The organism is Chryseobacterium lactis (genome assembly GCF_003815875.1).
GTDB lineage: Bacteria > Bacteroidota > Bacteroidia > Flavobacteriales > Weeksellaceae > Chryseobacterium > Chryseobacterium lactis.
This window is the reverse complement of record NZ_CP033924.1, coordinates 5132529-5247871: the sequence shown is the minus strand read 5'-3', so window position 1 is coordinate 5247871 and position 115343 is coordinate 5132529. Positions and strand designations below refer to the sequence as shown.

The 115343-nt window shown below is 36.2% G+C and carries 94 protein-coding genes (1 of these 94 only partly in view); 46 read left to right on the top strand and 48 right to left on the bottom strand.

Going from position 1 to position 115343, the window contains the following annotated elements; all coding sequences use genetic code 11:
* Nucleotides 1–27: 27 nt before the first annotated feature.
* Nucleotides 28–1593: a BspA family leucine-rich repeat surface protein gene (locus tag EG342_RS23360; RefSeq protein ID WP_103290424.1), complete on the bottom strand. Its 1566-nt coding sequence runs from the start codon at nucleotides 1591–1593 to the stop codon at nucleotides 28–30.
* A 34-nt stretch (nucleotides 1594–1627) separates the two neighbouring features.
* Here EG342_RS23360 and EG342_RS25295 point away from each other — a divergent pair, with 34 nt between their 5' ends.
* Nucleotides 1628–1774, top strand: coding sequence for a hypothetical protein (locus EG342_RS25295; RefSeq protein ID WP_164465223.1), 147 nt, complete (start codon nucleotides 1628–1630; stop codon nucleotides 1772–1774).
* A gap of 144 nt (nucleotides 1775–1918) precedes the next feature.
* Here EG342_RS25295 and yiaA read toward each other — a convergent pair whose 3' ends face one another.
* From yiaA to ahcY, 3 genes are all read right to left on the bottom strand, one after another.
* Complete coding sequence (yiaA, locus tag EG342_RS23355) at nucleotides 1919–2311, bottom strand: inner membrane protein YiaA (protein WP_103290421.1); 393 nt, start codon at nucleotides 2309–2311, stop codon at nucleotides 1919–1921.
* 351 nt (nucleotides 2312–2662) lie between these two features.
* The gene (locus EG342_RS23350) at nucleotides 2663–3457 is read right to left on the bottom strand and encodes a hypothetical protein (RefSeq protein WP_123868165.1); all 795 of its coding nucleotides are present in this window, start codon (nucleotides 3455–3457) and stop codon (nucleotides 2663–2665) included.
* Nucleotides 3458–3560: 103 nt separating this feature from the next.
* Nucleotides 3561–4874, bottom strand: coding sequence for an adenosylhomocysteinase (gene ahcY / locus EG342_RS23345; protein WP_103290416.1), 1314 nt, complete (start codon nucleotides 4872–4874; stop codon nucleotides 3561–3563).
* 168 nt (nucleotides 4875–5042) lie between these two features.
* Here ahcY and EG342_RS23340 point away from each other — a divergent pair, with 168 nt between their 5' ends.
* Together EG342_RS23340 and EG342_RS23335 are read left to right on the top strand one after the other, a co-directional pair.
* Complete coding sequence (locus tag EG342_RS23340) at nucleotides 5043–5573, top strand: pyridoxamine 5'-phosphate oxidase family protein (protein ID WP_103290414.1); 531 nt, start codon at nucleotides 5043–5045, stop codon at nucleotides 5571–5573.
* A gap of 187 nt (nucleotides 5574–5760) precedes the next feature.
* The gene (locus tag EG342_RS23335) at nucleotides 5761–6375 is read left to right on the top strand and encodes a 4'-phosphopantetheinyl transferase family protein (protein ID WP_103290411.1); all 615 of its coding nucleotides are present in this window, start codon (nucleotides 5761–5763) and stop codon (nucleotides 6373–6375) included.
* A gap of 11 nt (nucleotides 6376–6386) precedes the next feature.
* On the opposite strand, the gene EG342_RS23330 is transcribed toward EG342_RS23335, so the two are convergent.
* The 3 genes from EG342_RS23330 to porU all read right to left on the bottom strand — a co-directional run bounded on the left by EG342_RS23330 (nucleotide 6387) and on the right by porU (nucleotide 13981).
* Nucleotides 6387–8645, bottom strand: a complete 2259-nt coding sequence (locus EG342_RS23330; protein ID WP_103290409.1) for an FUSC family protein — start codon at nucleotides 8643–8645, stop codon at nucleotides 6387–6389.
* A 212-nt stretch (nucleotides 8646–8857) separates the two neighbouring features.
* On the bottom strand, nucleotides 8858–10021 hold the full coding sequence (porV, locus tag EG342_RS23325; RefSeq protein WP_103290504.1) for a type IX secretion system outer membrane channel protein PorV: 1164 nt from the start codon (nucleotides 10019–10021) through the stop codon (nucleotides 8858–8860).
* Nucleotides 10022–10081: 60 nt separating this feature from the next.
* Nucleotides 10082–13981 carry a type IX secretion system sortase PorU gene (gene porU, locus EG342_RS23320; RefSeq protein ID WP_103290406.1) on the bottom strand — a complete coding sequence of 1300 codons (3900 nt, stop codon included), beginning with the start codon at nucleotides 13979–13981 and terminating at the stop codon, nucleotides 10082–10084.
* A 165-nt stretch (nucleotides 13982–14146) separates the two neighbouring features.
* On the opposite strand from porU, the gene gldJ reads away from it, so the two are divergent.
* Together gldJ and EG342_RS23310 are read left to right on the top strand one after the other, a co-directional pair.
* A complete protein-coding gene (gldJ, locus tag EG342_RS23315; RefSeq protein WP_103290404.1) occupies nucleotides 14147–15748 on the top strand; it encodes a gliding motility lipoprotein GldJ in 1602 nt (533 codons plus the stop codon).
* Nucleotides 15749–15899: 151 nt separating this feature from the next.
* Complete coding sequence (locus EG342_RS23310; protein ID WP_103290401.1) at nucleotides 15900–17171, top strand: UDP-N-acetylmuramoyl-tripeptide--D-alanyl-D-alanine ligase; 1272 nt, start codon at nucleotides 15900–15902, stop codon at nucleotides 17169–17171.
* A 165-nt stretch (nucleotides 17172–17336) separates the two neighbouring features.
* Here the strand turns inward: EG342_RS23310 and EG342_RS23305 are convergent, their stop codons facing one another.
* A complete protein-coding gene (locus tag EG342_RS23305) occupies nucleotides 17337–17945 on the bottom strand; it encodes an NUDIX hydrolase (protein ID WP_103290399.1) in 609 nt (202 codons plus the stop codon).
* A 37-nt stretch (nucleotides 17946–17982) separates the two neighbouring features.
* Here EG342_RS23305 and EG342_RS23300 point away from each other — a divergent pair, with 37 nt between their 5' ends.
* Nucleotides 17983–18372, top strand: a complete 390-nt coding sequence (locus EG342_RS23300; protein ID WP_045499550.1) for a hypothetical protein — start codon at nucleotides 17983–17985, stop codon at nucleotides 18370–18372.
* A gap of 271 nt (nucleotides 18373–18643) precedes the next feature.
* On the opposite strand, the gene EG342_RS23295 is transcribed toward EG342_RS23300, so the two are convergent.
* From EG342_RS23295 to mdlD, 15 genes are all read right to left on the bottom strand, one after another.
* Complete coding sequence (locus tag EG342_RS23295) at nucleotides 18644–19357, bottom strand: barstar family protein (protein WP_103290396.1); 714 nt, start codon at nucleotides 19355–19357, stop codon at nucleotides 18644–18646.
* 477 nt (nucleotides 19358–19834) lie between these two features.
* Nucleotides 19835–20239, bottom strand: coding sequence for a hypothetical protein (locus EG342_RS23290; RefSeq protein WP_103290394.1), 405 nt, complete (start codon nucleotides 20237–20239; stop codon nucleotides 19835–19837).
* Between the two features lie 14 nt (nucleotides 20240–20253).
* The gene (locus tag EG342_RS23285; protein ID WP_103290392.1) at nucleotides 20254–20634 is read right to left on the bottom strand and encodes a hypothetical protein; all 381 of its coding nucleotides are present in this window, start codon (nucleotides 20632–20634) and stop codon (nucleotides 20254–20256) included.
* A complete protein-coding gene (locus tag EG342_RS23280) occupies nucleotides 20600–21100 on the bottom strand; it encodes an RHS repeat-associated core domain-containing protein (RefSeq protein WP_262696924.1) in 501 nt (166 codons plus the stop codon). Before EG342_RS23280 ends, EG342_RS23285 begins: the two co-directional genes overlap by 35 nt.
* Before the next feature lie 63 nt (nucleotides 21101–21163).
* Complete coding sequence (locus EG342_RS23275) at nucleotides 21164–21550, bottom strand: hypothetical protein (protein WP_103290389.1); 387 nt, start codon at nucleotides 21548–21550, stop codon at nucleotides 21164–21166.
* A gap of 12 nt (nucleotides 21551–21562) precedes the next feature.
* Entirely contained in the window at nucleotides 21563–22081 is a 519-nt protein-coding gene (locus tag EG342_RS23270) for a hypothetical protein (RefSeq protein ID WP_103290387.1), read from the bottom strand.
* 51 nt (nucleotides 22082–22132) lie between these two features.
* Complete coding sequence (locus tag EG342_RS23265; protein ID WP_103290385.1) at nucleotides 22133–22636, bottom strand: RHS repeat-associated core domain-containing protein; 504 nt, start codon at nucleotides 22634–22636, stop codon at nucleotides 22133–22135.
* Between the two features lie 568 nt (nucleotides 22637–23204).
* Nucleotides 23205–23828 carry an immunity protein Imm33 domain-containing protein gene (locus EG342_RS23260; RefSeq protein WP_103290382.1) on the bottom strand — a complete coding sequence of 208 codons (624 nt, stop codon included), beginning with the start codon at nucleotides 23826–23828 and terminating at the stop codon, nucleotides 23205–23207.
* A 13-nt stretch (nucleotides 23829–23841) separates the two neighbouring features.
* Nucleotides 23842–27615 (bottom strand): DUF6443 domain-containing protein, encoded by a 3774-nt coding sequence (locus EG342_RS23255; RefSeq protein ID WP_103290380.1) that lies wholly within the window; start codon nucleotides 27613–27615, stop codon nucleotides 23842–23844.
* A 4-nt stretch (nucleotides 27616–27619) separates the two neighbouring features.
* Nucleotides 27620–30463 carry a hypothetical protein gene (locus tag EG342_RS23250; RefSeq protein WP_103290376.1) on the bottom strand — a complete coding sequence of 948 codons (2844 nt, stop codon included), beginning with the start codon at nucleotides 30461–30463 and terminating at the stop codon, nucleotides 27620–27622.
* 6 nt (nucleotides 30464–30469) lie between these two features.
* Entirely contained in the window at nucleotides 30470–32122 is a 1653-nt protein-coding gene (locus tag EG342_RS23245) for a T9SS type A sorting domain-containing protein (protein WP_103290372.1), read from the bottom strand.
* 278 nt (nucleotides 32123–32400) lie between these two features.
* On the bottom strand, nucleotides 32401–33444 hold the full coding sequence (locus EG342_RS23240) for an anhydro-N-acetylmuramic acid kinase (RefSeq protein WP_103290369.1): 1044 nt from the start codon (nucleotides 33442–33444) through the stop codon (nucleotides 32401–32403).
* 11 nt (nucleotides 33445–33455) lie between these two features.
* On the bottom strand, nucleotides 33456–34046 hold the full coding sequence (lptC, locus tag EG342_RS23235) for an LPS export ABC transporter periplasmic protein LptC (RefSeq protein ID WP_103290366.1): 591 nt from the start codon (nucleotides 34044–34046) through the stop codon (nucleotides 33456–33458).
* A gap of 1 nt (nucleotide 34047) precedes the next feature.
* Entirely contained in the window at nucleotides 34048–35352 is a 1305-nt protein-coding gene (locus EG342_RS23230; RefSeq protein ID WP_103290363.1) for a hypothetical protein, read from the bottom strand.
* A gap of 199 nt (nucleotides 35353–35551) precedes the next feature.
* On the bottom strand, nucleotides 35552–36871 hold the full coding sequence (mdlD, locus tag EG342_RS23225) for an NAD(P)-dependent benzaldehyde dehydrogenase MdlD (RefSeq protein ID WP_103290360.1): 1320 nt from the start codon (nucleotides 36869–36871) through the stop codon (nucleotides 35552–35554).
* 248 nt (nucleotides 36872–37119) lie between these two features.
* On the opposite strand from mdlD, the gene EG342_RS23220 reads away from it, so the two are divergent.
* The 6 genes from EG342_RS23220 (at nucleotide 37120) to EG342_RS23195 (ending at nucleotide 44456) form a co-directional block, all read left to right on the top strand.
* The gene (locus EG342_RS23220; RefSeq protein ID WP_103290357.1) at nucleotides 37120–38238 is read left to right on the top strand and encodes a DNA polymerase III subunit; all 1119 of its coding nucleotides are present in this window, start codon (nucleotides 37120–37122) and stop codon (nucleotides 38236–38238) included.
* A 291-nt stretch (nucleotides 38239–38529) separates the two neighbouring features.
* The gene (locus EG342_RS23215) at nucleotides 38530–39156 is read left to right on the top strand and encodes a TetR/AcrR family transcriptional regulator (RefSeq protein WP_103290354.1); all 627 of its coding nucleotides are present in this window, start codon (nucleotides 38530–38532) and stop codon (nucleotides 39154–39156) included.
* The gene (locus tag EG342_RS23210; RefSeq protein WP_103290351.1) at nucleotides 39140–40456 is read left to right on the top strand and encodes a TolC family protein; all 1317 of its coding nucleotides are present in this window, start codon (nucleotides 39140–39142) and stop codon (nucleotides 40454–40456) included. Before EG342_RS23215 ends, EG342_RS23210 begins: the two co-directional genes overlap by 17 nt.
* 16 nt (nucleotides 40457–40472) lie before the next feature.
* Nucleotides 40473–41576, top strand: coding sequence for an HlyD family secretion protein (locus EG342_RS23205; RefSeq protein ID WP_103290348.1), 1104 nt, complete (start codon nucleotides 40473–40475; stop codon nucleotides 41574–41576).
* Between the two features lie 143 nt (nucleotides 41577–41719).
* Nucleotides 41720–43297: a DHA2 family efflux MFS transporter permease subunit gene (locus EG342_RS23200; RefSeq protein ID WP_103290345.1), complete on the top strand. Its 1578-nt coding sequence runs from the start codon at nucleotides 41720–41722 to the stop codon at nucleotides 43295–43297.
* Between the two features lie 562 nt (nucleotides 43298–43859).
* Nucleotides 43860–44456 carry a hypothetical protein gene (locus EG342_RS23195; RefSeq protein WP_103290342.1) on the top strand — a complete coding sequence of 199 codons (597 nt, stop codon included), beginning with the start codon at nucleotides 43860–43862 and terminating at the stop codon, nucleotides 44454–44456.
* 188 nt (nucleotides 44457–44644) lie between these two features.
* On the opposite strand, the gene EG342_RS23190 is transcribed toward EG342_RS23195, so the two are convergent.
* A complete protein-coding gene (locus EG342_RS23190) occupies nucleotides 44645–45658 on the bottom strand; it encodes a TQO small subunit DoxD (protein WP_103290339.1) in 1014 nt (337 codons plus the stop codon).
* A 55-nt stretch (nucleotides 45659–45713) separates the two neighbouring features.
* Nucleotides 45714–46088 (bottom strand): hypothetical protein, encoded by a 375-nt coding sequence (locus EG342_RS23185; RefSeq protein WP_103290335.1) that lies wholly within the window; start codon nucleotides 46086–46088, stop codon nucleotides 45714–45716.
* Nucleotides 46089–46267: 179 nt separating this feature from the next.
* Between EG342_RS23185 and EG342_RS23180 the strand changes: the two genes are divergently transcribed.
* Nucleotides 46268–46828, top strand: a complete 561-nt coding sequence (locus EG342_RS23180; protein WP_103290334.1) for a DNA-3-methyladenine glycosylase I — start codon at nucleotides 46268–46270, stop codon at nucleotides 46826–46828.
* A 57-nt stretch (nucleotides 46829–46885) separates the two neighbouring features.
* Here the strand turns inward: EG342_RS23180 and EG342_RS23175 are convergent, their stop codons facing one another.
* Nucleotides 46886–47266 carry a winged helix-turn-helix transcriptional regulator gene (locus EG342_RS23175; protein WP_103290332.1) on the bottom strand — a complete coding sequence of 127 codons (381 nt, stop codon included), beginning with the start codon at nucleotides 47264–47266 and terminating at the stop codon, nucleotides 46886–46888.
* Nucleotides 47267–47358: 92 nt separating this feature from the next.
* Here EG342_RS23175 and EG342_RS23170 point away from each other — a divergent pair, with 92 nt between their 5' ends.
* Nucleotides 47359–47889 carry an NAD(P)H-dependent oxidoreductase gene (locus EG342_RS23170; RefSeq protein ID WP_103290329.1) on the top strand — a complete coding sequence of 177 codons (531 nt, stop codon included), beginning with the start codon at nucleotides 47359–47361 and terminating at the stop codon, nucleotides 47887–47889.
* A 50-nt stretch (nucleotides 47890–47939) separates the two neighbouring features.
* On the opposite strand, the gene EG342_RS23165 is transcribed toward EG342_RS23170, so the two are convergent.
* Together EG342_RS23165 and EG342_RS23160 are read right to left on the bottom strand one after the other, a co-directional pair.
* On the bottom strand, nucleotides 47940–49526 hold the full coding sequence (locus tag EG342_RS23165) for a patatin-like phospholipase family protein (protein ID WP_103290326.1): 1587 nt from the start codon (nucleotides 49524–49526) through the stop codon (nucleotides 47940–47942).
* A 104-nt stretch (nucleotides 49527–49630) separates the two neighbouring features.
* Nucleotides 49631–50530: a magnesium transporter CorA family protein gene (locus tag EG342_RS23160; RefSeq protein ID WP_103290324.1), complete on the bottom strand. Its 900-nt coding sequence runs from the start codon at nucleotides 50528–50530 to the stop codon at nucleotides 49631–49633.
* A 72-nt stretch (nucleotides 50531–50602) separates the two neighbouring features.
* On the opposite strand from EG342_RS23160, the gene EG342_RS23155 reads away from it, so the two are divergent.
* Nucleotides 50603–51625, top strand: a complete 1023-nt coding sequence (locus EG342_RS23155) for a 3-oxoacyl-ACP synthase III family protein (protein WP_103290322.1) — start codon at nucleotides 50603–50605, stop codon at nucleotides 51623–51625.
* A gap of 169 nt (nucleotides 51626–51794) precedes the next feature.
* Here the strand turns inward: EG342_RS23155 and EG342_RS23150 are convergent, their stop codons facing one another.
* A complete protein-coding gene (locus EG342_RS23150; RefSeq protein ID WP_103290319.1) occupies nucleotides 51795–52955 on the bottom strand; it encodes a thioredoxin family protein in 1161 nt (386 codons plus the stop codon).
* A 297-nt stretch (nucleotides 52956–53252) separates the two neighbouring features.
* Here EG342_RS23150 and EG342_RS23145 point away from each other — a divergent pair, with 297 nt between their 5' ends.
* The gene (locus EG342_RS23145; RefSeq protein ID WP_103290316.1) at nucleotides 53253–54872 is read left to right on the top strand and encodes an AraC family transcriptional regulator; all 1620 of its coding nucleotides are present in this window, start codon (nucleotides 53253–53255) and stop codon (nucleotides 54870–54872) included.
* A 383-nt stretch (nucleotides 54873–55255) separates the two neighbouring features.
* On the opposite strand, the gene EG342_RS23140 is transcribed toward EG342_RS23145, so the two are convergent.
* On the bottom strand, nucleotides 55256–55471 hold the full coding sequence (locus EG342_RS23140; protein ID WP_103290314.1) for a hypothetical protein: 216 nt from the start codon (nucleotides 55469–55471) through the stop codon (nucleotides 55256–55258).
* 208 nt (nucleotides 55472–55679) lie between these two features.
* On the opposite strand from EG342_RS23140, the gene EG342_RS23135 reads away from it, so the two are divergent.
* Nucleotides 55680–57173, top strand: a complete 1494-nt coding sequence (locus tag EG342_RS23135; protein ID WP_103290311.1) for a serine hydrolase — start codon at nucleotides 55680–55682, stop codon at nucleotides 57171–57173.
* Nucleotides 57174–57241: 68 nt separating this feature from the next.
* Here the strand turns inward: EG342_RS23135 and EG342_RS23130 are convergent, their stop codons facing one another.
* Together EG342_RS23130 and pruA are read right to left on the bottom strand one after the other, a co-directional pair.
* Nucleotides 57242–57391, bottom strand: coding sequence for a hypothetical protein (locus EG342_RS23130; protein ID WP_246008690.1), 150 nt, complete (start codon nucleotides 57389–57391; stop codon nucleotides 57242–57244).
* 456 nt (nucleotides 57392–57847) lie between these two features.
* Nucleotides 57848–59473 carry an L-glutamate gamma-semialdehyde dehydrogenase gene (gene pruA, locus EG342_RS23125; RefSeq protein WP_103290305.1) on the bottom strand — a complete coding sequence of 542 codons (1626 nt, stop codon included), beginning with the start codon at nucleotides 59471–59473 and terminating at the stop codon, nucleotides 57848–57850.
* A 406-nt stretch (nucleotides 59474–59879) separates the two neighbouring features.
* On the opposite strand from pruA, the gene EG342_RS23120 reads away from it, so the two are divergent.
* The 13 genes from EG342_RS23120 (at nucleotide 59880) to EG342_RS23060 (ending at nucleotide 71962) form a co-directional block, all read left to right on the top strand.
* Complete coding sequence (locus EG342_RS23120) at nucleotides 59880–60245, top strand: hypothetical protein (RefSeq protein ID WP_103290302.1); 366 nt, start codon at nucleotides 59880–59882, stop codon at nucleotides 60243–60245.
* A 157-nt stretch (nucleotides 60246–60402) separates the two neighbouring features.
* Complete coding sequence (gene ureA, locus EG342_RS25575) at nucleotides 60403–60705, top strand: urease subunit gamma (RefSeq protein WP_103290300.1); 303 nt, start codon at nucleotides 60403–60405, stop codon at nucleotides 60703–60705.
* Nucleotides 60706–60717: 12 nt separating this feature from the next.
* Nucleotides 60718–61086, top strand: coding sequence for an urease subunit beta (gene ureB, locus EG342_RS25570; protein ID WP_027374325.1), 369 nt, complete (start codon nucleotides 60718–60720; stop codon nucleotides 61084–61086).
* Between the two features lies 1 nt (nucleotide 61087).
* Nucleotides 61088–62809 carry an urease subunit alpha gene (gene ureC / locus EG342_RS23105; RefSeq protein ID WP_103290297.1) on the top strand — a complete coding sequence of 574 codons (1722 nt, stop codon included), beginning with the start codon at nucleotides 61088–61090 and terminating at the stop codon, nucleotides 62807–62809.
* Between the two features lie 106 nt (nucleotides 62810–62915).
* On the top strand, nucleotides 62916–63566 hold the full coding sequence (locus EG342_RS23100; protein WP_103290294.1) for a hypothetical protein: 651 nt from the start codon (nucleotides 62916–62918) through the stop codon (nucleotides 63564–63566).
* Entirely contained in the window at nucleotides 63556–64065 is a 510-nt protein-coding gene (gene ureE / locus EG342_RS23095) for an urease accessory protein UreE (RefSeq protein ID WP_103290292.1), read from the top strand. Before EG342_RS23100 ends, ureE begins: the two co-directional genes overlap by 11 nt.
* A 1-nt stretch (nucleotide 64066) precedes the next feature.
* Complete coding sequence (locus EG342_RS23090; protein ID WP_103290501.1) at nucleotides 64067–64756, top strand: urease accessory protein UreF; 690 nt, start codon at nucleotides 64067–64069, stop codon at nucleotides 64754–64756.
* Between the two features lie 137 nt (nucleotides 64757–64893).
* Nucleotides 64894–65532 carry an urease accessory protein UreG gene (ureG, locus tag EG342_RS23085; RefSeq protein WP_103290289.1) on the top strand — a complete coding sequence of 213 codons (639 nt, stop codon included), beginning with the start codon at nucleotides 64894–64896 and terminating at the stop codon, nucleotides 65530–65532.
* Nucleotides 65533–66321 (top strand): urease accessory protein UreD, encoded by a 789-nt coding sequence (locus tag EG342_RS23080; RefSeq protein ID WP_103290288.1) that lies wholly within the window; start codon nucleotides 65533–65535, stop codon nucleotides 66319–66321. It begins immediately after the preceding gene.
* A gap of 282 nt (nucleotides 66322–66603) precedes the next feature.
* Nucleotides 66604–67305, top strand: coding sequence for a hypothetical protein (locus EG342_RS23075; RefSeq protein WP_103290285.1), 702 nt, complete (start codon nucleotides 66604–66606; stop codon nucleotides 67303–67305).
* 249 nt (nucleotides 67306–67554) lie between these two features.
* Nucleotides 67555–68442, top strand: a complete 888-nt coding sequence (locus tag EG342_RS23070; RefSeq protein ID WP_103290282.1) for an urea transporter — start codon at nucleotides 67555–67557, stop codon at nucleotides 68440–68442.
* Nucleotides 68443–68677: 235 nt separating this feature from the next.
* Entirely contained in the window at nucleotides 68678–70924 is a 2247-nt protein-coding gene (locus tag EG342_RS23065) for a TonB-dependent receptor (protein ID WP_103290279.1), read from the top strand.
* A 150-nt stretch (nucleotides 70925–71074) separates the two neighbouring features.
* Nucleotides 71075–71962, top strand: a complete 888-nt coding sequence (locus tag EG342_RS23060; RefSeq protein ID WP_103290276.1) for a helix-turn-helix domain-containing protein — start codon at nucleotides 71075–71077, stop codon at nucleotides 71960–71962.
* Between the two features lie 112 nt (nucleotides 71963–72074).
* Here EG342_RS23060 and EG342_RS23055 read toward each other — a convergent pair whose 3' ends face one another.
* Genes EG342_RS23055 through EG342_RS23045 form a run of 3 tightly spaced genes read right to left on the bottom strand, consistent with a single transcriptional unit; the run spans nucleotide 72075 to nucleotide 73818 of the window.
* The gene (locus EG342_RS23055; protein ID WP_103290273.1) at nucleotides 72075–73181 is read right to left on the bottom strand and encodes a DNA topoisomerase IB; all 1107 of its coding nucleotides are present in this window, start codon (nucleotides 73179–73181) and stop codon (nucleotides 72075–72077) included.
* 9 nt (nucleotides 73182–73190) lie between these two features.
* Entirely contained in the window at nucleotides 73191–73358 is a 168-nt protein-coding gene (locus tag EG342_RS23050; RefSeq protein WP_103290270.1) for a phosphatidate cytidylyltransferase, read from the bottom strand.
* Between the two features lie 22 nt (nucleotides 73359–73380).
* Nucleotides 73381–73818 (bottom strand): DUF6526 family protein, encoded by a 438-nt coding sequence (locus EG342_RS23045; RefSeq protein ID WP_103290267.1) that lies wholly within the window; start codon nucleotides 73816–73818, stop codon nucleotides 73381–73383.
* A 305-nt stretch (nucleotides 73819–74123) separates the two neighbouring features.
* Between EG342_RS23045 and EG342_RS23040 the strand changes: the two genes are divergently transcribed.
* From EG342_RS23040 to EG342_RS23025, 4 genes are all read left to right on the top strand, one after another.
* Entirely contained in the window at nucleotides 74124–75893 is a 1770-nt protein-coding gene (locus tag EG342_RS23040; protein ID WP_103290264.1) for an aminopeptidase P family protein, read from the top strand.
* Between the two features lie 568 nt (nucleotides 75894–76461).
* Nucleotides 76462–77031: a Crp/Fnr family transcriptional regulator gene (locus tag EG342_RS23035; protein WP_103290261.1), complete on the top strand. Its 570-nt coding sequence runs from the start codon at nucleotides 76462–76464 to the stop codon at nucleotides 77029–77031.
* 54 nt (nucleotides 77032–77085) lie between these two features.
* A complete protein-coding gene (locus EG342_RS23030; protein WP_103290258.1) occupies nucleotides 77086–78111 on the top strand; it encodes a saccharopine dehydrogenase family protein in 1026 nt (341 codons plus the stop codon).
* Nucleotides 78108–78686: an NAD(P)H-dependent oxidoreductase gene (locus tag EG342_RS23025; protein ID WP_103290256.1), complete on the top strand. Its 579-nt coding sequence runs from the start codon at nucleotides 78108–78110 to the stop codon at nucleotides 78684–78686. The genes EG342_RS23030 and EG342_RS23025 overlap by 4 nt, the downstream gene beginning before the upstream one ends.
* A gap of 130 nt (nucleotides 78687–78816) precedes the next feature.
* On the opposite strand, the gene EG342_RS23020 is transcribed toward EG342_RS23025, so the two are convergent.
* The 3 genes from EG342_RS23020 to EG342_RS23010 form a co-directional block, all read right to left on the bottom strand.
* Nucleotides 78817–79539 carry a siderophore-interacting protein gene (locus tag EG342_RS23020; protein WP_103290253.1) on the bottom strand — a complete coding sequence of 241 codons (723 nt, stop codon included), beginning with the start codon at nucleotides 79537–79539 and terminating at the stop codon, nucleotides 78817–78819.
* Between the two features lie 210 nt (nucleotides 79540–79749).
* A complete protein-coding gene (locus EG342_RS23015) occupies nucleotides 79750–80625 on the bottom strand; it encodes a helix-turn-helix domain-containing protein (protein ID WP_103290250.1) in 876 nt (291 codons plus the stop codon).
* Nucleotides 80626–80675: 50 nt separating this feature from the next.
* Nucleotides 80676–81311 carry a LysE family translocator gene (locus EG342_RS23010; protein WP_103290247.1) on the bottom strand — a complete coding sequence of 212 codons (636 nt, stop codon included), beginning with the start codon at nucleotides 81309–81311 and terminating at the stop codon, nucleotides 80676–80678.
* Nucleotides 81312–81965: 654 nt separating this feature from the next.
* On the opposite strand from EG342_RS23010, the gene EG342_RS23005 reads away from it, so the two are divergent.
* A complete protein-coding gene (locus tag EG342_RS23005) occupies nucleotides 81966–82394 on the top strand; it encodes a DUF3592 domain-containing protein (RefSeq protein ID WP_103290244.1) in 429 nt (142 codons plus the stop codon).
* Nucleotides 82395–82470: 76 nt separating this feature from the next.
* Here the strand turns inward: EG342_RS23005 and EG342_RS23000 are convergent, their stop codons facing one another.
* The 5 genes from EG342_RS23000 to glsA form a co-directional block, all read right to left on the bottom strand.
* Nucleotides 82471–83016 carry a hypothetical protein gene (locus tag EG342_RS23000; protein ID WP_103290242.1) on the bottom strand — a complete coding sequence of 182 codons (546 nt, stop codon included), beginning with the start codon at nucleotides 83014–83016 and terminating at the stop codon, nucleotides 82471–82473.
* 101 nt (nucleotides 83017–83117) lie between these two features.
* Entirely contained in the window at nucleotides 83118–84305 is a 1188-nt protein-coding gene (locus EG342_RS22995; protein WP_103290239.1) for an FAD-dependent oxidoreductase, read from the bottom strand.
* 85 nt (nucleotides 84306–84390) lie between these two features.
* Nucleotides 84391–85239 (bottom strand): helix-turn-helix domain-containing protein, encoded by an 849-nt coding sequence (locus tag EG342_RS22990; protein ID WP_103290236.1) that lies wholly within the window; start codon nucleotides 85237–85239, stop codon nucleotides 84391–84393.
* 66 nt (nucleotides 85240–85305) lie between these two features.
* The gene (locus EG342_RS22985; protein WP_103290233.1) at nucleotides 85306–86448 is read right to left on the bottom strand and encodes a 1-acyl-sn-glycerol-3-phosphate acyltransferase; all 1143 of its coding nucleotides are present in this window, start codon (nucleotides 86446–86448) and stop codon (nucleotides 85306–85308) included.
* A gap of 212 nt (nucleotides 86449–86660) precedes the next feature.
* A complete protein-coding gene (glsA, locus tag EG342_RS22980; RefSeq protein WP_103290230.1) occupies nucleotides 86661–87674 on the bottom strand; it encodes a glutaminase A in 1014 nt (337 codons plus the stop codon).
* Between the two features lie 474 nt (nucleotides 87675–88148).
* Here glsA and EG342_RS22975 point away from each other — a divergent pair, with 474 nt between their 5' ends.
* Nucleotides 88149–88937 (top strand): T9SS-dependent choice-of-anchor J family protein, encoded by a 789-nt coding sequence (locus tag EG342_RS22975; protein ID WP_103290227.1) that lies wholly within the window; start codon nucleotides 88149–88151, stop codon nucleotides 88935–88937.
* Between the two features lie 119 nt (nucleotides 88938–89056).
* On the opposite strand, the gene EG342_RS22970 is transcribed toward EG342_RS22975, so the two are convergent.
* On the bottom strand, nucleotides 89057–90289 hold the full coding sequence (locus tag EG342_RS22970; protein ID WP_103290225.1) for a BamA/TamA family outer membrane protein: 1233 nt from the start codon (nucleotides 90287–90289) through the stop codon (nucleotides 89057–89059).
* Between the two features lie 327 nt (nucleotides 90290–90616).
* On the opposite strand from EG342_RS22970, the gene EG342_RS22965 reads away from it, so the two are divergent.
* The 7 genes from EG342_RS22965 to EG342_RS22935 all read left to right on the top strand — a co-directional run bounded on the left by EG342_RS22965 (nucleotide 90617) and on the right by EG342_RS22935 (nucleotide 97657).
* Nucleotides 90617–91039, top strand: coding sequence for a VOC family protein (locus tag EG342_RS22965; protein ID WP_103290222.1), 423 nt, complete (start codon nucleotides 90617–90619; stop codon nucleotides 91037–91039).
* Entirely contained in the window at nucleotides 91036–91617 is a 582-nt protein-coding gene (locus EG342_RS22960; RefSeq protein WP_213083874.1) for a YdeI/OmpD-associated family protein, read from the top strand. The genes EG342_RS22965 and EG342_RS22960 overlap by 4 nt, the downstream gene beginning before the upstream one ends.
* Nucleotides 91618–92631: 1014 nt before the next feature.
* A complete protein-coding gene (locus tag EG342_RS22955; protein ID WP_123868163.1) occupies nucleotides 92632–93954 on the top strand; it encodes a hypothetical protein in 1323 nt (440 codons plus the stop codon).
* Nucleotides 93955–94023: 69 nt separating this feature from the next.
* A complete protein-coding gene (locus EG342_RS22950; protein WP_103290217.1) occupies nucleotides 94024–94548 on the top strand; it encodes a hypothetical protein in 525 nt (174 codons plus the stop codon).
* A gap of 292 nt (nucleotides 94549–94840) precedes the next feature.
* Nucleotides 94841–95539, top strand: coding sequence for a DUF1826 domain-containing protein (locus tag EG342_RS22945; protein WP_103290214.1), 699 nt, complete (start codon nucleotides 94841–94843; stop codon nucleotides 95537–95539).
* A gap of 1023 nt (nucleotides 95540–96562) precedes the next feature.
* Nucleotides 96563–97087: a hypothetical protein gene (locus EG342_RS22940; RefSeq protein ID WP_123895823.1), complete on the top strand. Its 525-nt coding sequence runs from the start codon at nucleotides 96563–96565 to the stop codon at nucleotides 97085–97087.
* A gap of 33 nt (nucleotides 97088–97120) precedes the next feature.
* Nucleotides 97121–97657 carry a hypothetical protein gene (locus EG342_RS22935; RefSeq protein WP_206541003.1) on the top strand — a complete coding sequence of 179 codons (537 nt, stop codon included), beginning with the start codon at nucleotides 97121–97123 and terminating at the stop codon, nucleotides 97655–97657.
* Here EG342_RS22935 and EG342_RS22930 read toward each other — a convergent pair.
* Genes EG342_RS22930 through EG342_RS22915 form a run of 4 tightly spaced genes read right to left on the bottom strand, consistent with a single transcriptional unit; the run spans nucleotide 97654 to nucleotide 104975 of the window.
* Nucleotides 97654–98184: a hypothetical protein gene (locus EG342_RS22930; protein WP_048506387.1), complete on the bottom strand. Its 531-nt coding sequence runs from the start codon at nucleotides 98182–98184 to the stop codon at nucleotides 97654–97656. The genes EG342_RS22935 and EG342_RS22930 overlap by 4 nt on opposite strands.
* A gap of 4 nt (nucleotides 98185–98188) precedes the next feature.
* Nucleotides 98189–103072, bottom strand: coding sequence for a P-loop domain-containing protein (locus EG342_RS22925; protein WP_048506386.1), 4884 nt, complete (start codon nucleotides 103070–103072; stop codon nucleotides 98189–98191).
* A complete protein-coding gene (locus EG342_RS22920) occupies nucleotides 103069–104142 on the bottom strand; it encodes a ComEC/Rec2 family competence protein (protein ID WP_048506385.1) in 1074 nt (357 codons plus the stop codon). Before EG342_RS22920 ends, EG342_RS22925 begins: the two co-directional genes overlap by 4 nt.
* 14 nt (nucleotides 104143–104156) lie before the next feature.
* Entirely contained in the window at nucleotides 104157–104975 is an 819-nt protein-coding gene (locus EG342_RS22915; protein WP_073060376.1) for a hypothetical protein, read from the bottom strand.
* Between the two features lie 116 nt (nucleotides 104976–105091).
* On the opposite strand from EG342_RS22915, the gene EG342_RS22910 reads away from it, so the two are divergent.
* From EG342_RS22910 to EG342_RS22900, 3 genes are all read left to right on the top strand, one after another.
* Nucleotides 105092–105349 carry a hypothetical protein gene (locus tag EG342_RS22910; RefSeq protein WP_048506383.1) on the top strand — a complete coding sequence of 86 codons (258 nt, stop codon included), beginning with the start codon at nucleotides 105092–105094 and terminating at the stop codon, nucleotides 105347–105349.
* Between the two features lie 356 nt (nucleotides 105350–105705).
* Nucleotides 105706–107082, top strand: a complete 1377-nt coding sequence (locus tag EG342_RS22905; RefSeq protein ID WP_048506382.1) for a T9SS type A sorting domain-containing protein — start codon at nucleotides 105706–105708, stop codon at nucleotides 107080–107082.
* Nucleotides 107083–107221: 139 nt separating this feature from the next.
* Nucleotides 107222–115343 carry the 5' portion of a SpvB/TcaC N-terminal domain-containing protein gene (locus tag EG342_RS22900; RefSeq protein WP_164466666.1) on the top strand. The gene runs 1952 nt beyond the window's last position, so 8122 of the gene's 10074 nt are visible here — the first part of the coding sequence; its start codon is at nucleotides 107222–107224; its stop codon lies off the right edge, out of view.

Genomic DNA, 115343 nt, shown 5'->3' with positions numbered 1-115343 from the left:
CATTTAACTTCTGAGACAGCCTCTTCACTATTTTTTAATAAACTTAAATGTATAATTTTTATCTTTTGTCATAACCTGAAGAATATAATTCCCTTTTGCTAAAGATTGTACATTAATAAACGTTTTAGATACATCATCTTTAGTAACTAGTTTCCCGGTTGTATCAAAAATCAGGTATCGTGTTGGGTTATAAAAGTTTTTCAACTGAATAACTTCATCCACCGGATTTGGAAAAATAGCGGGTTGATTACGCAAAGAGCTTTCCATAGTTCCCAATCCCTTGCATTCAGTGGGGGTATCACCAATGAAAATCCAGCCTTTGGTATTGAGAAGGATATTTCTTGCATCAATAACGGAAGGATCAATAGAGTAAGGGGAGGGAAATACCGAACCCAGGACAACATTATTAGGAGTATCCTGATGATTTGCCCATCCATATAGGGTGGTGCTGTAGCTACCGCAATCCATTCCTGTTTTTGTTATCATAGAACTTGCTGAATACAGCGATTTTATATTCCAGTCTTTTAAGGTTTGATTAAAGGCTGATGCACCTGAAAACATGGTATTCATTTCCGTCACATTGCTCACATCCCAAAGGTTAAGTGGGTAGTTGAAGCTTGATACATCATGGAACATATGACCCATGTTCGTTACATTGGAAGTATTCCAGGTATTCAAAGGCTGGTTAAAATTCGGAATGAAATGAAACATATAAGCCATATTCTTTACCTTGGAGGTGTTCCACTGATCAAGAGGTTGATTAAAAGCTGTACATTCAGCAAAAGTATAAGCCATGTTGGCGATGGTTGAGGTATTCCAATTATTTAAATTTTCATTAAAAGATTTTCTTTTCATAAACATATAACTGATATCTTCTGCTGCTGACATGTCCCATGTGCCTATTGGCGGGCTAAAGTTATCCGCACCCAAAAAAGAGCTGGTGCCACGTCCGAACATATATTTGAAATTCTTAATCCGGGAAGTATCCCAATTGGCCATAGAAGAATTCCCCTCTAAAGAAGTTGTATTATAGAACATCATCGAAGCATCCGTAATATGTGACAAGTCAGGTGAGTCTGTGGCGGTTATGTTGAGCAGACCGCATTGTGAAAAAGCACTTTTCATATCCGTCCACTGGATATTTCCCCATTGTGTTATTTCTACAATCTTATTGGCGCTTCCTATTGCTTTCGAGTTGGGGATTTCAAAAATAGGATCTGGAAGAATGATATCATCAGAAAATTTTATTTGTTTAAAAATCCCATTACCATTGCTTACAATGAGCATGTAGGTTGCTTCTGCGAGGTTTGGATTCAACGAAGGGCCGAAATCTATGAGGATGGGTGAAGAGGAAGTTACATCCAGCATACTTCCGTTGTGTTGCGGATAGCCAACTTCTTCCCACTTGATTGTATAATTTTCACCAATTCCGGGAAACAAGATCTGGTTATTGGCAGGAGCTGAAAATTGGGGATTGAGTAAAGGGCATTGTAGCGTGTTATTAGGTTTCCAGATGGTTATAAATTCAGTTTGTGCTTTTATCAGCTGGAAAAATGATAAAAGAATAATAATGACAGGTAGCTTTTTTTGCATGTCTGATTTTTGTTTTTGAGGTTATTAGTTTGTGATGATTAGTTTTTTAATTAATACTCCAAAAATCAATGAGGAAGTGTTGTTGAAGGTAAAGACGTCCGGATTGATTGATGGTACTGCCGTGGAAGAAAGTTTTCCAGATGGTGATAAACTCCTGCTGAGTTTTTGTGATTTTAAATAATGGTTGAAAATTTTCTTATCATATCAATAATTTGTGAAATAAATATACTTAAAATGTGATAAATAGCAAATTTTTAACTCATTTATTGAAATAATAGAATTTTATGCAATAAAAAACTCTCCAATCTGGAGAGTTTTTGTTTTTTTATTCCTGAATCATATTGTCCCGGGTGTTTTTTTGGACTGAGATGGCACCAAAAAGGGCTAGCAGAAAGGCAAATGCATAAAATCCTTTTTCACTGGGAAGTATAGTAGCATTCCATAGGCCAATGGCCAGTAATACAATGGAAGATAAGGTAGCAAACCAGCAGATACCATAGTAAATATCTGTAACCTGGATGTTTTCTAATCTGTCACGAACCGCTTTCTGTAATGAAACTACGGCAAATAAACCGTATAAAAGGATGGTAAAATAATATCCTTTTTCATTCAGTAGCATTTCAGCTCTTGCGAGACCTACGATATAACCGATCATTCCGGCTCCCAATGCAACCCACGATGCTGCGACAAATGCATTCGATACTCTTTGTTTTTTCATGTATTAATGTTTTATTTAAGGGGTAAATATATTCAATTTTTAGAAACATCAGTATACAGAAGGCTAAATATGGGCAAAATACGGAGAGTAGAAAGGTGAAAGTAAGCCTTCATTTCATTCAGAGGTGCAATTTTGAGACAATCAATTCTATTGAATATTAATAATTGACCAACAAAATATAAAATTTATAATACATCATTTTGTCATTAGCCCTGATAGCAGCGGGTACCCCGCAGCACACGCCGGAGGGTTTGAGGCCTTGAGCGTGGGAGACGCTGGCGTGAGGAGTATGAGCGGATAGCAGGAAAAAGCTCCTTATCAAAAAACTCCCCAAAATTGGAGAGTTTAGTATTATTGAGTGATATATTCGTAACTGTACTGGGCAGAAAGACTTCCGTTGGCTTCTTTTGAGGTAACCTGAGCGGGTAATCCTGAACTATTATATTGTATCGTGGAACTTCTGGTCTGATTTTGTATCCAGGTCCCCTTGTCTTTGTAGCTTATCTTTTCTGTCAGATAATTATTTTTATTTACAGCATATGCTTTGCTCATCATGATTCTAAGATATTTGTTGGTATTGGTGTATGGGTTCAGTTTATCATCATGTGAAAAGACAATTTTAGTCCCGAAGCTGGATCCTCCACTTTCTGAAGTTTCTGATGAAATATTGTCTCCATTATAAGTATAAGTTTCGATTATCGGGTTGGAGCAATCTGGTGACTGACAAAGCGAAGAAGAGATAACTTTCCCGGTAGAATTATAGCTGTAGGTAATGGTTCTGTTGCTATTGGGGTTTGGATAGATGGCTTTAATGTTGATCAGCTGATCTCCATTGTAAGTAAAAACTGAATAATATTCCAGTTCCTGACTATTATTGTAATAATTGATCTTGACTGGTTTTCCGTTGCTGTATTCAAATGTAGAAGATCCGGATGCTGACAAGGTTTTTGTAAGTTCTCCCTGGCTATTGTATTCAAGAGTTTCTATAGTTGTTTCAGGTTTTGAAGGATCGTCATAATAAGTTGTAGTGACCTTGCTTAGCAGTATTTTTTTGTCTGCAGGTTCATCTGCGGTATCATCATTACTGCTGCAGCTGTTGAAGAAAATGACAGAGCTCATTAGCCCCAGAAATAAGTAATTTTTCATGGTATTTTTTTGATGTTCAAAAATAGGAAATACTTGAGAGGCTGGCATAAAAAAATCCCACTATCTTATAAATAGTGGGATAATATCATATTTTATTTAAATCTTAGTATCTGTAGTATTCAGGCTTGAATGGTCCTTTTACATCTACTCCGATATATTCAGCTTGTTCAGGAGAAAGAGTTTCCAGTTCAACGCTTAATTTCTTAAGGTGTAAAGCAGCTACTTTTTCATCTAAGTGCTTAGGAAGCATATATACTTCGTTACCATAAGCTGCAGAATTGTTCCATAATTCAATCTGAGCCAAAGTCTGGTTCGAGAAAGAGTTAGACATTACAAAGCTTGGGTGTCCTGTTGCACATCCTAAGTTTACCAATCTACCTTCTGCAAGGATGATTACTTCTTTTCCTTCGATAGTGTAGATGTCAACCTGAGGCTTCACTTCAGATTTTGTCTGACCGTAGTTTTTGTTCAACCAAGCCATATCGATTTCGTTATCGAAGTGACCAATGTTACAAACGATCGCTTTATCTTTCATTTTAAGGAAATGCTCTCCTCTTACGATATTGAAGTTACCTGTTGTGGTGATCACGATATCAGCGTTATCTACTACAGTATCCAGTCTTTTTACTTCATATCCGTCCATAGCAGCCTGAAGCGCACAGATCGGGTCGATTTCAGTAACTGTAACGATAGAACCTGCTCCTCTGAAAGAAGCTGCAGTACCTTTACCTACATCTCCGTATCCGCAAACAACTACTCTTTTTCCGGCAAGCATTACGTCTGTAGCTCTTCTTACAGCATCTACTGCAGATTCTTTACATCCGTATTTGTTATCGAATTTAGATTTTGTTACTGAATCATTTACGTTGATTGCAGGCATTACTAAAGTTCCGTTCTTCATTCTTTCGTAAAGTCTGTGTACTCCTGTCGTCGTTTCTTCAGAAAGTCCTTTGATATCTTTTGTGAATTCAGGGTATTTATCAAAAACCATGTTGGTTAAATCTCCACCATCATCCAAAATCATGTTTAAGGGTTTTCTGTCTTCACCAAAGAATAAAGTCTGCTCAATACACCAGTCAAATTCTTCTTCATTAAGACCTTTCCAAGCATATACCGGAATTCCCGCAGCAGCAATAGCAGCAGCAGCGTGATCCTGAGTAGAGAAAATGTTACAAGAAGACCAGGTAACATCAGCTCCTAAAGCTACCAATGTCTCAATAAGCACAGCAGTCTGGATCGTCATGTGAAGACATCCTGCGATTCTGGCTCCTTTAAGAGGCTGAGATGGTCCGTATTCTTCACGGATAGCCATCAAACCTGGCATTTCTGCTTCTGCAAGGGTGATTTCTTTTCTTCCCCATTCTGCTAGGGAGATATCCTTAACTTTATAAGGAACGTATTGTGTTGTAGTACTCATATGTAATGAATATTTTTTAAATTCAATTGATTACGAAATGCAAAATTACAATTAAAAATTAAGATATAAAAACGCTGCATTAAGTTCAGTTTTATGAGATTAAACATGAGTTAATATTATTTAGTCTTAATATAAATAGTTATTTTTATCAGATAAAATTATACAATTATGAATCATACGAATTCTCAGGAAGAATCTCAAAGAAAAGCAAAACCTGTTGCTCCGAAAGTGAAGGAATTGATCGCTAATACGCAAAGTGTGATCTTGGCGACTGTGGATGCAGAAGGAAATCCAACTTCCAGCTATGCCCCTTTTGTACAGGTCGATAATATTTTCTATATTCTGGTTTCTTTTATGGCACGCCACACCAAAAATCTTGCATCGGGAAGAAATACTTCAGTGATGTTTATTGAAGATGAATCGGCCACAAAACAAATCTATGCCCGCGAACGTCTGACGCTTGAAGCAGCAACTTCCCAGGTAGAAAGAGATTCCGAAATATGGAATAATGTTGTTGCAAAACTAAAGGAAACTCACGGGAAAGTAGTGGATATCATTTCTGAAATGGGAGATTTTATCCTGATTGCCCTGCAGCCGGTAAAAGGTTCTTATGTAAATGGCTTCGGAAGTGCTTATTTTGTAGATGAGAATCTTGAAATTATAGAACATAGAAATGATGTGAATCATCAATCTAAATAAGAAAAGAAAGCTGGAAGAGGGAAGTTTGAGGTTATAGTTGCTAAGCTACATAAGAATCTATTTTCTAATAGATACTCTAAACAAGTAAGTTTGTTTTTGGGGCAAATATTTACTTCCATCTTCCAGCTCCCATCTTCGGGCATTTTCGAATGGTTTCTTTTTAGTATTTTTGTACAATAAAAAAAGAATGCCCCTTTACCGAGATTTTTCAGATGATAATGCCACCATCCTTGTTTGGAAGTATGATGAGAGTGAAGAACTTGATATCAATGAACTTCTGGAACCGGAAAATGCTGAAAAGGTAAAAGATTATCATCCTAAAAAACTTCTGGAGGTATTGATGGTTCGCAAGCTTTTAAAAGGTTTAAAACCCAACTCTAAAATTCTGTATCAGGAAAGAGAACCTTTTCTTTCGCCAAAAGATGCAGAAATTTCCATTACTCATTCTTTTCCTTTTGGGGCCATTGCGATTTCTAAAAATAAGATCGGTATTGATGTTGAAAAGTTCAATCCCAAGATTTTAAGGGTGATCGATAAGTTTACTTATGAAAATGAAAGAGGATTTATTCCTGAAGATAAAGCAGATACTTTTTATACCATTATCTGGAGTGTAAAGGAAAGTATGTACAAAATTCATCATTCCAAATACTGGTCTTTAAAGAAAAACTATGAAGTAAAGCCTTTCGAACTGAAACACCTTCATAAAATAAGCTGCAGGGTTTATGATGAGCAGTTTTCAGATGAATTCAAAGCCAGAGTAGAATTTTTCGACGACTATTGCTTTACGATTGTTGAAGAATAGAAAATCCGGGATTATTTGGATTCCTCTACTTTTTCAGCCTTATATTTCTCAATAACTTTTCTTTGTTCTTTGGCCACGTCATAGATCAGTTCCAGGATATCATGAATATTTTTAAGCTCTGTTAAATGAGATATTTTGTCAGGATCTCTTCTGTCAACAATATCATTTTCCTCGATTTCCGTTTTTCTTTTCAGGAGCATGTCTTCAATGGATGAATCTTCCGGTTCCAGACGGCTTTCCATTCTCAATGTTTCGGTGATATCATCACCGTTAAGAAGGGTTGAGGTTTGCTGCATTTCTGCTTCAATTTTCCGGCTCCAGCTTTCAGCATCTATTTCAGGATATTGCTCATTGCTTTTAGAATACTGAGATAGGGAAGCGGTATAAGCCGTGATCAGATGTGATGTGGCTACAAACTGATGAACTACCTCTAGTTTTTTCTGCTGATTTTTAGGTTCCGAGATCATCCTCTGGAAGTTATCGGAAAGGTTGGCCAATGAAATAATGGCATTTTTTCGCTTTACTTTATAGTCTTCGATATCAAAATTTCCCTCAAGAAATTTGGAAATCACACTCTGGAAATAAATCAGATTGTCTGCCGCTGATTTTTTCATCAGATCAAGATTCTGCGTATGCTCCCAAACCGGAAGTACAATATAAGAGACGACAAAAGCAATAATCCCGGCAATGGCAGTATCTACAATTCTGTCTTTAAAAATAACATCTACCTTTCCCGGATTTAAGAAATTGAAACTCAGAAAAATATAAATGGTCATGAATAAAACAGCCCAGTAATAACGGCCTTTCAAAAAGCTAAAACACATGATCATACTGATCAGAAGAATACCAAGCAACACTCCGTTGATATGGATAAAATGGAGAATGATATAGGCGACGACTGCTCCGGTGAAAGTTCCGTAAAGACGAAGAAGATTCCTCTTTTTGGTAATAGAGTAGGCGGGTTTTAAGATAGCGGTAATGGTAATTAAGATCCAATACGTATGTCCCAGTCCCAGAAAATCAAACATAGAAAAAAGATATCCCAATAGCAGGGCTACGGTGATTCTTATCGCATGGCGAAAATGAGAAGAGGATAATGAAATGTTATTTCTTAGTACTTTAGCATTAAGCTTAGGCTCGTTGGGCATAAACTTTTTTAAGTCTAATCCTGTAGATAAACTCTTTGCTAATTTTACATTTTGTGAAAATACTTTATAAATCTCATTGATTTCTTTGGTGATTTCATTGATACGCATCAGAATTTGACGCAGGATCATGAAATTTTCAAGACTGTCAGGAGATAACTGCTTATTTCTAAGCTCGAAATAATGGAAATTGAGGTTTTTTAATTCCAGCTCCAGATCGAATATGGGTCTTGCTCTCGTTCCACTTTGAAGAGAAATGCCAATGTTGGTGATTTCCTCTGCCAGAAGATTAAGATAATCGTGAATGTTGACCAGGATCATGCTGTCTTCAAAACTTTGCTGCAGTTTCTGGTAATCACTTTCAGAGGTCATTAATTTCTCATGAAGGTCCATTGAATTCAGGAACATCAGCATGAGTAATCGACTGGTGGTTGTCGATTCGTTAACGATAGTTCTTGTTTTAAAAACTGTTTCCCGGGTATCTTCCTGAAGGTTTTTTATTTCAATCTGCTTAGCAATAACCTGGGTTGTCAGTTTGTCAAAATCAGGATTTTTCTGATAATAATTAGCTTTAATCTTTAAAAATTCGGCCAGTTGAAGATAGTTTTCTCCAATCATTTGACCTGCCAGTTTATAGGGGCGAATGGTGGTAACGACAAGGAATATAAGCAGAAACCATATACATCCGCAAGCAAAAATCAATAAGCTTTTAAAGATATTGCTTCCTGTAAGGTGGCCATCAATAAAGATCGCAAGAACAACCAAAGACAAGGAACCTACTGCTGCAAGTCGTTGGCCGTAGACTCCGATCAGAGAGAAAAATAATCCGAATACTATAATTTCAAGGAGAACCAATACTTTTATACTCATGACCAGACTTGCAATCAATGCAACGAAGACAAAACAGCAAATAGCAAAGGCAAGAGAGTTTCTTCTTCTGATAAAGGGGCCGGGCTGATCGGTAAGAGCTACGAAGCTGGTTCCGAGAGGGAAAAGGAAATATTCTTTTAAAATCCCAAAGTGGGCGAGGACTAAACAGGGCAGAACGGTGGCCAATGTTATTCTGATTGCAGAATATACATATTGACTCGTTACAAATTTTTTTAGTTCCGCCGAATAGTTCATACTACAAAAATAGCTATTGGAAAGATAAAAAACGCCATAAAGAAGAGACTTTTGTAAACTTAAATATTATATTTCTTTAATAATTGACGGAAGATAGGAAAAGAGAAGAACTTAGGCTGAATATTGGCTTATCAATGAGGAAGCTTTATAATATAAAAAGGTCTCATCCGTAATGGTGAGACCTTTGTTTTTATAGATGCTGATCTATTATTTTAACGATCATTATTAGATGTTTCATCTCCGATGTTCCAGGTAAGACCGAAACGAAGAGTGTTATCCAAAGCACTGTTAACTTTAGACATGTTGATCAGGTAAGAAAGATCAAGTCCGAAAGAACGGTAATTTAATCCGATACCTGCAGTAGCAAATTGTCTTGCTCCCTGTTCTGCACTTTCATGGAAATAACCTCCTCTTACAGAAAAAGCATTGTCGTATGAGTACTCCAAAGCACCACTATACATGATACTGTTTTTATTTTTGAACGATTTTCCGATACCTGCCATTGGACCTACGTTAGGAATAGCATACATCGGTTCTCTGTTATTTGGGTTGATTCCCACATATTCAGATCCTGGTACTAAAAGCTTTGAACCTTCTATACTAAGTCCGACTCTGTTCATGTCATCAAGATACATATCGTATCCAATCCCTAGTCTTGCCATCGTAGGAAGGTAAGATCTTGATTCCTCATTTCCTGTATAATCTAGTTTAGGACCTAAATTCTGAACTGCAAAACCAGCATTTAATTTACCATCATATCCTCCGAAACTTGAGAATCTTGGAGAAGTATAGTATCCTGAAATATCAACAGCAAAAGAGTTCGCTGCCTTAAGTGTAGTATCTGTGTTGAATCCACCGGCTAAATCTGAACGAATAAATCTACCTGTTACAGCCATTGAGTAAGAATCAGAAAGCTTCAGACCGTATGCTACGTCAATAGAGAATTCGTTTGGTTTTGATGTACCCATAGAAGCAATTTCGGTACCTACCAGCTGAGTCAGGTCTACCTGTCCCATATTAAAATAATAGATACTTGCTGAAATCGTAGATCTTTCATCCTGTCCCAGGAATTTATGGAATGCCCCATATAATAAGAATACATCATTGGTAAGTTTTCCCATATACGGTGTATAGTTGAGACCTATGGAAGAACTTGTTCTGCTAAAAGGATATTTAGCTGCATTCCAGAATTGTGAAAATGCATCGGGAGAGGTTACCACCCCTTGATCTCCCATACCACCTGATCTTGCGTCCGGTGCAATTCTTAGGAAAGGAGCTCCGGTAAGAACTGGATTTATTCTGCCTAAATCTTGCGAATAGCCTAGAAAACCAGCACTTAAACCAAATCCTAAAAGCAGTTTAGTAGTTAAATTCATATGTTGTCTTTTATATATTATCAGTTTTTTATTAATTTTATTATCTATTGTATTGCTCAATTATTTCAAAAGTACCATTTTTTCTACAGCGGTAGCACTTCCTTTGCATTTTTCCTGATTTTGACTTTTTGCAAATATCTTAAAAATATATGTACCTTTTGCTACTGTCGCACCAAAATCATCTCTTCCGTCCCATTCTATTGCCTGACGAGGGGTTCTGAAGCCCTGCAGGAAAGGTTCTGCAACCACCGGTTGGGATAACGTTTTAACCAATCTTCCTGTTATAGTATAGATCTGTACATTTACATCTAAAATATCATCGCAGTTATGTTCAAACTGGATGTAGGTTTTATTGGTGAAAGGATTTGGCCAGTTCAGCGGACGATTAATCGTCAAACGTTGATCGGCTTCATCCTTAACTTCAAAATTTAACGTAGCAGTTGTCGAATTATTGTTTATGTCCCAAACTTTAAATGCCAACTGGTGTTGTCCGATGGCTAAATTTCGGAATGGATAGGACACATTTCCTTTTTGATAGTCGGCAAGACTTGGATTTAAACATCCGTTTCCTTCTCCCGGTGCATAGAAATCATTTAAGACAACCGTGTTGATAATCTGACCATCTAAGTAGGTTGTGATATCATGACCAACTCCAGATCCTGTGGCATTGATTCCCGTATCATCGGTAAGACAAGCCAGAAGCATTGGGTTTTGATTGGTAATTCCACCATCTGCAAAATTGGTGTTATTCATATACAATTTTACCTTTGGCGGCTGGTTATCATTAACCCCGTTAGGATTGATATCACCCACCTGCACAGCCTGGTTGTTGAAAACATCTGTTGATTTGTTATCTGCATATCCTAATATTCTTCCTTCTCCAACAGCATAGTTAATATCTTTAGGAACATAGAATTCTGCAGTGAATACTCCGTTTACGGCTGTTCCTGCTGCTTTTACAATAGCACTTCCTTCTTCAGTGTAATCTAATACAGGAGTGAGAACTCCGTCATTATTCAATGTTTTTTTATTTAATCTCTTATCAAAAATATTGATTGAAACCTTTCCGTTGAATGTATTGTTCAGCGTTCCGTTAGGATTGTTGATGTGTCCTTTAATTTTCACAAAATCCAATCCTCTGATTAATCCGGGTACAGGGGTTTCAATATTATCAATGATTAAAAGTCTTTGAGGTCTGCTTAATTTCATGGCAGGATCTCCAAGTAAATTTACCTTTAAGTGGTTACCGTTTGGTCCTTTTTGTTTTTTAGCTAATAAATGAGCGTATCCTAATGTATTAAAGTCATCATTAGTTAGCTTAAAAATATTCTGGGTATAGGTGTTGGTGAAATCACGTCCGTAATCTACTCCAATCGCTCTGCTGGAAGTAATCATTGCTGCGGCACCTCCTTGCTTTAATTTAATAAACTGTTCTCCGGCAGAATTGGTATCCGGCTCGTCCCATAAGGTGAATTCACAAGTGATAGTAGATACAAACGGGAATCTGCTGTATACATTAGAGAAGTTATTGGAGTTCTGAATTTCTGTACTGGTTAAAACTCTTTCCTGTGCCCAGCCATTGATTCCTCCATGTCCGAAATAAAACAGGTATAAACTGTTTCCGATTGCATTGGAAATAGCCTGATTAACCTGAGGATATCTTTGACCTCCTGAAGTACTTTGGGCAGGGAAGGAGTCCAGATATAATTTTTTGACATTATATTCTTTCAAATCCAGTTGGCCTGGTTTCTCAAATACATTAACCAACGTTTTATTCATCACGGTATGGAAAGGGCCTCCACCTTCCTGGTCATCATCTACTACAAAGTCAAGTCTCATACGCCATTCCCCAAATGGGCTGGATTGTCCTGATAATGAATTATAATAAGCCAGTGTTTTATCAATCATGTTTCCGGCTTCAGTTACATTGGCTGCAGGGATTCTTCCTACCGGTAAATCCGGTAGATTATTTTCAATGATCCCTGCAGTTTGTGGCAGAGTCATCACAATATAATCATCGGTAACAAACGATGCTACATAATCTGATGAATGTTCACCCTGATAACTTGCAACAATATTCGTGTTGTTTGGTATTCTGTTCTTATAATCATATGAACCGTCTCCGAGAATAAATACATATTTAAGTCTGCCGGCCGGAGTATTAAGTTTGGTTACAAAATCTCTTACCGCGGTAAGATCTTTACTTCCGCTTCCAAATTCTTCATAGATTTTATTAACGTCTATGATCTCTACTTTATAATTGTTTTTTGTCTGATGATAATTAGCCAGTCTTTGCGCTTGTCCCATCATTTCGGGCACTGTTAGGATCAGATAATCTATATTCTGTAGAGCAGAAAGGTTCTGATTACCTATTCTTCCTACGAACTGAGGACTGAATGCTGCGTCTGAACGAAACGCTACGAATTCGTTATTGAAATTCTGATCAGCGGCTGTATACGCAAAATTGAAAGAGCCTGCGCCTGCCTTATTTACTTTTCTTTTGGCATTAGTGATATCGGTAACATCCCATACCTGCTCTATATTACCGGCATTAGATATACTGAATCCATAATCATCATTACTTCCACTGACAATAGAATAATCTCTGAAATTCATCTGAGAACCATTGAATGCCAGGTTTTCTTTGTATTGCACTTCGGCATAATCAAAATAGAAGGTTCCGTTTGGATTTTTAGAAATATCAGGATTATAAGTGAATGTAATTTGGTTTCCGGTTATATTCGTAAGTGTTCCATTATAATTTACGGGAACAAAATTATATTCATAGGTTCCACTATTAGATAATATGGTCTGATTGAAAGAAGGAACCTGATTGTTGGCTTTGATTTCAATCGAGTTTTGTTGAGATCTATACGCGACAACCTGTGTCCTGAATCTTACGACATCATTAGCCTGTATTGGTGAGCTGGTCGTAAAAGTCACCTTTTTTTCATTGTTGAAAGGGGTGTCTTCAACCCAGGTTCTTCCGACCTTCAATAGGTTTTTTTGATCGTTATTGACCACCTGGTAGCTATCATATCTTGTAATCATTTGGGCAGGCAGTGTTCCGTCAACCGTTGGAACTCTTTTTCCGGCCCCTTTGTCAAAGTTGATATAATAATATGAAAAGTCTTCATAGATGTTTTTCACACCATTACTTCTGTCCGTTCGCGTATCTCTTCTTTTGAAGCCGTTTCCGTTGCTGCTGTCATAAAGATTATATCCATTGGGACCTTGAGCATAGAACAGGGCATAGTCATTATCATTCCATACGCCATCATCTTCACCAACTACCTGAATAGAATTTTCCTGTAAGGCATCAAATCTCGGATCCTGATTGAATTCGGGAAGCATCACTCCGCCGTTTCCATAAATTCTGAAGTTTTTAGGATTTACAGAAGAAGGGTTGATCCCGTTATCTCTTAAAAATTGTGCTGTGATTTTAAATACTCCTGATTTATCAACTTTTATTTTGTAAAAGTTTCCGCTCGAAAGAGGATTGCCGGTAGTTCCAATTTTGTTGACCCCACCACCGGTATTAATTGATGCGGAAGATTCAGAAACATTGAAAGAAGACAATCTCAGTGTACGTCCTTTTACTGTTTTAAATAAAGCAACGCTGATACTGGCATATCTTTCTCCATCCAGCATATAATAGGAGACATCTGCAATATCATAATCAGGGAGAACACTTTTGTCAAGTTCAAACAAATCCTGGTTAGAAATATTTTCCCATACCAGGTCAGAAATTTTAAGCTGCTTTTCTCCAGTTTTTTGCTGAGTTGCTATAAAAACATTATTTTGGCTGAAAGAAAAACCTTCATTTTTGAAGTTGGGAAGATTTATTTTTGTGTCACCAAAATCTTGAATTTTAGAACCGTTCCATTCAATGGTGTTTCTTTGAGCGTAAAGTGTTGATGCAAAAGCGATTAAGTATAAAAGCGTTATTTTTCGTCTCATGTTTATTATTGAAATTGCTAAATTACAAAATAAATGAAAATTTTAGAATTAAATTGTCATACAATAAAATTAATTTGTTATCGTTTTTCAAAAAAATCAAATCTTTATTTGATTTATTGAATAATTTATTTTTTCTTTGTACTCTTGAAAATATTTATATCGACTATGAAAAAACTAAAGTTGTTTTCATTAATAGCATTAAGTTCTACACTTGCATTAACCAGTTGTGGCGGATCAGGAACCAGCAAAGGTGGCGGTACCAAAAAATTTGTCAGTAAAACGGGTTGGAAACCAAACGAAAAACAGGGTTGGTTTTTTGCAGGGAAGCAACAGAAGCAGAAGGGTTGGCCGGGAATGGTATATGTAGAAGGTGGAACTTTTACAATGGGATTAGTGAAAGATGATGTTATGCACGATTGGAATAACACACCGCGAAGAATGCAGGTGAGTTCATTCTTTGTCGGAGAAACTGAGATTACTAACTACGAATACCGCGAATACCTTACATGGTTGAAGTATGTATTCCCACCAAGTGACCCAAGTTTTAAGGAAATCTATAATGGTGCCTTACCGGATACCTTATTATGGGACAACAAATTAGCTAGAAACGATTATAATGAAACGTACTTACGTTCTCCGGAATTCGATTACTATCCGGTAGTAGGGGTTTCATGGACTCAAGCAAACAGATATTGCGAATGGCTGACAGACAGAGCGAATGAAAAAGCTTTGATGCAGGCTGGTGTAATTGCTAAAGACCTATATATCAACGAATCCAATAACCAGGGAGGAACTGCTTTCAACATGGATAAATTCAAATCGAATGATCCGGAAATGCAAGGATATATTAATGAAAAAAGAATGCAGCAGAAATCTGGTATGAAAACTACAAACCAGAGATTATTATCTGCAAACAGAGCTCCAAATTCTGCAATGGTACAGAAGTTCAGACTTCCTACTGAAGTGGAATGGGAATACGCAGCTCTTGGTATGGCTAAAAACAGAGAATATAATCAATACTTAGGTAAAAAACCTGAAATTGAAAAATTAAGAGGTACGAAAGGAAAAACCAGAGGGATGTTCCTTGAAAACTTCAAAATGGGTAAAGGTGATTATTCTGGTATTGCAGGATGGAAGAATGACGGATCTGCACAAACTTCTGATGTAAGACAATATCCATCTAACGATTTAGGAATCTATGGTATGTATGGTAACGTTGCTGAATGGACAGCGGATGTATACAGACCAATTATTGATGAGGACTTCAACGACTTCAACTATTACAGAGGAAATATGCCTCAGGCAGTAGTGAAAAACGGTGACGGAACTTATAAAATGATCGACGAAGGTACCATTAAGTATGATACTTTAGCTGATGGAAGATTAGTATACAAAGGACTTCCTGGACAATTCGAAAGAGAAACTATCGCTGACTACAGAAATTACAGAGACGGTGACAGACAATCTTCTTTAGAATATTACAGAGCTTCAGATTCTGCTTCATCTTTCGACATGTACAACTCTCCAAGAAAAAGATTTGTTGTAGATGGTACAGGTAGAGTAAAAATGCAAAAAGATTCTAAAGACAGAACTTCAGCAATGTCCAACGACATCAGAGTTGTAAAAGGAGGATCTTGGCAGGATACAGCATATTGGTTGGATCCGGGACAAAGAAGATATAAGAATCAAGGTAAGGCATATGGCTGGATCGGTTTCCGTGTAGCTCAGGATGCAAGAACTAATGATAAGAACAGAACAAGAAGATAATATTTATCAAAAAATACTTATAAAAAAACCTTTCGGATTTCCGGAAGGTTTTTTATTTTTGAACCATGAAATCGCTTGGGTTAAAAAGTCTAAAATACTCATGTAGATTTGGCGATTGCATATGACCTCTTAAAAATATATATATTTCCACATGAATATAGAACAATTTTATCCTTTGTTTTTACAGGCTGACAGAGTTACCATTGATAGCAGAAAAATAGCCCGAAATGATTTGTTTTTTGCTTTTTCGGGTGAAAACTTTAATGCTGCCACTTTAGCAGAAAAAGCCATAGATGATGGCGTTCTGGCAGTAATTGTTGAGCAGTCTGAATTTGAAAATAAAGATAAAAATATTTTCTATGTTCCATCCACGCTTGAGTTTTTGCAGCAACTGGCAATGTATCACAGAGACCAGCTGAGCATTCCGATTATCGGGCTTACGGGAAGCAATGGGAAGACGACGACAAAAGAGTTGATTCATGCGGTGCTTTCAGAAAAATTTAATGTTCAGTATACTTCAGGAAATTTGAATAATCATATCGGTGTTCCGCTGACGATTCTTTCCATTAAACCTGAACATGAAATGGCTGTGATAGAAATGGGAGCCAATCACCAGAAAGAAATCGAATTTCTGTGCACGATCTCAAGACCAGACTTCGGATATATTACCAATTTTGGAAAGGCACATCTGGAAGGGTTTGGCGGTTTTGAAGGAGTGATTAAAGGAAAATCTGAATTGTATGATTATCTTAAAATCAACCACCGAACCATTATTGTTAATGAAAATGATCCTATCCAGGCTGAAAAGACCGAAAACTATTCACCGAAAATTAGTTTTGGAAAAGAAGGAGCAGATTATAATTTTGAACCTTTTTCAGAGGAGCATTTTGTTGGTTTAATGTATAACGGTGTAAAAGCCGTTTCAAAACTGACTGGAGAATACAACTTTACTAACCTTTGTGCAGCCGCAAGCCTGGGACTTCATTTCGGGATCGGTTTTGAAAAGATAAAACATGCGATAGAGCAGTATACACCGACAAACATGCGTTCACAAGTCGTGAAAAAAGGCGACAGAACGTTGGTGCTGGATACTTATAATGCCAATCCGAGTTCGATGATCGCTTCATTGAATAACTTTGTCACTTTTGAAGGCAGTAAAACGATTATTATCGGCGATATGCTGGAATTGGGTGTTGAAAGTGAGAAAGAGCACCAGAGCATCTTAAAATTGGCTCAGGAGCTAAGTTTTGACCAGATTATTACAGTAGGGAAACATTTTAAAGCAGTGAATCTTTCAAACCTTGCTTTTGAAAATACAGCAGCATTGACAGAATACCTGAAACAACATGCAATTTCGTCTGAAAATATATTGTTAAAAGGATCGAGAGGGGTCGCTCTGGAAAAAATAATAGACTTTATCTAGTTTTTAATAAAGTAAGGAAACTGGGAGCCGGAAGAGGGGAGTTCTTGAAGGTGAATGAAGAGTTGTTCTCTTTTTTCAACTTCAAGAATTTTCATTTTTAAATGACTGATGTAGACAGCCGGGTATAGCCTCCAGCTTTATTCTTCCAGTTTCCCACTTCAATAATTATTTCTTAGAATTCCAGAATTCTTTGACAATAAGTTTTATATTTTTGAATGTGCTTGGAAAAACTTCATTCTCTATTTGTGAAATATCTTTCCAGGCTACTTCGGTAATTCCTTCTTCTATCTGAGGTTTAGATGTGTCTTCTCCATCGAAGAACATTTCAAACCAATGGGTGCACTTTAAAATCTTTTCACCATTCCTCTCTACATAAATATGGTAGGTAGTATTGATGAATTCTACCAGCTCAACCTCTTTCAGTCCGGTTTCTTCTTCAATTTCACGAACTGCAGATTCTTCTCTGGATTCTCCTTTTTCCATCTTACCCTTAGGAAGATCCCATTTTCCCAATCGTTTAATGAAAAGTGTTTTTCCTTCAGGATTATTGACAATGCCACCGGCAGCTTCTATGATTCTGAAGAGCTTTTGAAACTCCTGCCAGATCTCATCAATATTCTCACCAAAAACATTAAGTTCCTGCACAGAAGTATTCTCTAAAAGATCCAATGCCATCTCTAAAGTGGTATAATTTTCATACCCAATTTTTTTTTCGAGTTCTTCTGGATGCTTAGATATTAATAATTTTTTTTCGTTGACAAAAACTTTATACATTTGTAAATAGTTAAGAATTTAAATACAAAAATAAAAAATGAATTTAGAAGGACGAAAAATTATTGTCAATAAATCATCTAAAGAGTTATCTGAGTTGTTGAAGACCCCTGAAAATTATAAAGATTTTATGCCGGACGGTCTTCAGAAATTTGAAACCAGAGATAATGGTTTTAAGTTCGGATTACAGGGAATGCCTGAAATTGCTTTGAAAATAGATGAGGTAGACGATCAGAAAGCTGTTTTGAAATCTGCAAGTTCAAGTTTAGATTTCTCCTTAACGGCGACTTTAAACCCTATCAATGAAAACCAGACAGAGGTTCAGATGTTGTTTGAAGGAAAATTCAACCCATTCATCAAAATGATGGTAGAAAAGCCTCTACAGAACTTTATCAATACGCTTACCGATAAGATCGAAGCTTATAAATAATAAAAGCCATTGCAATCGCAATGGCTTTTGCTTTATGTTTGTTTCAGGTTTACCTATGATATGTGATTGGCTTCAATCATAGCAATCTTATGTAAACTATTTTCAGAATATTTTGTTTTGAAATTTTCACAAATTGTGGATTAAGAAATTTAACGTCATCTCTTTTGAGTACTATTTTATCAAAATCTTTCTTGCCAATGAGTTTTATATATTTTGTTGACAATAATGTCTTTTTCTTGTGATAAAAATTTTATTTTCGTGTAAAGAAAAATTATTTTGAGTTTATAATTTCAAAACTGCTCTTGGCAAATTCTTGGTAAAAGTCATCAAACAAAATATTCTTTGAAAAGTATTTTTCAAAACTCTTATATCCTTTTATCTTTAAAATCGGCATTTTTTCTCTTCTCCCCATCGATTCATTAATACTATATAAACAATCTATAAAGGAATTTATTTCAGTTCCAAAATATCCATATGAATTGAAAAAAGCTTTTCCAATTTCATAATAGACATCCAAATCGGTTCTGACTTTTGACAAGTCAATTTCTATAACCGGATTCATATTATCCATTGTTTCTCTAACTCCATTCAATAGGCAACATCCTCTTAGGTAATAATACTTTTGCTTATCATTTAATTCATACCATCTTATTTTTTCCCTTTTGTCAGTAAGAAGTTTAAAATTATCTATATATCCCTGATTATATATCCATAAAGGATCGTCAAGAACTCCTATAAAAACAATTTCTCTGTTTTTAATTAAAATATCCGAGACATTAAAATAATAATCGTTTTTAAAAGTTTCAAGACCTGTAAATGAAACTCTAATAATTATATCCTGCTTAGAGATTTTTCCGAATTGAAGATTAATAGACTTAATATCATCTCTTTTAATAATTATTTTGTCAAAATCTTTTTTACGAATGAGTTTTATATACTTCGTTGTCAATGACGCTTTTTCTTCTGATAAAAATTTTATTTCCATTTTACTGCTGAACTTGTTGGTATTTGTATAATTTTAGTATAATCATGACTAAAAACTAATCCCCAACTTCCATTTGGATGTTGAATAATTCTGCTTCCATTTAATGTAGTCCTGGGTCTGTCTTTTATTTTCCATTCTAAAGCTCCGGCCCACTTAGTATTATTTCTTACCGTTCCTTGTATTCCATTTCTTATTAGAATTGTTAATTCCGTTTCCTCCGGTATGATTTAATCCAAACGGATAATAGTTATTGGTATCGGTAATTTCAAGAGCGCCTGCGCTGTTTCTGGCGAAACTTACCCGTACTGAGCTGCGTTCGCAGCCTTCGTAAAAGCTTCTCTCTTACTTATCTGTCCAAATGGTCTTTGTACTAATAAATATAGATTTTTTTTAGTAAAAGCTACTGCACTGCAGTGGCTTTTACTTTTATTCAAGGACACGAGCGAGACACTCGTGTGAGTGGGGAGACAATTCTTTCTAATTACTTTGAAATATTATTTCATCATGATTTAAATTTAAATTATAGTCAAAAATCCTGTCTTGATTTATCCATGAATTTTTACCTATTAAAAGTCCTCCGGCAATAACGTAATATTTCCTGCCTACTGATTCTAATTCAAAAATTTTCATATTATATTTTAATAAATCTTTATCAATTTCCATAGATAAATGATCTTCTGGTATTTCTTTAATAATAATATTATCAATAGAAGTGGGTATATTCATATAATTTACGGCCCAAAACTCAAGATCAATATTATAACAATTATCTTTTGTATAGTCATCTTGATCAGGATATTTCCTTTCACTACGTATCAATAAAGACGAATGACTTACAATATAACCCCATATTTTAAATTTTCTATTTGAACAAAATATCATAAACTTTATTTTTTTTAATAAAATGGTGAATAACTGTGTAATATCTGATAACTACCATCAGTAGCTTTTCTATAAAAAATTGTTTTTTCTAATAAGGCAGGATTATTCATAATAGTATGCATCTCCCAATTCGTATAGTTTCTATATGTAAGAGGAGCTGTTGGATCAAATCTTGAAAAATTTATTTTTCCAAACCCCGTTGTATTAAAATGTATTTTATTGTAACTATTCATAGCGTCTAATATCTTACTTTGATTAAATCCTACAGAAAAATCTCTGTACGTATGAAATGAATTTTTTTCTGCGAAATTGAACAAATCATCACCTAAGCCTAATGCCAGATTCTTTTCTGTTTGGATTTCAGCATTTACAAGCCCTGGTTTCTTCACTACCATTGCTTGTCCGCCAGCTTAGAGATCCATTTTGAATTGTTGCGTCTCCTGTTTTCCCATTTCCAAATGCAGTCATTATATCTGCATATGCCTGAGTCTGTCCAAATGGAGTATAATTACTGCCACCACCTTCGCCCAGTCCTGTACCTAAATAGTTGGTAGCTTGTTTGGGTTTAGTAGATGATCCCAGAAAACCATAAGTCTGTCCAGAAGTATCAACAATATGCCCTGAATCATCTATCCACCTCCCATCAGGATCAGTTAGGGAAACAGGATTATTTGCTACATAGGCATAAGGGCTTATAGAAGAATAACTTTCCGCCAGTTGATCTAAGCCATTCCATCTTCCAAGATCGGACATATACTGCCGCCAGCCGTAGTCATGCATCCACGTTTCCTGAATTTCTTTGCCATTGTACTTATAGCTGTAGAAACTTCCGAAACCTGAATTGCTGAACGAATTTGAAATATGGTTTAGGCCAAGGGGATTTTACTGATATTTTATTACCAACATTATTAGAATTGTCAAAAATTAATAGTAATCATATTTTATTGCAAATATCCAGAACATAATGCATAGGAATACAAAGATTAACACAATGTTTCTTGATTCTTTAACAGTTTTTTTATTTGCATAAAAAGCATTAATCTTTTCTGTCAAATCATCATCACCTATTAACCAAGAATCAAAATATAAGTGACCATAGGCAACACCTATTAATATTAAATACATCCATTTCCCAATTTCAAATTTATTTCCCAAGAAAATAACTAAGGGGAAAACCAGTAATAAAAAAAGTACAAAACCTAAAGTGGCAGAAGAATAAAAATTTTTATTTTTATGTGTTTTATAATAAATATGTGTTTGCAAATAACACTCATAGTAAGCGTACAAATACGCATTTTTAATTTTATTCATAAAGTTTTTACATTAATTCTCAAGGTTTAAATAATCATAATGATTGCTACCTCTATTCATAGCTCCCCATGTCCATATATTCCAATAATTTACGTCAGTATTATCAATGCCCAAAGATATAGCAGGACCTACATATGGTATATATCCAGAAGCAAAACTTGCAATACCTCTTGATATATATCCTGGATGGTGAGATTCTCTGAATTGTTCAAATGAAATCAACAATCCCAATCTTGCAACTCCTTTTACAACTTTAGTATTATTCAAAGCATTGATAGTTTTTACATTTTTCAAAAACTTTGCACCTGAAATATATTTGTTCCCATTCAAATAGCCATTACTCCTATATAAGTTGTAAGTTCTGAAAATATTAGATGTTTTTATCATTTTGCCTGCATCTACGAGGTCATTTGATACTTGAGCAGTAGTTCCTAAAGTTAATCCAATTCCATTTGTGGTATAAGATTGAACTGTACTTGCATTATTTAATAAACCCCAATAATCATTGTTATTATTAGATAACATCATCATATTAAATTGGCCAACACCTTTAATCCCTGTATTAGGATCATTATAATCTGTCTACCATTTTAAAGTACCATTTTGGTTCACCAATTCTGCTGTTCCTCCATTTTTAAAAGCAGTCATTATATCAGAATATGCCTGAGTCTGTCCAAATGGAGTATAATTACTGCCACCACCTTCTCCCAGTCCTGTACCTAAATAGTTGGTAGCTTGTTGGGGTTTAGTAGATGATCCCAGAAAACCATAAGTCTGTCCGGAAGTATCAACAATATGCCCTGAATCATCTATCCACCTCTCATCAGGATCAGTTAGGGAAACAGGATTATTTGCTACATAGGCATAAGGGCTTAAAGAAGAATAACTTTCCGCCAGTTGATCTAAGCCATTCCATCTTCCAAGATCAGGCATATATTGCCTCCATCCATAATCAAAGAGTCCGGTTTCCTGAAGCTCCTTCCCATTGTACTTATAGGAATAAAGTCCACCAAACTTAGAATTGTTAATTCCGTTTCCTCCGGTATGATTTAATCCAAATGGGTAATAGTTATTGGTATCGGTAATTTCAGGAGTTCCTGCGCTGTTTCTGGCGAAACTTACCCGTACTGAACTGCGTTCGCAGCCTTCGTAAAAGCTTTTCTTTTACTTGTGTGTCCAAATGGTCTTTATAATGGTAAATATAACGGTTTATTATAGTAAAACCACCGCAATGCAGTGGTCTTTACTTTTCTTTAAAGAGCACGAATTAAACGCTCGTTCCAGCAGGATGACATTCAATTCTAAACGTTCTCTCTCATTATTTCACTTTATTAGCATCATTAATTATATAGTTATAAGGGAGTTTGGTTAAATCTTCATCATTCATTGATTGCTTTTTACTTCGTTTGACTCTTCAATAACATCCAAAAAATAATAGAAATCGAACAAATTTGTGTATTTAATTACATTGTTAGAGTATTCATAATTTCCTTCTGTATTTTCAATTTCAAAAAAAACTAATTCACTATCAATTTTTAAAGGTTGTTTCAGATAGATTTCAACTACTTCAGATTCATTATCGAAGGATCGAATTTGGCAAGATTCGTCATAAACTCCAATATAGTTGATTTTTATAACATTTTAATATCATAGTTTAATCCTTTGAAACACTAATTTTTTCATTTTTCATTAAGAATCTATATCCAAAAGGTAGTGCTAAATATCCCAAAATATCAGGACGTGCAAATGCAACATGATGATAATGAACCGTTGTTAAAGATTCGATATTATCATCGTAATCATCAGTAATTAACCACCATCCTGACATATTTTCAGGTGATTCATACCTAATCGCCTCTATATCTTTTCCTTCGTAAACTCCTTTAGAAATAACAACCATTTGATTGAAATTGGGAAATTGAGTAGGCAATCCAAAATGTGCACATATTTCCGACTGATTTCTAATAATTAAAATTGCAGTATCACAACCTTTATTGAATTCACTTCCATCAGAATTTATTTCATATATATCATAGAAATTTTCATCTAATCGAAACTGCAATAGCCACGAGTAATATGCAATATTCTCTTTATCAGAAATTACTGGTCTATTCTCAATAATATAATCAACAATAAATTTTATAACACTTAAATAATCATCTTGATCATTGATACCCTTAATTATTCTTATTTCCTTACCTATGTAAGACGTTAACCCTTTGGTTTTAATATAAACATTGTCATTTATGTTTATTTCAATTTCTTTATATATTATCATAATTGTAATTATATTAATTACTTATCTTTGGTAAAATACCTTGTTTTTTCATTCCTCCAATAATCCCACCTTGACTTGAGCTGCAAAACCTACAATGAGGGTAAAAGGTTTGAGGCCATCCACTTGGGATTAAAGCATTTGCAGGTTGATGATCTAAAATAAAATTACCTGATTTAGTCCCTGGACTTGTTTGTCCACATGTGTGGCAACCCAAACTATATCCCTGTTCATTAATAATTTTTCTTTCATCAACAGTAAAATTTCTACTTTTTCCATTTTTTGCTACAAGCCCTTCACCTGCGAAAGGTCCGGCATTTAATGTTCCATTTTTAGCTACTGCATTTTTTGAAATTGCTTTTGCTTCCTCTTTAAGAATACTTTTTTCTACAGCTAATAGTTTTAAAGCATCATCACCATTCTTTGTCAAAACTAACAGTGGTAATGCCGCAAGTTTCATCCCGGAATTATCCGAACCTGAAATCGCCATTCCTATTCCCTCAAAAAAACCAAAAGGATCACCAGGTCCTCCCATATATTTTATAGGACCATCAAAACAATGTCCACAAGTCCTTCTTTTCCAATCAAGATTACTTTGGGCATTCCATTCCTTCATGTAGGCATTTACATGATTACGCAGTTGCAATCCAAAAAGAAGACTACTGGTTCCAGACAATACAACCTCAGGAAGCTCAATTACTCCATCACTACCATTGCTTGTCCGCCAGCTTAGAGATCCATTTTGAATTGTTGCGTCTCCTGTTTTCCCATTTCCAAATGCAGTCATTATATCTGCATATGCCTGAGTCTGTCCAAATGGAGTATAATTACTGCCACCACCTTCTCCCAGTCCTGTACCTAAATAGTTGGTAGCTTGTTTGGGTTTAGTAGATGATCCCAGAAAACCATAAGTCTGTCCGGAAGTATCGACAATATGCCCTGAATCATCTATCCACCTCCCATCAGGATCAGTTAGGGAAACAGGATTATTTGCTACATAAGCATAGGGCGATGTAGAATGATAACTTTCCGCCAGTTGATCTAAGCCATTCCATCTTCCAAGATCAGGCATATATTGCCTCCATCCATAATCAAAGAGCCCGGTTTCCTGAAGCTCCTTCCCATTGTACTTATAGGAATAAAGTCCACCAAACTTAGAATTGTTAATTCCGTTTCCTCCGGTATGATTTAATCCAAACGGATAATAGTTATTGGTATCGGTAATTTCAGGAGCTCCTGCGCTGTTTTTTGCAAAACTTACCCTGGTATTTCCAAGGTGGTCGTTGTACTGGTAAATATAACGGTTTTCTGTGAAACTGTAAAAGCCTTGCGCTGTAGATACAAAATCTAATTTCCAGGTAGGAATACCGGGTATTACAGGTCCCAGACCAGCCTTATAGGCCTGTTCTTCATAAGCAGATTCTGTTCTACAGGTTAGACAAACACTTCCTTTATCCACATAATTATATTGGAAGCCATCCAGGTAATCCGTCATTCGGGTTGTCCCCGAACCTCTTGGAGGAGAACTAAAATAAGTCTTTCGAAGCTTTTCTCCATCGGCACTATACAGGTAGCTGATAGAGGTTGTTGTAAACTGACCGGTTGAATTGGTCTGTTTTATCCAGAATTCATTGGATAAATTCAGGTAATTATAGGCAATAGACTGAATATTCTTATCCAGCATATTGGTCATATTGCCATTCAGATCATAGGAAACAGGATTGTTTCCTCCTTCATAGCCTGTATCATTTAATGCATTTTCCAAAACCTTATCCAATCGGTTACCTGTATATTGGTATACCAGATCATCTACCAGTGTAGCGGTATTACCGGTTACCGGAAAAGCATTTCTTTTAAGGGTTTTGATATTTCCATTCAGATCATAGGTAAGGTTTTCGTTATAGTAATTATTAAATGGATTTGCTGAATTAGGTTCTGAATAAATGGCATTCTGTAACCTTCCTGTAGTATCATAGGAGTAATCATATCGTTTTAACACATCTTCTGATGCATTTTTCCAATCCACTTCTGTAATAGTCCCATTGAATTTACCAGGAGCGACATTAGGATTAACAGGACTGGCATACTTTATTGCATAGCCGAACAATTTTCCATTCAGATCAGAAGGATCATTGATTTTTGTCAGCCAGCCTCTGATATTATAGGTATAATCAATGCTCTGCAATGGCTGAGTGATATTGGTACCACCTACTTTTTTATTTTTTAGCTGAGAAAGCTCATTGTACTCATTCTGAGACAGAATTTCCTCAGGATTGTTATCCACCTGATGCTTGTGAAGCAGTAATCTGTTTTGGGCATCGTAGGTAAAAGTCTGGGTGATTACTTTTTCAACATCAGATTCCAGTCTTTTATGGTAGGTTTTGCTTTGCTTTGCCATGCCGGCAAAATCCAGGGCTGTTTCCGTCCTGGTATAGCCACCCAGATGGTTAGTGGAATGTCCACCTATAACCCGGCCTTTAAAATCATAGTAAATATAACTTTTTGTCCAGTTATCATCCTCAATGTTTTTGGTCAGGCTGATCACAGGAAGGCCCTTGGTACTCATCCCATTCTTTGGAGTGTCCTTGAGAACTTCTTCGCCTTGTATAGATTGAGGAACCACAGGCGAAAAGCTATATCCGGGATAGGTATCATAATAGTTTAAGGATAACAGCGTAACCCAGGTGGGAGACTTAGGATAGGTAAGGTCAGAACTACCATAATAGACATCCATACCCTGTCTGTTAAAAAATACAGAGTTTCCCCGGTCTACATTATTACTACCAAAAGTATTAGCTTCAGTTTGCTCTTGTGATCTTGTTCCTCCGGTATTTATCCCTGTATAAGCAATTCTTCCAAATTTATCATATTTGGTATACAGCCATTGTCCTTTTTCTTTCAGATTAGCATCCTGAGTTGCCACCAATCGGTTCTGTTTATCATACACCATATACTCCCAGTCTTTACCGGGTAGCTTTTTTTCTACCAACCTTCCCCAGTTATCATAGCGGTATTGATAGCACAGATTGTCCAGCGTTGAGGTGTTTATAGCTGCCTGAACAGCTAATGGAGGGAGTGTATATACGAGTTGCCCATATTCATTGTATATATAGTAAGTATCAATACTTTCTGTTCCTGTATTTTTCCTTACCAATATGGTCTGGCCTTTTTTATCCTTAAATACTTCAGATTTATTTCCATCTTCATCAACTATAGAGCTTTTATACAGGGTTCCCGGAGAATAGTTTCCGGATTGAGATAAGCTGCTTTCCGTTCGGCCTTCTGTCCAACTCGTTGAAATATTATATTTTTTAACCTCCCCGGCTGTATTGACATCATATCCAAAAGCAGTTGATTTTGCACTCCAATCATTTCCGGGAAGTAGTTGCTGTTGAATTCTCTTTAAAGGTGAGTTTTCAACTACATTTTCAGAGTAGATTTTTTCGGAACCGTATACATCTGTTTTGTTGTTCAAATGGGTGGGATAAATATTTCCGGACTGCGTTCCTTTTTGTGGTATCGGAAAGTAATCCTTAGTACGTCTTCCTAAATCATCATATTCAAAAAAGGAGACTATATCCTTCCCTGTGGGTGAGGCTTTTACAGCCACCTCCTGCATGGAGCGTCCAAGACCATCAAAATATGTAACGGTCTGAACCTGTTTTATTGAAGTATTCGTTGTCGCGGTAGGCTCAAGATAAACCCGGTTCTGTATATAATTTTCGGTGTTAGTCTGTGCCTGAAAAATACTGGTTACAAATAACAGTGACGATATTATTATTTTCTTCATCTGCTTAATTTTTATAGTTGTATTTGTATTCTTTTAAAATCATTCCTTTCATATCTAGGATCTGTATAAGCCTATTTTGGGAATCATATTTATAAATTTCCCGTATCCCGGTTGTTGGAGTGACTGTAGTTGCCCCAATTAGAGGATCATAAGTATATGTAGTGATCTGAAAGTCTTTTAATTGGCTATTGTTTCTAAAATCATCCAACGCAGCCAGAAGCTCTGATTCCTTAGAAGGATCCGCAGCATCTGAATCAGAAGCATTTACAATAGTTGCCATTAAACTTGATACCTGGGCATACGTTGCTCCTTCTATCTTCGCAATAGGAAGTTTTTTATTATAGCCAAATACTGTTGCTGTCACCATACCATCAGCGCCTGTATACTGAAGGATGTTTCCTTTTTCATCATACAGGTCTATCGTAGCTGTTTTTACTGCTGTATTTCCAATATTAGAAGAGATAATGGAAGTCGGCCTGGTAGAAGAAGAATTATTATATTGAGTCTCACTACGGGAGACCAGATTTCCATTTAATTTTCCCTCAACAACAACCGGAATATTCAGGATATGCGCATTGGAAAGGTTTGTATATCCCGTTTCAGGATAGGTAAATATTTTTTCCTCAATATTTCCCTCAATATTTTTTCTCGTTATTTTAGGTTGAAAATTAAAGCTTGTATATTCTGTTTCAGAGTTATCCGTTAAGGTTTTTCCATTTTCAAAATAAGATGTCGAAGTATTTACTGCTTTTTTTAACCATCCCAATTTTGAATAGACCCCACTACGAATTAAATAATCTGCAGCACCAGGAATTACATCAAAGGTATAATCAATCTTTTCAGATACTAGAAGTTTATTCTGATCGTTATAAACTTCTTTTTTATCCAATAACCCGCCATTGGTAATAGCATAATAGGGCCAGAATTTATCATTAACCCCGCCTCCTGTATATGGAATCTGAGGAAAATCATCCGGAGTCTGATAATAATATTTTATATATCCGTTGTTATCCTGGGAACTGCTCACCTTAACATTTTTATAAAGTGTGTAATATTCGGCGCGTTCATCTACTTCGGGATAGTACATATATCCGGATGATGAATTACTATCAGTGAAATTACTGTATTCATATTTTATAGTACTTACCGGTACAGACTCTAATCTACTTTTGTAGTGCTTGATGTTACCAATTCTTACACCTGCTCCGTAAGCGATATCTTTAAAAGGCAGGGGAAGATGTTCCAATTTCATAATATTAGCCATTCCTCTGCCTCCGGAACCTGTTATCTGGAGGGTGTAGGTTCCGGGCGAAAGGTCAAACTCTCTTGTGAACGTATTAGGTCCGCATGTAGCTCCATAAATTTGCCCACCTGCACCTTGTATAAAATAGTCTACATAAGTTGGCGTATTGGTATCCCAATATAAGGGCGGAGGAAATAATACATCTGTTCCAAAGGCTATAAATATTTTTCTTGTTTTAGGACCTGTAACGGTAAAATTATAGCTGGTAGATTGTTTGGTATTGTATACAATATCAAGAACTGAATCCAGGTATTGAACTTCAGGATCACTATAGCGATCCCCATACAGAATTGTATCCAGATAAGTACTGCTGGAGTGATCAAAATAAACTTGATGAGGCTCAAAATTATATTCAACAACTCCACCTGAAGGATTAATGATTCTTTTGAGGATTCCTATATTTTGAGGTCTGACATAAGTGGAATAATTGTAACATAAACTGTTTAAATCTATACCCGAAAGAGGTGGCGTCGGAACAGGAACATCTGCATATTCAAATTCCGTGGTTTCTGTAACAATGGAATTTTTATCAAGCTTTTTAACTTTTTTAAGGGACCTTTTAGATGTTCCATTCATAAACGGATCGCCATGAGAATAAGCATAACTTAATAATGAATACTCAAAGCTGTAACCTGAAATCAGATGGCTGTAATTATCCTTTAGCGTTATCTTATCCACCTGATAGGGATCATTCATCGTTCTCTCCATACTAGGATCATACACATAACTAATTTCGAGTTTCCCTACTCCTGGAGAGGAGATGGTCTTTAGCTTACAGATTTCGTAGGAGATTGTTGAGCTTCCTGTTTTATACCTGGTATCTTTTTGGTAGGAAAAATTAGCAACTTCACCATTATTGGAATCCTTTATTTGCGTTAAATAAAATGCGGATTTGTATACTTTACCACCAAGGGTAAAGTCATCCTGATTCTTATTACTTCTGCTAAAATCATTAAAAATATATTGTATCCCTTTTTCATCAATAATGGTAAATGATTGTACAATAAGAGTTGCAGTATTGTTTTCAGCGATATATGTTATCTTAACTTTATTTGAAGTAAGATTGATTAATTCAAAAGTATTATTGTCAATATTTCTTTTAAACCGGAACTTTCCTGATATTCCGGGAAGATTATAATAATAAATATCATCAAATGTATTCTTTATATACTTAGAATAATTTACGTCATCATATGCTTCATCAATCCCCGCAACAATACTTCTGGAAATAACACTCCCTGCAAATAAAGACCATCCAGTTCCTGTTTGGCTGGCTGGTTCATATTCGGAAACATTCATTGGATTATAGGAAAGTCCTATGCTCAGGTTGACATCTCCATTGTATGTTGGTAACTGTAATAACGGAATAGAAATACCGGGAATTCCTGATGCATTAGACATTGGAGAATTGACATAGGTGGATAAGGATGAAACGGAAGGCACCGGTTTAGGGAAATCCCCAAAACTAATTTCGCTTGCTTGCCCATATAATAAAGTGGTGGCAATGGTAATTCCCACCCATACTATTTTATTTAATATTCTCATTGTTATTTATTTTTTAATCAGCTTAGCATTCGCCGTTTTATCACTATCCGTTTTTATCACCACCAGATAAGCTCCCTGCACCAAAGCCTGCGTATTAATCTTAGTCACCTTATTCTTTGTTTTCAAGCTCTGAAGCTGTCTCCCACTCATGTCATACAATAAAATATCCGCTTCTTTAAAATCAAAACTGATTTCTACATACGCATAATCCGAAACAGGATTTGGATAAATCTTGATGTCATATTTCGGGATCAGCTGGTCAACTTGTTTGTCGCCCAGTTTTATAATCTTCCAGTTTTCTTTTCCTAATTCTTTGGCACTCGTTCCGGCTAATATAATCGAACCATCTTTGTTTAATTTCAGGTCCGAAAGTCTTTCTTCTTTTTGTCTCGATTCTCCGCTCACATGCTTTCTCCACTGCTCATTGCCGTTTCCATCCAGGTAAAGCATCCAAAACGTTTCATCATCTTTTTCTATCTTAAGCGTAGACGAAGGGCTTCCTTCCGCCTGAGTGTAACCACCCAACAAAATTCCTTTTGAAGATTGATCATCAGACGAATGAATAACGTTCATTCCCATTAGAATATCTCTTTTTCCAAAATTGTAAGATTTCTGCCATTGCTCATCACCTCTTTCATTCAAAGAGATTAACCACAGATCGGTTCCATCTTCAATACCTACTGATTTATTTCCCGATCTTTCCGATCTGGATTCTCCACCGATAATGAAACCGTTTGATGTTAAGGCTAAAGTTCTGATGTGATCATCACCTTTGCCACCAAAGTTCTTTTCCCATTCAACTTTACCGTTTTTATCCAGTTTTACGATCCAATAGTCACCTTCACCAAAATTGCCGCTGGCTTTTGGCATATGGCTGGTAGCTATTGAGGTCGATTTTGTACCAGACTGCTCTTTATTACTCATTACTGATTGCTGATTGCTAATAGCAGTGCTTCGGGAATAAATTCCCAGTAAAGCTCCTCCGTCTTTAGTAGGAATCATTTTTTCCACTTCGTCTAAACCTCTTCCTCCTAAAATAAGCTGAGAAAGTTCTTTCCCGTCTTTGTCAAGCCTGGTAACCAAAACATCTTTTGAACCATACCCTTTCAATTTAGAATCCTGAGCGGAGACGAAGGATCCGGCAATAAAAAATCCCAAATCCGTGGTTTGAATAACTGCCCGGGCCTCTTCATCCGAAGAGCTTCCCAACGTTTTTTGCCACAGTTCATCACCAAACTCATTGATTCTGATCAGCCAGATATCAGATCCTCCTTTCGAATCCTCTTTTTTATCGAGTCCCTTTCCTGAATAAGAAGTTCCGGCAAGCAGGAACCCACCATCCTGAGTGGTCACTGTAGCTGATAAATAGTCATGGTTTGATCCTGAGAAATACTTTTCCCAAACCTGTTCTCCTTGTTGGTTGAGCTTTACCAGATGAAAATCATAACCGTTATTGAGCCGCTGGCTGCTGGCATTTGACGATTGGCTTTTTGACTGGATACTACTTCCTGTAATAAGGTATTGTTGATCAATAGTTGTAGTCACCTGGCTTAAGAAATCCTGGGTAGAGGATTTGATGTCTTTTTGCCAAATTACGTCCTGAGAATATAGCACTGAAGTAGCACATAAGAATAATGCACCCGTATAGAGCTTTTTCATGGCTGTGTTGTTTGTTTATTAATTTTTTATTTCTTTTTCTGAGATCGCTAAGATATTACTTTTTATACCTCCCTTTGTTGAGAATTTTATACGTAGTTTAAAGTAGTATTGCAAAATTAATATGACAAAGCGACAGAAGGTGTCGCATTATATATGACAGACCGTTTTTCCGAAATAAAAACGTGTTGTTTATGAAAATGAAAGGGTAGAGGTCCATGATTATCCTTACTATTTCATTGACAGAAGTAGCAGGTTATTGGTAGAATTTAATGGTTTAATTAAGCGATCACTCCGGAGCAATGATCAGAAGTACTTCCTGTAGCGGATGAAAGAACATTTATTTCATTATTCATCTTTAAAACACCCATAAAAGCGAAGATCAATGCTTCTTTGTATTCGATGGTCTCTTTTTTGGGGATGATAATTTCAGATGTTGTCTTTGCTCTTATGGATTCAACTAAAAAAGAGTTGTAAGCACCACCACCGGTAAAAAGTATATCTTTGATCTCATTCTCATTGATAACTTTCGAAATCTGTTGAGCAATATGCTCCGTAAAAGTGGCTAGTGAATCTAAAGGATCTGTATTTTCAAGGATTGGAAATACAAGTTGATTACACCATTCAATACCCAACGATTTAGGGTGAGGATGGTGATAGAAATCCAGAGCATTGAGTTGTTTTAATACTATTTCATTGAGTTGACCTTTTCTAGCCATCTCACCGTTTTCGTCAAAGGTTTTATTCAGCTGCTGAGACAATCTATTCAATACAATATTAACAGGAGAAATGTCAAAAGCAATTCTTTGATTGCCGGATTGTAAAGAAATATTAGAAAATCCGCCCAGATTAAGGCAGGCATGATATTCAGAAAAAAGAAGCTGATCACCTATAGGTACAAGAGGAGCGCCATTTCCCTCCATCAGCACATCCTGGCTCCTGAAATCATAAATAACAGGTAAACCGGTTTCTAATTTAATAGCCCTTCCATCACCTATTTGTAGCGTAAATTTTCTTTTCGGTTGATGGAAAACAGTATGGCCATGAGAGGCAATCAGATCAATATTCTTAAGCTGATGCTTTTCGATAAATTGTTGAACTTGCTGTCCAAGATAAAAACCATATTCAGAATGAAGTTCCAGCAGTTCATCTGCTGACAGATAAATAGAATTTTTAAGCTTATTTTCCCAATCAACAGAATAGGGCAGGGTTTCTGCTTTCAGGATCTGAAATGTCCATTTATCCTGCTTTTCAAACTCAGCAAGGCAAATATCCAAACCGTCTAAGCTTGTACCGGACATCAATCCTATAGCCAGAGTTTTCATGATGATGGAATTTATTTTTTGTTTTCAGAAATTCTTTTCGAACTGAAGTCTCCTGAATTGTTGTAAAAAGTATATTCGGAAAAGTCGTCTTTGGCAGTCATCCCATTGGCTCCTACCAGAGTAGAACCGTCTTCCATCGTTACATAAACCGTATCTTTTGTATAGATCCTGTTTTTTCTTTGATCCCAATAGACGCTTTGCATGGCAAACTTCTGCCCTTCGTTGGTAGTAATCCTTACATCGCCTTTTGCCTCATAAAACTTTTTGTAATCGTAAAATTTAGCATATTTAGCTTTAATGGTTCCGGGTACCTTAGGTTTTTTCTTGTCAAAAAACTCAATGTTGATTCCTTTTCTTGCTATCGTATATGCACTGTCTATAAGTTCATATTTTTCTATAATAGGAGCTTTGGCTTTCAGGGTTACAAAGCCGGAATCACGCTGCACGATATAGGCATTATTAATAATCTGTGAAGGAAAGTTTTTACTTTGGCTTCCATTTCTTTTCGTAAGATCTTCTTCACAGGATGTCAATATAAAAAATATAGCACAACTAAAAAGGCATGCTATATTTTTATATGATATTTTTTTTGAAAATTTCATTCTAGTTATAAAGAGCTTTTCTGAACCACTTATCAGCAAAGTTGAAACCAATTTTAAAGTTAATGAAATTTTGGTTGATTAGATTGTTTTGAAGCGTTCCTCTCTTACCAAGCTCTATTCCAAGTTCAAGACCACTCATTCTTGTAATACTGCTGTTTTTGAAAGGAAGCATTACCCCTGCGGTAATACCAAATTTATTGATGCTTTTACCATTTGGATCAAGTTGTCCGTCTCCGTTGATGGAAAGATTTCCTCTTTCATAGAAAGCCCCATATCGGTAGATTACTCTTGAAAAATAGCTTCTGAAGTTATTATAGTTTGGCAAGTACCATCCTCCGGCAGAAACTCTGTAGCTGTCCTGGAATTGTCTTGTCTGGCCAAAATAAGTAATCGTTTCTCCTTTTTTATAATCAACCTGACCGGAAACAAACCAGTGGTTTTCACTTCCATATCCAACCCCTAAGGATGCCTGTAATGGAAGAAGGTTTTTAGAGCTTGTGCTCTTTTCCTCAAGGATACTTTGGTCTACTTTATTTCCTGCTGTATCAGTATATCTGTAAGTACTATTGGTATAATCAGTAGTCATATTACTGCTGTTCCCAAAAGTAGCAGTTGCTCCTATTGTTAATTTCTTATCCGTACGGGTATTCAATTTCTGATAACTGGTACCTAAGGTGAAATTAAAGTTTCTTACCCTGTTTTTCATCTCATAACCATTGATGTACTCTGAATTTGAAGTACGGAATTCATTAAGGTCATACAAATCTCCAAAATAAAGATTAGCTCTCGCTCCTACAGCGAATTCCTGATTGATCTTATAGGATACAGCAACCTGTGCAGTATTTAAAGTACCACTTCCGTTGAATCTATTCTCATAAAGAGTCCCGTCATCTAATTTTTTTTCAGTGACAATATCATAAGCTTTAGAACTGTAAGGCTGATATGATAGTCCCATTTTCACTTTTGAAGAAATAGGGAATGCCAAAGCAATATTAGAAAGATACGTAGAATGCTTTGTAGATTTCATATCGTTATAATTCGATTTGAAATAATTGTTTTCGTTGGTAGCTTCCAGCTTAATGCTTGTCAGTTCGAAGTTGGTGTTATTTGCGGGGTTCGCAAAATTAAAACTGCTGGTAAAGTCACTTATAAAAGCCGTTGATATCCCTCCCATGGAAGCAGTTTCGATCGTATTATCATATTTTACATCTCCAATTCCGTATGTTGCATATGGTGAGTTGCTTAAACTCTGTGCATTTAGAAAATATCCAACTGATATGAATGATACTACAAAGATTTTTTTCATTCTTTATTTTTAAAACAATGCGCAAATATCTTAAATATTAATGAATTGTAAAAATTATATGTGGTTAAAGTTTGTTAAGGCCTTATTTTTGGAGGAAAAATGCAATTATTCCTGATAAAAAATGTAATTAAATGAAGATAAAAAAGGACCGTTCTATTGCTAAAAAACGGCCTTATATCTTTTTATATAGAAGAAAAAATTAAATTACCTGCAGTACAGATCTGCTATGGCTGAAATTCTCAAAACTGAATTTCCCATGATATTTTCCCATTCCCGAAGTTCCAACACCTCCAAAAGGTAAATAATGAGAACCTACATGGATGATGGCACTGTTGATTTCCGCATCACCACTGGTTGTCCGGTTAAGAACATCCTGTGCAAATTCCTGGTTTTCTGTGAAAACATACAAAGCAAGAGGTTTCGGACGGTTATTGATCTCCTCCAAAGCTTCATTGATGTCACTGTATGCCATAACCGGAAGGATAGGTCCGAAAATTTCCTGTTGCATCACCTTGTCATCCCAATTTACCTGATCCATTAATGTCGCTTCAAAATGTCTCGTTTCAGGATCATAGCGCCCGCCATAAACTATTTTTTCCGGGGCAGCTTCCAGGTAGCCGGCAAGATTTTTAATCTGTTGTTTGTTAACAATTTTACCTATTTTTCCTAAGGACCCGTCCGGGTAACTTTCCTTTAAATAGGCTTTAAATTTTTTAATAAAATCCTCCTTTACCGATTCATGGACATAAATATAATCAGGAGCTACGCAGGTTTGCCCGCAGTTGATCCATTTTCCGTAGGATATTCTTGCCACCGCCTTATCTAAGTCTGCATCCGAATGAACAATGGTAGGTGATTTTCCGCCGAGCTCAAGCGTTAAAGGAATCAATTGTTCTGCTGCGGCTTTCATTACTATTTTTCCGACATTCGGACTTCCCGTAAAGAATATATAATCAAAAGGAAGGCTCAAAAGCAATGTGTTTTCCTCAATGGCCCCTTGAACAACAGCTACATAAGATTCATCGAAAGACTCTTTTACAATATTTTCAAGAACCTGTGCAACATGAGGTGTATTTTCTGAAGGTTTAATAATTGCAGTATTTCCGGCAATTAAAGCACCGATAAGAGGACTGAAGGTCAGTTGTACAGGATAATTAAAAGGTCCGATGATATAATTGACGCCATACGGTTCATACATTATCTTACTTACTACTTTTGCTCCGGAAGGATGAGGTTTTGATTCTACCGGTGTCGGAACAGCCCAGGCATCGATATTTTCTAATAAATAATCCAGCTCACTGAGCACAATCTGGATTTCCACATATTCAGCTTCTTTTCTGCTTTTCCCCAAATCAATATCCAATGCCTCACAAAGAGCATCTGTATAATTGACAAATACTGTACGGAAATGTCTCAGTTGCGCCTTACGGAATTCAATATCTTTTGTTTGATTGGTTTTGAAGAAAGCCTTTTGTTTCTGGAAAATATATCTTATTTTTTGTTCGGATTCTTTATTCATTATTGCTTGTTATTTTGTGATTAAATATTTTAGAGACTAATACAACAATTTCCCTAAAAAGTATTTGCAAATCTATCGTGAAAAATTAAATTGCCTGCAGTTTAGTTTTTAATTTTACTCTAATGATATTATAGATATAGCCTATAAAGCGTCCTGTTACTCAGAAAAAGATAAGTAAACAAACTTTCCGGATATTAAATACCGTTTAATTTGAAAAAAATAAAATAAGATTTTTTTATCTTTGAAACATGAATTGGGAGAACATCGCCGGACAGGACAATCTGAAAAAACTTCTTCGGGAAAGCATTGCTGAAAACAGGGTAAGCCATGCCCAGCTTTTTGTAGGAAAAGAAGGATATGGAACATTGCCTATGGTATTAGCCTATGCAAAGGAGATTTTAAGCAAGGAAAATGAACATGCTGCTTCCAGGGTAGAGCATCTGAATCATTTGGATCTGCACTTCAGCTTTCCTGTTTTTACAGATAATAAAAATTCATTAAGCAAAAACAAGTTTGATGAATTCAGAGAAATGATCCTGGAATCTCCTTATGCCAGTTATGATGACTGGACCGCATTTCTGGAATCTGAAAATAAGCAACTTTTTATTTCTGCGGATGAAATCGATGACCAGAATCAAAAATTCGCCTTAAAAAGTTATGAAGGCGGAACCAAAATCCTCATTGTCTGGAGAGCAGATAAGATGAACATTGCAGCTTCAAATAAATTTTTGAAATTTTTGGAAGAACCACCGGCAAAAACGGTTATTCTTCTCACCGCAGAAAGTACCAACGATATACTTCCTACTATTCTTTCCAGAGCACAAATCGTAGAAGTTTCCAGAATTGATGATGAGGATATCAAAACTTATCTTAAAAAGAATTTCTCCGTATCAGATGAAAAAGCAAGAGAAGTTATTCATGAAGCCCAGGGAAATCTTAACGAAGCCATTAAACTGCTGAATTCAGGAGATAAAAGTAACGAATTTGAAAAACTTTTTGTACAATGGGTTCGCGATGCATTTATGGTTAAAAAGAAACCTGAATACCTTAGAAGTATTATTATCTGGGCAAGAGAAATTGCAGGATGGAACAGGGAAAAGCAGAAAAATTTTCTCAACTATTGCTCAGAGATTTTCAGATTGGCGCTTCTTCAGAATTATCAGTCTGAAAATTTAGTGTATAAAAAGATCGATGCCAATGGATTTAATTGGGCAGGATTTTCAAAATTTATCAGTGGTGCCAATATTGAAAGCATCTTAGAAGAAATCAGTACTGCCGATCTGCATCTGACCCGAAACGGAAATCCTAAAATAGTATGGACAGATCTTGGAATTAAGCTCTCAAGATATATTCATAAAAGCTCATAAATATAAACTCCAGTCGTATGACCGGAGTTTTTTTGTGATTAAAATTTTAAAAGCCATTAAATATAAGCCTTTTCAATAATTGTTTATTATGTTTTTAAATATTTTGAGTTTTTTTTAATTTATTTTTATTAAATGGTGTTTTATTTGTTGCTTTTATATTTTATGATGTACTTTTTTCAATAGAACCTGTCTTTTATAAATAATAAATTAAATCTATATTAAAAAATCAATCAATCGTTTGATCTTATTAAAAACTTATGTAAATTTGCGCCCTGAAAAAAGAATAGTGACATGATTTCAAAAGAAGAAAATATATTATTCGCAGCCGAAAAGCTTTTTGCTGAAAAGGGGTTTGAAGGAACTTCTACCAGAGAAATAGCAAAAGCGGCGAATGTAAATATCTCTATGATCTCGTATTATTTTGGTTCAAAAGAAAAATTGTATGAGAAATTAGTTGAGTACAGAATGAATGAAGGTCAGTTTTTTTCAAAAGATCTTTTGGGAAGAACGGATATCAACGAATGGCAGAAAATTGAAAAAGTAATTGATCAGTTTTCCGGCAAAATAAGAACTCAAAAATGCTTTTACAGGATTATGCAGAGGGAACAATTGCACACCAAAAACCCTCAGATTGTAGAATTTTTGAAGCAAACCAAAATGGGATTTCTCTCTATGTATTCCCAGATCTTGGAAAGCGGACTTAAAAATGGCGTTTTTACGAAAAACCCACCCATCTATCTGATTCATTCTACAGTAAGCGGAACTTTATTTTATGCATTTAATGCAAAAGAAATGTACAAAGAGTTCCTTAATGATACAGAAGAGGAAGACGTTTTTGACGAAAAATACTATACAGAACTTAATAAACATATAAAATATTTACTAAAAGACCTTTTAGGTTATGAAGAGAATAAATAACTCAGTGATTGCATTATCACTATTCGTAGGAATAGCAAATGCAAATGCTCAGGAGAAAAAGACCCTTTCTCTTGACGAAGCTGTGCAGCTGGGAATCCAGAACAGCAAGAATCTCAAGATCGATGCAGCCAAGATCGAGGAGGCTACCGCTGATCTTTTGGAAGCTAAAAACAGACAGCTTCCGGAATTGAAAGTTTCAGGAAGCTATATGTATCTTCCGATAAAACCCAATGTTGATATCAAATTACCTGGGATGTCAGGTGGAGCAGGAGGCCCTGAGGTTCATCAGGTTCTTTATGGTTCTGCCAACCTGAGTGTTCCTATTTACAGCGGGGGAAGAATCAAGTATGGTATTCAATCTGCAAAATATCTGGTAGAAGCTTCTAAGCTAAGTACAGAAAATGATAAAATTGCGATTGCTTACAATGTAGCTCAGGCTTATAATAATTTGTTCAAAGCCAATCAATCCATCAAAGTTTTTGAAGAAAACCTTTCTGCTTCCCAAAAGAGAGACGAAACTTTCCTTAAAATGGAAAATAACGGCTTAATCGCAAGAAACGACAGATTAAAAGCTAACCTGCAAACTTCAAATATTGAACTTCAGTTACTGGAAGCTAAAAACAATTACAATATTGCCAATATCAATATGGATTTGTTGCTAGGTCTTCCTGAAACCACAGAACTTGAAGTGGATCAGAATTATATTGAAGAAGGTTCAGAAGTGAAACCTGTAGACTTTTATGTTAATGAAGCCAGAGAAAACCGTAAGGACTTACAGGCTTTAGCTCAACAAAGAAAGGCTGCAGAATTGGGAAGTAAAGCTGCAAAAGCAGAAAACCTTCCTTCAATAGCGTTTACTGGAGGATATGTGGCGGCAGACATTCCCAAATTCCTTACCGTATACAATGCACTCAATGTGGGAGTTGGGATTTCTTACAACTTATCCAATATCTGGAAAGAAAATTCATCACTGAGACAATCACAGGCCAGAGAAAAGCAATTAGCGGCTAATGATGAATTACTGAATGATAACATTAAGCTGGATGTCAACAGAGAATATCAAAACACAGATTATTCGAAGAAAAGAATTTCTGTGTATGAGAAATCAGCTGAACAGGCTAATGAAAACTACAGAATCACAAAAAACAAATATGACAACGGTCTTGCAACCATGACAGAACTATTGGATGCAGACGCAGCTCAGATTTCAGCTAATGTAGGCGTGATCAATGCAAAAGCAGATGCCGTATTAGCATATAGAAAACTATTACAAACAACAGGAACTTTAACAATTAAATAATCAGATCGAAACCAAAATGGAAAATAATAATACACAGGCAGTTGAACCTAAAAAGAAAAAAAGTTTAGTTTTTCCAATTATTTTAGCAGCTGTTGTAATCGGAGGAGGAATCTATGGTTACAGAGCTTACACATACGGACAGTACCATGAGGAAACGGATGATGCTCAGATTACTTCCAATATGTCACCGGTAATTTCTAAAATCTCCGGATATGTAGCTGAAGTAAAAGTAAAAGACAACCAATTCGTGAAGAAAGGGGATACTTTGGTTATTTTAGATAACAGAGATCAGAAAATGACGCTTGAGCAAGCTCAGGCAGCTTTATCTACCGCTAAAAGTAATATTTCAAATGCACAGGCAACGACCACTGCCACTTCAAAAAATATCAGTTCTTCTGAAGCAGCAGTAGTAACTGCAAATGCTCAAATAGAAGCGGCAAAAGTAAATGTTTGGAAAACCTCTCAGGATTTGAAGAGATATGCCAATCTTGTAAAAGATCACTCTATTACAGAACAGCAATATGAGCAGGCGTTAGCAGCGAAACAGTCTGCAGATAAGCAATTACAGGTTTTGGTTGATCAGAGAAATCAGATCGCTCAGCAAACTACCATCGCATCTTCTCAAACGGCAGCGAGTTCACAACAAATCAGCGTTGCAGGATCTGTTGCCAAGCAGAGAGAAGTAGATGTAGAAAATGCGAAGTTAAACTTATCCTATACTGTAATCCTGGCTCCTGAAGACGGATATGTAGGAAAAGTATCTACGCAGGCAGGTCAATATCTGCAAGCCGGATCACAATTGTTTGCTTTGGTTAAAAATGATCAGAAATGGGTAGTGGCAAACTTCAAAGAAACGCAGGTTGATAAAATGGTAGAAGGGCAGAAAGTAAAAATTGAAATTGATGCTTTCCCTGACAAAGATTTTGAAGGAGTAGTAAGCTCATTCTCTCCTGCTACCGGTGCTACCTTCTCTATCCTTCCTCCGGACAATGCAAGTGGTAACTTCGTAAAAGTTGTACAAAGACTTCCGGTAAAAATCGATTTTGTAAATCTTGATAAAAATATTGCAAAAAGATTGAGAACAGGAATGAACGTGAAGGCAGAAGTTTCCCTGAAATAATATTTAAAATTGTTAAAAGTCAATTAACGCGTTATCAATAGTAAATCAGCTTTGCTTTCAGTTTAAAACCTGACTGCTTTAAAGTTCACTATCTATTGACATCGTAAAATTCACAATTGACTTTTTTACATCGTAAAAAAACTATGCAAGATTCATTAGTAGAATATGGAGCCCGAAGAGTAATTATTACGATTACTGCGATCCTTTGTGCCCTTCTTGAGATTGTGGATTCCACGATTGTGAACGTTGCCCTGAACGAGATGAAGGGTAACCTTGGAGCCACACTTTCTGAAGTGGGTTGGGTGATTACGGCATATGCCATCGGGAACGTAATTATCGTACCGATGACAAGCTGGCTTTCACAGCAGTTTGGGCGTAGAAATTATTTCGCGGCATCCATCATTATATTCACAATATTTTCATTTTTATGTGGAAATGCAACGAATATCTGGGAATTAGTATTCTTCAGATTGATGCAGGGAATCGGTGGAGGAGCCTTATTGGTAACTTCACAGACCATCATTACGGAGTCTTATCCGATTGAAAAAAGAAGTATGGCTCAGGCGATCTATGGTTTGGGGGTAATTATTGGTCCAACCTTAGGCCCGCCATTAGGAGGGTATATCGTTGACAATTTCAGCTGGCCATATATTTTCTATATTAATATTCCAATCGGGATTGCAGCAACTTTAATGACCTTACAGTTTGTGAAAAGTCCGAAATATGCCGAGAAACGTAAGGTTTCCGATGTAGACTGGATAGGAATTGCTTTATTGGCCATAACAGTTGGCTCATTACAGTTTATCCTGGAAAGAGGGCATGAAGAAGACTGGTTTGCCAGCGGAATGATTGTAGCATTTACTATAGCAGCTATTTTAGGATTTATATTATTCCTCTGGCGTGAGCTTACCTTTAAGTATCCGATTGTTGAACTCAGGGTGCTTAAAAACAGTAATCTAAGAATCGGAACAATGATGTCATTTGTGTTAGGATTTGGGCTGTATGGTTCGACATTCATTGTTCCTCTTTATACACAAAGTATTTTAGGATGGACGGCACTTCAGTCAGGTGCGTTGATGATTCCTGCAGCATTGACGACGGCTTTCATGATGCCTATCATTGGTAGATTGCTGGCAAAAGGTGCAAAACAACAGATCCTGGTATCCTTAGGATTGTTTATCTTCTTTGTCTACAGTTTCTGGGGATATAAAATCCTGACTCCTGATACCAGTAAAGATGCCTTTTTCTGGATGCTGATTGTAAGAGGAGCCGGACTGGGATTATTATTCATTCCTATTACGTCCTTATCATTGAGTACTTTAAAAGGTCAGGAAATCGGGCAGGGTGCTGCCTTTACCGGAATGATGAGACAGTTGGGAGGATCATTTGGTATTGCCGCCATTACAACATTTATTGCCAATGCAGGACAAAAGTACAGGCTGAATCTGATTTCTCACCTGGATGAAAACAGCTTTGAAGTTCAGCAGAGACTCGCCGCATTAAAAGCAAGCTTTATTGCAAAGGGAATGACACCTGATGCAGCAATGAATGCCGCTTATAAAATGCTGGATATGTCAGTAACTAAACAGGCAACTGTTTTATCTTATATGGATGTGTTTCTTTACCTTGGAATAATATTCTTAATATGTATTCCGTTTATCTTATTTATTAAAGAAAGAAAAAGTAAAGAAAAAATAGATTTGAGTGAAGCCATGCACTAAATTTAAACTTAACCTCCGAAGTATTTCGGAGGTTTTTTATGACTTTAAAATATAGAACTTTATCAGATTCTCAAGAGTTATTTTTGATACATACTGGAAGTTAACGAATTAACAATAAGTTCGGATCTACTGTATTTTTTCATTCTCTGTAGAAATAAATTGTTTTTTTTGAATAAAAACTAATATCACCTGTTGGAGAATTTATTTATTTTCTTTAGCTTTACAGTACCAAATGCAAAAAAAATATGAACCCATTCCCTCACTCTCAGAATGCCTTTTCAAAAGGCAAAAGCCGGAGCAGAATACCTCATTTTTACCATAATACCGACTGGTAGATCAGGTTGACTTTTACATCGTGTTTATTCGATGGTATTTTATCCTTACAATATGGTAAGGTTTTGTTCAGACAAATAAATCATAACAAATTGCATAGATGTGCCTTAAGATTTAAAATCTGTGAAGGGTAAAACAACAGATGATGATTGAATAATTCTTTATTCGTCACTATGGAATACCATTTTTATCAGTTAAGATTCTACAAAAACACTTACAAAACTTAACCATGAATAATATACAGTTACCGGAAACCTTTTTAGCATTATCCGATTTCAGAAAAAACGATATTTATCTTCCTGAAATGGATCAGGATCAGATTATTTCAGATTTTTTCCCGGGAACTTTTACAGAATTAACCCAGCGGCTTTCAGATATTACAGGAGCATTTTATGGAGGTTTACTCTCGCAGGCAGGAAGGCTTTTTGGCCCCGACTCCATCGAGCAGCTTTCCCGTGCATTTATGTACGACCTCGGATCCAAAATGGCCACAAGAAATCTGGAAACAAAACCAGGCTTACAAGTTGGGATTCCGGCAGCAGCAAAAGTCCTTATTGGAGCAATTTTTACATCCAGTCCCGAATATAGTTTTGAGTTTAAAGAATTAAATGATCATAAAGTTGATATGTTGATAAAAGGAACAGACCGGTACCATAGAATTACACAGGCTCTTCAGATTGCAGACCTGTTGAAATGGCCTGTTATAAAACCTTTTGTCCAGGGAGTATGCGATACTATGGGGCTGGATGTTTTACTTGATATCCGGGTTCTGAAACTTGATCCGGATAGCTCATGTATCTACGAAGTTAAAGTAACAGAAAAATAAAGATTTAAAGATTATTACATTAAACATCAGTAGGAGCGGACTTTAGTCCGCTTTTTATATTAAAAAATGCCACCGGCTTTAGCCAAACGATGCAATAAAACCTTGTATTACACATCTCGGAACCCTCATTGAAATTGGTACAATAAAGGACATCGAAGAGTTCAGCGCCCTTTATTCACCAATACATTTTATCTGATTTGTTTTGTCCATTCAATACCACTAATGTCAATCAGTTTCAGCATATGGATTTCATTTTTTTGAATAATATCATCGATATTGATACTTACATCAGCTTTTGCACCAAGAGGAATGATAAGACTATGTTTACCCGGTTTTACTTTGGCTACGTAATGGTTCCTAATCTTCTCCTTAGAAAACCCTGAGAGTTCCTGAGGGTTGAGTTCCTTTAAGATATTCCCGTTTTTGTCCAGAATATGGATTCCGATCAGGAAAGACCCGTAAACATCAGCTCCTTCAGTTCTGTACACTTCAAAGGTTAAATCCGAATTATTATGTGAAATATTGGAAATCTCGACTTTTGGCTTTACAGATTTATTATGCAGTGTTCCCCAAACTCCACCGTGAAAATACTGATTCGTGTACAGCGTCAGTCCAAAAATAAGAACAGACCCGGTCAGTACAAAGGTTTTCATATTAGAAACAGGCAGCATTCCTGATCCCACCCACGGGAACCATTTTGTCCGGGTGAAAGGCTTGTTTTTCTGTAGAAAATAATGATCAATGGAGTAGTTGCTACTTCCCGTAAGAAACAACACAAAACCTCCTGCAATTCCCAGTACACCAATCTGCCATTCATCCACACAGGTTGTTCCCAACCAACCCGATCCCAGAAGGATTCCCAGAGCAAGACTGAAAATTCCGATACTCATGAGTCTGGTGAATAATCCCAGAATAATAAATAATCCTACAATAGCTTCAATAATGGTAAAAATCATCATGGACCTTTGTAATGCATCCGGATGGGTAACAAGATATTCGATGATCGGTTTTATTCCTAAAGCATTAGGCAGGAAATGATTGAATTTTTCCCCGATATATCCTTTCTCATCGGGAATTAATTTGTTTTCAAGGACAAGTCTGCGCCAGAACGCTGAAAAATAAGTCCATCCGATTACCATGCGGAGGGATAAAGTATATAAACCGGCCAAATCAGAAGACTGGCTATTAAGAGTATGTTTCATTGAATTTGAAATATTTTTACTGTAAAAAATTGATTTTGCTTAGCTTAAAATAGGTTTAAGCCAGGCTCACTTTCAATCTTTTAAATAAAATATATTTCGGAGGACTGTTTCCCGTAGTATATCCTGAATACTCATTGAAAAATGCCTTTCCTTTCGTATTTTTTGCAATAGAATTCGAATAGAAGAACTCTTTATGCTTTAATTTAATTTCGGATTTTGAAACGGAAACTTTGGATGAGGTGGTAGAATTGACATCACATTGTATAGAAAATCCTGATGTCGTTTTTACCTTATTTAAACCACTGATGTATTGAATGTCAAAAATATCAAGAACATCTCTTTTTACAGAACATGGTGACAAGGAGAACACCAATATAGACATCAAAATGATGGCTTTATAGAACTTTATATGGATTCTGGTGTCTGACATTGCTGCAAAACTACACTTTATTTTAGTTTGGAAATCAATAATTTGAAAAAAAACAATCTTTATTGGTCTGAAATAGGATGAAAAACAATAAAAACTGTTATTAAAATAGCCTACTGACTAACAGTTGTCATCATCCTGTCTTATCTTTACATTATTAAACTTAAAAATAGGATATTGCAATGAGTTATTGTTTAGCCATAGATCGGATGCAGCCGGAAAGCAGAAAAGAACTGCATAAAAATTACCACGATAATTACTATGGATTTCCGATTCATGATGATAATGAATTATTTGGAAGACTGATCCTGGAAATTAACCAGGCTGGTTTGAGCTGGGAAACTGTCCTGAAAAAGGAAGAGAGCTTCAGAAAGGCATATGATAATTTTGATATTCAAAAAATTGCAGCGTATACCGAAGAAGACCGTGAACGACTGCTGAGTGACAGCGGAATCATCAGAAATAAACTGAAGGTAAACGCAGCGATTGAAAATGCCAAAACCATTCTTGAGTTGCAAAAGGAATTCGGATCATTTGAAAAATGGCTGGAACATCATCATCCTAAAACACTTACGGAATGGATGAAACTCTTCAAGAAAACATTCAAATTTACAGGAGGAGAAATTGTCAACGAGTTTTTAATGAGCACAGGATACCTGAAAGGAGCTCATGCAGAAACCTGTCAGATTCATTCAAAGGTTCTGGCTCAAAAACCTTTGTGGAAAGAAGCGGAAGGTCAATAATCAAAGATAAACCACAATCATCATACCCTCAGTTTTGATGGTTGTGGACTAAATATTTCAGTGTTTGTTGTGGCTTTCTTTTTCTACCAGAGCTCTATGTTCTAATCCCCATTTTTCAAATTCAAGAATGATTGGTTTCAATTTATAGCCAATTTCTGTCAGCTCATATTCTACCCGTGGAGGCACTTCGGCGAAAACTGTTCTGGTGATAATTTTATCTTCTTCCAGACGGCGAAGTTGAAGCGTAAGCATACGTTCAGTAATATTATGAAGCCTTTTTTTAAGCTCTCCGAATCTCATTTTCCCATTAACCAGATAACAGCAGATAGCCAAAGCCCATTGTCCACCGATGATGTTGGAAGTATATACTTCAGGGCACTCGTCTGAAAGTGCTTTTTTATTGGCAAAATTGGTGGATGATTCCTTTATTTTAGTCATTACTTACATTTTTTATAGTACCATACAATGGGTAGCTAATGTACGGAATGTAAGTTACGTATCGTAATTTTGTAGTAGAAAATTTAAACTTAATGAAGACGTTAATTATTGTAACCCATCCGGATATTGAAAAATCCGTGATTAATAAAAAATGGATCGAAGAACTGAAAAAGTTTCCGGAAAATTATACTGTTCATCAATTATATAAAGCTTATCCCGACGGAAAAATTAATGTGGCAAAGGAACAGGAGCTTATGGAATCTTATGATAAAATTGTATTTCAGTTTCCTTTTTACTGGTTCAGCAGTCCTCCACTTTTGAAACAATGGCTGGATGAGGTTGTTTTGTATGGCTGGGCATATGGAAGTAACAGCGGGTTCAAACTTGCAGGGAAGAAAATGTCCTTAGCAGTTACCGCAGGAATTGATGAAGACGGTTATGCTGCATCAGGAGAATATAAATATACCATGAATGAGCTTTTCCGACCTTATGAGTTGACTTTTGACTACATCAAGGCAGATTACATAGAACCTTTTGTATATTATGGAATAGAGCGCAATTCTTCCGATGAATGGGTTGAAAAGAGTGTTCCGATGTATTTGGAATTCATTGATAATTTATAAAACAATTAATAAAAAAATACCTGATCATACTACTGCATGATTGGGTGTTTTTACCCCACCGTTGGCGTGTCCTCTTCTTTCAGTACTTTTTTTTCTTTCATGGAGAGCATTACTCTTTCATATTTATATTTTTCCCAATCGAATTGATGAAGGAAATCCAAAGCAGCCTGAAAACCTCTGTTGAAAAGATCTTCTTTTTCTTCCTTTTTCATAAAGAAATTCAGCCAGCTGCTGGTTCCGCAATTAACGGTTTGGATACTGTAAAGCCTGTAAAAACTATGTTTGGTCAGGAATGTTTTATCATTAAATCCTTTTAAAGTATCGATGATATTTCCGGCATAGCTGAACGGGGTAGCCATAATTTCTTCCCTTGTTTTACCTCTTTCCGAAAGAATGCCGGAATCACTGGTAAGCTGTACGGCAAAAAGGGGGAGCCTTGGATGAAAAACTTCATCTGCATGGAAAAGATCAATCGGAAAATTAGAGATGCTGCCTCCGTCAATGAAAACACCAACAGAATTAATATCTTGTTGCTTGGTATTCATCCAGAATCTCCAGGCATATTTTACAGAATCATCATTTTTATTAATATCCTTCTGAAAAGGTTTAAAGAAGAAAGGAACCGACATCGATGCTCTTACAAATTCTGCCGGGCTACTGTGCTTTAACTCTTCCTCAGACCAATAGAGATTGGCCATAGTAGGAAGTTCAACCTTTATTTTAGCATTAATATCCGTAGTGATAATTACATAATCTGATTTTAACTGGTAAAACGGATTGTCTTTATAATAGTAATTGTTGGCTGCACTGTCATAAAAGATCTTATACCTTGTCAGGTCGATATGCTCAAGGTTTTTAGTTTTAATCTTTTCAATATTTTGTAGGGCGAGGTTGTAATATTCCTGTCTGTTTCCATAGCGGTAATTCAGATTGAGGTCATATTCTTTTTGAATAAATTTTTCGTTAAGGTTAGCCACGGTTTTTACACCAAAGCCATCCAGAGCATTCTTCATGGCACCCAAAAATTTGTCACCGGGATTAAGTCCACTGTCTGCTTTTCTGAAATTATTGTAAAGCTTTTTAATACAAAAAAAGAGAATGACAGCCGGAACTACCGGGACAAGAAACATTAATTTGGCGTTCAGGATCGTTCCTGCAGGAACAGCAAAAGGAATGCTAACCAGAATAACAATAAAAATGACGGCAAGAATCGCATTGATTTTAAAGAAATTCTTATTATTCAACATGGCATGGAGCGTCGTTTTTACATACGTTTTTCCATCCATAAAATCTGAAAAATCCCACTTGAATAAGATATCCTTGATCACATCACTTTTGGCCTCTTCCTTCGTTCTGCAGGCAGCAATCAACATGGTATTAATTGCTCCTGCACTGGTTCCTGCCACTTTAAGAAAACGAACTCCAAAGATTTCCAGTCCATAAAGATAGCCTACCAGCGCACTTCCCCAAACACCTCCGCCTTCCTGTACAAATTCTACGTATTGATGACCATACTCATCTAAAAGATCTGAAAATTCCCTTTTGGAAATATGGGTATGCAGATCCTGAAGCTTTTCTTTGGATTCCCTGGAAAGGGAAGGGTCTTCAAGGATTTTATTAAGATCTTCAGTTTTCATAGTATTTTGTTTGGTGTTTTGTCATTGCAAACCGTAAGGCCGGGCAATCTCTAAATTAGTAAGAACTTGTCAGTAATAAAAGCTTCTTTTCAAAAGCCGTAAAATTACCACTGCTTCCGTCTCACATAAATAAACGTACTGATCACAACCGTTGCCATCACTCCCAATGTGATAATGTAGCCATGCTTATGATGCAATTCAGGCATATTTTCGAAGTTCATTCCGTAAACTCCGGCGATAAAGGTAATTGGTAAAAAGTAAACCGAATAAATGGCCAGTACTTTCATGACCTGGTTGGCTTTTTGATCGGAAAGTGCCAGAAACATTGAAATAAGGTTGGTGATCTGTATATTTAAATGATCAAAATCAGCCACTACATCCTTATGTTTGTCTTTTAAATCCACAATTTCAGAATCCTGAAGGTCTAATAATTTAAATTTATCAATAGCATCCGACGAAATAATCAGAACCCTTGAATTCAACCCTGATTTTCTTTTCAGCTTATATAATCTTCGGATCTGGCTGGTATGATTGGTATTTTTAAGGAAAATTTCATTTTCAATATTATCCATTGTTTCCAGCAGGCTTATCGATTCATCATCAAAACTTTTCATGATCAGAATGGCAATCATCAACGCTATTTTTTGAGGAGTTGTTTCCTGCTGTAGGTTCGAAAGCTTTTTTTGAGTCTCAGAAATACTTCTTGTTTTCATTCTGTGAATGGTAATAATTGTATTTCCCAGAATAAAAACAGCAATTTTTGTACTGATATCACTGATGGTGTTGAGATTTTTTCTTTCCAGCTCTGTGCTCTCACGAAGAAGAAAAAACTTTACGTTTCCGTCTTCTTCATATTTTGGAAGGTGATTGGGATCTATGGTATCTTCCAGAAGAAGGTTGTTGATCTCATATCTTTCATGAAGGAATTTAAGGTCTTCCGCAGTAGGAGCCTCTACATCTACCCATTCACAGTGGGTGCTTCTGTATATCGTATCGATTGGCATAAAGTAAAAATACTAATATTTTGAAATACTATGTTTTAAATAATTTTATCTTTGCCAAAATTAAAAAACTATATGATTAAAAGTACAATAAAGGGAGTAGGATTTTATGTCCCAGATAACGTTGTTACAAATGATGATCTAGCGAAACTAATGACTACGAATGATGAATGGATCACAGAAAGAACGGGCATCAAAGAAAGAAGACATAGAAAAAACAGGAATGACTCTCAGGAAACCGCTGCCTATTTAGGTTTTAAAGCCGCTGAAAAAGCAATTCAGAATGCAGGTCTTACTTCAAAAGATATCGATTATATTGTTTTCGCAACACTTTCTCCTGATTATTATTTTCCGGGATGTGGAGTATTACTTCAGGATATGTTAGGTTGTGATACCATTGGAGCTTTGGATGTCAGAAACCAGTGCTCCGGATTTGTGTACTCCATGAGTGTGGCGAATGCATTTATCAAGTCGGGACTTTATAAAAATATTCTTGTCGTAGGAGCAGAAGTTCATTCTTTCGGATTGGATTTTTCTGATGAAGGAAGAGGAGTGTCTGTCATTTTCGGAGATGGGGCAGGAGCTGTTGTACTTTGTGCTACGGAAGATGAAAATGCAGGAGATATACTGGCCGTTAATATGCATTCTGAAGGTAAATACGCCGATGAACTCTGTACTCAGTTCCCGGGTTCTAAATTCGGCTGGAGTGATAGAATGAGAAAAGAACCGGAAAATGTTACCAACAAAGAAGTATATCCGATTATGAACGGAAACTTTGTATTCAAACATGCCGTAACAAGATTTCCTGAAACGATGAATGAAGCTTTAAGTAAAGCAGGAAAAACAGTGGAAGATCTGGATATGTTTATCCCACACCAGGCCAATTTAAGAATTGCCCAGTTTGTTCAGCAGAAATTCGGATTGCCGGATGAAAAAGTTTTTAATAACATTCAGAAATACGGAAATACAACTGCTGCCTCTATTCCTATTGCTTTAAGTGAAGCGATTGAGCTGGGGAAAATCAAAAGAGGAGATTTAGTACTTCTTTCTGCTTTTGGAAGCGGATTCACCTGGGGAAGCGTTTTGTTTGAATATTAATAAAGAAATAGAACCCCTTTGATCTCACTGATATTCCAGTTGGAGACGTGAAAATTCCCCTCCTTTGGAGGGGTGGCGAAAATTCAAAGAATTTTTGACGGGGTGGTTTACACAATAAAAAAACCGCAGAAGACTACTTCTGCGGTTTTTACTTTTTATGCCGTATCTCTTAAAGACTTTTTAATAATTTTTCTGTATCCGTAGAATCCTGGCCTGTAGTTTTTGCCAGTTCAATTGACTTTTCAGCCCATAATTTTGCGTTTTTCTTATCGCCCATCTTATTGTAAAGATTAGCTAACGTATCTGTGTTTGCAAAATTCTGATCCTTCTTTACTGATTCCTGAGCCCAGGTAACAGCTTTTGCTAAAGAGGTTTTATTATCAACATTTTCAAAGAAATTCCATGCCAGTGAATTCAATTCTTCTGAGCTTGCTGTAGAAGTGTCCTGATAAAGTTCAAGAATTAATTTCTCATAAGTTGGAATATCTTTATTTTTCAAAGCTCTGTTGGCTTTCATTCTTTTTAAAACTTTATCCGCTTCATCTTTCGTTAAAAATTTCTGCGTTTCAGTCATAAAATAGCTGTCATTCCAGGTTTTGGTATCTGCGTTATATGCTTTTTTGGCAACCGTATTCAGTTTTATATTTTTATCAAACTTTTCATATTTATCTTCAGGAAGAATTTTTACAATATCCGCCTTCTTATCCTGAAATATTTTATACAAAGGGCTTTCCGTACTTTGTGTTCCTGCAAGAAGCATCTGAATATCTTCCTGATCCAAAGTAGGTTTTTGCTGGAAATAACGATTCATTACCTTACCTGCAAAATCAGAGTCATTATACATGGTAAGCATTGCCAGGTTTTTTAGAAACTCCGGATCTTTTTCACCACCTTCGAATTTTTGCTTTAAAGCGACTAATCTTTTATTAGGATTTTCTGCATCTTTTGCAAACTCGATGAAATCTTTTTCTTCAACATATCCTAATGTTCTGTGTATAGCTTCCCCGTTTCCATCAATAAACAGATAGGTTGGGAATGCTTTTACATTGTATTTCTTAGCCAATTCAATTCCTTCCCCTTTTTCCATATCAATTTTGGCATTGATAAAATGGGCATTATAATAATCACCTACTGCCTGCAATGGGAAAATATTTTTCGCCATCAGTTTGCAAGGTCCGCACCATGATGCATACGCGTCAATGAAAACCAGTTTGTTTTCTTTTTTTGCCTTAGCAAGGATAGACGCGAAGTTGCTGTCTTCAAATTTTATTCCCTGTGCCCACGCCAGAACTCCTATAAACAGAGAAGAAAGTATTGCTATTTTTTTCATAAAAACTTTTTATTCATTCACTACAAATGTAATAAATATGATGACAATTAAGTTCGTCATTTGAAAATAATTGTTGAGGAAGATTGTTTTTAATGTAGGTTTAGTTTAATATACAAGATGATCATTTATTATTTCAAGCCTATTATTAAAATTAATGTAAATCTAATTTTTGGTTAAATAATTAAATTACAGAAGAATATTTTAATTAAAACTAAAATATTAGTAGTTTTGTAAAAAACAAAAAGACACCCAGTGAAAAAATGATGAGTTATTATAAAAATAATAATTTGTTTTTTTATGCCTAAAAAATTACTGAAACTTTTGTTTTTACTTGCTACAGCAGTTCCTATATTGGCGCAGAAGAAAGACCGTTTCGATGAGATCTGCGAAAGAACTTCTGTTGTTACTTCCCATAAAGACCTACCAAAAGCTATAAAAATAGCCGATTCTCTATATATGTCGGCACAAAAACCGTCTGAGAAAGTGAAAAGCCTGATCCTTTCTTCAGAGCTTTATCACTACGCCGGAGAATTTAAGAAAGCAATTTGTTACAGCGAAAATGCCCATTCATTAATCAACCAATTGAATGATCAGGAAAAAACTGCCTATATCTGCAGACTTCTGGCAAAACAATACCGACAGATCGGACTTCATGAAAGATCAAAAAAATATGTTATAAAAGGATTGGATGCTTCTCAGAAAATCAGTGATCCATATAAAAGTAATGAAATGGCAGGGCTGCTGAATCAGGAGATGGCTTATTATGAAATGGAGCGGGGAAATGATTCTCAGGCGATCAAATGTATTGAGGTTTCACTGAAATATTTTGGAAAAATAAACAGTCAGAATGAAGACCGAACAGTGGCTGCTTCTTATCAGCTGCTGGGAGATGTTTATTTTAAACTTAATAATTATCCCGTTGCTGAAAATTATTATCGAAAAGCCGAAAAACTGCTTAATGAAGGGAGTTGTATTTTAGGATTGGTTTACAACGGGCTCGGAGGTATTCGTCTGAAACAGGAAAATTGGAAAGATGCAGAATTGTATCTTAAAAAAGCAGAAAAAATTGCAGATACTTCCCGTAGCATTAAACTTAAGAAAGCAGTATACTCTAATATTAATGATTATTATGAAGGAACCGGTGATAATTTTAAAGCTGCTTTGTATGCCGTGAAATATGTAAGAGCGTATGATAGTATCGCTGCCCATAACCAGGGATTTGGCTTAAAAATTACAGATGCCCCAATCGGTAAAAACAATAAAAAGAGTGGGTCAATGAATGTTGCAAAGAATACAGCAATCGTTCTTTTGGTTGTTTCTTTAGTAGGATTAATTATTTTTTTCAAAATAAAGCAAAGAAGACAACGCTCAAAGTTGAGAAATATGATCAGAACCCGGCTAAGACCGATAACAATTACCGGATCTTTGAAGCGACCTAATGACTTTGAATTTTCTAATATTTCCGTGGAAGAAATTGATGAAAAAGACAGTGAAGCAGACAGAAGAAGAAATGACTCCCTGATGACTTCCGAAACAGAGTCAAAATTACTGGAACTTCTGGAAGCATTTGAAAAAGGAAACCTCTATAACAATAAAGGAATGTCTCTCTCTTTTCTGGCGGGTGAACTGAATACCAATACGAAATATCTTTCCTACGTAATCAATCAGCATAAAAGTGCTGACTTCAAAACGTATATTAATCGTCTAAGGATTAATTATATTGTCGATAAACTGATTAATAATGAAAAGTACAGACAATATAAAATCAGTATCCTTGCGGATGAGTGTGGCTTTTCTTCACATAGTAAATTCGCCGCTGTATTTAAGGCTGTTACTGATTTTTCTCCGTCAGCATATATTAAATATCTTGATGCTGAAGGGAAATCTGATAATGTTCATTTTCGTGAAAATGATTAAAAAAGGATAATTATTCTTATTCTATCTTGCTATTTTCGTGAAAATGGCTAACCTAATATTTTACGTAAAGAGGCTGCTGGTATATCTTTGCAGCAGCTTTACAGGGAATGAGTACCATCTTACTACAAGTAAATTCTTTTATTTTCCTTAAGGATTTTTCTGAGCTAAAACAGAATTAAAATACAGCCAAACCATGAAACCTATATAGGGAACACGTGTATATTTCGCTGCCATGAAATAGCCACGGTTCCTCTTTTTATCTTCAAAAAAGATATCGGATCAAGAATGTATCCACAACAATATAATCGGGGTTGATTGCCCGGTTTTTTTTCAGTCAAGTTTTTTTAAGTGCAAATCCGCGGAAGTTCTGCGGATTTGTGATTTTATTTAGTCTTTGTTGTCGTGCTGTCTGTCTTTGATTTGGAAGTGTTTGGGGTTGCCGGTGCCGGTTCAGAATTGGCTACCGCAGAATCTCCCATCCTGTTTCTTAAAGAATCTTTGTCATGAGCATCTTTATACTCTTCTCTTTTTTCCTTGTTTTGAGCACAACTTCCCAGAAAAAGTATTCCCAGAACGGCTCCTATCCATAGTTTTTTCATAATATTTTTTTGATGTTTATTAGTGTCAAATATAGGAAAATATTGATATTTTTATTAAAAATCAATTACATATTCAAATAAAATTGTTTTTAATGTAATAAATAAGGGAATAACACTACTAATTATAAAATCACCGATATCACCTAGAAACAAAAATTACTGAAAATCCTTTATTCTACGAGTCTCTATCTAATACCAAATTGAAAATATGAAAAAAGTATTGTACATTTTGAACTTGTTGTTTTTCAGCTTACTGTCAAGTCAGAGACCAAAAGAAAATCTGAAAGGTCTTGATGAAGAAATCAATACAATTGTAAAAGATTATAAAGCCGTAGGATTATCTGTAGCCATTGTAAAGGATGATAAAGTAATGTATTCTAAAGGCTTCGGCTACAGAGACTATGAAAATAAACTTCCTGTAACGCCCAATACTCTTTTTGGTATTGGAAGCAATACAAAATCATTTACATCTGCATTGATTGGGATGTTGGAAGATGAGAAAAAGCTTTCAGTTCAGGACAAACCTTCCAAATATATTCCCTATCTCACATTTCCTACGGATAGAATGAATAATTTGATCACCATTGAGGATCTTCTGGAGCACAGAAGCGGGTTGGGAAGTATAGATGGAACGTATATCTTTTTCCCTGCGACTAAGCGTATCGATTTAATGCAAAAGCTTCCTTTTTTAAAAGAAAATGCAGAGCCCAAAAATAGTTGGCGATATAGCAATTTCGGATACCTTATGTTGGGAACAATTGCAGAACAGCTTAATCATAAAAGTTGGGAGGAACTGATTAAAGAAAAGATATTCATTCCTCTAAAAATGAATAACAGCAATACATCAGTCGATGAAATGATTAAACAAAAAGATTTCTCCTATCCTTACGGGATATACCAAAAAAATATTGAGAAAGTACTATTTCAGAAGCCTTACAATGACAAGCCCGGAGCTGGTATCAATAGTTCTGCAGCAGATATGGCGAACTGGATCAGGCTTTGGCTCAATTACGGGACTTTTGAAAATCAGGTTGTTCTCTCAAAAAAATATGCTACGGATGCCATGAGTACTAAAACCATGATAGATGGTGTTCCTCCTGTAACTTCTGATCAGAAGACCTTTTTATCGGGTCATGGATATGGCTGGTTTACACAGATTTTAAAAGGACATTATAAAGTATGGCATTCAGGCGGTGTATCAGGTTTTAGCTCGGCAGTTTTCTTATTCCCGGCAGAAAAGTTCGGGCTGGTTGTATTAAGTAATCAACATAATTCAGATATTGCAAGTACGATCGGTAATATGATAACGATCCGGATGTTGGGACTGGATAACAATAAACCTTACTCATACGGAATGGAAGTGAATGATATTATAAAACCTGAAAAGAATATAAGCACTTCTGTTAATGAAAATAAAAAGCCAACTCATGATTTAGAGGCGTATTGCGGAGAATATTCAAATAAAGGATATGGAACCTTTATCATTTCAAAAGAGAAAAATAATCTGTATATCACCTTTCCGGCGTTCAAATTTATACTGGTACATCAGCAATATGATTTATTTTCATCAAAACTGACTGAAGAAGTACCACAACAAATGAATCCCGATTTTGATTTTAGCTTTACCCTTGATGATAAAGGAAATGTAAATGGAGCCAATATGGGTATACAAGGCGGTACATTATTCAAAAAAATAAAATAATAGTAACCAAAAAATCTGCAGAGCTTTCATCGGCAGATTTTCCATTTTAAATTGAATGTATATAAATACTATTTGACAGGGGACATCACCGCTGAATCCTTTTTCATCTTGATACTATCAGGATTCGTCATCTTAGTGGTCATCGTATCGGTTGTAGCAGGTGTTACGCTTTTTTGCATATTATCTGCCTTTACCGAATCACGTGCACTTGTTGACATCGTCGATTCTTTGGTTCCACAGCTCACCGCAAATATTCCTATTCCAATGACTGTTAACAATAACTTTTTCATAACTATTTTATTTCGGGGTGTACTTATGAAAAATCAACTATTATTCCTAACAGGGGTTCAGAAGTCGTAAAATATAGGTAAAGTTTGTTAAAAGATGTTAGGCAATCAGGAGTGTGAGAGTTTGAGAGTACTAGAATATTAGAGTATTGCAGGGAAATCGGAAGATTTTCTGACTATAACCTTGACGCTTTTAATATGAGACCTATTAAAGAAGCGGGATATAAATCATACAAACTGTATTTATTTTACCTTCTATCAATCATCAATCATCAATCATCAATTATCAATTATCAATCATAAAAAAAGCCCCGAAACCGAAATTCCGAGGCTGTATGGATAGAACAGGCAATAATTACTCATTACCCATCACTAATTACTTATAAATTATCCTAGGTATGGATATTTGTAGTTCTTTGGAGAAACAAAAGTTTCTTTCACACTTCTTACAGACGTCCATCTTAGAAGATTCATTTTAGAACCTGCTTTATCGTTTGTTCCTGAAGCTCTACCACCACCGAAAGGCTGTTGTCCTACAACGGCACCGGTTGGTTTGTCGTTGATGTAGAAGTTTCCTGATGCATTTTCCAAAGCTTTATACGCTTCAGCGATTGCATAACGATCCTGAGAGAACACGGAACCTGTCAATGAATAAGGAGAAGAAGAATCAACTACTTTTAGAGTTTCTTTCCAGTCCTGATCTTCGTAAACAAATACAGATAAGATTGGGCCGAAGATCTCTTCTACCATACTTTCGTATTGAGGGTTTGTTGTTTCGATTACTGTAGGGTGTACGAACCATCCTTTAGCATCATCATATTTTCCACCGATTGCAACGGTAGCTTCACCTGAAGCATTAGCTCTGTCGATGTATCCTTTACATTTTTCGAAAGAGTTTTTATCGATTACTGCATTTACAAAGTTAGATGTATCTTCTGGAGAACCGATTTTAATGGTGCTCATCTGAGCTTCCATTACTTTTTTCACATCAGCCCAAAGAGACTTAGGAACATAAGCTCTTGAAGCTGCAGAACATTTCTGTCCCTGATATTCGAAAGCACCTCTTACTAAAGCAGTTGCTACAGCTTCTACGTTAGCAGAAGGGTGAGCGATTACAAAATCTTTACCACCTGTTTCTCCAACGATTCTTGGGTAAGTTCTGTAGTTGTGGATATTATCACCGATCATTTTCCACATTCCCTGGAATACTTTCGTAGAACCTGTGAAGTGAAGACCAGCAAAATCTCTGTGTGCCAATACTTTTTCAGCTGTTTCTTTTCCATCTGTAAAGATCATGTTGATAACCCCAGCCGGAAGACCAGCTTCGATTAATACATCCATGATTACTTTTGCAGAATAAACCTGCTTGTCGGAAGGCTTCCAAACTACTACGTTTCCTAGCATAGCCATACAAGTAGGAAGGTTTCCTGAGATCGCTGTAAAGTTGAATGGAGTTACTGCAAAACAGAATCCTTCTAATGGTCTGTATTCAACACGGTTCCAGATTCCATTGTCAGAAACCGGCTGTTCAGCATACATTTCTGTCATGAATTCTACGTTGAATCTTAAGAAATCAATGAACTCACAAGCAGCATCAATTTCAGCCTGGTGTACATTTTTAGACTGTCCGATCATCGTAGCTGCATTAATCACATCTCTGTAAGGACCAGCCAAAAGATCAGCCGCCTTTAAGAAAATTGCTGCACGTTGTTCCCAACCTAGCTCGTTCCATTCTTTTTTAGCTGCTAATGCCGCGTTGATAGCGTCATCCACATGTTGCATACCACCTTGATAGTAAAATCCGAAGTCATGAGCATGATCCTGTGGAGACTGAAGTTGTACTTTAAGATCAGTTTTTACTTCCTTTCCGTTAATGACCATTGGAATTTCAACTTTTTCAGCCCACATTTTTTTATATGTGCTGATAAGGCTTTTAACTTCCGGAGATCCCGGTTCATATGAATTTACAGGTTCATTTACCGCTAATGGTACTTGCGAAATTGCTTTTGACATATTACGTGTATTATTTTTTTAAAATTAAAGTAAGTTGTATACAAATTTACGATAATTATAAGGAAAGAAAAAATGTCGCCTGTTTTTATGAAATAAACTTTATTGTGAGATAATGCTTACTATATCGTGTTTTTTTAAGATAAAATTTTAAAAATGTGTAATTGATTTATTTAATTCATTATATAGAATAAAAAGATAGGTGTGGTTGCTGTGATTATTGGAATAAGGACAATAAAATAGTTGTCATAGTTCGAAAAGGGTGATGAGGTACTGTAAATAAAGGATTTATGATGAAATGTTAAATTTATATAAATTTACGTTTGTTGCGATTTTGAACATTTTAAATAAATTTTTTGATAGCCTACCTTTTAAGATTATTCTAATTTTACACCATTATTAATCGGATATGAAAAAAAGAGTCATATTTTTCTCTTTTGTATTGTTTTTCTCAGCTTTATGTGCAAGTCTTTTTGCACATAAGTGGAAAGCTCAACCATATTCTGATGTCCTATCAAAGATACATCTCCTTCAGCAAAAATCGGATGAACAAAGCCAGCCTGAAATGTATAGCTTTTCAGATGCTCAGGATCTTCAGGATTCCGATGATTGGGAAAAAGTAAAATTTGATTATTCAATACTTGCACAGCAATGGTTCCACTATTTCTTTGCTGCAAACTCTTATAGTACACCGGTTGCGGCCGTTCAAAACCGTATTTATATTACAGCACCAAGATACATCCTGTATCATTCCCTGCAGATTGCGGGCTGCTAATCTCATTTTTTTAAATTTTAATGATCCCTCGTGGTTTGTATTGTACAGATACAGATCCATCGGCGTCATTCCTCATTTTACATTTTTAAACATTTCTATTTGCCTTTACAGAAAGGTGAACAGGATACTGTTTGTCCAATTTTAAATAAAAAATACTATGCACTTAACACCAAGAGAAACGGAGAAGCTAATGCTATTTCTGGCAGGCGAACTCGCTCTAAAAAGAAAGGCCAGAGGCCTGAAATTAAACTATCCGGAATCCATCGCACTGATCAGTCACTTTCTGCTTGAAGGAGCAAGAGATGGAAAAAGAGTCGCTGAACTGATGCAGGAAGGCGCTAATCTTTTAACTAAAGAAGATGTGATGCCTGGCGTGGCAGAAATGATCCACGATGTTCAGATCGAAGCAACATTCCCTGATGGGACTAAGTTAGTAACCGTACATAACCCAATCCGTTAATATCTATTCATTATGATACCAGGAGAAATTTTTGTAAAAGAAGGCACTATCATCTGCAATGAAGGCAGAGAAACTGTCAAAATAAAAGTAACCAACACAGGAGATCGTCCTATTCAGGTAGGTTCACATTTCCATTTTTTTGAAGTAAACAAGGCGATGAGCTTTGACCGCGAGAAAGCTTTCGGAAAGAGACTGAATATTGTAGCAAGCACTGCAGTACGTTTTGAACCGGGAGAAGAAAAAGAAGTGGAACTGGTAGAAATAGGAGGAACCAAAAAAGCAATGGGCTTCAATAACCTTGTTGACGGACAGGTAGATTCTGAAGATCAGAAAAAAGCAAGCCTTGCAAAAGTTCAGGAGTTAAACTTTAAAAATCAGTAAAATGAGCTTAAACGTAGACAGAAAACAATACGCAAATATATTAGGTCCAACAGCCGGAGACAAAATCAGACTGGGAGACACTGAAATTATTATTGAAATCGAAAAAGATTTCACCCATTATGGAGACGAAGCCGTTTTCGGAGGAGGAAAAACCGTACGTGACGGGATGGGACAGAATGTTACTGCAAAAAGAGACGAAGGTGTTTTGGATCTTTGTATCACAGGAGCAGTAATCATTGATCACTGGGGAATTGTAAAAGGAGATATCGGAATCAAAGACGGTAAGATCGTGGGAATCGGAAAAGCCGGTAACCCTGATACCATGGACGGTGTATCTCCTAATATGATCATCGGCGCTTCTACTGAAGTTCATGGAGGAAAAGGATATATTGTAACGGCCGGAGGGATAGATACCCACATCCACTACATTTGTCCACAACAGATCGAAACTTCTTTATACAGCGGAATCACCACAATGATTGGAGGTGGTACAGGTCCCAATGACGGAACAAACGCTACAACAGTTACCCCGGGTAAATTCAACATGCAGAAAATGCTTGAAGCAGCTGAAGAATATCCAATGAACCTTGGATTCTTCGGAAAAGGGAACTGTTCCGCAGAAGAACCTATTGAAGAGCAGGTAGAAGCTGGAGCTTTAGGAGTAAAAATCCACGAAGACTGGGGAGCAACACCTGCAACCATTGATGCCGCTTTAAAAGTAGCAGATAAATATGACGTTCAGGTAGCCATCCACACCGATACCTTAAATGAAGGAGGGTTTCTGGAAGATACTATGAGAGCGATTAACGGAAGAGTAATCCACACCTTCCACACAGAAGGAGCAGGTGGAGGTCACGCGCCGGACATCATCAAAGCAGCCATGTATCCAAATGTATTGCCTGCTTCTACAAACCCTACACGTCCTTACACCATCAATACAATCGATGAGCACCTGGATATGCTGATGGTATGTCACCATTTAAGCAAAAATATCCCTGAAGATGTGGCGTTTGCTGATTCACGTATCCGTCCTGAAACAATTGCAGCAGAAGATATTCTTCACGATATGGGAGTTTTCAGTATCATGAGCTCTGACTCTCAGGCAATGGGAAGACCGGGTGAAGTGATCACAAGAACATGGCAGACCGCAAGTAAAATGAAGGAGCAGAGAGGTGATTTGGCTGAAGATAAAGACAGCGGAAATGATAACTATCGTGCCAAAAGATACGTGGCAAAATACACCATCAACCCAGCTATTGCACACGGTATTTCTGAATATGTTGGATCTCTTGAAGAAGGGAAATTAGCAGATTTAGTAATCTGGAAGCCTGCATTATTTGGAGTAAAACCTGAAATGATTGTAAAAGGTGGATTTGTAATTGCTGCTAAAATGGGAGATCCGAATGCATCTATTCCAACGCCTCAGCCAATTATTTACAGAAATATGTTTGGAGCTCACGGAAAAGCAAAATATGGTATTTGTGCCAACTTTGTTTCTCAAATCTCCATCGATAACGGAACGATTGCCTCTTACAAGTTAGAGAAAATGATCCTTCCGGTTAAAAACTGTAGAAATATTTCCAAAAAAGACCTTATCCATAACGATAAGACACCTTTAATTGAAGTGAATCCTGAAAACTATAAAGTAACGGTAGACGGTGAATACATCACTTGTGAACCGGCAGAAAAGCTTCCTTTAACACAGTTGTATTACTTGTTCTAAGATAAATACTATCAATAAAACCTAACAGGTTTCAAAAACCTGTTAGGTTTATTTAACAATAAAAAAATCGGGTAATATTTAAAACAATTATAGAACTAAGTTTAAAATGAAATATTTAAATAAAACAGTTTTTTCTCTTGCCGTAGCCGGGTTGTCTTTACTTTCCGGTACTGTAAGTGCTCAGTTTCTGGGCGGACACAGAATTAAAAGTGATGAGGACGGGCCCAAAGGACAGTTTATGGTATATGGTTCATTAGATTACTCTAAAGTGACTACCCCTACCAACAGCAGCAGTACCGTTTCCAGTGCACCACTTGGGTTAGGATATTTTATCAATAATAATGATCTTATAGGGGTTAATTATGCTTACTCTCAAAATTCTGTTAATCATGATGTTATGTATAAACAGAATGAGGCGGGAGTTTGGTATAGCCCTTCATTAATGCTCGGAAAATACTTTGTATTAATCGGTCAGGTGGATGCCCATTATGTTTGGGGACAGCAACAGGCAACAACAGCTGATGCGACAATGCAAAACTTTAACGGATTCCGTCTTCGTGCTTATCCTTTGATCGGAATATTGCTAGGCGGAGGCTGGGCTTTGAAATTCAAATTTGCTGAACTTTCAATGCTTCAGACCAAAACGAAAGAAGAAGGCTGGACGAAAAGCTATGTAGCAGGAATCAGTGGTTCAACATTCGGAGTAGGAATTTCTAAAAACCTTGACTTCAGAAAAAAATCCAAAAATGATAATTAATCAAATCATAGGCAATCTGACCGAAAATCCTACGGAAAAAACCATAGATTACCTCGATCTGGAATGGTTTGAAACCACCAAAAGAATCCAACGTAAGAAATCCAGAAAGGGAATTGATGTAGCGATTAAATTTCTTAGAGAAGGACAAAGGTTGCGTGAAGGAGATATTCTTTTTGAGGACGCAGAAAAAGTAATAGCAATCAATGTTCTGGAAACAGAGGCGATCGTTATGGTACCGGGTTCTCTGTTGGAAATGGGAACCGTATGTTATGAAATCGGAAACAAGCATATCCCACTCTTTATTCAGGAGGATAAAGTATTGCTACCGTTTGAAATGCCCATGTTCAGATGGCTGGAGGCAAGCGGTTTTAAACCGGAAAAACAATCCGTAAAACTGCTGAACCTTCTTAAATCTAACGTAGAACCTCATGGACATGGAAGTTTAGGTTCAACAATTTTTACTAAAATTCTAAAAATGGCCGCCCCAAAAGATGAATAATATGAACATCAACTTTTTATCAGGACTGCTTCATCTTGCAGATCCTACACTTCCGATCGGTGGTTACACCCATTCTAACGGACTTGAAACCTATGTGCAGGAAAGAATTGTGGACAATGTGGAAACCGCAAAGGAATTTGTACAGAACATGCTGCAGTACAATCTTAAGTTCAATGACGGAGCTTTTGCAAAGCTGGCTTATAAAGCAGCTGAAAAAGAAGATTTACAGGCTTTAATCAGTCTGGATAATGAATGTAATGCGGTAAAATGTCCGAAAGAAATCCGCCAGGCCAGCCAAAAATTAGGGTTGAGGTTGATCAAAATATTCAAAAGAAGAGAAAGCTTTCCATTTATGGAGGCCTTTGAAAAGGCAATTCAGAATAAAGAGGCCAATTCTCATTACTGTATCGTGTTTGGAGTCTATGCTTATTTAATGAAAATTCCTTTGTACGAGGCACTTCTGGGATTCTATTATACTTCAGTGGCAGGGATGATTACTAATGCTGTAAAATTGGTTCCACTGGGACAACTTGATGGGCAGGACATCTTATTTGCTTTATATCCTGTCATGGAAAAAACAGTCTGGGAAACCATGGAACTGGACAGAGATCTGGTAGGACTTTGCAATACAGCTTTTGATATCAGATGTATGCAACACGAAAGGCTCTATTCAAGACTTTATATGTCGTAGGAAAATAAATCCGATATATGAATGAAGATACCTTTGCTGAGTGAAACGCCTTTGCGAACGAAAAATCTTCACAATCATCAAAAACTTAGCGCACTTAGCGTTAAAGAATAAAACAAAACAAAGTAAAATTTAAAAAAATGGAAAATAGAAAATATATAAAAGTAGGTGTTGCAGGACCGGTAGGTTCAGGAAAAACAGCATTATTAGAACGTTTAAGCAGGAAATTATTTGGGAAATATGATCTTGGAGTGATTACGAATGATATTTATACCAAAGAAGATGCTGAATTTATGGCTAAAAACAGTCTGCTTCCTCACGACAGAATTATCGGTGTAGAAACAGGAGGTTGCCCTCACACGGCCATTCGTGAAGATGCAAGTATGAACCTTGAAGCGGTAGATGAATTGGCAGCACGATTTCCTGACATTGAATTGGTTCTTATTGAAAGTGGAGGAGACAACCTTTCAGCAACTTTCAGCCCGGATCTTGCAGATGTTACGATTTTCATTATTGATGTTGCGGAAGGAGAAAAAATTCCAAGAAAAGGTGGCCCTGGTATTACAAGATCAGACCTGTTGATCATCAATAAAATTGACCTTGCCCCACACGTAGGAGCAAGCCTTGAAGTGATGGAGAACGATGCCAGAAGAATGAGAAAAGGAAACCCTTTTGTATTCACCAATCTTAAAACAGATGAAGGACTGGATAAGGTAATCGGGTGGATCAAAAAATATGCTCTTTTAGAAGAAATTGAAGAACCGAACTTAGTAAGATAGATGGATAGTCGTTTAAATATTATCGCAGGATTCAAGGGAGGAGAGTCATATGTGAAAGATCTTTATGTCTCGCTCCCTTTCAGAGTAGTTTCTGTAGGACAGCGAAAAAGTGACAAAAAGCTCTATCAGATGATAATGAGCTCCTCTCCGGGGATTCTCGATGGTGACCATTACCACCTGGATGTAGCTCTTGAAAAAGGGGCCTCACTTCAGTTGCAGTCGCAATCGTACCAAAGGCTTTTCAACATGAAAGATAAAGCTGTTCAGGAATTGAATGTGACAATGGAAGATGAAACTTCCTTTGCTTACGTGCCTCATCCTATTGTACCGCATGAAGATTCCAATTTTAAAAGTAAAGCGAATATTCATATCGGTAAAAACAGCCAGATTATCATCAGCGAGATTATTACCTGCGGACGAAAGCATTATGGAGAGGTTTTTAAGTTAAAACGTTTTCAGAATCTTATGGAGATCTACCATAACAATAAATTGGTGGTAAAAGATAATGTAGTGATTCAGCCTGACCTGATTCCGATCAGCAGTATCGGAAATCTGGAACAATATACCCACCAGGGAACCTTGATTTTCTACAGCACTAAAAAAGATGTAGATAAAACCGGCCTGATTGAAGAGATTGTGGAGGCGGCAGGAGTACATCATGAAGAAATGGAAGTCGGAGTTTCTGCAATGGAAGACAATGGTTTTGTAGTAAGAGCTTTGGGGCATGGTGGAGAATTGATGTACAACTTTTTCCTGCACGTTCAGGAAATCCTTTGGTCACTGGAGTAAAGGGGGAGCTTTGAGAGCCTTGTCAAGGTTCAAAACCTTGACAAGGCTGGAATATTGCTTTAACAGACATTGTCACCCTGAGCGGAGTCGAAGGGTGTCGATTAAGTTAAAATTTTTATTAACTAAGCAAGGCTTTATACGCAATCATTTGCGTAATCTCCAAAATCTGTGTGAGCATACATTCAATAGAAGCGGGCTTTAGCCCGCACAAATAAAAAGAAACCTTCCATTGGCTTTAGCCAAAACATAATAAAGAATCTGAAACAACAGAATTAATAGAAAATGGACAGTACAGTTTGGGCGCTTCTTCTGAGTGCCGTTTCAATAAGTTTTATACACACCGCATCAGGACCGGATCATTATCTTCCATTCATTGTGATTTCAAAATCCAAGAAATGGAGTGGTATGAAGACAGCGATCTTAACAGTTGTCTGCGGATTTGGACACGTTTTTAGTTCCCTTATCTTAGGTTTTATCGGAGTATTTCTCGGATGGCAACTAAATAAAATATCATGGTTTCAGGATATCAGAGGGAATTTCTCAGGGTGGGCACTGCTGATTTTCGGTGGCGTTTATCTGGTGTACGGATTGATCCAGGCGATTAGAAATAAACCCCATAAGCATTTTGATGTAATGGGTGATGACGTTTATGTGTACGAACATAATCACAGTGAAGTTGTAATGCCTCAAAAAAGAATAAAAGTGACTCCACTTGTACTCTTTATGATCTTCGTAATGGGACCAAGCGAACCTTTAATTCCTTTATTATTCTATTCGGGGGTTAAACATTCCATGTCGGAAATTGCAGTACTGGTGACTTCATTTACCGTTACTACAGTTTTGACGATGCTTGGAATGGTTCTTCTGGGACGTTATGGCTATTCAACATTATTCAATACAGATAAATTGGAAAGATATATGGGGGTCGTAAGCGGAGCCGTTGTTACCGTATGCGGAGTGGGGATGGTCTTTCTGGGATGGTAAACGAGAAATGAAGTTTGAGGGTCGGAGAGTGAGAGAGTTTGAGAGTGGTAAGGTTTAAAGTTAAATGTTTAAAGTTCAAGGTTGTTAGCCATTCACTGATGATTGAGGATTTTCTTCCTTCACCATTTACTTGTGAATCAAAATTGACCATTGAAATTCAAAACTAAAACATCTATCATCTCTTCGTCTATTATCTCTCATCTTGATGTCTTTCAATATCTACAATCAATAATACAATTAAAAAAAACTATGGACGAATTTTTCAAAAAACTACCTTTTATAGATCCTATTTTAAAAGGAATCGGGCAAATTATGCTTCAGGAAAACAGATGGACCGGCCTTTTATTTCTGATAGGGATCTTTATGGGGAGCTGGCAGTGCGGTGTTGCGGTAATACTTTCAACAGCAGCCGGAACTTTTACCGCCACGAAGCTTAACTACAACAAATCTGAGATCAATGCAGGTCTGTATGGCTTCAGCGCAGCTCTTGTAGGAGTAGCATTAGCTTTTCTGTTTGAAACAACAGTAATGGTATGGATTCTTATCCTGTTAGGAGGAGCCCTGGCTGCCATTATTCAGCATTTCTTTATCCAAAAGAAGATTCCGGTATTTACCTTTCCTTTTATTATTATTACCTGGGTATTGGTATTTGCACTGCATCATTTTACGCATATTCCACCGTCTGAATTGTTCAGCAGTGAAGTAGTATCTACAAAATATGACGATTTTCTTACCTGTACGAATGGCTTTGGTGAAGTCATATTTCAGGGCGGGGTGCTTTCAGGAATGATTTTCTTCCTTGCTGTTTTTATCAGTTCACCGGTAGCGGCTTTATATGGATTGGCAGCATCTATTCTTGGTGCCGGTTTATCTCAGCTGAACGGGGAACCCATCAAAGAAATCCACATGGGATTATTTGGTTTTAATGCGGTTCTTTCGGCTATCGTGTTTTCAGGAGTGAAAAAAACAGATGGAATATGGGTATTGATTGCAGTTGCCTTAACCATTATCATTGATGATCTGTTGATTGATAACCACTATCTGGATGCTGTGGGTGGTGTATTTACTTTTCCGTTTGTAGCCGGAACATGGATTACTCTTTTAATTCAAAAAATATTTCTTAAAGCAAAAGCATAGGCTTGGTTTGAGGGCCTGAGGGTTTTGGAGTTTGAGAGTTCTAGAGTATGAAAATAGGAATGTTTAAAGTTTAACGTTCAAGGTTGTTATCCTTTCACCAATAATTAACGATTCACTATTTACTTGCGAAGCAAAATTGACGGTTGAAATCTAAAACTAAAACATCTATCATCTCTTCGTCTATTATCTATAATCTCGTATCAGCCCCAAATTTTTAATTTAACAAAACAAAAAAATGAAAATAACTAAAATAGCAGCGGCATTTCTGGTCATGGCTTTCAGTGGAAAAATGATGGCACAGGAAACAGAAAAGCAGTTGTCAATAAAAGATGCTGATGATAAATTTCCTATCGCTGACGCCCTGGTAAAATATGACCACGGAAACAGCCATACCCACACCGGAACAGACGGTACATTTTCTATTCCTGTTAAATCTCTTCCCGATACACTGGTGATCAGTCGTCAGGGATATGATGAGGTAAAATGGGTTGTTGCCAATGATGAGGATAAAAATAAAGTTATTTTTTTACAGCATAAGCCTTTTCAGATCTCAGAAGTAGCAATCAATCACAGTTCATTTTTATCAGCCATTACAAAAGTGGATCTGAATAAATTTCCTGTGAACTCAGCCCAGGATTTACTCAGAAAAGTTCCCGGATTATTTATTGCGCAACATGCAGGAGGAGGAAAGGCTGAACAGCTTTTTTTAAGAGGATTTGATGCCGATCACGGTACTGACGTAAGCGTTAATGTAGACGGAATGCCGGTGAATATTGTTTCCCATGCCCATGGACAGGGATATTCGGATCTACATTTTGTCATCCCTGAAACGGTCAATAATATTGACTTCGGAAAAGGAGCTTACTATATGGATCGTGGTGATTTCAATACCGCAGGATATGTTGATTTTCAAACGTATGGCGGATTAAAAAACAGCATGATCAAACTGGAAGGAGGTTCCTTTAATTCAAAAAGAGTGTTGGGAATGTTCAATATTCTGCATGATGATCTGGGTAGAAAAAATGCCTACATCGCAGCGGAATATAACTATACGGACGGGCCTTTTGATGTAAAACAAAATTTTAATAGGGTTAATATTTTTGGAAAGTACAATCAATGGCTTACCGATAATGATTATTTCAACATTCAGTTCTCTACCTTTAATTCTTCCTGGAATGCGTCGGGACAAATTCCTGAACGTGCCGTAGACGAGGGAATTATAGGAAGATGGGGAAGTATTGATCCTACCGAAGGAGGAAAGACTTCAAGAACAAACCTTCAGATGAATTTTAAACATATTATTTCTCCTTCCGAACAGATTGATGCGATGGCCTTTTACTCAAGATATAACTTCAATCTGTATTCTGATTTTACTTTTTATTTAAAAGATAAGGACCATGGTGATGAAATTCAGCAGACTGACGGAAGAAATATTTATGGAGCTGAGGTAAAATATACCAAAACTTTCTCTCTTCCCAACAGTTCTTTAAACTGGACTTCCGGAATCGGTTTAAGAAACGACGATATCAATACATTACAACTTAATCACGTTTATCACAGAGATCTGTTGCTGGACAGATTGTCGGATGTAAACGGAACAGAAACCAATCTTCATGCATACACCGGCCTGATCTGGAAGACAGGAAAATGGACCATCAATCCGGCTTTAAGAGTAGATCATTTTATTTTCAATATGCATAATCTGCTGGATGTAGAACAATTGCCTTCCGGACAGTCAAAAGAAGCGACAAGAGTAAGTCCAAAACTGAATTTCTCCTATGCCCAGAATGACAATGTGATGTGGTTCCTGAAAACTGGTATGGGATTCCATTCCAATGATATGAGGGTAGTGGTTACCAATCAGAATGAAAATACCCTTCCTTATTCTATCGGAGCCGATTTTGGAGTGAGATTGCATCCTTTTAAATCATTAATCATTACACCGGCGATATGGTATCTGGATCTGCAGCAGGAATTTGTATATGTAGGAGATGATGCGGTTGTAGAACCTTCAGGAAAGTCAAGACGTTTTGGGGCAGATCTGGGAATTCGTTTTCAGCCTCTGGAAAATTTTTATCTGAATGCTGATGTCAACTATTCCCACGCCAGATTTATCGAAGAAGAAAAAGGTAAGGATTATGTTCCTTTGGCACCGGTTGTGACCAGTACAGGATCCGTAAACTGGGATTTTCTTCATGGTTTCTCCTTGGGACTTCAATACCGTTATCTAGGCTCAAGACCTGCTGTTGAGGACAATAGTATTAAGACAAAAGCTTATTTCGTTAATGATCTGATGCTATCCTATAACCGTCAGAAATGGGGCGCAAATATTCAACTGAATAATCTTTTCAACGTAAAATGGAATGAAGCGCAGTTTGCAACAGAAACTCAGTTAAAAGGAGAAGCAGAACCAATCACAGACCTTACGTATACACCGGGAAGCCCTTTTGGGATAAGAGTAGGAGTGTATTATAAGTTCTAAAGTTATGAGAGAGTTTGAGAGTGAGAGCGTTTGAAGGAAGATATAAAGAAATGTTCTGTCAATTTTCAAATGAGCGCATTCTCAAATTTTCAGATTCTTTGATTCTACCTTATAAATTATGTATAACTTTAAATAATCATTACATCGGATATGGAAGTATTGTCCAATTTTCAATATAAAAAACTTTTTCTGCCGAATATTACGGAGAAAATATTAGCCAATAATGCGGATATACAACTGTATCGGATCGAGAATTATCTTAAAGGAATTCTGATGCCGGTCATTCCGTACCGAACAACTTTTAACTTTATTATTTTCGTAACCAACGGACATATCAAACAATACCTGGAAAATAAAGAATATAATGCTGAGAAAGGCGGAGTGATCTTTATCAAACAGGGAACCATAACGGCTACGGTAGAGTTGTCCGATGATATTGAAGGATTTTTCCTGGCGTATGAAAATAATATCCTGTCTGAACAGGAGCTGCCAAAACATAAAAGCAGCATTTTCTTTATGACGCCTTTCCTGAATCTTGACAGCCTTACTTATGGCACCATTACCCAGCTTCTCCCTATTATGGAGCAGGAATTATGGTTAAGTAGTCTTAATGTCAATGACGTAGTGGTGACCATGCTTCACCTTATTCTGATCAAAATGCTGAGTACAGATTCTGACACTCATCATAAATCGGCAACACGTCCCATGGAACTGTCTCTTCAGTTCCGGGATCTTTTGTTTAAATACCATGTAGTCGAAAAAAGAGTAGCTTTCTATGCCGATAAACTGTCTGTCACAGAAAGTTATTTAAATAAATGTGTGAAAGGTGTTACCCAAAAATCGCCCAAACAATGGATCAACGAGATCGATATCAATTACAGCAAGGCTTTGCTGCACTCAAGTAAAGATATCGCAGAAATTGCCTATGAGCTGAATTTCCATACTGCATCCCACTTTACCCAGCTTTTCAAGAAAATCGCAGGAATTACCCCGAAAGATTACAGAACGCAGTTTTTGAATAACAGAGTGCCGGGATAGGTGAGAAGATGGAGGGAAAGGGTAAATTAAATAGATTTTAATTAAAAAGAAATTCAGAACAACATTGTTGTTCTACAGTACTTCCAACCTCTGGCTTCCGTCTTAAAAAACTTTACATTTTCTCATTCTCCAGAATCTTTAGTACAAGTCTTTCTTCCCTGGTAAGATCTGCTTTTCCATCATTTTCTTCAATGATTTCCAGTTCGTCCAGATATTTTTTGATGGTATTGTTTTCGTAGAGATTGATGACTAAAGGATGTACATAATATTTTCTACAAACAGCATTGGTATTTCCAAGATGTTCTGCAACAATATCCAATGCATCCTTTACTTTCTTTTTATATTCGGTATTATTTTCGGCATACCCGATTTCCTTAAAGGCAATCAGGGCGCTTACAGTCCCGGACCATGTTCTGAAATCTTTAGCTGTAAAATCTTCACCGCTTATCTCTTTAATATAATCATTCACCATTCCGGAGTCTATCGAATGGCGGTCTCCTTCATCATCCAGATATTGGAAAAGCTCTTTTCCCGGAATATCCTTACATTTCTGAACGAGCCTTGCCAGTCGTTTACTTCTTAGATCTACATGATGCATGATGCCCTTTTTTCCTTTAAAAGAAAAAGTAATCTTTTGACCTTTTACCTCTACATGTTTATCCTTTAATGTGGTCAATCCAAAGGAACCATAAAGCTTTTCATAGATGTTATTGCCGATACGGATATTGGTTCTTTGCATCAGGCTTACGATTAATGCCAGTATTTTTCTTTTTTCAAAGTTTCTCAATGCGAGATCTTGTTCCATCTGCAGCCGCATATCAGGCAATGCATATCCGAACTGAAGCATTCTGTAAAATTTGGTGTGATTTCTTAAAGCGCTCCATAGAGAATGATAGCGATATTGCTTTCTTTTTTTAACATCAAAACCTGTTGCCTGAAGATGGCCGTTTTCCAGTGCACATATCCATACATTTTCCCATGCCGGAGGAATAACCAGTTTGTTGATTCTGGTGATTTCGTCCTTATCCCTTATCCTTTCGCCATCCTTATAATAGGAATATTTTTTTCCGGTTTTCCTGCGGGTGATACCGGTGGATTCTGCATCGGTGGTATATACAAGATGTACCGCCTTTGCAGAAGCTTCCGGATCCTTCATGATTTTAACAATCTTTGATGGCTTCAGATGAGAAATTACCTCTAAATCTGTGTTCTTCTCCATAAAGCATGGTTAAGAGTTTTTACCCTTCGAAAAAATTAGTAAAAGAATCACTACAATTACACAGACTACAATGATTCCCCACCACATTCCGGCCTTAAAAATTGTTCCTACTGCTTCACAACTTGTTAGTGTCAACAAACTAAATATGGTAATACTGTATAAGCTCCACTTTTTCATAGATTAATATTTTTGGTGATTATTAAATTCTGAGTCGGTCTGCCTTCCAGTTTTTGATCGATCTTTTGATGTCATCTCCGGAAATATTTTCATGAAGAGCCTTGTACAAAAGCTCTTTGAATTCATCATCATAGGCAAATCTGAGAGCAGCAATCTGGTCAAATCTTAATTTTTCAACTGTTTCATCAGAACGCATATTGAAAATTTCAAAATACCGTTGCCTGAACTCAAGAATTACCATGCGGTTTTGAAGTCCTAAGGCATAATGTTGTCTTGTCATGAATGCCAGGTAGAAAAGCAGAAAGATCACAATAGAAAATAAGATCCAGATCAATTGATTTCCGGGATCACTCACTATTTTATAAATCCCAAAAATTTCCAAAATAATTAATATAGGAAGATATATAAAATGATGAGGCGGATAAAATTTCCTGTGATTATTGTAATTCTGCTGTTTCATAAGGTACAATGCAGCAATAATCTTTCCAAAAAACAATAATTTTAATAATGTGGTAGTTTTTTTAGAATAAAATGGTATTTGTTTTATTAAAAAAGTTTAAAATTTTAATGATTTTGAAGATAATATAGGTTATTGATTTTTATAAATGAAATTATCTTGACCTTCCAAGAAGTAGCCAAAACCTAAATACAGGATTCTTAAGCAAATGAATGAAAAAATATCAGATTATTAAGGAAAATAGGGCAGTGATTTAATCTTTCGACTTCAAATTTTTCGTAACTTTCGGTGTTTAAAAAAAGAAAAGAATGACTTCAAAGGAAAAAGTTGCTGCGCTTCGTGAAGAAATGCAGAAAAATAATGTTGATGCATTTATCGTATATTCTGCAGACCCGCATATGAGCGAATATCTTCCTAAAGAATGGCAGGAGAGAGTTTGGTTATCAGGATTCTTAGGATCTGCCGGTTTTGTGGTTGTTACAAAAGATAAAGCCGGACTTTGGACAGACGGACGATATTTTACACAGGCTGCTCTTGAACTGGAAGGTTCAGGAATCGACCTCTTCAAGGACGGAATGGAAGGAACTCCTAATTATATTGACTGGATTATTTCTGAAATTCCTGCCGGCGGTAAAGTTGCTGTAAATGCCCTGGCAGCTTCTAATGCAAACTGGGAACTGCTTTCTCAAAAATTTAATTCAAAAAATATTACCCTGATTGACTTCCCGCTTTTAAAAGAAGTTTGGAAAGAAAGAGGGACCCCTTCTACCAATCCGATTTTTGTACACCCTGTTGAAAGAGCCGGGAAATCAGTATCGGATAAACTTTCCGCAATCCGTCAGAAAATGGAAGATCAGGAAGCAACAGTTCATATCATTTCCAGTTTAGATGATGTAGCATGGACAATGAACCTCAGAGGTAGTGATGTACAAAGCAATCCTGTATTTTTAGGATATATCGTGATTACTAAAAATGATGCTGTTTTATTCACAGGTCTGGAAAAAATGGAAGTAGAAGCCAGAAAACAACTGGATGATGCCTTTGTTAAAATGATGCCTTATGAAGAATTCTACAACTACCTGAAAGGATTTAAAAATGAAAAAATATTGGTGTCTCCAAACACCAATCAACAGATATTTGAAACTTTAAAAGCGGATAATCAGTTTATCAAAGCACCGGTTCCTGGTAATCTGATGAAAGCTCAGAAAAATGAAACTGAACTGGAAGGCTTTAGAAAAGTAATGGTGAGAGACGGTGTTGCCATGGTGAAATTCCTTTACTGGCTGACGCACAATGCCGGCAAAGAGGCTATGAACGAATATTCTATTGGCGAAAAGCTAAGAGGCTTCCGTGCAGAAGGAGAAAATTTTGTAGGTGAAAGTTTCGGTTCTATTGTGGGGTACAAAGATAACGGTGCAATCATGCACTATTCTGCCAAAGAAGAAGGAAGTAAAGAAGTTACGAATGAAGATACAATCCTTGTAGATTCAGGAGGTCAGTATCTTGAAGGAACTACTGATATTACAAGAACTTTTGCATTGGGAACACCTTCTGAAGAGTTCAAAAGAAACTCAACATTGGTATTACAGGGACTGATTCGTTTATCCATGGTAAAATTCCCGAAAGGAACCAAAGGAGTACACCTTGATGCTATTGCAAGACTTCCGTTATGGATGGAAGGCAAAGACTTCAACCACGGAACAGGACACGGAGTAGGAAGCTTCATGAATGTTCACGAAGGACCGCAAAATATCAGAAAAGATCTGAATCCGCAGGATCTTCTTCCGGGAATGGTTTGTTCCAATGAGCCGGGATACTATCTTGAAGGTCACTACGGAATCCGTCATGAGAACCTGATCGCAGTAAAAGAAGCAGAAACAACTATCCATGGAACATTCTATGAATTTGAAACGTTAACATTCTGTCCGTTCTTCAAAGATACGGTGGTAAAAGAAATTCTTTCTGAAAAAGAAATTGAATGGTTAAATAGCTATCACAAAACTTGTGAAGATAAATTAGCTCCTCACTTGGAAGGAGACGTTAAAGAATGGTTCCTTCAATTAGTAAGCCCGCTTTAATGAAGGAGTAAGAAGATTTCCTTCTTAAAATCCTTATACCTTAAACAAAATAATTGTTAGATAAACAAAGTCCTGTAAGTATTCTTGCAGGGCTTTTTTATTTGTACAACCGTATTTTTACGGATAAAGTTTTAGGGATTCCCCTGACGAATAAAATTCAGGAACAGGCTATCTTTGGACTACCAAAAAACATCATTCATATCTTCATATATAACTTAGTAAATTCAAAACGGTAGTAAGATCATCTCATCCTGAGGTGGTCTTTTTTATTAAATGAAACTTGAGAATAATTTTCTACTAATCGTCTAATGGTTCTACTTGTCATTCCGAGCGAAGCAAGGAATCCCGCCAACACAGGGCATATAGCATTAAATGTCGAATAGTTGTACCTGTCATTCCGAGCGAAGCAAGGAATCTCAACCTCACGAAAATAAAAGACTGATGAATCAACTATTACTCTCAAACTCTCCAACCCTCCAACCTCTCACTCCAACTTTATTAAAAAAAAACATCCACTTTCTCACTTTTTATCTATTTTCGCGCTACATTGGAACTGTAGTATTTTAAAATGGTAGCAAGGGATTATTTTCAAAGCTTTAATTTATTTTCTGAGGAAGAAATTGACGCATTTTTACAGCTTTTTGAGATCAGAAGAGTGAATAAAAATGAGTATTTCATTCAGGAAGGGGAAAGATGTAAGGAAGTTGCATTCATAGCATCCGGAATTTTCAGGTCTTTTTATATTTCAGATGATGGAAAAGATATGACCTATTGTTTTAGGTTTCCTAATACCATGATGGCTGCTTATTCTTCATTTATTTCCGATTGTCTCAGCAGGGAAAATATGCAGGCTATTACTGATGCAGAATTATTGGTTTTGAAAAAAGAAGCCGTAGACAAAATGGTTCAGGATAACCTTAACTGGACAAAATTTCTAAAGACCATCGCAGAGCAGGAATATCTCGAACTTGAAAATCGTTTTTTTCAGCTTCAGCGCGATACCGCAGCTCAACGATATGCTACTTTGCTGAATAATCACCCTGATTATGTTAAAAATATACCATTACAATATCTGGCTTCTTATCTGGGAATTACCCAAAGACATTTAAGCCGGATCAGAAAAGAAATTTCTTTTTAGACATTTGTCCTGTTAATCGAAGGACGAGCTCTATAATTTTGTCAAAAAAAATAGATGGAGCACAACATTTTGATTATTGGAGGAAACGGTTTAGTAGGGAAAACAATTGCCCGCATATTAAAATCAAGAAACCCTCAACTCAACATTTTTATCGGAGGACGAAAAGGTGGGAAAACAAATAAAGATCTTAAAATTGACGTTACAGATCCTAATACTTTTCAAGCTATTTCCGACAAAAAAATTGATCTTATCATTTTATCCGTGAATGATAAAACAGACCATGTTCTCCAATTTGCAATTGAAAATAAAATCGATTATCTGGATATCACCAAACCGACACCTGATTTGGTAAAAGCCTATAGTATTGCCGGCAAAAAGGAGGTGAACAGCAGAATTGTATTCAGTTCAGGATGGATGGGAGGAATCGTTCCCGGACTCGTTAATGTCCTTTCCAACAATAGCATAGATGTTCAGGAAGCAAAGCTTTTTGTGTATTATTCCGTAAAAGATTTAGCAGGCGAGAGCTCAGCACATTTTATGGCGGAGAATGTGGCCGTTCCTTTCTATCGTTACAAAAATGACCGACCTGTTAAGATCCGACATTTTTTAGATACCGAAACTTTTGATTTTTCTTTTGGAGTTGGAAAAAGAAGTGCTTATAACTTTGATGTTCCCGATCTGTATATTCTCAACAAAATTGAAAGAATATCCGATGTAAGCGTGAAAATGACGTACAATTCAAAATTTATTACCTGGTTATTGGGTGGTTTTCAATACCTGAGAATCTTTAATATCTTATCGTTAAAAGAAAGGAGAATGATTTTCGGATCCAGTGGAAATGGAGATCAGTCGATATTTGAAATTGTTATCAAAAATAATAACGGATATAAAAAGCTTAGTTTGCAAAGTACAAAAGGACAGGCAGAATTAACCGCTTTGTCAGCCGTTTTACACACCGAGGAGCTGTTGAGGAATCCTCATGAAAGTAATGTATATTTCAGTCACCAATTGCATGAGCCTTTGTCTCTGATGGCACAGCTTAATGCTTATGAAACCATCAATATCAATGTAACACAATGAAAAAAATAGCCATTATCAACGCGCATCCTAATCAAGATTCCTTCAACTTCGGAGTGGCAGCTGCTTACAAAGAGGCTGCCGAAGAATCGGGAGCAGAGGTAGAAGAAATTATCATAAGAGATTTAGATTTTAATCCTAACCTTCAATTTGGATATCAGAAAAGAATGGAGCTGGAGCCGGATCTTCTTAACGCCTGGGAAATTATACAATGGGCAGATCATTTGGTTTGGATACATCCCGTTTGGTGGGGTGGTTTGCCTGCCATTTCGAAAGGATTTATAGACCGACTTTTTTTACCGGGAATGGCTTATAAATTCAGAGAGAATTCCGTGTGGTGGGATAAGCTTTTAAAAGGAAAAACGGGACATATTATCACCACTTTAGACCAACCTGGCTGGTATTACCGGTTGTTCTTCGGAAGACCAAGTGTCAACCAGCTTAAAAAATCTACGCTGGAATATTGCGGAGTAAAACCTGTTAAGGTAACCTATTTAGGGATTATCAGAGATTCCAGTGATGAACATCGGGCAAAGTTACTGAAGAAAGTCAGCCAGCTGGGGTGGAAGCAGAAATAGAATGTTTGTGTATATAGAAGCCCGGAAGAAGGATACCCGTTAGTCATTTATGTATATTAAAAATAAGGAGACCATGTATAAATCTTCTTATTATGTTGTACAACGTTCAGGTTCCTTCTTCCGGCATTTTTTACAGTCCTCTTTTTCCCTCTATCCAATACGCCTGTGATCTGATACATCTTGGTGAAACTCCTTTAGCCTTAAGGAATTTTCTGATCAATGACATCCGGTCTCCATTGCCTGTAAGGTAGAAAACAACATCATCATCATATATCGCCTCTTTTTCTTCCCTTAGAAAGTCGGTAAGGGCTTCTATCATTCTCATGGCGCTGTTTTTAGGACTGTGATATCCATATAAATTCAGGTTTTCAAGAGCGGCAGCTTCTTCCAGTTCATGAAGGCATATAAATAAAGAACCACATTCTTCCGCTGCTTCTTTAATAGAAAGCGAACTTCCCAATGAAGTTTCATCCCCTATAGAAAAATGAATTTTTGCATTAGGCTCAAAAAAGCGTTTTCCTCTGGGAAGTAAAATTTTTATGGAATCTCCGGCAGAGAGTTGAGTTACAAAATGACTTCCCACCGCTTCATGGTCATGGACATGAAATACCACATCAAAAGTTCCTGTTTCTCTGTTAAAATTAAAAGGAGAGTAATTACGGAAATCTCTGTCATTAATTCTGATACCGAGCGCATAAGCCGGTTCAAACTGAACGCCATGCAAATCGGTTTCGAAACGAATTCTGCGAAGATCATTGGTAATGTTTTCTATATGGCTGACGGTACATTCTTTAAATTTGGAGGACCAGACATTTTCCACCGTGTCATTGATCCATTTTGGTAAACTAGGCATACGTAATTTTTATTGCAAAGGAAGCTGCAAAATTAAAATGAAACGATAGCGGTTTCAGGGAATTGATTGGATTATTCGTGGTTTAGATGTGAGATGGAAGATGTGAGATTCTGAGCCAGTGGAAGAGAATTTAATGTATAATCTCAAAATTTATCCTTGATAGACAAGTTCCTTATAGTAACTTCCAGCCCTAATCTTCAGGCTTCCTTCTTAATTTCCCTTGTTTTTATTCTGATTTCTGAATTCGGTAGGAGACTCATCTTCTAGCTTTGAAAACAAACGACTGAAATACGTGTGATCATTATAGCCCAGTTCATACGCAATTTCCTTTACGGTAAGGTGGGTAAAGGCAAGCAGTCTTTTTGCTTCAATTAAAATTTCCTGATGAATCCAATATTGGGCAGGCTTTCCTGTTACTGCACGGACTACTTCTGTCAGATATCCTCTTGAAACATTTAATATTTCAGCATATTCTGATGGACTTTTCATGGTTTTGTACTCTTTTCTTACCTTGATTCTGAATGCTCTTGTCAACTGTAAAGAACGGCTTTCATGGGTAGTTTGAGAATTGTTTTCACGGGAATAGAGGACAGCAAACATCCCTACAAAAGTGTGAAGTAAAGACTGAGTAACCAAAAAACCTTCTTTTGAAGCGAGCGTTTCATCCATATAGGCGGCATGGAGTAGTGCAGCAATATTGTTGATCTTATCAACCCAATCTTTGTCAATCGTGACGGGACGGATTCCTTCCAGTGATTCTTCAAAAACAGAACGTACAACCTCGGGAATGAGATCCGATTTCACCGCTACAAACCATCCGTTGACATCTTTCATCAGAAGTCCCTGATGTACCTGACCGGGCAATACACAGAAAACAGTAGATTGTTGTGCTTCAATCATATTGAAATCCACCATCATTTTTACATGTCCGCTTTCCATACAGGTAAAAATATAGTGACTGTCACGGTGTATCCCTTTATCCATAAGAATCTCCTCTGAATCCAGGGTACGCAGATCCATCCTTTTGACATGAAAACGATGTTCGGAAATGCTACTTAAATCGTAGGTAGGAATGGCCTTCTTCATTTTATTGAAACTATACACAAAGCTACAATATATCCGTGCTGATTTCTTAATTATTTTGCCTTTGAAAAAGCCATTTTTATAGCCAGATAGGTAAGTACACTTGCCATAAACCACTTCTGCACTTTTATCCAGACAGGATTGTTCGAAAAAAATACGGCCACTTTTGCGGCGGTGAGGACAATTATAAAGTTGACACTAAAACTTACCAGAACCTGTACAACCCCAAGTTCCAGACTTTGAGTCAATACTGAACCATATTGAGGCTTTATAAATTGAGGAAAGAATGATAAGTAGAATACGGCAACTTTGGGATTGAGAACATTCGTTAAAAAACCAACAGTAAAAAGTTTTTTAGGACCATCATGCGGACTGGATTTATCAACTTCAAAAATATTTTTACTTTTCGGTTTGATGGCCTGATAAGCCAGATACAAGAGGTAAACAGTACCTATTGTTTTTAAAATACCATAAGCAAATGGTACGGCTAATAACACTGCAGTGAGCCCAAATGATACCATGACGATGTGAAATAAAAAGCCACATACCACTCCCGCCAGAGAAATAAATCCCGATTTTTTCCCCTGGGTAATTGATTTTGAAATTAAATAAATCATATTCGGTCCCGGGCTCATCACTAAAACAAGTGCTGCCAGAATGAAAAACAGAAGCTCGTGAAATGGAATCATAATATAATTGAATTGGTATTATTATCGCTACAAGTTTACGAAAAACAAAAGAATATTAATTTTTCTTTCCTGTAAAGAATTTGATACATTAAGACCGGATTTATCATCAAAAAACTCGAAATTTTCTGAGATATTGTTACGGAAAAATAGAAGTTAAGCTTACTTTTTCTTAAACCATTTAAACAAAAGGATGGAAATAAGTACAGCAGCAACTACAATAATCGTATTCCCTATGGTATGGTCAAAGTGTAATCCACGTTTATATTCAACGTTGAATGAATAGATTATCTTAATGAAAATTAAAATAATTACAATACTCGTGATAATTTTTATGACTGAGGATTTCATTTTTTAAGATGCTAATTTCTGTTTATAAGATCAAATAAGAAGAACCAACAATGTATGATGCTTCAATTATTTAATCTAAAATTCATTGGTAATTTATTAAAAAAATCAGAATAGATGATAAATAATTTAAAGCATCATTAAATATCATTTAGAATACCGTAAAAAAAAGCCGGATTACAATTACTAATGGAGTGCATGTGGATATTGATTACTGTATGACAAATCTTTGTATATTAGGCTAATCAATATTCTGAAAAGAGATTGAGTTTTTAATATGACCGTGTATTTGCAGAAAATTCGGTAAAAATGAACATCATTAAAAAGAAAATTATGTGGCAATATTATCTCATGTTGGGTGCAGGATTAATTCTGTTTATTCTTGCCCTTTTCAGTTTTAAAAATACCCTTTCATTTCTGAAGACTGCTGAAAAAGTGACGGGAACGGTCACCTCTCTACGGGAAGTAGACTCAGATGGTTTGGTGTACTTTCCGGTCTTTACGTATCGGGCTAAAAATAATATTGAATATACCTACGGACTGGCTGAGGGAAGTAATCCGCCGGGTTGGTCCGTGGGAGATACAGAGACGATTATATATGACCCTGAAGATCCTGCCAGAGCAAGTTTGTACACTTATTTCAGAATTTTTGCATGGCCTCTCATATTTGTTTCTGTAGCCTTACCGTTACTGGTGATCGGTGGAGGGTATTTTATTGCAGAACATTATTTAAAATAGAATTCAAGATCAATAGTAAAGTAAACAAAAGATGAAATGATAAAAAAAGGAGTACATAAAGCTGCACTCCTTTTCGTTATTTTACCTTTTCTAAAAGATAGAGTTTAGCTCCGGAAAATGCCAGTTTAGGCATTAAATTTCCTTCCAGAACCATTGTTTTATTATTCACATCAATTACAGAGATATAATTATTCGAATTGTATTCAATATAATTCTCTTTTTCTTTGGTTAAAGGGTTTTTTCCAAATTCCATAGAATATTTTACCCAATCTTCTTTTTCAGAGCTGCAATGTACCGGTTGGAATTTTGATTTTTTAGTTTTAAAAATAATCTGGTCAAAACTATCTGTACACTCCGAAGTAAAGGAGCTTTCCGGATTTTGATCCTTTGAAAAATCTTCAAAAGAACCGCGATATACGCCAACCACTTTCCAGGTTCCATCCAAACGGTCTTCGTCTATTTTTCCTTTCGCCTTGCTTACCGCCCAGCTGATTCCGTTTACAGTTCCTTTTACAGCTTTGTAGCTCACATTTACTGCTCCTTTCACTACTTTTGCAGCCGTAGATACTACGCAGGAGTTTAATACAAGAACGGCAGAAGCCAGAAATAACATTTTTTTCATATCATCAAGTTTTACTAATACGCTGCGAAGATACTGTTTTTTGAAAAATGTATCGGAAAATGAAGAAAAGGCATGTTATTATATTTTTTTACAAAATCTTTTTATGAGGTTCCATGCAGTATTTTTCCGCCCTGTAAAGACATTTCAACAGCCTGATTACTGTATATCAGCATCTGGTCTTCATAATGGGAAAGCGCCACTGAAATATCAGAATTACTAACCAAGGCTTCATGAATATTTTTCGATAATAATGCTGCATCGATGAAGGCCGTATTGGCGCCTACACCTCCGGCAGGACTCATTGTATGAACCGCGTCACCTAAAGCCGTAATATTTCCCGGCTCCCATTTTTCTTTCGGCAAAGAAGACCTGATTGGGGTAGCTGATAACGAAGTTTTGTCTGCTTGGTCAAACAGGGCTTTTAGCTTAGGGTGCCACTGATCAGTGAGCTGATTGATGCAATGAAAAATTTCATCGGTCGAATAAGGATAGAAATCTGCTGCCGGCCACCCAAAAGCTTCAGGATTCCCTATAAATGCCCAATAGAAATAATTATTTATAGGACTTAAAGTTTCCCATGCTTTATTCTTCTTCGAAAAGTCAAATACCATAGAATCTACAATCAATGAAAACCGGTTGTCAACAATGACAGAAGTTCCTTTTTGAAGTTCTGTAGATATTTCTTCTACCGTTTTCGATGAATAGAAAGTCCTGCCGTAAATCGTAATAGTACCGGTATTCACTTTTTGATCTTTACAATAATCTCTTCCGATTTTGGAGTTTACACCATCTGCTGCCACTACAAGATCTGCAACAGAGATGCTGCCGTCTGCAAATGAAAGTTCTATTTCACCATTTTCAGATTTTTTCCAATGGGTCAGTTCTTTTCCAAAATAAATATTTTTTTGGAGTCCCTGTAGTAAAATTTCACGTAAGGTCAGACGGTTAGGTTTCAGATCCGGCATTTCTTTTACTCCATCGCTCCAGGATTCTACAAGTTCGTTTTGTGAGGATTCAAGAGAGGAGGTAAGCACATGCATACCACTGCAGCTTGCTGCGCATGTATCGAGAAAAAGTCTGTATAAATTGGAGGGAAGACATTCTTGTAAAGCTTTTCTGCCCGGCTCGTTGACTCTGATTCTATATCCTTGTGAACGGGTATTTACAGCAGGATCCTTTTCAAAGATTTCACAGTCAATTCCTTTTTTTTTAAGGCTCTGTGCAAGGCAAAGACCGCCCAGTCCTGCTCCGATAATAGCGATACGCTTGTTTTTATATTTTTGTGTCATAATTATTGCTGATCAATCCGGTTATTTTTTTTTGGAGATTGATGGTACAAAATTATGATGAGGTATCTGAAGAAGCGGGATATATTTAATGGTGATGATGAGACAAATTATGGTTTTTTAACCGAAATTGTAAAGCGGTCATTCCTGTCACCTTTTTATAAAAACGAGAGAAATAAATAGGGTCGTCATATCCCAGTTCAAAAGCAATCTGTTTTACATCCATAGCAGTATAAGATAGCAGACGACAAGCTTCCAGTACAATTTTTTGCTGTATCCAGAAACTGGCCGGATATCCTGTCACTTCTTTTACTGCTTCATTCAGGTAAAGTGGAGTGATGGTAAGAAGTTGCGCGTATTGCTGAACTTGTTTATGTGTTTTAAAATTTTCAGTAATAAATTTCTTAAATTGTCTTGTAATCAGGTATTTTTGACTGTTGTTTTGCTTCTCCGGAATCTGTTGCTGCATAATCCTTGAAATAATAATCCCGATAATAGATTCAACTAATGAAATTTCAACGGAAGTACCGGGCAGATTCTTATCTTGTTCTATTTTTTCAAGCACCGGAGGCAGATCAAAGATAAAATCATCTTCGGAAACAATAACTGACTGCCTGATCCACTGATACATATCCAATGTTTCCCGATAATACTCAGAAATAATACTTGCCTCCGCAAATAGAAACCAACCTTTGTTATTTTTTTGGTGAATGTACTGATGAACCTGTCCCGGACCAATAAAACACAAAGCCGCTTCTTTTAATTCCAGAGTATTGAAATCTACTTCCACTACAAAATCTCCTTTCTGTTGAAGAATAAACATATAATGATCATCCCGATGAACTTCTGCCTGCTTCTCATGAAAAACAGATAAAGGCATTAGCCGGACAGTAGAATTTTCCAACTGGTTGTGGTGAGAAGGGATATTTTTTTTCATTTCAGTAAATCGTCGGTAGTACGAAGATACTATTTCTGAAAAAGAGTCATGTCAATTGAATGCAGGTTATTCTGAAAAGTTCTCCTCAGATTTTAGTTTATTAATCAAAGGATTGGCGTACATCGACAGGAAATATTCTTTAGAAACGGCATCAGACGGATCAATACGCATTTCAAGCCTTCTTATAAACAATTGTTTTTCCTGTTCCGTGTATTGTGATGCATACTTATCGGTATGATGAATAAGATCATAAGCAATAAATTTGGTCGGCCAAAGCTTGTAATTTTCAATAATTGAACGGTCAATTATCTGTGCAATAGCCTGTAATTGCTTATTTTTATTCTCAATTGTAGCTGCAATATCATCCAGCTCTGTATCAATAACATCCCCGGCGTGAAGGTGGATTCTTTTCTTTTGGCCAAGAATTCCGCTAAGCATGGTGGTGAAGTCTTCATTCTTCCCTTTGATATATTCCTCGTCCCTGTGCTGAGCCAGTAATTGAGGCATCTTTAGGGAATCTGTAGGATCATACTCGTAAGAGATTGAGATCGGAACAATCTTTAAGCTTTTAAAATAATCTGTCAGTGATTGATCTCCGGCAGCCATAGCCAGCATTTTTAAAACGCCTTGTTGAGTAGCATCATTCCCGTTTTTAGTACGTCCTTCACGTTGGGCGATCCATACAGAACGATTTTCCTCGTGCAGCTGCTGATCAATATACTCAGACATGGTCTGTGAACTTCTGAGCTGATCACGAAGAGACAATCCTCTTTGTACCAAAAAGTTGCGGTTCAGTTTAGCCAGTACATTGAGAAATCTTTTTCTGACCAGATTATCACCAATGGCAGAAGCCGTCATGATAAGGCCGCTTTCCAGCAATACAAGGTTGAGCAGGGAAGTGTCCAGTACAATATCCCTGTGATTCGAGATGAAAAGGTAGGGCGTATTTTTATCCAATCGGTCGAAACCTGAAGTCGTTAATCCATCAGAACTTTTCGCAAGAATCTGGCGGATGGTATGCGCTACAAAGTGAGTCTGGAAGTCCCGGATAGAAAACACTTCTTTAAACTGATCTTTCCAAACCTGGTCATCCGTTGTAGGAAAAGTAAAGTTCATGAGTGCTCTCATCATCGGATCATCGGCAATACTATGTAATGCTTCATTCACTTCATGGTCATAGAAATACCGGATTTCATCAAACTTCGACATGCGATTATTTAAAAATTAAATCTTTTGCAAAAGAACAAAAATTTATCTAAGCATGCTCTATAATCGATGTTAAAGTATTATGATTGACGTATAGATTGGGATAAAGGATTGCTGGTGAGCTTCTTTTAATTGATGATTTTTTTTAAATAGTAAAAAATAACGCCTCCTAAAACCAGTAAGAGACGTTGTTCTATTTTTTCTTTGTTTAAATTTTAAAAAATGCTTAATCCAAATTGTTTCACCATATCTAAAATCATATGATACCCTGCCAGTGAATTCCCATGCTGATCCAAAGAAGGACTGAAAACCCCGATTCCCATCTTTCCGGGAACACTTACGGTAATTCCACCACCAACACCGGATTTGCTAGGTAATCCTACCGTTCGGGAATATTCACCACTGAACTCGTACATTCCGGCAGTAAGCATTTGTGATTCTATTAATTTGGCGATCTCTGCATTCTTGTAGGTAGTATCTCCATCAAAACGGACACATTGATTGGCAAAGAAATAACCGATTTTAGCCAGATCTTCGGCAGTAAGCTCAATAGAACACTGTCTGAAATAATTATCCAGCTGATCCTCATTTCCGGAGATCAGTCCGTTATTTTTCATCAGGTAAAACATGCCACGGTTACGATGTCCCGTTGCTTTTTCGGATTCATAGACCGATTTACTATATTCAATCGTTGGATTTTTGGTAATAAACCTTACCATATCCAAAACTTTTAAAAAAGGTTTATCTCCATCTCCCGAAATTAAAGACGTGGTAAGAATCGCTCCCGCATTCATCATGGGATTAAGCGGTTTACCCGTTGTTTCAAGATTCGAGAAATGATTAAAAGGTTTGTCAGATCCGAAATAGCCCATTTTATCAAAGACGTTGGCTTCACCTCTTTCCGTTACAGCGATCATCAACGCAATGATTTTGGAGATACTTTGCATCGTAAATTTTTTGCTGACATCTCCTGTATTGTAAACTTTACCATTTTTATCGACTACCGAAAAGGCAATAGCTTTAGCGTCCATCTTTCCCAGTTCGGGAATATAATCGGCTACTTTGCCTTGAGTATAATAGGTTCTGTTTTTCTCAAGAATGCTGTTTAAGGTTTTTTCAGAAATGGCAGGAGCTTCTGCTGTTTTCTGAGCATAAGTAAACGTGTTTAAGGAAAGAAATGCGGCAAGCACCATTCCTTTTGCTGCCGGTAAAAAGCTATTTTTTTTCATAAAGAAAGTCTTCAAATAAAAATGTTACGATAAGCCTCAAAAAAAGCAAATATAAAGTATTTCATCTTCGTTGGCAATGTTGCTTTATGATAATGATTACAATACCTGTTGAAAGCTTGTTGCTGAGGTGAACACTTCCTTTACAAATACCATACCTAAAAGCAAGAAGGTAGATTTGGCAATATAGCGAATCCGCAATTTTAAATTTTGAAAGTATGAATTTGGTAAATAATCGTTGTTTTTATTGGTAATGTGATGGTTTGTGTGTGGTGATCTTGCTATTATTTTTTTATCGTTCACTTAAAATTATGAATTATATCCTACAGTGATCGCTATTTTCAACGATTTTGGGCAGAATTTCTATTTTATGACTTTCGGAATTTGTTTTTATGCTCAGACAAAATATTTTTGGAACATACTAGGTCACTAAAACATAGACTTAGTGATTTAATATTAATTTTAAAAAAACTTATTATGAAAAAAGTATTATTTTTTATGGCATTGCTGATGACGTTATGTGTCAATGCCCAGACTATTATTTTTGAAGAGAATTTTGATTCAACACCGCAGTATGCACTCCCTTCAGGTTGGACAACAATACGTGGGAGTAGCAATATTCTTAGTAAGGCATGGTTCTGTACATATCCATCTGCATACAATGTTTTTTCAGGGCGAGTATGTGCTAATGCCCTAGCAAATGCAAATGAAACTAATGACTTAGTAACTCCTGAAATAGCTTTGGGATCTGGGAATTCTTATTCGTTATCATTTTCATGGCTAGTATATTATAAAACCAATATGCTATCTGTCTTTGTATTAGAAGCTAATGATACATTTACAGGTAACGAAACACCTGTTTATCAAAAGCAATTTTCTGGGACTGACGTTTTACTTCCAAATATTGATTTATCTTCATATGCCGGACAAAATGTTAAGATCTATTTTAGAACTAAAGGATTAGTAGATGGATTAACTTCTACAGATATTGACGATGTTAAAATTACACAACAGCCGTTACTTGGTACCTCAGAAATAGGAGCCAATACAACAATGGGCATCTATCCTAATCCTTCATCAGATTTTGTAAACCTGAAAACCGGTTCAAAAATCACCAAAGCTGAAGTTTTTGATATGGCGGGAAGAAAAGTAAATGCAGCAGTAAAGGATGATAAAGTTGATGTAAGAGCCCTTCAACCGGGAACGTATATGATCAATGTCGAAACCAAAAACAAAAAATATTCACAGAAGTTTATTAAAAAATAGTCATACTTAGTTTATTATGAAGCGCTTTCTAGGAAGCGCTTTTTTTATGTGAAAATCTGTAAATTAAAAAGTAGATACTGAGGTAAAAAGTAAGGAACATAAAATATAAAACTAAAGGCCTAGAATACCTCACCGATATTAGCAAAAAAGCCATGGGAATTATTTTGTCCAAAGCCATAATCGATGCATAAATTGGTGTTACTGTGTTTGTTCAGTTTAATTCGTAATCCGACTCCATATCCGAACAACAACTTTTTGTATTCATCAGAAAGATCTGCAGAAAATGACTGCACATTGGCAAAAACTACTCCCCCTAGCAATCCATTTCTGGTGATTCCAAAACGATATTCATTTTCATAATAGTACATATTACGGCCACGAAACCGGCTTTGTATATATCCTCTTCCCAGATTGTTCTGGTCATCCCACCCTGTACTTGGCAGCATAAGATAGGGCGGAGCTGTTTTGCTGGTATTGAGCCATGCAAACCCCCAAAATGCAAGAACATTTTCAGAAGATGCAGGGAAATGGATGTACTTTCTGGCATCTATTTGCAGCGATGACCAATTAGACTGGCTTCCCATAAATATAAAATTGGGACGATAGGTAATGCTTAGATATTCGCCATTCTGTGGAGTAATCTGGTTGATCCTGTTATCGTATAATGCTTTTATGGCCAGTCCGGATGCCCTTTCAGAGGTTTTTAAATCCCGGGAAAGAAGACGGTTAATCCTTGTTCCCAACGAATCCGTTATTTTAATATTCCAAAACTGATCATAGTAAATTCCACCCCCAAGATAAAAGTCTTTTAACACCTTGAACATAATGGATTGATGTAATTTGATATACTTAAAATTAACGGTGTAGGCGGTGTTGGAGTTGGCTTCTATTGAAATTCTTTTACCTCCCAGACCATAAACTTCCGATGGATAATTGAGATATTTAAAATCACTGATGATATTTATTTTATTCCCTTTTGTCCAGATATTGGCATATAAAGGAAAGATGGTTTGTTTGTATTGAGAGTAGGTATAGCTGGTGCTGATATTAGAAATTTTCTGGCCTTCCGAGTGTTCCTGGTAAAAACCGATATTTCCACTTACAACACCGGCAAATCCTGTCTGTAAAGTATATCCTGCGGCAGGAATCAATGACCAGTTAAACTTTTTCCCTGCTCTTACGGTATCTGCATTATCTTTTTTATGCAATATCCGATGAAGAATATCTGCAATATCCTTTTGTGGGATTACAGGTTTTCGGACGGAGTCGGATGTAGCTTGTGGTAGAGTGCTTTGTGCCTGGACAAAGAAAGAATATATAATAAGAAGAAAACAAGGGAAAATGCTTTTCATCGTTATGAGTTTATAGTAACAATATTACATATAAATTTGGTAAATATATACAACTTTATATGAAGTTGTTATTTGGTTATTTTGCCCTGTCATTCTGAATTTAACGAAGTGAAATGAAGAATCTAATCTTATATGAGATTCTTCCTTCGTCAGAAATCGAAGATTCGGTGTAGTCAATGACAATGGTGTAAAATTGTATATAGTTACCTTGTTTTTAAATTTAAAATAATAAATAAGGGAGGGTGAATATTTTTTTATCATACTGACATACTGTTGTCGTCAATCATTTCTAAATTTACAATATCAACAAATACAAAATAAGAAACTATGGAAACAATTTTGCGTGGGTTAACAACAGTAAGTTTTTATGCTTCAAATCTTGAAGAAGCAAAAAAATGGTATACGAACTTTTTAAATATCGAGCCGTACTTCAGTGCGCCGGGATACGTTGAGTTCCGCATTGGGGACTATCAGCATGAATTAGGGATTATTGATAGTCAATATGCCCCCGAAGGTGCAACAGAACGCACTGGAGGAGCTCTTATATACTGGCATGTAGATCATTTACAGAAAACTCTTGACAAGCTGCTTTCCTCAGGAGCAGAATTGTACCAACCGATTATTGACCGAAGTGGGGGAAAAGGTGATTTTGTAACGGCTTCTGTCGTTGATCCCTTTGGTAATATTTTAGGAATAATGACCAATAGGCATTATGTAGAAATAATAAAACTCAGAAATAGCTTCCTATGAAAACTATGGAAAAGCAGACAATATACATCAATGCCAGTGTAGAATGGCGGGGATGGCTGGAAGAGAATCACCAGACAGAGCAATCTGTCTGGGTGATTTGCAATACCAGAAAATCTAATTTACCCACAGTAAACTGGAGTGACCTGGTAGATGAAGCACTTTGTTTTGGCTGGATCGACAGTACCCGAAAGACCATTGATGAAGGTTCTTTTATGCAGTTATTCAGCAGACGTAAATCCAACAGCACCTGGTCAAAAATCAATAAAGAGAAAGTTCAGAGGCTCATTGATAGTCAACTGATGAAGCAGGCAGGCTTTGCCAGCATTGAAACAGCAAAACAAAATGGCTCGTGGAATATCCTGGATAGTGTAGAAGATTTGACCATTCCAGAAGATTTAGAGGATGCTTTTAGAGATTATGAGGGTTCAAAAGTATATTTTGAAAGCTTAAGTAAATCAGTTAAAAAAATGCTTTTACAATGGATTGTTTTGGCCAAACGACCTGAAACCCGCAAGAAACGCATCGATGAAATAGTGCAGGAGGCTGCCGAAAAAAGAAGACCAAAACAATTCCGATAAAGTTTTTTGAGGTTATTCATTTAGAGGATAAAGAAAGAATGACTCAAAGAACATAAAATTTTCAGAATTCATAATGAATAATAAAGCCATCTCTGCATAATATGTAGGATGGCTTTTAGTTTATAATAAGCTTATTTCAAAATACTGAATTTTTTTTGATCTGAATTTTCTGAATTTCATATGTAATACATTGCTTTTCAATTTATTTTAATGAAGCGATCCATACATCAATCGAAAAAAAATGGCTTTGTTTTTTAATATAAAATATAAAAAATATAAGATAAGATAAATCTTGTTACGGAGAGATTTTTTTTAAAAAAATATTAATCGCGACTCAATTGTATAGGATGTATATAGATCAAATGGCGAAAATTGAATTTGATAAATTGGTGGTTTTGCTTTGTGTTTTATTAATTTATTTTTATAAATTGGTTTTTTTTTGTTTTTAATTTATGTGGAATGTGATTTTTTTATTGATTTATTACTTTTCATCTTCTTTTGATTTTTTAAAATTAAAACCATCGAATTTTATCTATCAGGTTGTAACGTATAGATTTTGTTCCGTTAAATAGTACCTGTGTCGTAGGCTTATTTTAAGGGCTACATCTTTTTTTTTCATTGCTTTGTTGAAGAAAATTATTTTAAATTTTAAAACACAAGCACGATGAAAAGCAATATTTTAATTCGTTTTGAGAATTTTTTACGCTCTTATTCCAATACAACCCTCTTTCAGATAAGTATTGGGTATACGATACAACAACCCTGGAAATCTCAAAATATTTCTTTAAACTAAAAAAGATTGTCTTTGTTCCTTTTCAATAAAAAGATGGGAACAATCAATATATCAGATTCTGAAAACACAAATGCAGTTGTAAAGAAACACCTTCTCTATTCCCTTGTTCTCCTATTCGCACCAGTTTGATTGAAAAAAAAATATTTGGAGAAGGTGTTATTTACAAGTTTTATCAGGATAGTCTGATACAAACCAATACAAATGATGAAAAACATACACAAATGGAAAAAAATTACTTACAATTGATTAAGAATAAGACAAAAGCTGTTTCTCCACCAATCAGCGGATGGAAGAAAAGTTCCGTATTTTTATTATTGATGATGATGGGCATGTTCCTATCGCAAGAGCTTTATGGGCAATGTACAGCTGTTGTTAATCCTCGTGGAGGTTCTCAGACTTTTAATGGAGTGACAGTGACACGAGCATATAAGGATGGATTAGTTATAGAAGATAATTCAATGCCAATAGCATTTTCTTATTGTGACGCTCCAAATAGTGGTACTGATAGATGGCTTCAGTTCGGGCAGACTGGCCCAAATAATATGTTTGGTACTAGTTCGGGATATTATACTTATACGTTTCAGTTCAGTAAACCAGTTAATGATATTGTTTTTAATATTAGTGCTCTTCATGCAAATGAGTGGCACACGGTGTCAACTAATGCAGGAACGGTATCTCTTTTAGCTGAATGTAATAATAATGAAACAATAATAAATGGTAATTCCATCACTTCAAATAGACCGTATTATGGATGGGGTGAAGCAAGTATGGCTAGAATAAAAATAACAAGTACTATGCCTTACACTCAGTTGACTTTTTCAGGGAATGGAGAAACGCTTCGTAACGGGGCTATAAATCTTATTACTTATCAAGGTTCAGTTTTTAACCTTTGCAGTGGAAGTATTGTCCCGGCAGTAGCTCCTACAATATCAGGAATCACTCCTTCCACTCAAACAAGATGTTTTAATACCCCGGCCCAGGCTATAACTGTCAATGCTACGGGCGCAACAAGCTACCAATGGTGGGTGAATACAATAAACTCGCAGACAGGCGCAACCGCAATCCCGGGAGCTACTTCAGCATCGTATACACCTCCTAATAATTCACCTGTAGGCACGCTTTATTATTATGTGGTAGCCACCAATTCAACAGGAAGTACCACATCTCCCATTGCCAATGTCGTGACACAAAACTGTATCACATCATGCTATAAACCGGGAGCTACTGCTACCGCAGGAAAACCCGCGCTGATTACAAAAATAGGGATCTCCTCACTGACAAGAACCGGTGCGCAAAACGCAGACAACTGGCCGGCGATTCGTAAAGGAGGTTGGCTGGCATTGGAAGCCAGAACGAAAGGATTTGTTCCCAACAGGGTCGCTTTCAATGGTTCCGGGAATCCGGTTGGGATTGCTGCTGCCAATTTTATAGAAGGCATGCTCGTCTATGATACTACGAATAAATGCCTGAAAATGTATACATCCAAAGATGGAAGCGCTACATTAGGTTGGTACTGCATCACGACCCAAACCTGCCCGGATTGATTATAAAGTGATAGAATATAGGTGCTTAATCTTATAGTTTTTAACCAAAATAAATAATAAAGAACACAAATGAGAAAAATATTAAAATTAGCCGGGCTGTTGATCGTTGGTCTGTTGCAGGCTCAAATAGGGATCAACAGAGAAAATGTAAGCAATGGATCGGTTTCCCTGCAATTTGGTGACACAGAGAACAAAGGATTGATCCTTCCTTACGTTACCGATAAAAGTAATATCACAGAGAAAGGTACTATTCTTTATGATGTCAGTGATCGTAAAGTAAAGTACCTTAAAGATGCCAACAGCTGGTTTGATCTGAGTGTAGATACTACAGGAGCAGCAGATGTAAGTATTCAGGGAGCAGATAAAACAGAGCAGCCGGGAGCCAAAGTATGCATCAGTTCAGGTGCAGGCGGAACGGATACCACTAAAGGTATATTGGTCCTTGCCGATGCTGATAAAGCAATGGTTTTACCAAAAGTAGCCAGTCCACACCTTAACATTATCGACCCAAGTGCAGGAATGATGGTTTATGATACCGTAAAGAAACAGCTGGCTGTTTATAATGGAAAGGTATGGACCTTTTGGCAGCCGTAATTCAAAATATTCTTCAGCCGTTTATTGGTTTCTGTTTTTCATAAAGTTGTTGTTGGTTTATTTTTTTTTCGGCTGAAGATTTTATATACTGAAATAGTTCAGATAAGTGATTGATGTTGGTGTCGGATACACGATCCGGTATCAGTAACCCTGTATTTCGAAGAGAAGTATAGGGTTTTGTATTTTAGTAATGATGGTTGATGGTGTTTAAAAACATATTTAGCTGGCATTACTTTTAATCTATTCATTATTTTTGCAAAGCACTAAGCGATTCAATTATTTTATTCTCAATATGGACAATATATTTTCTGATAACAATCAAATTGATGTAGTTTCTACTTTTTCTGAACTCGTAAATACCGGTTTTCAAGGAAGAATGAATGCAATTTGCTGGCAAAGAAATTTAACAGGAGACTTTAAAGAAATTGTATCTCAACTTCAGTTAAATGAAAATATTACAGAAGTTTCCGTTGAAGACCTTTTAGCTCTGCAATTGTCGGAAAAAGGAAATATGGCCAAAGAAACGATTTTAAATGATATGCAGTTGCTCACTGATTTTGGAGCATCGCCTTCACTCAATCTGCTTAAAAATTATGATCGGGATGAAGAATTCGACTTTATTTCCACTGATGTGTATTCTTTTCATGTAGATCGTTCACCTGTGGGTACTGATACTTTTTTATGTACCTATTATGGTGCTGCCAGCGATATCATACCCAATAACCAGGTTATCCAAAAAATCCTGATTCCTGAAATCCGGGATAAGCTCAAAGAACTACATGACGGTCCGGAATCTGAATTTGAAGCCTTTTTGAAAGACAATTTCTTTGATCTCCATTATCAGCCTAAACCGAATGCGGAACCTGTCAATCTGGGATTGGGAAATCTCTGGCGACTGGCGGTAGATCATCCGGAGCAGAAAGTCTTACCTTGTGTTCACAGAGCTCCGGTTGAAAATGATGGTGAATATCGGTTGCTTTTGATTTGTTAAAGCCAATAAAAAAGTCCCTGTATATAGGGACTGATATGTGTATTTATTATTTTTTTTAGCTGTTGGATTATTTTCCGATACAGAACTTGGAAAGTCCTAGTTTTCAATGGTCTGTCACCATTGAGGGACATATAAGGGATAAATTCGCACAAACCAATAATAACTCTTACAAATTTACGGATTTTATAAAAATGAACAAAATATAATAGAAACAACTTTCATTATTTCCCACTGTAATTCAAGAAATTATTGTCAATTTTTTAGGAAGCATAATGATCAAAAAATGAGTTATATTTTGACGATTTGATAATAGTAAAAATTGCTCATTTCTGACAGATTTTTAAGTTCATACTTGTGTTTAAACTTTATAATTTTAAAAATGAGGGACAAAATGCCCAGTTTATAAGTAAGTTTTTTTTGCGTATATAACTGTTATTCAGTTAGTTATTGATATTATCTTATTTTTCTCAACGCATTGATAATCAGCTTAATAAAGTATTTAATAGTTTTTATTTATCCAAAAATAACTTTAGATCGGTGGTGAAATCACTGGTGAATTCACCATCGTTTTTGTGAATTAAAAAGACGTTTTGTATCACAAGATGAAATATTTGTGAAGAAGTAAATGATTTATTTGCTGATGTTTTATTTATTTTCTGATTAACACCATTCTTTTTTTACTCGTAAGTTTACAGCTGATTCCTCTGTTAAAAATTTAGTTGAACACACTAACGATTTGATACGCATTATCATTCTTCTAATTTTACTATTTTTTTATATCTTAGTTATCTATAAAAGCGACCAATAATGAAAAGTATTTCTCAACTTATTTATCGATACCTAGAATCAATTCTGAACATCGGGTCTATTTTCAGATTTATAATCATATTGGTTGCCATATGCATGTTTGTATTATCATTTATTGCATTTATTTCAACTCAAAGGTTACTGTTCGAAAATCATTTCGACTTTTCACCTGATGGTATGAGTTTTTACATTAATCAATTCAGCAAATTTAATGGATTGTTTGCCGCAACAATCACAATCATACTCGCTTATTACGGTATTGAAAGGCTTAAAGCAGCAGAAAGAGCAAATATTGACAAGGTTAGACTTGACCGATATTCTGATTGGAAAACCATCACTGATGCTAGAATTGATGTCGTTAAAGACGAAAATCCATTATTCAGGAGAGAGTTTATCAACATTAGGTATCAGCTTTTTGAAGATTTATATCCCGCTTTTGCGATTGAAAATAAAAAGCAATTACGAGCTCTTTTTAACAAATATTTTGCGAATTTAATCCCAGCATTTGAATCAAATAATAAAAAACAACAAGGTTGTGGAGGAATATACCAATCTGCAGCATATACTTATTTTGGTCAAAATTTTCTTTTTGTTTTCCTTGGAAGTGTAATTGGAGTGAAGTATGATAATGCGACGGAAGATCTTTTGGAAATGTATCTTGCAAGTCTTCCGAGCGACAGAATTATAGATTCTCTCGCATATCAAAGCGCTTTAGAGCGCTACATTAAATACAATAATTAATTTACCCTTTTCTCCCAAAAAAATAAAGCAATCATGAAGGATTATTATCGCCTAACAACTTCCAAAAAGCAAGAAATAGCTCAAAACCTAATTGATATTTTTGAGAAAGATATCATACCTTCAGCCGATACAATAACCTTTATCTGTAACTGGGTCTATACGGACCGAAGTGAAAAATTTAAGGCTTATTATGACGTATGGGAAATTGTATTAAGAAATTTCATCCCAAAGACGAAACCTATACTGATCAGAAGCATTCCCCGTAGATCTAAAGCAGAATACATTGCGAGCTTTACAAATACGGCATATTCGGCTGTAAGATTCGGTGAGCGAAAAGGCTATTGGATTATATGCGATACAAAAGATTGTCTGCCATCATTGGAAATCAATAAAGGGAAATACAGAAATACCTTTTACCCCCTTAGCGATGTATTAAAAAAAGCAAAAGCTAATGGCGGATACGGTTTTTCTGACCGATTTCTACGAGACTACGGCGGCGAAGACGAATACATTATGAAAATAGACTATTCAGTGATGCAATTATTAAAATACATAGATTATAAGTACTAAACTATGTTTTCTTCCAGGAATTCCCTGCCGTTTTGGAAAAAACGAATATCGTATTTGCCCGTATTCTTTTTAGTTCCAAAAATTATTGCTATACCTAATTTGTAATTGTAATGATTACCAAGAAAATCAATGGTTAGGTGTTCAAGTTTAATCAGGTCAAATTCTTTATGTTTTCTTGTATGGCTGTCCTTTTTTACTTCGATTACAACTAAGTTATGGTCGTTTGTCTGCCTTCGATGAATAATGATGTCAGGACTTATTTTGTAATTATCATTTTCATTTGGTTTAAAACCTATTTCCATCATGCGATTTTCTGCTATATCCAGCGCCTTCCTATCATTTGGCTTATCTATGTCACCATTATATTCGGGATCAACGTCGAACTGGGGGAAAAAAGGCTTTAAATAAAAGGCCAGATGAGTAGAAATATTAAGTTCATTAAGACCTCTTGCTAGATTACCAGTTTCTTTTTCAAGTAGAACATTTATGGCGTCTTTGATATTTTTTACAATGATTTCTATTTTCATATTTTTATTTGTACTGTATTAATTCATCTTTCAACATGTATGCTTTTGGGGAAATGATAGTTATTAGAAAATCCAAGATAAAGAGATAATCAGCCAGCAATTCTTTGTTAGTTTTTATGTCGTTTCCATATTTGTAAAAAGCTTTCTCAGCGAAGTTTTCCAATAGCTTCCTATTCACTTCGTAAGCATTTTGGCTTTTAAGCATCAAGGCCACCCAACTTAAAGATTCCGGCATAAACTGCTGAAAAGCCACACCACTCAAAAATTTGATGCACTCGTTTATTTTGTTAAATCCATATTTGGTAATAAACTCTTTATAATAAAGGCTTTTTCCTTCAAGCACATGCCAATTTTCCGATTCCGCAGTCCAATCAAGATCCATAAAAAAGAGCGGTATGTAAACCGTTGTTTCATTCTCAAGTGTCCACTCTCGTAAAACATCCCAGAGTGCCCAAAAATTATCTTTAGGTGAGCCATTTGCAACAGACCGGATAAATTCTTTGAGGAGCCGATACAAATAATTTGTTACATCAGTGGTATTTAGCTTTTTGTCTTCAGTTATGGTAAGATTCAATAATTCCTTAAAAAGAGGCTTTGAAATTTCAACGGATTGTGAAAGTAAAAATCTTGGATAGAAGAACGTGAATGCATGTCTACTTTCAAAAAAATCAGACTTGCTCCAAGATTTTTTGTCTCCTAAAAATTCCAGGTGAAGTTTAAGAACTTCTTGTACCATGTTATGTTGTTCCGCAACTGTCGTTGTCCAAGGTATAATGCGCAGAGCATCATCAAGAAGCCAGTGAGTGGGCATATCAAGAGTGAATGATAGTTTTGCAGGTTTTTCAATACTGCCATTAAGAACCACTGTTGTTAAATGATCCACAAATTCTTCCTCCTTTACAACATCTGTATTCTCATTTTCCGTTTCCTCCCCGTACATCCACATAGCATCCCTGCGGCGTTGTTCAATAGAATTCATTTCTTTTTTGTATTCTATGAAGGATAACAGGCCATACCAGCAATTTAATACAAAATCAGGATCATCTTTTACGAGTTGATGTGCTATCCCAGCTTGAAGCGCAATTCGTTCCTGTTCGTCCAATCCACTTATAAGCAATCGAAAAATTAATTCCTTTATTTTCAGTATAGTTTTTTCGTCTGTTCCGTAATTAATATTATATGAAAGACCAGTAAGAGCCGCCTGCTTACCAAAAACGTCAAGATACATATCCATAGATTCTTGGCCCATCAGATTTTTTTCTGCAAAGTCCATGATTATTTTCCGGCACCATACTAATTGCTCCTCGTCCATTTCTGTAAAAAAATCGCGTAAACCTAATGATGCCATCAGAGTTTTCGAAGTCATAAAATCAAAGTGACCCTTTGATTGTTGAATATAATCATATCCTTCTCGCCACTTTTCGTAATGGTGATCATCAATAGGTTTATTGTCATACGCATCTTTTGCCCAGATAACATTAACAGCTGGTATTGTGTCAAGATCATTAGTTTCTGTCACATTTTTTCGAACTTCCTCATCATAGGCTGGTTGAATCTGGAGCATTTTTTTACCGTTATATTCAACTGGTATAAATTGGTATTTACGGGCATCCATATCAAATAGAAACTTTCTCCATTGAAATTCCTCAGCTGGAGCCTGTTCCCACATTTTATCAATTTCCTTATATAATAGATCATTATGGGTCCGATAGATAAACATATAATCAAAAACAAAACCTACGAGGCCCTGATAGTATTTTCGCCGGTGAACTTTTGAATTGGACTTGGTTCTTTCATTTTTCTCGTATTCATCATCATTGAATACTTCATTAGTATATAATTCTGACATCCATCGGCTTGATTCCCACCAGAAAAAAATTGGTATACCTAATAAACAAACCGAATTTTCATCTAAAAGTTCAGGATGTGCTTGTATTACACTTATCGTAATTCCCAGAAATGCAACATTGTTAGATTCTTTGATAATTTTTTGAAGGTACCCTTTTAATTGTTGATCTGTTGTTTCCCCAATTAAGTCTAAAAGTCCAGCTTCAAGAGCCATTAATAAGGAGGCGATATGCCGGTTTTCAGATCTTTTACTTCGATACATAGACCAATAGTCATAGGTCCCATAATAAGACTTCGAAGTGCCATCGTGGAAGCTTACGGTAATATCTTCAATATCCTCACCTTGCGATTTTAAAACGCTTTGGTTTTTTTCAAACGCAGCATTTAAAAAAATGATAATGAAATCTAATGCTTTATCTGGATGATAGAGAAACATCCAATAAAAAAATGTGTGATAGGCACTTGGAAAACCATGTTCGGTATTAAATCGTCGGCTCAAACCGAAATCCCTTGCATCGGACCTACGAAAATGGATAGGAGTATAAGGTGGTCTTCTATCTTCTTCTTTATTTAACCAATCTTCCCTCGCAATCTCCAATACATCATGTGGGAAAAAACGGCATATTTGGTCAGCCATGACGCCTTCAGTAATACATTTTCGAATTTGATTTAAAAATTGGATATTATTCCATCGCTCATTTCCAACATGTGGGTTTTTAGCAGCCTGTATTAAGTTTTCAACTAACGAAGGGTCCGAAGCGGTCAGTTGAAAGATTATTTTTACATAGGGCTCTAATACCGAGCTCACTGAATCATATTTTACCGCTCCAATAAATGCTTTCTGAACTCGATGAACGAAGTCTTCCAAAAAGTTGGCAACACTTTTGGCACATGATGGGATTATTTGAGGATTGAAGTCAGGTAGTTGTTTCGACCACGCCTCAATAAGTGCTATGTATTCGGTATCGATTTTGAACGATGAAATTGTAGCATAATTATCCCAAATAAAGTCAATAATATAGTCCCATCCGGAACCTGTTGGCAATAACTGATCTAAACTTTGTTTGGCCGGGTCGATACGTTTACATCCGATCTGGAGTAAAAACATTATCTGTTTCAGGAATCGCCCTTCGTTGTTAAGAAGATTATCTTTTAGTGCATCTAAAAGTATTGCAGCATTCCTGGAACGGAGTGATACAACTAAAAGTTCGTCTTTCCATGATTGCGACAATAAGCTATCTTGCAAAAGTTCATGAACGAAACTTACCGATTTGACCGGCTCAGTAAGGTAGAACTCTTCCATCCACAACCGAAATGCTCTTTTTATTGCAGGGTTATTTTCCATGGATTCTAAGAAAGTTCTACTGTCTGGCATCAGCTTTTTTTGCTCTGAAATAAATCTTATCAGCGCCCAATCCTCTAAAATATCGTGTGAGGGACTATATTCAGGATTTATTCCGATATCGTTCTGTTGTATAATATTGTCCCTCAAAAGTTGAGAAATCGTGTCTTCGCTTCCTGGAAAGTCGGTGAAGAGGCACATTTCTCGTGATCTTTTTACACAAATTTCGTAAAAAACAGCTCCTCTGGCGGTATTTCCATTCTCTACTATGTGCTGCCACATCAACTTCTTAAATTTTATTTCATCTAATTGTTGCTCACTTTCCAGGAAAGGAATAATACGAACTGCCTTGTCAAGATAATAGGGGTTATGAAGTAAATGTTTGATTTTTGGGTTTTCAAGTAATGTTTTAAGTTGGGGGATGGCATCCTGAACTAGTTGTATCTCTCCATCATTAAAATCATTGACTTCTAAATATGTATTATTTTTTGGAAGCTCAAAATAAAAATGAATGCGAAACCTCTGTAATAAATATTCCCTAACTGTTATTAAAAGAATTATGCGCGAATTTGATTTCATAATTTGGAGCAATTCATTAAATGCCCCCGAAAATTCGGATTCTATTAATTTTTCAAAACTTTCAATCCAAATCAAAACATTTCGTGCGGATAAAGGACTACCGACAATTTGTTGGATTGTCGCATTATATCCGGCACTCTTCATCGCTTCATCTAAGGTATTACAGTAGAGATTTTCTGGAGTAAGCGTAATGACAGTGTAATCACCTTCGGATTTTAATTCTTTCACGACGGCTTTCGCCAGAGCTGATTTTCCTACACCGGGCTTTCCATGGATAACGACAAGATTATTTTCTTTAATAGCACGAATCAAAAGGGATGTGTCACGATGAACAGTGAATGAACCAACTGTCTCCCTAGTTCTCAAATTAATTATTTCTCTATTTTTATCCATTTTCCCATAACTATCCAATATTTCAGGATTAGTTTCGGGTTTCAATTCTTCGATGAGTTTGAATTTGTTAGGATCAATGAGGTTATTATAAGCTAAAACCTTCGTTGCTATAAATGTATTTCCATCTACGTAAGTATGAATTATTCCTACAAAATAGAGATTTCCGAACAGATCGGCATATGCTCCTGATCCTGAAAGACCAGCTACATTTGACATGGCCTGTTGATAAAAAGTATCTAGTGATCCTTCATGATGCAATGTAAAAATATTCGGATTATGCTTTTTATTTTCAAGAAATTTAAGCGAAAAAGGCTGGTCGTCTTTTTGATCATTAAAATTTGCGAATCCCCTAACTGTATATTCTTGGATAGTATCATCCGCATCAATAACCTGACTGAAAAACCTTTTTCCGGTTAGCGCTACTATATCATTCGCAGGTACAATAATTAAGGCCAGATCTTCTTCATTATTTACAGAGGTTATCACGACTGCAGTATCTGAAAGAACATATGAATGATAGGTCAAAGACTCATCATTAAAAATTTGATCCAGTAGTATTCCTTCTTTAGAATATGTTTTGTTAAACTTTTCTCCAACTAAGCAATGTTTAGCGGTTAAAATATATACATAATCAGTATCAGCATCTGGAAAGTATATAACTGCGGTCCCAATGTCTTCATTGCATTGAATTCTGATGGTAGAAAGCTGGGGTAACTTTAGATTCATATATTGTCAGTGATTTCTTCAAATAAAAATAGTTCGTTTTCGGGACCAATCTCTTTATAGGTAGTTTCAAATTCGTAACACGTTTCTATCTTTGCATCAATTTTAAATAGATCTCTCAATTCCTTTGTGTCACAGGAATAATGAATTTTAATTTTTATTTCGTTTTTCTTTCCATATTCTAATAGCCTTACCAATGCTTCTTTGTCTGGATGTTGATTATGGATTCCGTTACCGGTTACAACAAAATTTTCTGTCTTGACCATTTCTAATAACTCAATACTAGTGTTTGCTTTGCTTCCATGATGAGATAATTGCATAAAGGAGAGCGGAATGGGATTTGTTGAACTGTACCGCAAGGCAGAAAGACTATCTTCAATATCTGAGGGATGGCTATCTGCTAAAAGTAAAGCCGTAATGTCGCCAAATTCAACAAGGGTAGCGATAGAACTGCCATTTACCTCATCCTTATCTTGATGAAACGGAAGGTCTTTAAGTTCAGCTATAGTTTTCGCATGGTCTGACTGTGAAGCTTTTCTTCCAATTTTCATTGTCCGCTCTTCCTCGGTCCATAAATCTTCCGCTTTTTTTTGCTTTTCAGGCGTAGGCGAAAGTATCGTCATTTTCAGGCCAAAAACTTCAATTGGATTTGTTTCCGTATTAATAGACGTTTCAGTTTGAAAATAACTCTTTTTGATATATTCTCTCAATGTTATGCCATCACGGACTGAAATTTTCTCACGGGGTATTTGGATAGGTTCGGAGGTACTGTTAAATATAAATCCCTTAACAGCCTTGGACTTATCTTTTATGGTTTTATCCTGCAGGAAACCTAAAACTGAACCGATATGATCTCTGTCAATATGACTGATTATCCAATAATCAACGATTTCATCAGCAGCTAAAATTTCTTTAATAAGTTGAGCAAAAGCATTTTTATATTCACGAGCGTAACCTCCATCAATTAGTATATTGTGCCAGTTCGAATCTTCTCCTAAAAATCTAATGTGGATTGCATCACCACCTCCCGTGTCGTAATAATGGAAACTAATCTTGTGCGTTTTTTGAAGCATGATTAATATATTTTTTATTGGTTATTTACGTAAACATCAATTAACTTTTTACGTGTTTTAAGGTGCTTTAACAAGTAGGCATCCAAGATATAAAGCTTGACATCTTCATCAATCCTCTTCTTGTCATAATAATTTGCGTCCATAGCTTTTACATAATTTAGAAATCCTTTCAATGGCATCTTTTTTAAGGTCGTATATCTTTTCAATATATAATGTGCATATCTTTTTTTTACGGAGACATACTCGCCAGCAAATTCGATGATAAAAAAATCGTAATGGAGATCAGAATGATAATCAAGTGATAGAAATCCTAATTCCTGCAGAGCAGGAATAGTTCTTTGAAAACGCATCTCGTGAGCGAAATGGACTCGGTCAAAAACATATTTTATTACGTCTACCTCAATTTCGGGAACTTCTAAAAATTTTGCAAGGCATAATCGATGTTGTCCGCCTATTGTAAAGTAATGGTTGCCGTACTGAACGACAGTTTTCGCTTCTTTTGCATTATGAATATGTTCAATCACCGTTTCTTTGGTTGGAAAATTGTCAATAACACGATCCAACCTGCGCAAATCAGTAAAAAACTGTAGCCAATAATATCGCCAGTCTTTTGGTTTATACATTACACAATTGTAGCCATAGGAGTAATCAATCCCACAAATTTTACTGGGATCTATTTTTTCCCTAAACGTTCCGGCAGATATAAAAAAATCAAAGTTTTTGATATGGCTGAAATGGACTACGACGTCATCGTGCCAATTTTGATCATCAAATTTTGGATTTAGGCTTCTTAACCATTCTATTCGCTGTTCATCTGAATATTTATAAGGCATTAATAAAGGCTTTTTAATATCAGGAATATACTAAAATTTCTATTTGAAATTAGAAAAAAATAGTACGATAAATTGGATTTTTAACTTTCATTTTTTTAATTTCAAGTTTCATAACTATGGAAGATACAATTAATTCAAAATTTGACGCTAATTCAGGACAGATTTTTAGGATCACCTATAAGAATAGAGATTTTCAGATTCGACTTTTAAAACGAGGAATTACTAAGGATATCATTGAAGTAGACCTTCTACTGGATGGAGTGATTCAAAAACTTCTTAAGAGAGACAAAACTTGGTATTTTGAAAACTCAGATGCGGATCAGGAACTTGCAAAAGATATATGGAGGGCAATTTCATTACGCTATCGGCTATAAAATCGATAATTCCTTACGGAAACACGTAAAAGTAAGACCTGTATAGATGTTGAAAATTTACTATGTTGGACGCTCATTCTTTTTTAAGCATCAACTCCCTAAATCATAAGCTTTTTTAATACATTTCATTCCTATTAAAATTTAAAAGTCTATATCTCAACTTGATACCGTGAAAACACCCATTAAAAATATGGGGTTTTCCCCCATACCGTGTATCGATTTTTTTTATAATATTGCCAGAATACCGCTAAGAAACCAGATGTTGATTATTTCTAAACGTATCTTATAATAATAAGATGCATGGATCTTTATTTTCATAGGTTTCCTGGCACTAACCAAAAAACATTTTATAGCCTATGAAAAGAATTGATTTTTCAAGAGTCATGCTCTGTGCGTTTCTTTTAGGTTCCCAATTAGCATTTTCCCAATTAATTTCCGGGGAAACTCAAATTTGGGAAAAAATAGATCCTCATTCAAGAGACGCTCTCAAATGTAAGGACGAAAATCTTTTGAACTTCCATTGTGGAATAAAAGATAAAGTCGTCAAAAAATTTATCAGGTATAGTAAGAATAAAAGTCACACACTCAGTCTTGTTCATACTGCCAAAGCGAATGAATTGATATGGGATAATCCCGAAAAAAATGTCGCACTTTCAAATAACCGTTACCAGAAAGGGGAAAAGAATGATATAGAATTAAAAAAGCGGCCAAGTATTTTTAGTTATATGAGCAGTCCTGATCGGGCAAAAGGTAAAACTGATAGCCTTAATATTAAATTATCCGACCAGAACCTTCATGAAATGATTTTTTATCCAAGAAGGGCCACACAAAAAGAATTGAATAATATCCACTCTTATCTTTCGATAAAATATGGAATCTCATTAGACAATTCAAAATATTATAATAGTGAAGGAACTGTTATTTGGGACCCCGACAAACACAGAAACTTTAAGACCAGGTTAACTGGAATGGGCAGGGATGATGGAAATGAGCTTTACCAAAAACAGTCAACCAATATTGAAGATCGAATCCTGACCATAGGGTTAAATGAAATCAAACGAACCAATGCGGAAAACTCGTCGCTATTAAACAACAATGAATTTATCCTTTGGTCCGATGACGATAAAGACCTCAACTTATCTCAGGAGGGAAATTTTTCGAAATTGAACCGCAATTGGCAAATAAATCTTTTAGGCTCTAAGGTCCAAAAATCCGGTTATTCCCTAAGAATCGAAAAATCAATCTTAAATCCCAGATCTTTACCCACAATATATTGGCTTTTAATAACCAATACTGCTGGGGACACAAGAAAGATTCAAGGGATAGAAACGGACAATTATATTTTTTTCAACAAAGTGGACTTTATTAAAGATGATGAAACAGGTGATTCCGCACTTTTTACATTTGCTATAAGTCCTACCAAAGATATCAAGGAAAAGGACGAAACAGTTATCAATAAAGCTCTTGATCCTAATAACCTTTCCCTTGATCTTGAAAAAATTGTCCTATACCCGAATCCAGTTAAGAAAGGACAGAATTTTACTTTACGTTTTCCGCCAATGGAAAATTTAACGGTTTCTATATATGACGGCGCAGGTAGATTGGTCGCGTTGGATAAAGTTGACAGGAACTCCAATCATTATGTGAACCAGTTACCAACCCAGAGTTCATACCTGATTAATCTCACGCAGAATGGGAAAATCATTAAAACTTTCAAATTAATCGTAGAATAATAACACCATGAGAATCGATTTACACAAACTTCCTAGTAAGAAGTCGTGTCTCTTTGTGCTTTTCTTTACCTGTATGCTTGTATTCGCAAGTTTTGATAAAGATGATAGGCAAAAGGTACGCATGCTTAAACAGGATTTAATGACTAAATTAAATCTTGGTAACAAACCATCTTCTACGGATGCAAAAGATCCGCCAGAGGAAAAAGCAGAACATTCGCTTTCCCAACCACTAAATCAAAATTGGGAAAAGCCATCAACAGAAATTTTTGAAAGCAATAAAGTAACTGATGAAAACATCGACCGAAATTCAGTTATTGATGCTTTTGATGCTGACGAAAATCAGGGAACTATCGGAACTTTCTCTGAAAAAGAGACAGATAATATTTCTGATAATTTCTTTAACATTCAGATAGAAGGGAAAATTGACAGATCAAAAACTGCATTTTTGGAGTATGATCTTTTTGGCCTTGATGATTATAAATCTGTATCAAGATCTATCAATCATGATATTGCTATAGGCGGAGAAGTTATTCGACCTAATGCGGATTGGAGCCACCAGAAAGAGGAATTCAATATTGATCTTTTAAAAAGTGGCAATAATACTATATTATTTACCCCACCATCCGCTGGCATTAAATATAAGATCAAGAATTTAAGGATAGTGTTTTCTTCTGATCCTGATTTATCTGATGATCTAAAAATCAGCAGCATACTTTCTTCAAATAAACTTTATGTCCGAGGATATTCCAAGAAATCACAAAGTTTAAAAATCAATAATGAGACTGTTGAGAATAACGGAAAGGAATTTGAGAAACTAATTGATCTCTCAGAACAGGACAATCGAAATGGAACATATACCGTTCATCATGGAAATCAAATCAGGACACTTAAAATTCCGGAAGCTGTAAAATCTTTCAAGATAGTCGGCAGGGATAATTACACTCCTAAAACACTGGAAATTTTAAATGGGCAAACTTATGATTTAAGTTATGAGCACTTAAATGTCAATGTTGAGAAAGGAACCTCGGAATCTGCACTGATAAAACTGCAGAAACTACGTGATAAGGATTTTCCTTCAACAACTCAGGGAATTAAAAATGTTACGCCCAATAATTCGGCATATAGAATATCCCTTGAATCTGGAAGCTTAAGTAAAAAGCTTAAAGTTTCAATGCCTTATGATGAAAGGAAATTAGGGCAAACTTCTCCTAAAGATATTCGAATTTTTTACTTTGATTATAGTAATAAACAATGGAAAATTGAACCATCAGCCGTTGTTGACGAAAAGTTAAAACTTGTCGTTTTCAATGCGGGACAGGATAATGATTATATAAATGGTATAATCTCCGTACCCGAATCACCAACAATCAATTCTTTTGCGCCAACTTCTATCAGTGGATTGAAATCTGCTGATCCGACTTCAGGCGTACAGCTGATGGCACCGCCAACAGCAAATCAGAAAGGTGATGCTGCCATTTCCTATCCAATTCAAATTCCGGCAGGAACCAATGGAATGCAGCCGCAATTGAACATTACCTATAACAGTAGCAAAGGAAATGGCTGGATGGGTGAAGGTTGGGATATTACTGGAATTTCAGGTATCACATTGGATACACGTTGGGGTACTCCAACATTTGATCCAAGCTATGAATCTGAGATTTACCTCTTGGATGGTGAAATGTTAATCTATGAAGGCGACTACCTTCCTCACAGGCATCTTAATGCTCAGGGAAGTATGGATATAACAAGACAGCCTAGAAGTTCCGGAAAAAAGAACTTCTATCTGAGAAAAAATAACAACTTCACAAAGATTGAAAGATATGGTTCCTCACCGACAAGTTATACATGGGTAGTAACCACCACTGATGGAACTAAAAAGTATTATGGTGGAACCGAATCTACCGTTGACAATAATGCCGTTGTTCAAAAGGACAATGGATCAATAGTCCAATGGGGAATTGTAAAAGAACTTGACGTTCATAACAATAATATAAAATATTATTATCTCAATAAGCTATTTACACAGGGAATGGTACCGATTTCGGGAGATAATATAAATCTTGAAAAAGGAAGACAGTTCCATATTGATAAAATTGTGTATTCAGGGGTAAATGATAATGATGGACCATATCAGATTCATTTTTCCTGTAAAGAACCCACAAGGCCGGATTATTCCATAAACACAAAAGATGGTGTAAAAAGGGTTGAAATTGAAAGACTGGACAATATATCTGTCACGAATACCGCACAGGCTGTCAGAAATTATAGTTTTACCTATACCACAGGAAAATTCTATAAATCACTTTTAAAATCGATTTCTGGCCCTGGTGTCAATTATCAGCTGGATTATCATGATGACACCGGCAATGCCATATTTGGCCCTGATAAATTTGTAAATGCTCCGGCACCGGATGCATTCTCAGGCGCAGTTAATTCTGCACTGACCCCTTCAAGAATCAGTGCGGATAATAATTTTGAATGGGGATGGGCATTAAGGACAGGAGCAGGGCTAGGACTTTTTATTCCACATAGATCAGGCGATAAAAATTTTATGGTTTCCGGATTTGTTGGTGAATCATATCCCGATATTAAAAGAGGACAGGAATTACTTGATTTTAATGGTGACGGGATTGTAGATATCCTTTATAGGAAGAGAAATGGAGATAATGGGATCAAGCTTATCCCCGGATCGTGGGAAAATGGTAATCTGGTTTTCAACAAACCGGAATTAAACGTACTGAATTTAAATAGCAATTTCACGAAAACCACAGGTAGTACATTTAATGCCGGAGCCACCGTTTTGTTCAATTGGTGGAAAATGGGCTTCGATTTCACGAAGAGCTGGTCTGAAAGCGAGTCTAAAACTCCAGTTTATCTTTTAGATGCTAATTCAGACGGTCTGCCCGATGTGGTTAAAGACGATAAAGTATGGTTCAATAAAATAAACGCCAATGGGCAGCCAGAAATGGTAACAACCAGTGACATGACAGAAAACATGGTCATGAAGGGTAATGTCCCCGTCCCGTACACAGAACCCGAAGATCTTGACGACGACGAAGGTGAAGAGCCTGTTAAAGCAAAAAATGATGTCGTAAAAGTCTGGATCGCTCCAAAAGCTGGCTATGTGACTATTTATGATCATATTTCAATTACTGACATCCAGGAAACCAAAGCACGGGCCGTCTACTCGATTGAAGTTAAGAATCCTAACGATACTTCAAAAAATGGTAGGGTTTATTTGACCACTTTAGCAGGAGGAAACCCAAATATAGACCTCAAAATCACAAAATATGATGAATATCCAGGAACTCCTTTAGGAATCAATAATTCTTCGCGAATTCATGTAGAGTCAGGTGACAAAATCTATTTCCGTCTGCATAAGAAGACCGGTATAAACTATGAAGTAAACACCACACCTTCGGTAGAATTTGTAAACGCTAACGGTTCGCCGATAGTTGATTCTCCTGAAGAAGAAATAGATGACTTCATGCCAAATAATCTAAAATATGAGGAAAACTTTGTTCTTAACAACCTGACAAAGACATTGAAGTACGACTATTTTGGAACCAAGCATCTTACCATTCCAGGGTTTTCAGTACCAAAATTAAACGATAATGTTACCTTCAAAATAACCTTATCCAAGGCAGAGGTAGTAAATCCTTGGGACGTTACCGTAATTTATGAAAAAACATATTCACAATCACTCGGAACCGTAAACATTGATCCAGTGGATATGGACTTTTTTGTACCACCACCAATACCAGGTGGATACCATTTAAAATTCTCAGTCATATCAGATTCTTACATGAACAAAGAAATTGAGTGGAAGAATATTTCGGTAACGACAGATGGTTATGTTAATATCCTTGATGTACCCGACTATCCATCTTATTATGTAAGGGATTTTAAAAAGAAATTTCATGTTGCAGATTTGGGAGCCAACCCACCACATGGAACAAACGATTACTTTATTTCTATAAACAAGAATTTTGCTTTTACTCCATCTTTGGAAGGTAACTTCATGTATGTTATAAAAAAAGGCGGACTTGTATTGGAAAAAAGATGGGTTAAATTGACCAATTCAGGTATTACTGAAACCTCTTTGAATGGTTTTCTCAATCCGATTAAGTTTTATACTGGTGATCCTTACCAATCCGTTCAGCTCGATGATAGGATTAATATTGTTGTTTATTGCGCTACCCAAAAAGATCGTGCAGCCTATGAATCTTTAAAATCGCAATTGCAGAATCAGATATTCAATATCTATGCTGGAACGAATACGAATCTTTGGTCTTTTACGGTGGAGACAGCAATATTTACTGCTGAGTTCAATACAATTAGTGCGGTTTATCGCAACTGGGGACAATTTATTTACAATGAGAGTAAAGATGTCAAAAAAACGAATAATTCCCTTACGCCACCTGGAGGTCCGCGTGATATACCTACAGCTCCATCGGGCGTAACAACACCAGACTATACAATCAACACAGATACACCAAAAGATTCTTATGGAGCATTGATCAATAATGAATTCCTTGATTCGCCATTCGGGATGTTCAATTATAACTTTTCTTCTTGCTCTGGAATAACTAATCAGGACCAGTACGGAGAGTGTGTCGGTGATATTATTCAGGCAGATTTCCAGAATATAGCAAACACAAACATTCTTGCAGGCTTTAATCCAATTGTTCCAATGAATACCTATTACACAAAAGGTGATAATGGAATCGTGGAGAAATGGATAAATAATGGTTTTACTGAACAGTTCTCAAAGGCAAGGTCTTTCAGGGATGAAGAATCTATGGCTCCGTTTTTTGTAGACGATGATCCAGATGAGCAGGATATCGAAGTGCAGGGAAATCCCAACACCGCCATGTACGCAATAGAGAAGAAACAAAAAAGCAAGGCCAAAACTACTAATTGGGGGATCGGCATTCCTGTTATTTCACATTCAACTTCTGAGCTAAGAGGATATGGAAACATCAATACGCAGGATTTCTTTGATGTAAACGGTGATGGTTATCCTGATATGTTATATAGAACAGAATCCCAATTAACAAATGCATTGGGAGGTCTTAGAAGTGCACAGGGGAGAAATCTAGAAAATAACCCTGACTCGGTTATTTCAAATAACGATAGTTTTCAGAAAACAAATACAATTGCATTCAATGTTTCTGCGGTGAAAACTGTCGGTAGAAATACCTCAAATTCTAATTCCGATTCTAAACCTGATACCTCAGCAGCATGGTCAGGAGGTGTTGGAGTCTCTGATTATCCTGATTCCTATGACAGAGGTGTAAAATATTGGATCGACATTAATGGGGATGGTTTGGTAGATAGAGTTGAATTAAACGATGGCCAGGTCAGATATAAACTCAACTATGGCAACGGACTTGTTAATAATCCTTTTGAAGACTATCCAAATTTAAAAACCTATGAATCCAAGCCTGTTGGCTCAACTTCTGTTAGCATAGGAGGCGGTCTTTCAGGAATGATTTCTCAAACCGCTACTTTCAGTTCTGGTTGGGGTATCTCAGGTAATTTAACTGGATCTTCATCTACCGGAAGTTCAAAACTTATGTTCCAGGATATTAATGGAGATGGAATGATTGATCTAATTTCAATGGATAATGATGGAAATACTTCTGTATCCTACAACATGGGTAATAAGTTCGCTCCGGCGCAGGGTCTTTCAAAACAAGGGGGTATAGTTAATTTCGGGAAGGACAGTCGAACATATAATGGGGCACTTACCTTAAATGGTGGATTCTATATCAATGTTCCAATTGTTTGGCTATTTGGAATTACCATTCTCTATTTCCGTGCGGGGGCAGATATGAGCGCGAATATTGGCGTTTCAATGTCTGAAATTGAAAAAGGATTAAGAGACGTAAACGGTGATGGATTCCCAGACTTGGTAATCAACAATGGTAGCGGCTTACAGGTAAATTATTCGAGAATTGGAAGAACAAATAAGTTATCCAAAGTTACAGAAAAGTCTACCAATGGTACATTTACCATCGACTATGCTTATACAGATCCATCCTACAATGATCCTCATTCGAAGTTGGTCATGAAGGAAGTAAAGATTCTCAATCCAAATGTTGATTCTGACGGATATACAACATCAACCGATAAAAATATCGTAACAAGATTTGACTATCAGAATCCTAAATACGACAGAAGGGAGCGAACAAGCTACGGATTTGAAAAAGTGATCACTGAGGATATGAACGGTACGAATGTCTACCGTAGAGGTGTGGAGACTTTTTATAATTCCAATTATTACAATAATGGAATCCCTAAAAAAAGTGAGATATACAGCGGAGGAACTACATTAAAAGCAACTTCGGAAAATAATTACAAATTATATAAATACAACAGTAGTTATACTCAACTTGAAGAAATTCCTTCTTCTCAATTTGAAACTTATGATACTGGTGGAACGCAGGGAAATAGAATCGCGATTGTATTACCTTCCGGAACTTCCAACACGACATTTGAAAATGGGGGGTCTATAACCACGAGCTCCACTATGACCTACAATGTCAAAGGTCAGATAATCGGATATCGCTATAACAGCAACGTCGCCGCCGGAAGTTTTTATTCCTCGATTGGATATCATGACATACCATCCTTAACTGCGAAAAATATATTGAATATACCTTCGGAAATTAAGGTCTTTAATAGTTCGAATATTTTAATTCGCCAACGAAGTTCAGAGGTTGATACGAATTATGGCGATCTGACAAAAATTAAGGTGAGTCTTACTTCAAGTCAAACCGCAGATACAGAACTTACATATGATTCCTTTGGAAATGTAAAAACGGTGAAAGACCCCGTTGACTATCTCCTTACTTACGAGTATGATCCAACAGGAAAATATGTGACAAAAGTAACTGATAGTTTTGGCGTATTTTCATCTGCAACTTATGATTCAAGATGGGATACCATATTGGAATCCATAGATGCTACTGGTAATAAAATAACTTATGAATATGATAATTATGGTAGGTTAACTAATATTCTAGCACCAAAGGAAATAGGTGTTTCGCCTTATACGGTAAAATATTCCTATTTTCTGACACCTTATTCAACCACAGGTACGCAGATAAACCTATACGGCGCAACTACGCAGAACTATGATCCTGACAATCCAACAAATCCAATTGAAACTATTTCATTAGCGGATTTTACGGGAAAAACTGTACAGGTGAAGAAGGACATTTTTATTGCAAATGCTGAGAAAATGTCGGTTTCTGGAATGACATCATATGATGTTTTAGGTAGACCAATTAGACAGTATCATCCTACAATGGAGGCAAAAGATGCTGTTCTGAACAAAAAACTCAAATTAACCCTTTCTCCTTATTCCAGTTCTATTCAATATGACAATCTTGATAGGCCAATTATTGAAATTGATGAAGATGGAAATGTGACAGATACCTCATATAGTATTGAAGGTACTTCCATGAAAAAAACTGTAAGTCAATTACAGAATCCGGGCAGTACAATGAAATCTGAAACATTATCAAATGCGGAAGGAAGAACAGTAATTGCTAAAAACTATCTGGGAACTTCAATTTTAGTTTCCCAGTACACGTATGATATTGTTGGACAGCTTCTCTCGTTAAAAGATCCTGAAAATATTGAGTTTAAATACGATTATGATTTAGGTGGAAGAAGAACTTCAGAAAAGCATCCTGATCATGGAACGACAAGGTTCACATATGACAAGGCAGGTAAAATGACGACAAGGTTATCTCCAAATCTTGGCCAATCCAGTGCGATCTCCTATAAATACAATAAAAATAGGTTGATGGAAATAACTTACCCTAATCTTCCTAATGGAGCCACTAATCCTAATAATGTCAGATATACCTATGGTATCGCTGGAACAGCAACTGGAAGGTTAGCTTCAAAAATTGACGGTACGGGGCAGACTAAATATACTTACGGAACATTGGGTGAAATAGTATCTGAAAATAGAAAAATTACTGGATACAACATTCCGACAATGAATTTTATTACTAACTATGAGTATGATAGCTGGAACCGTATTAAAACAATAACCTATCCTGATGGAGAAATCGTAAAGTACAAGTATGATTTAGGCGGAAATTTAAAATCCATAAAAAGCCAGCAGAATGGGGATTACGTAAAAGATATTCAATATGATGAATATGAGCAGCGAACCAAGATCCTAAATGGAAATGATACCTATTCACTGTTTACTTACGAACCAAAAACCAGATATCTTG

Bases quoted from the DNA above. Each gene is read 5' to 3' on its own strand.
- EG342_RS23055 (WP_103290273.1), bottom strand. From the start codon at position 73,181: ATGGAGAAGAACACAGATTTAGAGGTAATTTCTCATCTGAAGCCATCA.
- EG342_RS22995 (WP_103290239.1), bottom strand. From the start codon at position 84,305: ATGACACAAAAATATAAAAACAAGCGTATCGCTATTATCGGAGCAGGA.
- EG342_RS23145 (WP_103290316.1), top strand. From the start codon at position 53,253: ATGCCTAAAAAATTACTGAAACTTTTGTTTTTACTTGCTACAGCAGTT.
- EG342_RS23310 (WP_103290401.1), top strand. From the start codon at position 15,900: ATGAATATAGAACAATTTTATCCTTTGTTTTTACAGGCTGACAGAGTT.
- EG342_RS22910 (WP_048506383.1), top strand. From the start codon at position 105,092: ATGGAAGATACAATTAATTCAAAATTTGACGCTAATTCAGGACAGATT.
- EG342_RS23065 (WP_103290279.1), top strand. From the start codon at position 68,678: ATGAAAATAACTAAAATAGCAGCGGCATTTCTGGTCATGGCTTTCAGT.
- EG342_RS22945 (WP_103290214.1), top strand. From the start codon at position 94,841: ATGGACAATATATTTTCTGATAACAATCAAATTGATGTAGTTTCTACT.
- EG342_RS22985 (WP_103290233.1), bottom strand. From the start codon at position 86,448: ATGTCGAAGTTTGATGAAATCCGGTATTTCTATGACCATGAAGTGAAT.
- EG342_RS23190 (WP_103290339.1), bottom strand. From the start codon at position 45,658: ATGAAACATACTCTTAATAGCCAGTCTTCTGATTTGGCCGGTTTATAT.
- EG342_RS22905 (WP_048506382.1), top strand. From the start codon at position 105,706: ATGAAAAGAATTGATTTTTCAAGAGTCATGCTCTGTGCGTTTCTTTTA.
- EG342_RS23005 (WP_103290244.1), top strand. From the start codon at position 81,966: ATGAACATCATTAAAAAGAAAATTATGTGGCAATATTATCTCATGTTG.
- EG342_RS23185 (WP_103290335.1), bottom strand. From the start codon at position 46,088: ATGTCAGACACCAGAATCCATATAAAGTTCTATAAAGCCATCATTTTG.
- EG342_RS23020 (WP_103290253.1), bottom strand. From the start codon at position 79,539: ATGCCTAGTTTACCAAAATGGATCAATGACACGGTGGAAAATGTCTGG.
- porV (WP_103290504.1), bottom strand. From the start codon at position 10,021: ATGAATTTAACTACTAAACTGCTTTTAGGATTTGGTTTAAGTGCTGGT.
- glsA (WP_103290230.1), bottom strand. From the start codon at position 87,674: ATGAAAAAAAATAGCTTTTTACCGGCAGCAAAAGGAATGGTGCTTGCC.
- EG342_RS23040 (WP_103290264.1), top strand. From the start codon at position 74,124: ATGACTTCAAAGGAAAAAGTTGCTGCGCTTCGTGAAGAAATGCAGAAA.
- pruA (WP_103290305.1), bottom strand. From the start codon at position 59,473: ATGTCAAAAGCAATTTCGCAAGTACCATTAGCGGTAAATGAACCTGTA.
- EG342_RS22955 (WP_123868163.1), top strand. From the start codon at position 92,632: ATGGAAAAAAATTACTTACAATTGATTAAGAATAAGACAAAAGCTGTT.
- EG342_RS23340 (WP_103290414.1), top strand. From the start codon at position 5,043: ATGAATCATACGAATTCTCAGGAAGAATCTCAAAGAAAAGCAAAACCT.
- EG342_RS23250 (WP_103290376.1), bottom strand. From the start codon at position 30,463: ATGAGAATATTAAATAAAATAGTATGGGTGGGAATTACCATTGCCACC.
- EG342_RS22925 (WP_048506386.1), bottom strand. From the start codon at position 103,072: ATGAATCTAAAGTTACCCCAGCTTTCTACCATCAGAATTCAATGCAAT.
- EG342_RS23305 (WP_103290399.1), bottom strand. From the start codon at position 17,945: ATGTATAAAGTTTTTGTCAACGAAAAAAAATTATTAATATCTAAGCAT.
- ureG (WP_103290289.1), top strand. From the start codon at position 64,894: ATGGAAAATAGAAAATATATAAAAGTAGGTGTTGCAGGACCGGTAGGT.
- EG342_RS23170 (WP_103290329.1), top strand. From the start codon at position 47,359: ATGAAGACGTTAATTATTGTAACCCATCCGGATATTGAAAAATCCGTG.
- EG342_RS23025 (WP_103290256.1), top strand. From the start codon at position 78,108: ATGAAAAAAATAGCCATTATCAACGCGCATCCTAATCAAGATTCCTTC.
- ureC (WP_103290297.1), top strand. From the start codon at position 61,088: ATGAGCTTAAACGTAGACAGAAAACAATACGCAAATATATTAGGTCCA.
- EG342_RS22915 (WP_073060376.1), bottom strand. From the start codon at position 104,975: ATGCCTTATAAATATTCAGATGAACAGCGAATAGAATGGTTAAGAAGC.
- EG342_RS23120 (WP_103290302.1), top strand. From the start codon at position 59,880: ATGAAAAAAAGAGTCATATTTTTCTCTTTTGTATTGTTTTTCTCAGCT.
- EG342_RS22920 (WP_048506385.1), bottom strand. From the start codon at position 104,142: ATGCTTCAAAAAACGCACAAGATTAGTTTCCATTATTACGACACGGGA.
- EG342_RS22935 (WP_206541003.1), top strand. From the start codon at position 97,121: ATGAAGGATTATTATCGCCTAACAACTTCCAAAAAGCAAGAAATAGCT.
- EG342_RS23070 (WP_103290282.1), top strand. From the start codon at position 67,555: ATGGACGAATTTTTCAAAAAACTACCTTTTATAGATCCTATTTTAAAA.
- yiaA (WP_103290421.1), bottom strand. From the start codon at position 2,311: ATGAAAAAACAAAGAGTATCGAATGCATTTGTCGCAGCATCGTGGGTT.
- EG342_RS23090 (WP_103290501.1), top strand. From the start codon at position 64,067: ATGAACATCAACTTTTTATCAGGACTGCTTCATCTTGCAGATCCTACA.
- EG342_RS23050 (WP_103290270.1), bottom strand. From the start codon at position 73,358: ATGAAAAAGTGGAGCTTATACAGTATTACCATATTTAGTTTGTTGACA.
- EG342_RS23080 (WP_103290288.1), top strand. From the start codon at position 65,533: ATGGATAGTCGTTTAAATATTATCGCAGGATTCAAGGGAGGAGAGTCA.
- EG342_RS22975 (WP_103290227.1), top strand. From the start codon at position 88,149: ATGAAAAAAGTATTATTTTTTATGGCATTGCTGATGACGTTATGTGTC.
- EG342_RS23140 (WP_103290314.1), bottom strand. From the start codon at position 55,471: ATGAAAAAACTATGGATAGGAGCCGTTCTGGGAATACTTTTTCTGGGA.
- EG342_RS23045 (WP_103290267.1), bottom strand. From the start codon at position 73,818: ATGAAACAGCAGAATTACAATAATCACAGGAAATTTTATCCGCCTCAT.
- porU (WP_103290406.1), bottom strand. From the start codon at position 13,981: ATGAGACGAAAAATAACGCTTTTATACTTAATCGCTTTTGCATCAACA.
- EG342_RS23075 (WP_103290285.1), top strand. From the start codon at position 66,604: ATGGACAGTACAGTTTGGGCGCTTCTTCTGAGTGCCGTTTCAATAAGT.
- EG342_RS23010 (WP_103290247.1), bottom strand. From the start codon at position 81,311: ATGATTCCATTTCACGAGCTTCTGTTTTTCATTCTGGCAGCACTTGTT.
- EG342_RS22930 (WP_048506387.1), bottom strand. From the start codon at position 98,184: ATGAAAATAGAAATCATTGTAAAAAATATCAAAGACGCCATAAATGTT.
- ureE (WP_103290292.1), top strand. From the start codon at position 63,556: ATGATAATTAATCAAATCATAGGCAATCTGACCGAAAATCCTACGGAA.
- EG342_RS23295 (WP_103290396.1), bottom strand. From the start codon at position 19,357: ATGGAAATAAAATTTTTATCAGAAGAAAAAGCGTCATTGACAACGAAG.
- EG342_RS23285 (WP_103290392.1), bottom strand. From the start codon at position 20,634: ATGGTAGTGAAGAAACCAGGGCTTGTAAATGCTGAAATCCAAACAGAA.
- EG342_RS23100 (WP_103290294.1), top strand. From the start codon at position 62,916: ATGAAATATTTAAATAAAACAGTTTTTTCTCTTGCCGTAGCCGGGTTG.
- lptC (WP_103290366.1), bottom strand. From the start codon at position 34,046: ATGAAATTTTCAAAAAAAATATCATATAAAAATATAGCATGCCTTTTT.
- EG342_RS23245 (WP_103290372.1), bottom strand. From the start codon at position 32,122: ATGAAAAAGCTCTATACGGGTGCATTATTCTTATGTGCTACTTCAGTG.
- EG342_RS22960 (WP_213083874.1), top strand. From the start codon at position 91,036: ATGAAAACTATGGAAAAGCAGACAATATACATCAATGCCAGTGTAGAA.
- gldJ (WP_103290404.1), top strand. From the start codon at position 14,147: ATGAAAAAACTAAAGTTGTTTTCATTAATAGCATTAAGTTCTACACTT.
- EG342_RS23205 (WP_103290348.1), top strand. From the start codon at position 40,473: ATGGAAAATAATAATACACAGGCAGTTGAACCTAAAAAGAAAAAAAGT.
- mdlD (WP_103290360.1), bottom strand. From the start codon at position 36,871: ATGAATAAAGAATCCGAACAAAAAATAAGATATATTTTCCAGAAACAA.
- EG342_RS23330 (WP_103290409.1), bottom strand. From the start codon at position 8,645: ATGAACTATTCGGCGGAACTAAAAAAATTTGTAACGAGTCAATATGTA.
- EG342_RS22965 (WP_103290222.1), top strand. From the start codon at position 90,617: ATGGAAACAATTTTGCGTGGGTTAACAACAGTAAGTTTTTATGCTTCA.
- EG342_RS23155 (WP_103290322.1), top strand. From the start codon at position 50,603: ATGATTAAAAGTACAATAAAGGGAGTAGGATTTTATGTCCCAGATAAC.
- EG342_RS25295 (WP_164465223.1), top strand. From the start codon at position 1,628: ATGATTAGTTTTTTAATTAATACTCCAAAAATCAATGAGGAAGTGTTG.
- EG342_RS23270 (WP_103290387.1), bottom strand. From the start codon at position 22,081: ATGATGATGTTATCTAATAATAACAATGATTATTGGGGTTTATTAAAT.
- EG342_RS23290 (WP_103290394.1), bottom strand. From the start codon at position 20,239: ATGATATTTTGTTCAAATAGAAAATTTAAAATATGGGGTTATATTGTA.
- EG342_RS23220 (WP_103290357.1), top strand. From the start codon at position 37,120: ATGAATTGGGAGAACATCGCCGGACAGGACAATCTGAAAAAACTTCTT.
- EG342_RS23130 (WP_246008690.1), bottom strand. From the start codon at position 57,391: ATGTCAACAAGTGCACGTGATTCGGTAAAGGCAGATAATATGCAAAAA.
- EG342_RS23165 (WP_103290326.1), bottom strand. From the start codon at position 49,526: ATGAAAACTGAAGATCTTAATAAAATCCTTGAAGACCCTTCCCTTTCC.
- EG342_RS23060 (WP_103290276.1), top strand. From the start codon at position 71,075: ATGGAAGTATTGTCCAATTTTCAATATAAAAAACTTTTTCTGCCGAAT.
- EG342_RS23000 (WP_103290242.1), bottom strand. From the start codon at position 83,016: ATGAAAAAAATGTTATTTCTGGCTTCTGCCGTTCTTGTATTAAACTCC.
- EG342_RS23230 (WP_103290363.1), bottom strand. From the start codon at position 35,352: ATGAAAAAAATCTTTGTAGTATCATTCATATCAGTTGGATATTTTCTA.
- EG342_RS23300 (WP_045499550.1), top strand. From the start codon at position 17,983: ATGAATTTAGAAGGACGAAAAATTATTGTCAATAAATCATCTAAAGAG.
- EG342_RS23255 (WP_103290380.1), bottom strand. From the start codon at position 27,615: ATGAAGAAAATAATAATATCGTCACTGTTATTTGTAACCAGTATTTTT.
- EG342_RS23180 (WP_103290334.1), top strand. From the start codon at position 46,268: ATGAGTTATTGTTTAGCCATAGATCGGATGCAGCCGGAAAGCAGAAAA.
- ureB (WP_027374325.1), top strand. From the start codon at position 60,718: ATGATACCAGGAGAAATTTTTGTAAAAGAAGGCACTATCATCTGCAAT.
- EG342_RS23030 (WP_103290258.1), top strand. From the start codon at position 77,086: ATGGAGCACAACATTTTGATTATTGGAGGAAACGGTTTAGTAGGGAAA.
- EG342_RS22970 (WP_103290225.1), bottom strand. From the start codon at position 90,289: ATGAAAAGCATTTTCCCTTGTTTTCTTCTTATTATATATTCTTTCTTT.
- EG342_RS23015 (WP_103290250.1), bottom strand. From the start codon at position 80,625: ATGAAGAAGGCCATTCCTACCTACGATTTAAGTAGCATTTCCGAACAT.
- EG342_RS22990 (WP_103290236.1), bottom strand. From the start codon at position 85,239: ATGAAAAAAAATATCCCTTCTCACCACAACCAGTTGGAAAATTCTACT.
- ahcY (WP_103290416.1), bottom strand. From the start codon at position 4,874: ATGAGTACTACAACACAATACGTTCCTTATAAAGTTAAGGATATCTCC.
- EG342_RS23150 (WP_103290319.1), bottom strand. From the start codon at position 52,955: ATGAAAAAAATAGCAATACTTTCTTCTCTGTTTATAGGAGTTCTGGCG.
- EG342_RS22950 (WP_103290217.1), top strand. From the start codon at position 94,024: ATGAGAAAAATATTAAAATTAGCCGGGCTGTTGATCGTTGGTCTGTTG.
- EG342_RS23360 (WP_103290424.1), bottom strand. From the start codon at position 1,593: ATGCAAAAAAAGCTACCTGTCATTATTATTCTTTTATCATTTTTCCAG.
- ureA (WP_103290300.1), top strand. From the start codon at position 60,403: ATGCACTTAACACCAAGAGAAACGGAGAAGCTAATGCTATTTCTGGCA.
- EG342_RS23195 (WP_103290342.1), top strand. From the start codon at position 43,860: ATGAATAATATACAGTTACCGGAAACCTTTTTAGCATTATCCGATTTC.
- EG342_RS23335 (WP_103290411.1), top strand. From the start codon at position 5,761: ATGCCCCTTTACCGAGATTTTTCAGATGATAATGCCACCATCCTTGTT.
- EG342_RS23160 (WP_103290324.1), bottom strand. From the start codon at position 50,530: ATGCCAATCGATACGATATACAGAAGCACCCACTGTGAATGGGTAGAT.
- EG342_RS23035 (WP_103290261.1), top strand. From the start codon at position 76,462: ATGGTAGCAAGGGATTATTTTCAAAGCTTTAATTTATTTTCTGAGGAA.
- EG342_RS23175 (WP_103290332.1), bottom strand. From the start codon at position 47,266: ATGACTAAAATAAAGGAATCATCCACCAATTTTGCCAATAAAAAAGCA.
- EG342_RS23240 (WP_103290369.1), bottom strand. From the start codon at position 33,444: ATGAAAACTCTGGCTATAGGATTGATGTCCGGTACAAGCTTAGACGGT.
- EG342_RS23135 (WP_103290311.1), top strand. From the start codon at position 55,680: ATGAAAAAAGTATTGTACATTTTGAACTTGTTGTTTTTCAGCTTACTG.
- EG342_RS23200 (WP_103290345.1), top strand. From the start codon at position 41,720: ATGCAAGATTCATTAGTAGAATATGGAGCCCGAAGAGTAATTATTACG.
- EG342_RS23260 (WP_103290382.1), bottom strand. From the start codon at position 23,828: ATGATAATATATAAAGAAATTGAAATAAACATAAATGACAATGTTTAT.
- EG342_RS23275 (WP_103290389.1), bottom strand. From the start codon at position 21,550: ATGAATAAAATTAAAAATGCGTATTTGTACGCTTACTATGAGTGTTAT.
- EG342_RS23215 (WP_103290354.1), top strand. From the start codon at position 38,530: ATGATTTCAAAAGAAGAAAATATATTATTCGCAGCCGAAAAGCTTTTT.
- EG342_RS23210 (WP_103290351.1), top strand. From the start codon at position 39,140: ATGAAGAGAATAAATAACTCAGTGATTGCATTATCACTATTCGTAGGA.
- EG342_RS23350 (WP_123868165.1), bottom strand. From the start codon at position 3,457: ATGAAAAATTACTTATTTCTGGGGCTAATGAGCTCTGTCATTTTCTTC.